Consider the following 115,343-nt stretch of genomic DNA (forward strand, 5'->3'; position numbering starts at 1 on the left):
CGGTGACTGACCGGTGGGAACGAATTCATAGGTGCGGACGACACCGCTGCCTGAGACGACCGTGATCTTCTGTCCCGGGACGACCGCTTCGCCGTCATCGGTGAAGTTCAGGATTCGGTTTTCCGGACGTGTTTGGAACCAGAAATTGTTGACTCCGCCCGGGGCGCCGTCACCATCACCGTCCAGTCGAGTACCGGGCACACCGACTCGATCGCTATCCAAATCTCGAATCACATCGACTTCGTCGACCTGGGGTTCGAATTTGAAGTGCACGTCATAGGCACCCTGGGTCAGACCCCCAAATCCGCTGCCTGGAATCGTCGGGTCGTAGCTTTCATTGCCACTTGCCGACACGCCCACATAGTAGACGCCTTCGCCCAGTGAGGCGACGATCCGCGAATCTTCGCTGAAGTAGTCGTCGTTCTTCGACAGTTCAACCAGTCCACCGTCTTCCAACACGACCGGCAGCGGTGCTGCGGTTTGTCCACTGATATCCGCTTGTGGATCACCCAGTGTGACCGCGGCGCGCAGGATCGAACTGGCAAAGGGATCATTGTTGACTGCATCGACGACCTGTTGCGCCGTCAGGCCGGGAACGTTGCGTCCGGCTCGCGGCAGATCCAGCAGCACTGCGTTGGGGATCGGATTGCCGGCGTCATCAAAGACTCGAATCACTTTGACCTGGGCGTCGCCGGCGGCGCGGTCGGATTGAATGAATCGAACCGTGGTCCCGTTGCCGGCAAGCCCCGGGGTGACCGCTTGAAAGGTCACACCCAGTGCCGATCCGAAACCGAGATCAGAGATGCTCGACGCACGGACTTCTTGGAACAACGACAGCGCGGTGTCCAACAAGCTGCTGTCGGCCAATCGCTCGGCAAAGGTCTCGACCGTCAGCGTCCCAATTTTATCGTCGTCACCCAAGTTGACTTCGAAGCGATACATGTCGATATCGATGCTGTCCGGGCGATGGACATATTGCCCGTGCAAGACATCTTCGTTGCCAGGAAACACCGGCTCCAAATCGACTTGGGAAATCGCAGTGTCGATGCTTTGGTTCAGGAACGTCGGGTCGAGCGCCATCACTGTCTGTGGCGCCAGATCGGGAGCTTGTTCCAGTCCCAGCAAGAATCCCACGCCGGCGGCGGCTTTGCGAGTGAAGTCTTCGCCGTAAGCCAAATCGAACGACGCTTGGTTGCTGAAAACGATCGCCGAATCGGTGAACGTCGGATCGATCCGTAGCGATGCCTGAAGGGCTTGGCTGACCGATTGGCCGACAAACTGGCCGGGGCCGACCAACGTGGTGCCGGCAACCGGTTGCAAGTTGGCCGTATCACCAACGGCAAACGTGATGCCCTCATTCATGGTCTCGGTGAATTGCACACCGATGTTCGCCGACCACAGATTCAATACTTCACGGATGCGAGTCTTCTGGGTGGCACTGATTTGGTTCAAATAGTCGGTTGTTCCGACACTGTCGAAGATCCCTTGGAAGTTGTACGAGATCTCGGTGATGCCATCGGTGGCATCGGCGCCAAATGCAGGGTTGATGTGGCGACGCAATTCACCGGCACTGCCGGCCAGGTCACGGTGACCGGCGTCATCGTTGCCGCCACCGAGTTCGATATCGAACGGTTGCGGGTCGATCGACTCGCTGACCACGACGCTGGTGATGGAATCATTTTGTCCGAACACCCCGACATCGAGTGACGTTGTCAACGTGTCGCCGGCTGCCTGCAAGGATAGGGGCGGTGCGCCGATGACACTGGTCGGCACGACCAACGTTCCGCCTTGGCTGGAATCGCCGTTACGCTCGGAGCGCATCGTCATCACGGCGCTGACCGCGGGCGTCGAGACGACGATGTTTTTCAGATCGTCGACGGTGGGGCTGGTGCCGCCAAAATCAAACACGATGTTGTCGTCGGCATCCAGACGAACCGATAAACCGCCGGCAGCGGTGTTTTCGAATCGCACCGTTTTACCGCTGGCCGCTTCGCCGACTTGGCGCAGCGCAAACGTCACCCGCAATCCATCGTATTGGAAATCGGTGACCGCGGTCGGCTGTGCCGCCAATTGCTGGGGCGGCAAGATCAGGTCGACTCGGTCATCCACCGCGGTGCCGACTCGCAACCGCCAGGTACCGCCTTCCATCGGCACGCCGGGCAGGTCATTGATGTCGTCACTAAAGATCAATCGTGCGGTGTTGGTCGCATCGTCGTAGACGACCTGGTCGGGATTGAACAACAGGTCGTCTGTCGTGCGAACCGTTTCATTGGTCAATAACAGTTGGTAGAAACGCGGGTTTTCTGCCGATCGTGTCGTCGGATTTCCGGCGTCATCGTTTTCGACAAACAACGGATCTTCATTGAAGTAGACGACCACTTCATTGCGGTTTTGCGTCAGGCTGCCGTCGGCGTTGCGAATCACCGGTTGTGGAACCACCGATTCAACCAACGCCCCCAGGCTGAGTTTGAAATCGATGATCTCGCTACGCTCATTCGGATCGCTCGGAATGAACAGTTCGTTGTTGGTGTTGCGCAGCCCCGTAATGCCCAACCCCGTGTCGTCAAATCCGAACACTTCGATGCGGTACTGGTCGTCCGGCAGTGCTTCGGCAAAACGAACCACCACTTCGTTTTGGTTCGGGTCGCCGAGGGTGACTAATCCGGGCGTGACCGCCACGTCGTCACTGGTCCCCAACTGACCGTCTTCTCCGGCGCGAGAGATCTGGATCCCGTCAAACGTTTGCGCGTCCAAGACCTGAGCGTCATCGAAACCGAACGTCAGCACACGCGGCGAGGAATCGCGCACGGAGCCTTCGGTGATCAACGCGCCTTCGTTCGGCTGGATCCCAATCAATTGAGGTCCGGCCAGCAGGTGTCGCTGCTCGAGAGTCTGGAACAATTGTCGCCGGCGTAAATCACGAGCCTTGCGCTCCCGTCGCTTTCCGCGTCCGGATGATGCGGTGGGAGCGGCATTGGATTCACTGATGTTTGACTCGGTGACGTCCTGCGAAACTTTATTGGACGTCGAGTTCTTTCGCTCACGCGAAGTCATAGACCAGACCTTCATGGGGGCCAAATTATCACCGCCAGCTTTCACTGGTGACGCAATTTGGCCGGTGGGGGTGGACAATCGTGTTGTGGGGCGGGCGGTTCGGATTTCCTAAAAACGCCCGAAAAACAAGGCAAAATGACAAGTCGTGCCGCGGCCGGGGGGACAGCCGAGAAACGAGTGCCGAGTATAGTTCGCCCGGGAAAACCCGCAAACAAATGCGAGATTTCCCGACCAGCGTCCTCTCTATTCGGCCTTTTGGGAAGCCGAGCAAAATGACACCTACACTCCGTTGAATCCTTCTGACACCAGCCCTAAGGGGGTGGTGCCATCACGCCAGTGTGAGTGAACCGGTGGGTTTGTACACACTTTAGCGTCGACGTTGGACGACCAAACGCCTTCGAAGTTCCTCAGAATCATGGCAGCAAATCGCTAGTCGTTGGCAAAAATCCGACAGACCTCCGACTCGAATTTGACGGAGCTTTCTCTGGCGGAGCCTTTCCAACACTAAATAGATGCGCCACCAACAGAGATTCGGGCAGGCCTGGCGGTCCGTGAACGGCCAGATAGTTGTACCGGTCGATAGGTGAACACGGTCCCGAAATATGAATCGATTGTGTCGCTCACTCCGCCATAGGGGCGCCCCGCTGTGTAACCGGCATGATTTAACAGTTTTGGGATTTGCAACAAAATTTCTTGACCCTGCCAGCGGGGATTGCGTACCCTACATCCAGTCCAAGCCTCGCGCGGCGCGCGAAAGCAGTACGGTTGGACGCATTCCGATCAAACGGCTCTATCTCGAGGCCAGCATGAGCAACGATTCGCACAACGATTTGCACGGTGTTTCGAGCCCCATCCAGTCGTTAACCGCTACGGTGCGACGCCGTCTTTGGCTGGCGTCAATGGTCGATGGCCTGACATCGGGATTGATGATTGCCGCCGGGATTGCGTTGCTGTTCGCATTGGTTCGGCCGGTTGTGGCCCCTGGAGCCCATTGGGGATGGGCGATTGCGTTGATCGCGGCCGGGGGAATCGTCGGCTGGATGGTCGGCGCCGCACGCCGCCGCAGCGAACATGCTGCTGCGCGACTGATCGATGAGCACTACGACCTAAAAGACCGTTCGATCACGACCTTGCAATTTGCTTCGACATCGAAAATGGACTCCGTTTCTGATCAAACCGCCAAACGGTTGCAGGTCGAAGAAGCCGCACAACACTTGAAGTCAGTCGATCCCTCAAAATGCGTTCCCATTGAACCCTGGAATCGATCCCTCCGCTGGGCCGCTGGATTGGCAGCCGCGATGTTGGTCGTGTTGGGGTTGACCCGTGGTGGCGTTCCCGTCGTCGTCGCTAACCCGATGATCGCGTTGGCATCTGAACAAGCCCAGACGCTCAGCGAAACCATGCTGCCCGACTTGGAGGAACTGGCGAAGGAAACCGATGATCCAGAAATCGAAAAACTGATCGAAGAACTGAAAGAGGATCTCGAGGAACTTAAATCCGAATCGATCGATGAAGCCGACATGATGGCCAAGTTGTCGGAGATGGAACAATCGCTCGCGGAAGCACGCGACGCGATGCAGCTGGAGATGACCGATGCCGCGATGCAAGCGTTGGCTGCCGCGATCAAGCCGTCGGATCAAATGCAACAAGCTGCCAAAGCCATGGAGTCAAAGGATTACGAAAAGGCCAGTGACGAACTGGAGTCGGTCGATCCCTCCAAGATTGGTGACAAGCAACGTCGCGCCGTAGCCGACAACCTAAAGAAAATGGTCGCCAAGCTTAGCCCCGGTCAAAACGGTCAGCTGAGCGAATCGATTTCGCAGTTGGCCGAAGGACTGAGTTCCAAAAACATGTCGGAGTGCAAGAAGTGCCTTTCGAAATTGGCCGGACAATGCAAGAAACAGGGCCAGTGCAAGAAGATTGGTCAGTGCATGTCTTGCCAGTTGAACCGCCTGTCACAATGCAAAAGCCAGTGTCGCGGTGCCTGTCAGTCGAACATCGCTAAGAAATCGAACAGCCCCAGCACCAAAGCCGGGATTGCTGCCAGTGGCCAACCGCTTGGTGACAAGGCCACTAAACTGGATAGCGGCCGTAAAGAAGAGCAACTGACCGGCGTTCAAGGCGAAGGCCCCAGCGAGACCGAAATCTTGCAATCACCCGAAGGCGAGCAGCAAGCCGCACGCGCCTTTGCCGGCAAGTACGACGAATTCCGACGTCAGGCCGAAGCCGTCTTGGACTCCGAGCCGCTGCCGATGGGTGTTCGTGAAACGGTTCGGACCTATTTCGAATCGATTCGTCCCGACAGCGAAAGCGATGCCGTAGCCGAGACCGTTCCGGCCGAATAGGGGCTAGTTTGTCTTCCGCGTTTGCGGGACCACGACGATCAATCTGGCGACTTGGTTCACCGTCGCCACCCGTCCAAAATCGATCGCCTCGGACACTTCTTTGGGGTCGCGATCGGTTTGCACAATGAAGTGAGACTGCATCGCCAAACGCTGTTGGGTTTCACAGTCTGGGTTTCCTAGCTTTGCCAAGAATCGATCACGCAGTTCGTCGATCGCAGTGTCGGGCGGATGCATGAAAATCACTCGGATCTCACCCGGCTGCATCGGCCGCAACTGCTGTTCGTCAAGCTTCGGTGGCGGCTGGCCCACTGCCGATCGATTTTCAGGGCGTGGGCCGAAGGCGCGTTGCCGAGGATTTTGCGGTGGTGACCACGAATCTCGCTCCATGCGGGCAACCGCCTCGGCATGTCGACGCTCGAAATCTTGTGTGTGCTGACTCTTGAACGACCCGTTCAATAGCAGGATGATCGCCAACAAAGTGAGTTGTGCCAGGTAACCGCTGGCCATGACGCGAACGATCCCAAACAGTTTCCAAAGCAGAAAGACGGCAGCACAGACCACTAGGAACGTCGCCAGTGAAGCGGCAAAGGAACCAAGATTCGAGAGGTCAAGGAAGCCGGAAAAATCCAGGTTCTCGTTGGTTCGGCTCTTTCTCATGATCCGTGACGTCGCCTTTGCAGCAACCGCCAGAATCACCAACAACACTCCGCCCACACCGGCACCGGCCAACTTGCCGCCGATTGCTCCGATCACCTTGGCGACTCGGTCCATCAAATGAAACCGCGGCAGGAACAGCGCTCCCAAAATCAATGCGCCAAGCGGGACTTCGAACAGGGCAAACATTCGCCAAGGGCTACTGAACAGAGCCATCACCAGCACAATCACATTCAAGCCAATCACCGCCGTGGCCATTCGATGACCGTTGATCCAACTCAATAGGCGACCGGTGAAGTGGGTGGCGCTAGAGCTTCTAGCCGCAGGGTTCGGGCGAGCAGCATGAGGCGAAAGCGGGCTGCCCATCGCCGGGGGCGGCGCACCCAAATCCAATTGGCCCAAATCAATTCCAGCCGAGGCAGGTTGAGGTGCAACCGGCGCGACTTTGGGGCGTGTGGCGGGCTGGGGCGTGGTTGATCGGGGCGGCGTTGGCTGTGGACTCGGCTGTGGACTCGGCCGGGCCGTCGATGCAGCTGGACTTGCCGGCAGTCGGACTTGGGTGTTGCATTTTGGGCAACGGATGAGGGCGGGTTTCGCCAACAGTTTGACAGACATCCGCGTGCTGCAACCGGGACAGTCGACGATTTTAGAAGCCCCTGACGGCGCGGGCTTGCGTTCTCTGGGCGCTGCCGCAGCGGGTGGATTTTTGGGAGTCGGTACGACTGACAGGGACTGGCATTTTGGGCAGCGAACCTGTTTACCCGCTGCCGCAGGATCCGCAGCAAGCGTTTGCCCACACTGACCGCACGAAAAATTCAGTCGGTTGCTCACCGGACGCCTGCCCTTTGCGCACGCAGCGCAGCATGAAAAAAAGAATAGCCGGCAGCAACAGCCGAAATGCTGGCGATACTCGTCATTATAAACGCAGCGCTACCATCGATGTTCTCGACTGATTCTCCAAACTGATCGATGGAGGCACAGGCGGCGCCGTGGCCTTTCGCATGATGCGAGCAACGCATCGCTTGGGCCGGTGGTGTATCTTCATCACACGCAACGAAGGCAACATTCAGCCAGATGGCACAATCGTTGAAATGAACGAGTCTGGTTTCATGACCGAGGACCGTTTCGTATGGTCCGGCCAAGAGTTGTGTCCACTGATCTGCGAGTTGGAAACCAAAACGGCGTCCGTGGCCTGACGACTATGGCAGTCGATTTACCAGCCTGCGGTCTGGTCGGATAAATCCTCCACACCAACGAAGCATCCGAAACGAGGGTTGGATCTTTGATCCAGACCGATGGTCCCTCATCAATCGGCTTCGTTTGGATCAGTTGGCGGGATTTGGTTCGGCGTGAAGATCAGCGATGTCTGTCGTGGTATGCGGAGCAGGTGGAAGGTGCAACGGAATCATCGCCCGCCGCAGCATCTCTTTTGTTGCGGTTGTCTTTTGCGGGAATGACATCACAGCGATCCTTTGCGATAGAATCATTCTGACGCGGATCGCTTCCGGGCCAACCCGATCCACATGATGGTCGACAAAGTTCAACGCCCGATCTATCCGTGCACCTCCGGTACCCGGATAGATTGCATTTCGTTCTGGCATTGACTTTTCGGCGCCGAGGACCAGCAAACGTTTCCAATCTACACTTGAGAATGACACTCGACCCCTCTTTCTCCCAGTCGCGACACGCACACTCCTCAGTGTTTTATCGCCGTCAGAATCTGCTCAAACTCAGCATCCTCTTTCTGATGTTCGTGTTTGCGACCATGATTGCCGAAGCCTCCCTGGCTCAGCAGCCCGCTTCAGTAGCGGAAGCCGAACAAGTAATCAATCTCTCAACTTTTCCACTCCTGCCCAACGTTTTGGAAATACAGGCGAGAACAGTCGCTCGCTTGGAATATGTGGTGCGTCTGAAATCGTTTGACATAAAAAGCGAGTATGAATTTCAACGCCGAAACCTGCTTGAGCGGCAGTGGGATGAGTTACCAAATGGAGACGGGCAATTCACGCGCTCAGGATTCCATCTCTTCGTTGATGTCCAAATGCACGACGAACCAGGCAAAGCCGTGGTGGTGCTGCAAAACAATGGTAACGTCAATGTAAGTACGCTTCCGGTACCTAGCGGCGCGAAACACATCCGAACAAATTTTAACGTTGCAGACTTTGAGATCACCGGCAATGTCAAAGAGACGAAGGAATTAGTTCTTGCGCTGCTGACGGAACAGGGATGGCAACCGTATGGAACGAGGGGCGATGCGATGGATATGAAGCAGAACGCTGTACTTCTGACCGCTTCGGTCACAAGCCTAAGGCAACCGGGGAAAACCAGGATTGCTTATTGGACTCGGCAGATGCCAGCAGAATTGCCGGTCCCGCCCAATTCGGAATCGGTATTGTACCAGTCCGAAGACAATCGCCTGCAGCTAGTCGCGTTGGGAAGCGTTGATGCGGTCATCTCTTTCTACAAAAACGCACTCGCATCATCGGAATGGAAAGCAACGACGGAAAACCCGATCCGGGAAGTGAATTCCCGGCAATTGGTTCTGACTTTTCGCAATCCATCCAAAGACATGCTACGCCTAGGCATGAGCGAAAGAAGCAATGGTAAGACGCGAATAACGCTAAGCTTTCAGTCAGCGTCAGAAATCGACCAACGTGACCAGAAACGATAGCGATCGGTTGGGTCAGAGTCGCCTGCGCGGCCATCGGTGATGTGTGAACCAATCGTTCGGTTGTTCCGGCCAAATCACTGGCGATTCCCGGGACAGTGCGTGTTGACGCTTTTGACGCTTGGTGCTGGTCGGGTGTGGCATGACGTGCACAGCGGACGTTGGATCGACGGAGCGATCCACGACAGTCGATTCCTGCTGCGGTGCGAATGATGCTGGAAATACCCGGGACCGGACTCGAACCGGTATAGCCTTAAACGGCCGGGGGATTTTAAATCCCCTGTGTCTGCCAATTCCACCACCCGGGCGGGCGCGAGCTAATCGAAAGGGGTTTGCAAACTCGGACGCAAGTTTAGCCTGGGGTGGTTCGGTTTGAACAGGGAACCACCGCCCAATTTTTGGCCTTGGCTGCTGTCGATCGGTTGCTGGTCTGTGATCGACCAACATGGAACCTGCTCGCACTCATTTTTGGCGGCGAAAACGCACTGGTAACGGTCGCGTTCCAATTCTAAGTGGCAAAATTGAAATCGTTTTCCCAGCCATGCCAATCTCGCTTTTTCGCGGTCTGTAGCTGTTGAAACGATTCTCCGGCGCTGGCTTTCATGGCACTGTCGCCGGCCCCAGGTTGCACCGGTTCGCTACCGATTGGCACATCAAATGCATCTGTTTTTGATTCGACGCGGCACCCATGTCGCCGTGAATTGCAAATCAACACAACACGGGAGTTTGAAATGAATTGGGACACCATCGAAGGCAAGTGGACACAAGCCAAAGGCCAAGTCAAAGAGAAATGGGGCAAGCTAACCGATGACGAATTGGATGTGATCGCCGGAAAGCGAGACCAGCTGGTCGGCAAGGTCCAAGAGCGTTACGGGGTCGCCCGCGACGAAGCTGAAAAGCAAGTCAAGGAGTTTGAATCGTCCTGTAACTGCTAACCACTGTTTGCCAACTGCACTTCCCCAGCTAATCGAAATTCCTCTTCACACACCGGATCAAATATTATGAAAAGTTTCTTTCACTACAGTCTCGCATTGGTTGCTCTAGCCTGTCTAACGGTCACTCCGCTAACCGCTCAGGACGCAGCTCAAAAGGAGCGTCTGAAACGGCAGCGCCCGGTCAACCCGACCGACCCGTCGGCAGCCGCACGGATGGACGCCAGAACGCCAGGCGCGGCGGTGCGAGCGAGTCAATTGATTGGGATGAACATCCAGAACGCTCAAGGCAAAAGCGTTGGCGAGATCAATGATATCGTCTTCGATACCTCGACCGGCAAGGTCCGCTACGCGGCTGTCACTTACGGCGGATTCTTGGGCGTCGGCGACAAACTGTTTGCCGTCCCGTTCGAGGCATTCAAGTACCAACGCGACGCGGATGACCAAGACGAGTATGTGATGGTGTTGAATGTCACCCAGCAGCAACTCGAAGGCGACGCCGGATTCGATGATGACAACTGGCCGAACTTTGCCGACCGAAGCTTTACGAGTCAGTTGGACAAACGATACGGCGTCGAACGACGTAACATGCGTCAGCGACTGCGTGATGGATCCGGCAGGGTCGACGTGGACGTTGATCGTGATGGAGTCGACGTAGACGTTGATTCCGACCGCGAATAGTCCGATCCGAATCAGCTGAAACGGATTTCAAAACGACCGATCGTCTTGTGCAGTCACTGCGCAAGGCGATCGTTTACGTTGTGGTTTTGGGTTTCAGACCGTTGTGGGTGGCTGTTGCATTGGCGGGGTTATCCGGCCAATGATGCCTGGCATAGCGTCGCTTTAACTCTTTTCGGATCGCGGTATAGGTCGTGCTCCAGAAACTGCTTAAATCATCGGTGATCTGCTGCGGACGACGATTCGGTCCTAGCAAATGCAGTTGGATTGGAACCGTTCCGCCAGCCAGTCGAGGCGTCTCGGTCCAACCATAAATCTCTTGAATTCGAACGGCCAATACCGGTGGCTTGCCGGTTGGGTACTCGACACGAATGCGATTTCCGCTCGGCACGGTGATCACTTCGGGAGCATGCTGGTCCAGCCATAGCTGTTGCGAGTAATCAAGTTTCGCCCGCAAATGATCGAGCCAGGGCGCTTGGGCGAGCTCTTTGAACGAGGTCCGCGTTGCACACAATTCCAGCAGCGTCTGTGCAAGTGCATCGTCGATTGTGCACGGCAATTCAGCGGACGTTGATTGATCCGACACGAAACGCCAGCGGGCGATGAAGCTTTGCAGCGATTTGTCTTTGACCGGCAGGATGTCGTCGAGTCGATGCTTGGCTTCTGCAAACAGAATCGCCGTGGTTTGCTGGTCGGCCTGGCATTCGACGGGAGACTCTTTCAACATCAAGTCTTCAAAGAATTGTCGATCGCGAGCGACCACGGCTTTGAGTGTCGGATGGAAGAAACGCTCTTGTTTGATTCGGATGTTGTCGTCGGGCAGCCACTCGGGTTGGACCGCGGACGCCATCCGCACCAATGATTCTTCGCCGCGACCCTCCGCGCTGACACAAACGAACAGATCGGCCGATCGGACCAGCGACGTTCGGTCCACGCGGATGCCTCGTCCACCGACCATCAGTCCTTTGTCGGATCCGAATTGACGACGTTTTGCCAGCCGATCGGGATAAGCAGCCAGTAACGACTGTGAAAAACGCTGTTCTAGCGAATCACGACTAGCAGCAGACTGCTGCGAAGTCGACTCGGTTTCAACCATGCGGCGCAGTTGTGACGCAACACGCGCGATCGTTTTCACAGCACCCGGATGAAATGCCGGATCGGGTCGGCCTTCCAAATGTTGCTGCAATCGTAGAACACGGCTTAGCAAGTCACTTTCGATCGATGATTGTGGTGCTGTGTTTTGTGGCGTTGAATCGCGGCGCAGCGGATCTCGTTCGGACAGCAGTGCAGCCGCCAGTGACGCTTCGACGACACATCCCCATTGCGCCGCCGCGATCATCAGTTTGGAGAGCCGTGGGTGAACGGGCAACTGGTTCATTTGCAATCCCATCTCGGTGATTGCAAGTTTCGAATCGATGGCGCCCAGTCGTTGCAACAGCAAGGTGGCTGCATCAATGGCGTGCTGAGCGGGCGGTGTCACCCACGGGAACTGCAGGACGTCTCGTTCACCCCATGCGGCCAGCATCAAAATCGCCGATGACAGATCGGCGCGAGCGATTTCAGGGGCCGTCTGATCGACGCGGCTACGGTGCACCGCCGCTGACCACAGGCGGTAACAAATCCCGGGGGCAGTTCGCCCGGCACGCCCGGCCCGCTGGTCTGCGGACGCTCTGGAGATCGGTTGCAGGTTTAAACAGGGGATCCCGACCGACGTATCGTATTGCATCACCCGCGCGAGACCACTGTCGATCACACAGGTGACGTTGGGAATCGTGATCGACGTCTCGGCGACATTGGTAGCCAAGACGATCTTGCGAGACTTGGACGGTGCCAGCACGTCGTCTTGGTCGTCAGCCGCCATCTCGCCGTACAGTTTACAGACCTGGACATCGGGAAGTTTCAATCGATTTTGCAGGGTCGTCGCGGTGCGATGGATTTCACCGACGCCTGGCAAGAAAACCAGTACATCGCCGCTGCTGCTGTCGAGCGCCGATGGAATGCGATCGACCACTTGGTTGGCAATCGCGTCGCGCGAGAGTGCACCGCGAGGAATCGTGTTTTGGTAGCGAATGTCAACATCATACGCTCGGCCGTGGCTTTCGATTATTTCCGCATCGGTGATCAATCGAGTGACGGGTTCGGTGTCCAGCGTGGCACTCATCACGATCAGGCGTAGTTCGGGACGCAGAGTTGCCCGAATCCGCTGCAGCATTCCCAAGGCCAAATCGATTTCCAAGGAACGCTCGTGGAATTCGTCTAGGATCACACAACTGACGTCGTCCAGTAATGGATCAGCGGTCAATCGCCGCAGCAGGATGCCCGTTGTCATCGCGATCACGCGGGTGTCGCTCGATACCTTGCGGTCAAAGCGGACGTGATAGCCATACCGTTCACCCACGGGGCGGCCGGCGAGTTGGCTAAGCCGTTTCGCGGCCGCCCGCGCGGCGATTCGTCGCGGCTGTAACAACAGGATCTGACCGGGCGGTAGATCATCGCACTCGAGCAATGCCGGCGGCACACCGGTGGTTTTCCCCGCCCCTGGGGGCGCACGCAAGACGACCGGTTTTCCTGCGCCGACCGCTGCCAGAACCTGTGGCAAACAGTCGTGAACCGGCAACTGTGTTGGCATCATTTTCCACTGGCGTTGCGTTGTTGCCGGATCATCTCTTCCAGCGGTGACAGGGGACGTGACGAAGTCGGCCCGTCGGAATTGTCCAGCATCGGAGCGACGCTGCCCGCATTCTGCGACTCGACGGCCGCCTGGACGACATCCAACGTTCCACCGCTGACCTGGTCACCTGGCGGCAATTCAAAACGCCCTAATCCACGGCCCTGAAACTGTGTGTCCTCGATCACGTTCGGACTCTTGCCGGTTCGATCAATTGCCACGGATTGCAAATTCCACTCGTGGACAACGATTTCGTATCGTGGCGTTGGATCAATAGGTGTCGAAATCGTGCGGATGATCTGTGACCCATCCGGAGCATAGGTTTGAACACGTCGAACTCGATCGGATCCCGTATCACGTTGCACGACAAACGCAGACGAAGCGCCGGGAGCGATCCGCAGCAGCTTTGACGCATTCGGTTGGGCTCGATCGGTGACCGTGACACGAATTTCGCGGCGTCCGGAATTGAACAGCTGCAATGTGACGGGTTGTAGCGGTGGTCGTGGAACGATCTTGGAATCCAAGACGATCGTTTGCAGCGGTGGTCGGTAGTAGCGATCCGGTGGCAATGCATGCGATGGGAAGGGGCGGGGGCCAATGCCCAACGTCGTTGCGTGGCTGTGGTAGCCAAACCCATTGCCAACGTGGTCGTAGGGATTGTTGAAAAAGGGTGGGATGTAGGCGCCCGGTGGGCGATGAGGATGTCCGGGACGACCGTCATCACGTCCCACTCGACGCACACTCCGCCGAGAGAAAACGTAACTCGGAAAAGCGTCGTCGAGATCTGTCACCTGCATGGGTCCGTTGCCGGATCGTGGAAAGCGAACGACCCGATTGAGTCTGGGTTCCAAGTACCCGACATAGCGCCCGTCGTAGGAATCGAAATTGCGATCCCGGTTGAAGGTGTACTGAATGCCGTTGGCATCGTTGACAATCATTTGACCGGGGCGAAAGTACACGTCCGCGGAAATCACGCCACTGGGTTCGACCAATTGGAAATCTTGCGCCGTGACGTCTGATACCCAGGCCAGCGCGGGAACCATGAAAATCATCAACGGCAGGGTTGTCGGCAAGCTGGGAATTCGCATCACGTATCTCCACGGGGTTGCATTGATTGTACCGCTGAAGCGCGCCGCAAAGCAGGGCTTGCCATGAAATTTGCGGCTCATCGCAGCACTTGTGGTCCATAGAGTTTCACAATTGCGTCAGCCACGTTGCGCGCGATCGCCAGGCTGCCTCGAGCGTTGCTGTGAATCCCGTCGTCACTCAATTGGTGGTCTTTCATCCACATGCCTGGTGGCGCCGCGGGACTCATCAACACGATTTGCCGCAGCCAACGGTCGTCAACCAATTGAACGTCGTATTGATAGGCAATCTCGCGTTCTAAACTGGCGTAGGGATCAATCATGAAACCACGAGGGATTTCCAGCAAGACAACTTCTGCGTCATTCCGGCGGCAAATCTCGATCATCTTCACGAGATTCCGTTTGGTCGTGGAGCGGCGATGCCATTTCAAAAAATCGTGTCCACCGAGTTCCAAAACAACTAGTTGCGGATTCAGTTCCATCGCCCGCTGGACAATTCCAATCGCAGGCCCAGTGGAAATCCCCGAGACACCGCGGTTGATCACTGGGACCCGTAGTAGCTGTTCCAGTTGACCTGGATAGCCACGGTCAGGAATCATGCCTTGAGTCAAGCTATCGCCGATGCAAACGATCGGCCGGTTCGGATCCAGGCTGGGCGAGCGACTGGAATTGGCTGCTGCGCGGTACTCGATGAACATCAATCCCCACAGCCCAACGAGCACCGCAATACCAGCCGGCCGCGTCCAAGGGTGTGGGTCGGCGCCGCGGCGAAAATAGCGGCGTCCTCCCGCAACGACTAGCATTCCACCCCCCAACAGCAACATCGCCGGGGTGTGGGGGGACAAACGAATCAACAGGATCAACACACAGGTCGCCAATGGCCAAACCGCTGGCATACCGCGCCAGATCAATGCTGCGTGCAATAAAATCCAACCTGCGATCATCCACGGCAGCCAATGTGGGAAGCACAATAAACTGCCGCCGACGGCTAGACAGATGGCGAGTGTTCGCAAAATTCGGCGAATCAAACCAATTGATGCCGTTGAAGACTGTGGGTTGGGCATAAAATGGTGGTCCCTCAACCGTATGGCCTGTCTGTCACTTAGCGTATTGTAGGCACTGTCAGGCCCCCACCCACCGACGTCACGCCCCGCAGCCGATTGCTGGGCGGATTTTTCCCCACCTCGGATAACCGTATGTTTCGTTGTTTGATCGCGGCGTCCGCCTGTTTCGTCACCGCGATGATGGGTCAGGCCGCTGAGCAATCGATTCGATTCAATCGTGACATTCGGGCGATTTTGTCCGACAAGTGTTTTGCCTGTCATGGTCCCGATGCCGAGACCGTCGAGGGCGGGTTGCGATTGGATCTGGCCGAAGAAGCCACTGATCCGTCATTGGGCGCCATCGTGCCGGGGGCGCCGGATGAGAGTGAATTGGTGCGGCGAATCTTGTCCAGCGATGATGATCAAATGCCACCGCCCGATTCGCACAAGTCGCTGACGGATCAGGAACAACAACTTCTCGTTCGCTGGGTCGCCCAGGGAGCCGTCTATGAACCGCATTGGGCTTACACGCCGATGCATGCGATCACGGGCAAGCGGGCCGGTCAAAATGCGACGCGGTTGATCGACGGTGTGATCTCAGATCGACTCGACCAGGAGGCTCTCGCGCCGGCTGCGGCGGCCGACCCGATCACATTAATCCGTCGATTGGCGTTGGATCTGACTGGGATCCCACCGACACCGGATCAAGTCGAGCAGTTCTTGGCGGATCGGTCCGAGGATGCCTATGCAAACCTCGTCGACCGACTGTTGAACTCGCCTCGCTACGGGGAACGGATGGCAACCTATTGGTTGGATCTGGTGCGATACGCCGATACCGTCGGCTACCACGGTGACCAAAATGTTTCTCAATCGCCCTACCGCGACTATGTGATCAACGCATTCAACGACAACTTGCCCTACGACCAGTTTGTGCGAGAACAATTGGCGGGCGATCTACTGCCCGATGCGACCCTGCAACAGCGCGTCGCATCGGGGTACAACCGATTGAACCAGACGACGGAAGAAGGTGGTTCGCAAGCCAAGGAGTATTTGGCGATTTACTTTGCCGATCGGGTACGAAACGTTTCCCAGGTCTTCATGGGGGCGACGGTCGGTTGCGCCCAGTGTCACGATCACAAATACGATCCCTACACGGCACGCGATTTCTATTCGCTAGGTGCGTTCTTTGCCGACCTGGACGAGCGAGGCGTCTACAGTGCACGCAGTCGTCCACCGATGATACGTGTTCCCAGCAATGCCTTGCAGCAGGAATTGGATCAGTTGGATCTGCAAATCCAACAGACGCGGTCTCGCATCCCGGGGTTAACAGAAAAACTGATTGCCAGCCAACCGGCCTGGGAAAACACGGCCAAATCGAAACTGGATGACCGCCGCGAAATCGAGACGGCCTGGATCGACGACCAACTGCGATTGGATGCGAGCCCATCGGGCGACTTAGGATTTGTGTCGGGCGATGACGTTCCCGTTCACCGCGGAAAAAGTGCCCGGCGACAGCAGAGTGACGGTTTGGTGCAACATCTGTTCAGCGATGCCAAAGAACCGCTGGTCGTTGGACCGGACACGCGTTTTTATGCTTGGGTCCATCTCAATTCCAACGATCCGCCAGCGGCCATCATGCTGCAGTTCAATGACGGCAACTGGAGTCATCGCAAGGTTTGGGGCGGTGATGAAATCAGCTATGGCAGAAAACCCAAAAGTGATGTCGCCTATCAGCGTGCCGGTGAACTGCCGGAAGCGGGTACCTGGGTGCGTTTGGAGGTCGATGCCGACGAAGTCGGGCTGGCGCCGGGGGCAAAAGTCAATGGAATGGCGTTCACGCAGTTTGGCGGGTTGGTTCACTGGGACGACGCCGGTGTGATCACCGTGGGACAGTTCCCTCCGCCGGTTGTCCAGGCGTTGCAGGTCGCTGCCGATGACCGCACCACGGCGCAACAGGATGTGCTTCGCAGTCACTACCTGGCACAGGCCGCAGAGATGATCGCCCTGGAAAATGAAATCAAGGCGCTCACCGACAAGCGTGAAAAACGGTTGGAGACGGCGCCTCTAACGGTGGTCTCGGAATCGGTTTCGCCACGTCCGATTCGAATCCTTCCGCGTGGGAATTGGATGGATGATTCTGGCGAGATCGTGCAGGCAGCGATTCCCGCGTTCCTGGGAGATCTGCAGGTCGATGGACGAGCGACGCGTCTGGATTTGGCGAATTGGCTGTGTCGCGATGACAATCCCTTGACCGCGCGCACGATGGTCAATCGCGTTTGGAGTCTGTTGTTCGGTCGTGGGATTTGTACCAGCGTGGATGATTTTGGCGGCCAGGGAACCTACCCGTCCTACCCCGATCTGTTAGATGCACTGTCAATCGAGTTTGTCGAATCGGGTTGGGACATCAAGCAATTGATCCGCACCATCGTCAGCAGTGAAAGTTATCGTCGGTCGTCGACTCCCACTGCCGAAATGGTGCAACGTGATCCGTACAACGATTTGTTTGCCCGCCAAGGTCGCTTCGGCGTGGATGCCGAAGTGGTCCGTGATACCGCGTTGTCGGTGAGCGGATTATTGGTCGAGCAGATCGGTGGTCCCAGCGTGCATCCCTACCAACCACCGGGCTACTACGCGCAACTGAATTTTCCTCGCCGTGAATATGCCGCCGACGAAGGGAAAAACCAGTACCGTCGTGGACTGTACACGCACTGGCAGCGAACGTTTTTGCACCCGATGTTGAAAGCGTTTGATGCGCCCAGTCGCGAAGAGTGCACGGCGATGCGAGCACGATCCAATACACCGTTGCAGGCACTGGTGTTGTTGAACGATCCCAGTTTCGTCGAGGCCGCGCGGGTGTTCGCCGAGCGAATCATGCGTGAGGGTGGCGAAGCGACTGACCAGCGCGTTGATTGGGCGTACCGATGCGCGCTCTCAGGGAAACCTGATCCAGCCATTGGTGAATTGCTGTGTCAATTGTACCAACGGCAATTGGCGGCCTATCAGGCAGACGCTGATGCTGCGACGAAGCTGATCTCACAGGGGGCCAGTGAGGTCGCTACGGATTTGAACCCAGCCGAGTTGGCCGCCTGGACGAATGTGGCACGGGCCATTCTCAACTTGCACGAAACGATCACACGCTACTAGAGAAGATGATGAATCCTATTCAACGCCGGCTCGCCCGCCGCACCTTTCTGCGTCGGACCGGAATCGGTTCGGTCGCATTGGCATCGTTACTGCGGTCCGAAGCCACCAATGCATTCGCGGCACCCTCCGCGGGCGTTTCCGCCCACCAAGGGTTGCTCGAATCACTGCACCACCGGCCGCGTGTGAAGCGCGTGATTCATTTGTGCATGGCCGGTGGCCCCAGTCACTTGGAAACGTTCGACTACAAACCCGAATTGGCACGGCTGGATGGCCAGCTGATGCCGCCGTCGATCACCGCTGGCCAGCCGATCGCACAGTTGCAGGGCAAGGAACTGAAAGTGATGGGGCCACAACATTCGTTTCAGCGGCGTGGCGAAAGTGGACTGTTGATCTCCGAGGTGTTTCCGCGGATCGGACAGTTGGCTGACGAGATGTGTGTGGTCAAATCGATGCACACCGAACAGATCAACCACGATCCGGCGCACACGTTTTTCAACACTGGTACGGCGATCAGTGGGCGGCCGTCGATGGGGTCTTGGGTGCTGTACGGTTTGGGCAGCGAAACCGAGGACTTACCCGGGTTCATCGTGTTGACCAGCGAGGGTGGGGGGCAGAGCCAGCCGATCAGTTCACGACAATGGCATTCTGGATTTTTGCCCAGTCGATACCAAGGCGTTCAGATGCACGCCAGTGGCAGCCCCGTTCATTACGTCGAAAACCCTGGCGGCGTCACCCGCGGCCAGCAGCGAGACATCGTCGACACGGTCTCGCAAATCAACGGCAATCGTAACCAGGAATTGAATGATCCCGAGATCGCCACGCGATTGGCTGGCTATGAAATGGCGTTCCGAATGCAGGCCTCGGTGCCCGAATTGACAGACATGTCGGGAGAAACCCAAAAAGCGATCGAGATGTATGGCTGCACGCCCGGCGACGGTTCCTTCGCCAGTAATTGCCTGTTGGCGCGGCGGTTGGCCGAGCGTGGTGTGCGATTCATCCAACTCTATCATCGCGGTTGGGATCATCATGGCGGAGTGAAAAATGGGGTGGCCAAAACCGCCGAACTGGTCGATCAAGGCACCGCAGCACTGGTCAAAGATTTAAAGCAGCGGGGCATGTTGGACGAGACGTTGATCGTTTGGGGCGGCGAGTTCGGGCGCACCCCAATGGCCCAGGGAAGTGGTCGCGATCACCACATCAAAGGCTACTCGTTGTGGATGGCCGGTGGCGGTGTGCGCGGCGGCACCTCGTACGGTGCAACCGACGAATTCGGTTACAACGCGGTCGAAGACAAAGTCCACGTTCGTGACTTTCACGCCACGATGTTGCACATGCTGGGCATCGACCACAATCGATTGACCTTCAAATTTCAAGGCCTGGATTTTCGACTGACCGGTGTCGAACCAGCGCGGGTGGTCAAAGAACTATTGTCGTGATGCGACGCAGGGTTAGGCCATTGAACGCACGTAGCTGAAACAAAAGAGGGTCATGTGAATGGCCAGGGTGGCGATTGCTGCGTAGCGAAAGCGGCGGGGCGAAAACAGTCCGATGATCGACAGCACGATTCCCAACGCGGCGACCAGTGCGCCGCCGATGGGAAACCACCAGGTTCCCAGTGCGGCGAACAACAGCACGATGACTGCGGCGGTCGAAGCCCCCATCGCGGTGTAAAGGAACGGTCCAAAATCTCCGTAGGGAGCCCCGATCGCGTCGGCCGCGGCGGTGTCGGGCAACTCTGGTTCGACCAAGTTCGGCGGGTCAATGCGAAAGGGAGATCCGCTACGGATTTCAGCCTCGGCGGAAACCTCGTCGCCGGTGGGGCCAGATGCATCGGTGTCGACCAGTTTGGCGACAAACGGGGCATCGGTTGCAGGGGTTTCTGTCACCGGTGCATCGCTGCCCAGCGGATTTTCCGCCTCTGGCGTTTGAGATTCCGATTTTCGCACCGCATCAGCTGGGTTCGGCGGGACGTTTTCAGATCGATTCATTTGTCGCGTTGGTGTTGCGCCAGTAGGATTGGTGGTGGAAAAGGAAACGTTTGGCTTGCCGCCCGTAAGAGCATCGGCCGTTTCGGGTTGCCAAGAATGCCGAAACGTTTCTGAATCGACCTCGCTCGTTTCTCCACTGACGGAGTATTCTAGTGCATCCTGGCTTGCCGCACGCCAGCGGTACCGGTTGCCCTTGTCATCCCGCTATCCATTCTAGTCGTTTGCCTTTGATCCCCAAGGCGACAGCGCGATTGGACTTTCGAGTCGTTCTTCTTTCACTGGCTTTCATGAAATCTTTCCATTTAGTTCCTTGGCGTTTTTCCCGCACTATCCATCCCGTCGGCGCAAGACAAGCAGCGTCGACCTGTCGAAAGATGGCGATTTTGTGTTCGTTGGGGATCTGCATTGTGGCTGGTGGTGTTGATGCAGCCGATCTGGGCAGCGCGACCCCGCTGTCACCGGAAATCGCCGCTGCATCGTCCGAAGCGAACGAAGCCAAATCTGCGATCCGCATCCCTGATGGCTGGGAAATCGACGTTTGGGCGGCCGAGCCCGACGTGGCCAACGTGGTCGCGTTTGACATCGACCGGCGTGGGCGGGTGTATGTTTGCGAGACGTTTCGCCAAGAACGTGGGGTGACAGACAATCGGGGACACGACCAACAATGGCTGATGGCGGATTTGGCCTCAAAAACCGTCCAAGACCGGATCGATTATCACAAACGATTGCTCGGTGAAGCCGCGATCACGTATGCCCAGCACGATGACCGTATCCGGCGTCTAACCGATCGCGATGGTGATGGTCGAGCGGATGAAAGTGTCATCGTGGCCGACGGATTCAACCGGCTCGAAGAAGGCACCGGTGCCGGGGTCTTGGTACGTGACAACGATGTGTATTACACCTGCATTCCCAAGCTGTGGAAATTGGTCGACAGCGACGGGGACGGCAAAGCGGATGAACGCGTGGTGTTGTCCGACGGTTATGGCGTCCGCGTGGCGTTTCGTGGCCATGACATGCACGGTTTGATCCGCGGTTACGACGGTCGGTTGTATTTTACGATCGGTGACCGTGGCTATCACATCCGCACCGCCGAAGGAAAAATGTTGGCCGACCCATCGAGCGGAGCAATGTTCCGTTGTGAAATGGACGGCACGGGATTGGAGGTGTTCGCAACGGGTCTGCGAAATCCCCAGGAAATTGCCTTCAACGACCAGGGCGATTGGTTCACCGTCGACAACAACAGTGACAGTGGCGACCAGGCGCGGATCGTGCATCTGTTGCAGGACACCGACACCGGATGGCGGATGTATTACCAATACCTGCCCGACCGTGGCCCGTTCAACCGTGAACGCATTTGGGAACCCAAGAACCCTGAGCAGCCGGCTTCGATTTTTCCACCCGTCGCCAACTTCACCGACGGACCAAGTGGGTTGGTCTATTACCCCGGAACAGGTTTCGGCGACACGCTGGATGACACCTTCCTGATCTGTGACTTTCGTGGCGGCCCCAGCAACAGTGGGATTCGGTCCTTTAAGTTGCAACCCGATGGAGCCACGTTCAAGTTGGCGGCCGATGACCAACCGATTTGGACTTGTCTGGCAACCGACGTCGCGTTCGGGCCTGATGGAGCGCTGTACGTCAGCGACTGGGTGGACGGTTGGAACGGTTTGGGCAAAGCGAGGTTGTATCGTCTTCGCGATCCGCAGCACGCCGGCAGCGCTATCGTACGCGAGGTCCAAACGATGTTGGCCGATGATTGGACGGCTCGCCCGATCGCAGCCTTGGTAAAGGGACTCTCACACGTCGACCGCCGGATTCGATTGGAAAGCCAATGGGAACTTGCACGGCGCGGCGAAGCGGATTCGTTGATTCATGTGGCCACGGCGGCCGGCCAGTCAGCCGATGGCGGGACGGAATCGGAAAAGGCGCGGCTGCACGCGGTTTGGGGACTGGGACAAATCGCAAGGCGTTCTGCAACGGGCCCCGAGGGCGCATCGATCGCCGTCAAAATGGCATTGATCGAACTGCTGTCGGTCGCGGATCCCAACTTGCAGCATGCCGCGGCCGGGATCGTCGGCCAAGCCGGCTGGCGCGAAGCGGTTGGTCCGGTTCAGAAATTACTGGCCAGCGAGGATGCTCGCGTTCGTTATGCAGCGATCGATACCTTGGGGCGACTGCAAGACGACCAATCGATTGACAAGGTCATTGAAATCGCTGGCGGTCCAGATGCGGATGATCCGGCCATCCGCCATGCCGCATCCATGTACCTTTCACGAGCCGCCAAACCCGAGCGAATCACCGAACTGGCGAATCATAAAGACGATCAGGCTCGTTTGTTAGCCGTCATCGCTCTGCGACGATTGAACAGTGAATTGGTCGCCGCGTTCCTGAACGATTCCAACCGGCAAGTCGTCTTGGAAGCAGCCCGCGCGATCCACGATCAACCCATCCAATTTGCGATGCCAGCGTTGGCCGCATTGATCCAGCAACCATTGGATTCCGATCCGTTGGCGCGTCGTGTCTTGAACGCAAACTTTCGAATCGGAACAGCCGAAGCGGCCGCAGCGGTAGCGAAATACGCGACCCGTGCCGACGCCAGCGAGGCGTTGCGGATTAGCGCGTTGGACATGCTCGGGCAGTGGGCCAAACCACATCCACTTGATCGTGTCTTGGGTGACTACCGACCGCTGGAGGAACGCGATACCAAGTTGGCCGCCGATGCGCTGCAGCCGCAGGTCGACCTGCTGATGGCCGCGCCCGAAAAAGTACGGTTAAAGGCAATCGGAGTTGCATCGCGATTGGGCATCAAAAAGATTGCACCGGTCTTGGTCAAACAAATTTCTGAGATCAGCCGATCCAGTGAATCGCGCGGCGAGGCGTTGTTGGCATTGGCGCGATTGGATCCCGGCGCGGCTGTCAAAATTGCCAGCGCGGCGCCGACCGAGACAATCGGCCCATTCGGACTGGCAATCCTGACGGTTCTGGCCGAACATTCCGCCGGTGCATCAATGGATCGGTTTGTTGCCGCGACCACCAGCGGAGACACCCGCCTGCAGCAAGCAGCCTGGGACATTCTCGGCAAACAATCAGACCCCAAAGCCGATGCCGCGATCGCAACGGCCGTGGACCAGTACATCGACGGAAAGCTTGCCAAGGAGGTCCAGCTGAACGTGATCGAAGCCTCCAGAGAACGGTTGGCTGATCCCTTGCGCGACCGCTTGGCGGCCCATCGTCAACAACTCGTTGAATCGCAACCCGTCGGCAAATGGCTTGATTCCCTGGCCGGTGGGGACATCGAAAAAGGCAAGGAGTTGTTTTTTGGAAAGACGGAGTTGTCGTGTGTCCGTTGTCACAAAGTCGATCGAGCCGGCGGTGAAGTTGGCCCCAATTTGACGGTGATCGGCAAAGATCGCGATTCCAAATATTTGCTCGAAGCCATTTGTTTGCCGGACGCAGCCATCGCCAAGGGGTTCGAAACGGCGGTGATCGTTGACATTGATGGCCGTGTTCTAAGCGGCATCGTTAAAACGGAAAACGATGATTACGTCGAATTGACGATGAACGACGGCAGCCAACAGCGCGTGTCGCAGGATGATATCGAAGCGAGGCGGAAAGGCAATTCGTCGATGCCGGCGGATTTGACCAAGCACATGTCCGCCCGCGAGTTGCGTGACTTGGTGGCCTATCTATCGAGTTTAAAGGTCGATCCACGAGCCGCATCGGATGTCGAGTGACTTCCCGATGATCCTCGGTTCAATTCGATCACTTCGATATTGGCGTTCGCATCGGCGATCATTAAATAGCGATCGTCTGGGCTGAATTGCACACTGACCACATCCGATTTGCGTGGTTCGAGCGAGATCAGTTCCAGACCGTTGAAGGTGTCCCAGATCCGAATCACACGGTCTTGGTCGACCGTCACAATTCGATCGCCCGATGACGTGGCGCTGACACTGGTCACCTGACCGCTGTTGACCATCAATCGGTGATTGGCCGGTTGCACCGATTTGGCGTTTGGGCGAGTCTTGTCGGTAGAGGTTTTTTCCACCGACTGTTCAGCGGTGGACGGTGGGTTACAAATTTGGTCCAGCGAATCCCAGATCGCACAGGTGCCATCGGCACTGACGGTTGCGAGCCGTCCCTGGCTGGAAAGCCAGCTGAAATCGGTGACCGCGCGTTGATGTGCGAAACCAGAGCGAATCGGCACGTTGCCCCAATCCAACGGCGGTTGGTTGTTCAGTCCTGGTGCCGGCAAGACCATCATCTGTCCGCCGCGCGCCGCTAGGACCAGGTGGCGGCGATCGGGTGAAAGTCGGATTCGGTTGATTGGCGGAACGTCACGCAGCGTTCTCACTTGAGCGTCGGCATCGCCGCGCTGTAGGTCAAATAAGATCAAACTGGCGTAGCGGGCTGGCAAAATCGGCTTGTCATCTGTGTCCTGCGGCTCTTCAGCAAATTGAGTCGTGGCTGCAACCAGCCACCGCGAATCGACCAAACAAGCGGTCGTAAAATTGCCGACGTCTCGATTTGTCACCGATCGCTGGGCGATGACGTCATTGTTTTCCGTTTCCAGGATCAGGATTCGGTCACGGCAGCAGATCGCAAACCGTTGCGGCTGAGCCGCAGTGGAATCCGGATCGGCGGTGTTGGCAGTCGAGATTTCTTGGCGTTGCAAGGGAGCAATGGATTTGGCCCAGCGAGCGTGCCGATGTTCAACAATGATCTGGTGATGCGGAAGCGTGTACTGATTCAATTTGACATCGTCCTGACGCCGGCCTGCGGACGTCGAAACAACGATCTGTCGATCTGAGACCCAAGCCGCATCGGTCAGGAATTGGTCCGGAATATTCAACTGCTCGATGGCTTGGTGCGTCGCGTGTGACCACTGCATGACTTTTCCGTCTTCGCCACAGGTGATCAAAAATGGTTCATCGGAGCGATTTTTTGAATGGCTCGCCGAGCTTTGGGAAGGTGCGATGAACAGCGCATCACGGACCGCATTTTCATGGCCGTGGTAGTCGCGGATGTGACGGATCGTGGGCAGTTTGATCGGCGGTGTCGGGTCTGGGATGTCATGGTTTGATGCATCGCCGGTCAACGCCTCTGTTGGATCGTTGTTGTTCGGCGTCTTTGCGAGAGATTCATCGGGCGTGTCGGCAACAATCGGTATGCCGACGAACCATTTAGACACCCCACCATCGTCGCCAAGCACAGCGACTTCATCCCCAGCGGGCGAAAAGCGAACTTGCAAAATTTTGTGGTGGCTCGCCTGAAACTGCTGGGCGGGAAGTTGTGAATTGAGGCCTTTGATGAACACCGTTCCGGCATCATCGCACCAGGCGATGCGTTTGCTGTCAGCATGGATATCCAGACCACGCATGCTGAGACCGAATTGGATCAACCGCCCTTGATCGGGACGACCATCTTTTATCCGCCATTGCTGGACAAAGCCGACGGCGCCCACGCCGGGTTCCATTTGCCCTCGCGTTGACGCAAACCGGTTGTTGCTGACGAATTGCAGCCCTGTGATCGCTGGTTGGTCATCCCAGCGGGCGTTGTAGACGGGCGTGAATTCACCTGAGGATTGCAGATAATACGTTTGCAGCCAGCTGTGTTGGTCTGCCTGTCGCTGTGCACTCGGGAAGCTGCCACCGCCGACCACCAACTGCTCCGAATTGGGGGAGAACGAGATTGCGTGGCCGGGTTCGCGCTTGTCACGCTCCAGCTGTTGCTGCAGACGATTTTTTTCAATATCCCAGATCGTCACGGTGCCATCACGATCCAGCCACCCGATCCACTTTTCGTTTGGACTGACGGCCATCGCACTGATCGATGTTGATGCATGGTGAAGGACCGTGGGGTGTTTCGATTTGATGTTTTCGATCGGCTCACGGGGGAATGGATCACGATTCTCAGGAATGACCCACTGCACAACGGTGCCATCTTGGCAAGCAAAGTACAGGCAGCGGGGGTTGGGCGCCATGGCCAGCGCTGTGACCGGGGTCTGCGGTTGCACGCCGGCAACGTGAGTGTTTAGGCGTTGTGAGGGTGAATGTGAAACCAGATCCAGCAGGTTCCATTCCCAGTGCCGCCTTGCTTCCGGGATTCGCCGCAGCAACTGTAGTCCGCGTGTTCTGTCGCCACCGGACAGTTCGCCGGATGCTCTGGCCAGTTGAATCATGTTGCGCTGAGCCAACAATTCGTCCCGTTCCACCAGATTGGTGATCCGCTGATGATCCAGCCTGTCACTCAATTTATGTTGCCGAAATTGTGACGCGACCATTGCCAGAAACAGCAACACGACCAGCGGCGCGCCGCTGGCGATCAGTGCATAGGTCGGGTGCATGCGGCACCAAGCCCAGCCGGTTTCGATCGCCGAGACCTTGCGCGCGTGGATCGGTTCACGACGGCGAAACCGATTCAAATCGTCGCGCAACTCGGCTGCCGATCGGTAGCGGGCGGAAGGGGATTTCGCCAAGCAGCGGAGGGTGATCGTTTCCAAGTCGCGGGGGATCGCGGCGCGGTGACTGCGGGGTGGTGAGGGGATGCCCGTTTTGGCCGCCTGTAGGACTTCGCGGGTGTTGCCCACGAAGGGCGGGGTGCCGACCAGCATCTCATACAACATCGTTCCCAACGCGTAGATGTCCGTGGGCGGCTGATTGGCATGCTCGTTGCCTTCGGCCTGTTCCGGGCTCATGTAGGCGGGGGTTCCTAGCACCGTGCCCTCGGTCGTCAGACCCGAGGAGGATTGCGGGTAACTGGCCAGGCCGAAATCCAGCACCATCGGCCGGTTCTTGTTCAGCATCACGTTGGCCGGTTTCAAATCGCGATGCACAATGCCTTTGTCATGCGCACAAGCGACCGCATCGGCGATCTGCGACATCCAGTCTGCCGCCCGATCAAATTCCAGCGGCCCACGTTTCTTCAGGTACTTGGCCAACGAGGGGCCGTCGATCCATTGTTGGATCAGGATGGGCAACCCGTCTTCGATCAGCACCTCGTGAACCTGGACCACGTTGGGGTGGGTGATCGCCGCCGCCGCCCGGGCCTCGGTTTGAAACCGCGCGGCCGTGGTTTCGCTCATGACACGTGTGGCGTGCGGAACCTTCAGCGCCACCCAGCGGGCCAGACGGGCGTCGCGGGCACACCAAACGCTGCCGGTCGCGCCGGCGCCCAACCGTTTGCGGATTTCGAAACGACCCAGCCAGACTTTGTCGGAATCCAACGTCGCCAGTTCAGCCAAGCGACCGCGGGTGGGCAAACGTCGGCTGCCGGCATCGTCGGCCGGCGCCTTGAGAGTTTGCTCACGGGTTTCTTTGGCGTCGTTGTAAGCCGCGTCGATGGCGTCCAGTTCATGCGCCAGCTGGTCGCGCCAGTCTAAGGGGACACCCGCTAGAAACGGCGCCCGTTCCACCTCTCCGGCCTGCAACGAAGCTTCGTAGGCGTCACACAGACGGTCGATGGTGATCCATTTGTCGCGAGAGTCTTTGCCACCGCCGGCCTGTTCAGGGGCTCCGCTGTTCATCGGGGCTCTCCAAGATCGGAATCCACAACCGACGAATCAGGTTCAGCTTTCGCTCGACCGTTCGCGTTGCACATCCGAGTTTTTCTGCGATTTCCTCGTTGGTGAATCCCTGCAGTTTCAACGACACAATTCCTCGCAGTGTCGCTTCGGAGAGTTGTTCCAGGAAGCGATCAATCGCTTCGTTGGATGCGGCCTGTTCATCACTGGCCACCTGATTGCGATCACGCACCGCTTCGAGCGGATATTCTTCGCGGCGACTGGAAACGCGGTGATTGCCCAGCTGGCTGGACGAGGCAGTCGGCGAGATCGAATCGCCGATCGCCAGTCGATTGCGGCCACCGGACCGATAGACAGATTTTGCAGCGGCGTTGTCTTCATCAACATGCGTATCCGATGCCGATTTGGCATCACTGGACCGACGTGCGCCTTCGCCACCGCGACACAGGGCGTTGTCGTAACGCACCGAATCGATCGCTTTGTTCCGAGTCAGGCGAGCTAAAATCGCCCAGGCCTGGCCGCCGCTGACCAAGGCGTCGAGTTGCCCGGTTTCGATCCGGTCAAAGAAACTGCGGAAGGCGCTCTGTGCGACGTCTTCTTCGTCCGCCAACCCGCCGCCTGGCAACAATCGCCCACGGGCAATCTTTTCCACTTGGCCGTGGTAACAACGATACAACTTGGCTGCCGCGGCTTGACGTTCGTCGTCGCTGCCGGCCAACCGTAGCTGGTTCAAAATGAGCGTGATTGAATGATCTGTCATAGACTTCAAGGCGGGGTTAGAAAAGCATTGTGATCCCAGCGAAGTGAGCCCCAAAAAAACCGCCTTTTCCTCGATCTGCATATACTGACATAAATGAGGGCCAGCTGTCAAAGAAATGCGTTCATTTGGCGGGCAATACCCCACTCGTTTGGGGGTTGCAGCTCATTTCAGGCATGAATTTGCGTTTTTATCGCAACCCGACGCGTCAGCGCGCGCACTCGTGCTGACATGTGTCGGCAGTTCATCCGGCCCAGCGCTGGACAATTGTTTAACCTAGCACGGCTCGTGCCAGTTTTAGGTATCCGGATCCGGTTGAATCGTCGATGTCGATCTCAGGATAGTTTTTTGCGGGCGGTTTGCTGGTGCCCGGTTTCTTTTGCGGTCGCAGGGGAATGTAGGCGCGGCGTGAGTCGACGATTCGCACCGGATAGCGGGACTGTTTGGCCAGTAACTCGATCCGCCGTCGCTGGGTGTAGTGCAACACAATGAAACGGGCATCGCTGGTGATCGAGCCGATTTGCCAGGCCGCCGCATCCAATCGCAATTCGGCCAACTCCAGCATGCGCTGGGCAGCATCGGTCAACGGTCCGAACCGATCGACCAGTTCATCGCGAATCGCTTGCATCTGTTCGTTGCTTTCGATTTTCGCGATGCGTCTGTACAGATCGATTTTGTGACGCAGATCGGGAACGTAGTCCGGCGCCAAGTAGGCTTCGACCGGCAAATCGATGTCCACGTCGGCCGACAGAGCGGGCGGCAGATTTTGGATTTCGCGGACCGCTTGTTCTAGCAATTGGCAGTACATTTCGTAGCCGATCGCTGCGATGTGACCACTTTGTTGACTGCCTAGCAGATTGCCGGCACCGCGGATTTCCAAATCGCGCATCGAAATGGCGAACCCGGCACCCATCTGACTGAATTCTTCGATCGCGCGCAGACGTTTGCTGGCTTCCGGTGACAGGTGTTTATGGGGTGCCACCATCATGTAACAGAACGCTTGGTGCTTGTACCGTCCAACGCGACCGCGCAGTTGGTGCAAATCGCTCAGGCCGTAGTGGTCTGCGTCGTCAATAAAGATGGTGTTGGCATTGGGGATATCCAATCCACTTTCGATGATCGTTGTCGCCAGCAACATGTCATGTTTGTGTTCGATAAAGTCGACCATCACCTGTTCCAATTCGCCTTCGCCCATCTGGCCGTGTCCGATCACAATGCGAATTTCGGGAACAATATTGCGGATCCGCTCGGCCACCGATTCCATGTCGCTGATCCGATTGTGGACCATGAAAATCTGGCCGCCGCGATTGAGTTCACGGACGATGGCGTTGCGAATCAATTTGTCGTCCCACCGCGTGACCACTGTTTCGACGCTGCGTCGTTCGGCAGGCGGCGTTTCTAAATTACTGATGTCGCGTACACCGACCAGCGCCATGTGCAGCGTTCTCGGGATCGGTGTCGCCGAAAGTGTCATCACGTCAACATTGGGGTATTTGTTTTTCAGTCGTTCTTTGACCCCCACCCCGAAGCGTTGTTCTTCGTCGATGACGACCAGTCCAAGATTGGGGAACGTGATGTCTTTGCCGGCGATCCGATGGGTGCCGACGACGATATCGACCTTTCCCGCTTTAAGATCCTTGACCGTCTGGCGTTGCTGGGCCGGTGTACAGAACCGGCTGAGTTTTTCGATGCGGACGGGGAATTCGGCCATCCGTTCGCGAAAGTTATGAAAATGCTGTTCGGCCAACACCGTGGTTGGCACCAACACCCCGACTTGATAGCCACTGGTAACGGCCTTGAACGCTGCCCGCATGGCGACTTCGGTTTTACCGAAACCGACGTCACCGCAAATCAACCGGTCCATCGGTTTGGTCAATTCCATGTCGTCTTTGCAAGCTGCGATCGCGGTGATTTGATCGGGCGTTTCCTGGTAGGGGAAACTGGCGTCAAATTGTTGTTGCCAAATGTGATCGGGATCAAACGCGATGCCTTGACGGCTGGTGCGCTTGGCTTGCAGTTCCAACAGATCCGATGCCATATCGGTGACCGCCGACTCGGCAGCTTTCTTTTGACGGATCCAGGATTGGCCACCGATTTTGGCTAGTTTGGGACGGTTTTTCGTGCCGCCGACATAGCGTTGAATCAATCCGATCCGCGACGCCGGGACATAGATCTTTGACCCGCCGTCATATTCGATCACCAGGTGTTCGACGTATTGGCCGTTCTTTTCGATGTGATCCAATCCACGATACAGGCCAATTCCGTGCGACAGATGGACGACCAGATCACCGGCCTCCAATTGCATCGAAGTGGTGATCGGTTTGCTTTGCGTGCGTGACTTGCCGCGCCGCACCGGGCTGCGATGAAACAATTCGGCACCGGTCAGCACCAATGTTTTGGCGGTGGTCAATCGGAACCCGCCGCTGATCTGAGCGACGGTGGGTTTGATCCGCCCGCTGCGTGCCGCTTCGGTCGGCGCCAACAACTCCATCAATCGTTCGCTGTCGGCCGGTGTGTCGCCGACCAACAAGATGTCGTGGTCGGCGGCAACGGAATCGATTCGCGTCTGCGTTTCGTCGAGAGCCAACGCAAACCCGTCGGCGCTGGTCGATTGCAAATCAATCGTCGTCTCGGCACCTTCGTTCAACAGGGATGCGGTGACCATCCGCAACGAGGACATCGATGCCAGCAGAGTTTCGAAATCGGTGAAGTAGCGGTGGTCTTCGGTTCGCGCCAACAAATTCTTGGCGGCCAATTGGCAGTCATGCGGATCGACCACGATCACCAGTGTGTCGTCGGGCAGGTACTCGGTGATCATCCCCAGCCCGGCAGCCTGATCCACGCCCACCGTCGCCTGGTCATCGTCATCCGATTCGTCCGTGCCAACGGCTGTCAATTCGATCGATTGAATCGACACGATGCTGCGTTGGCTGCCGAGATCAAATTTGCGAATCGATTCGATCTCGTCACCGAACCACTCGATTCGAATGGGGTTGGCCTGGTCGACCGAGAAGACATCCAGCAATCCGCCGCGGCTGGCGAATTCGCCCGGTAGCTGCACCGCTGTGGTTGAAACAAAACCGTTTTCGGCCAGCCACTGCCGCAGTGTCTGCATGTCGATTTCATCGCCGACGGACAACTTGCGGGTGGAGGCTTCCATCTGGTCCGGGGTGGGGACCAATTGGATCGCACCGCCGACATAGGCCGTCACCAACAAAGGCGTCGAATCGTCAGCTTGGCGGTGGCGGAGTTTCTGCAGAACCTGCAGTCGCTCGGCCAGATCCGTGTCGGCCAGGGAGCGTCGCCCGCCCCGGCCGACGCTCAGCGGCAGCGCGATGGCGTCGTCCAAACCGAATCCCATCGCGTCGCCGGCCACGGTGTCGGCATCAGCGGCTTGGGGCAGCAGCATCAAAATATTCGGGCACTGCTTGGCGGCCGCAGCGGCAAATACCGCGCGCAATGCTCCCCAGACCCCTGAAAACGCCAGCGAATCACCTGGCGAACACTGCGAAATCGCCTGGCTGATCTGCGCATGCTGGTCCAGACGGTCAACGATTTCGTGCAGTCGCTGGGTTTGGAGAGGGCTGGCGATGGACAAGGTCGATCAGTCGTGGGAGGGACGAAGCGGATTCGGCGAGTGCTGGGGATAGTTGATCTTATGATCCCGAAAAGATCGAGACCGATTGTCGCGGGGCGGTTCCCAGCGGCACGGATTGCGATGACAATCCCCCCGCAAACGCAACTCAATCACTCAACCGGGAGACAGCTGATAATGAGCATCGGAATCGGAATCGTAGGCTGTGGCATGATCGCAAATTTTCACGCTCGGGCAATCGCCGACGCAGCCGGAGCCCATCTGGTCGGCGCCACCAGTCGCCGCCCCGAAGGCTATCAGGCGTTTGCCGCCGAGCACGATTGCAAGGGCTATGAGTCGTTGGAAGCGATGCTGGCCGATGATTCCATCCAAGCCGTGTCGATCTGTACGCCCAGCGGTCTGCACATGGACCCGGCCGTCGCCGCAGCCAAAGCCGGCAAACACGTGATCGTCGAAAAACCACTGGAAATCACGCCCGAGCGATGTGACGCGATCATCCAGGCCTGTGACGAAGCCGGCGTGCGTTTGACCGTGACCTTCCAAAGCCGCTTTCACAAATCCAGTCGGCTGATGAAACAAGCTGTGCAGGACGGTCGATTCGGAAAAATCACGCTCGGTGATGCGTACGTGAAATGGTATCGCAGCCAGGAATACTACGACAGCGGCGCCTGGCGCGGGACCTGGAAACTCGATGGCGGCGGCGCGCTGATGAATCAAGCCATTCATAGTGTCGATCTGTTGCTCTGGCTGATGGGACCGGTCAAGCAAATCAGCGCGATGACCGCCACCATGACCCACGAAAGGATCGAGGTCGAAGATGTCGCCGTGGCGACCTTGCAATTCGAAAACGGTGCCCTGGGTGTGATCGAAGCCACCACGACGGCCTACCCCGGCGCGCTCAAACGCATCGAGATCAGCGGCAGCCAAGGCAGTGCGGTGTTGGAGGAAGAAGACATCAAAGCCTGGGACTTTGCCAAGGAAACGCCAGAGGACGAAGCCATTCGCGCCGACATGGCCAACAAGACCGACGGCGGTGGTGGTGCCGCAGATCCCTCGTCGATCAATCACTATGGACACACGCAATTGTTCGAAGAAGTCGTCAGCGCGATCAACGAAGACCGCCCCTCGATGTTGGACGGACACGAAGGACGTCGCAGTGTCGAAGTGATTTGCGCGATCTATGAAAGCGCCAAAACAGGAAAGGTCGTCACTCTAGGGGAATGAACGGCGCCATTGGGGCCGACGCCGCTGCGGGGTCGGATAAATCCTCCACACCAGCGCCTCCAGCGGACGCAAGCGGATTAGCGCTGATTCCAGAATCGGCGCGCGGCTTGGATGAAGGGAACATAGCGTGCCAATTCATCTGGCGGCAGTTTAAGTAAACGCTGTTCGTAGTCGCCTAGCCAGTCGCGAAAGAACGACACGCTTTCGGGGGACACACGACGTCGTCCGTCAAATTCGATCCACCAGGGCGCTGTCACCGCGGCCCGGTAGTGGTCTTCGTACAGCGTCATCACGCGGATGATCACCCAGCCACTTTCTTGCGCCATGATCGGTGGGATCTTTCCTCCGGCTTTGGCAAATTCGTCCAGCCGAGCGCTGTAGTGAATGCGGTTGTTGTGGATCACTTCCAAGTATTCCACCGGATCCCGCACCGCCAAATTAAGTTCAGGATGCAGTTCCAGGACTTCGCCGGTCTGGGCTGTGAACACGTGACCAGGAAGTTTGCCGGCCACCAAGGGACGCAGCAGTGGACCGTTGGTTGCAACGCTGACACCGGACCAGACGCCAGCCCACCACTCGGATTCACTCTCGGGCAACGTCGGTGATTCAACCTCGCTACTGGATCGGGATCGTGACGTCACATACAGCCGGTTGTATCCCAGTGGCGTCTGGGCCGACTGGTCACCCCCGCCGGCCAGTGGCACGATCGAAAAACCAGCGTCCAGCAAATGCCGATAGATGGTTTCGGCATAGCGTCCCAGTTGCGTCGACTCGCCGAGCGAAAACGAGGACTTCATTCGCGAGTCGGCCACTGACAGCACTCGCTTATCCAACCGCAGCCAATCGCCCATCACAAACAGCCCGTCGATTTTGCCGCTCGCCAGCCAGACCGGCAGTTCCCAGGCAAACGGGTTCTCGATTGCAACCTTCAGGTCAGACCTCTCACCAGCTGACGTTTCCGCGACCAGGTGTTCAAACGAATTGTCGGGTGCCGTGTCACCCTCGCCCTCTGGGGTTTGTTCTGCGTCTTGTTCAGTGGCTTTTTCTGCGGCGCCAAAGTACATCAGTCCTTGGTGAGCGTGAACATCGCTGCGGATCCAGATCGGGTCAAACTCGATCGGGTCATCCGAGTCGCGACGTGGGATGGGTTTGGCCGGGCGATCGCCCAGCACCGCGGCGACGTGCAGATCTTCGGACGCCATCCGCAGTGGCACGCTGTTGGCTGAGGGGACCACACAGCAATCTCCACTCAACCAGCCCTCGCCGACCATGTCGACCATTCGCGGCAGGGCCACGGTCTTGTCGTCCAGACTTGTTTTTTCCAGATCAAAGGTTCCGCTGATCACACGGTATTCCGGGCCGCGGACGATGCGAAACCGATAGCCGCCGTCGGGCAATTCCAATACGGTTTGGCGGTCGACCACCACGCCGATCCCGGCCGGCACGGTCTGCCGAATCGGCATCTGTTTTTCCGGTCTGCCGGAGTGGTTGGCGGGTGCGGCGCCGCGAAAAAATTCGACACGGGAAATCACCGGTTCGCCGCTCGATTCGTCGTTCAAAATCAGCGTCAGAGAGCCTCCGGCAGCCGACACGGGGCGGTCCCAAGCCAACAAACACAGCCATCCGGCCACTAAAATCAAAATTTTCCGGCTCGGGTCCATCCGTCGAGGTCTCCAAAAGAGTTCTGGCGCAGGCTTTGCTACGTCTGTTCAAGCTGCCTGGACTGTGCCAAGTTTAGCACGGCATCGGATTTCCGATCGAGGGAAAAACGGCTCCAGGATCGCCCTGGGAAACACTTGAATGAACGCGTGAGATATTTTTGCCGTGGCTGAAGACCTGTATCAAACTCTTGGCGTCACCCGTAGCGCAACCAAAGACGATATCAAGAAAGCCCATCGCAAGCTGGCACTAAAATTTCACCCGGACAAGAACCCCGGTAAAGACGCCCAGGATCGGTTCAAGCGGATCCAGGAGGCCTATGACGTCCTGAGCGATGATGAGAAACGCGCCGCCTATGATCGCTATGGGGCCGATTTTGAAAAAGTCCGTGGTGGCGGCTACCAGGGGGCACCTCCCGGCGGATTCGATGGGCTGGATCTGGAACAGATCTTTGGTGGTGCCGGTCGCCCTGGCGCTGGGCCCGGCGGTGGATCGGGTGGCGGACCCGGCGGCGGATTTAATTTCGAAGGCGGCTTCGGCGATTTCTTTGAACAGATTCTTGGCGGCGGTGGCGGGGCCCCCCGCGGCGGCGGTCGAGCTCGACCCGCTCCCCAGCGAGGTCCCCAGCCCGGTGCTACGGTCCGTCATGAACTGGAACTGCCACTCGAGGTGGCCGTTCGCGGTGGCGAAATGGAGTTCTACCTGAACGAAGAGAAACTGGGGGTAACGATTCCGCCTGGGGTCAGCGACGGTGCCAAGATGCGGCTTCGCCATCAGGGCGGCCCGTCGCCCAATGGTGGCCAGCGAGGTGATCTGATTTTGATCATCAAGGTTTCCTCGCATCCCCATTTTCGCCGCAACGGCCAGAACCTGGAATTGACGCTGCCGGTCTCGATTTCCGAAGCCGTGTTGGGTACCAGCGTCGATGTGCCCACCCCGTCAGGAACCGTCACGTTGACCATCCCAGCCAATAGCAGCGGCGGACGAAAACTACGACTCAAAGGGCAGGGCGTGCCGTCAAAGTCGGGCACCGCCGGCGACCTGATCGTCACGCTGCAAATCAAAGTGCCTGATTCGATCGATGACGAATCCCAAGCGTTGCTGAAGCAGTTCGCCGAACGAAATCCACAATCGTTGCGCGACGATCTGGCGTTTTAATTCCTTCCCCACGACTTCCGGTCGGTGGCGCGGATCAGTCTGCCTTGTCAAACAAGCCCCACTCGTTTTCGAAACCCAAACGGATCGCTAGCGGTCAAACATTCACGCTGGTGATGCGCCGTGGTGGCTGCGCCGCCGATGATTGTCTGGTCGTGTTTGCCAAGTCCAACGGGTGCCAAACCGGCACGGAAATTCCCCCCAGCCGACTCGGGGTGACGATTCCCAAAAAGACCGGCAACGCCGTCGTCCGCAATCGCTGGAAGCGTTGGATCCGCGAATCCTTTCGCACGCAACAATCGCTAATGCCCGCGGGATACGATTTCATCGTACGCCCCAAAAAAGATGCAGTGGGAAGTTGGTCGCGGATCCAACGCTCGTTGCCCAAGTTGGCCCGGAAAGCTGTCCAACGGATCAAACGATGAGAGAACATGCGATCGAACACCGTGTCCGATATGACGAGTGCGATCCGATGGGATTCGTGCATCACAGCGTCTATCTGCAGTACTTTGAAATGGGACGCACCGAACTGCTGCGGCAAAGCGGCGGGCGCTATCGTGACATGGAAGACCGCGGCGAACTGGTTGTCGTGGTCCGCGTCGATTGTCGATACAAAGCGCCGGCACGCTACGACGATTTGATCCAAATCAAGACGCGAATCGCCAACGTCACGATGGCAAAGATCGTTCACGAGTACACGGTGACCCGAGACGAGTTGCCGTTGGTCACAGCCACCGTGACACTGGCCGTCATCGATCGCCAAGGACAACTGCAGCGGGTGCCACAGGACCTGCTGGATCAATACGGCGACGAAGGGTGAACCGCAACCATTTGCGGTTCTCCGTTGGTGTGGAGGATTGATCCGACTTGACGCACGGTCGGATCAATCCTCCACACCAGCGCGCACCGTTGGAGTTCACGCTTTAGCGTGTCGGGCCAGCCAGCTGCTCCGCTGCCCGGACCGCTCGACGAGCCACGATGCGTTTGACAACGACATCGACCACGGCGCCGGCCAAAATCACGATCCCGATGATGGCAAATTCCAGTTTGGTACTGATGCCTAGAATGTTGATCGCGTTGTACAGCACACGCATCACTGCGGCGCCAATCACCACTCCCAAGATATTGCCTTCGCCGCCACGCAAACTGCAGCCGCCCAACACTGCTGCCGCGATGGCATACAGTTCGTAAAAATTGCCGAATCCCGAGGGCTGGACCGAGTTGACGTCTAACGCAAACAGGACGCCGCCCAAGCCGGCTGCTAAACCGCACAGGACATAAGCAACCACGATCATCCGTTTGGTATTGATTCCACTGTAGCGTGCCGCTTCCTCGTTGCGTCCCAGCGCCAATAGATAGCGACCGTACACTGTGCGGTTCAAGAAAACCGATGCGGCGATCGCAAGCACGATCAACACCAGCATGGGCATCGGAACCATCGTCGCCGCCAGATGGGTCTGACCGGCCAATGTCATCACCGCGGTGGTCACCAAAAACGGAATCAATGCTTTGGCTTTGGGACTGGCCGCCGCGGCGACCGAGATCAACCAGCCGATCGAACCGATCACGCTGCCGACCACCACGAAAACGATCAGCATCAACAGGGTCTTCAGCAATGATCCTGTGACCTGTACGGCACCGACCTGCCAGACGTCATCGTCGACTGCACTGCGATACAGAGGCACCAATTGCCAAACGCAGTAGAACAAGCACAACGACGAAACGATCACTGTGACCAATGGCCATCGCACACGCCGCGCGCCGCTATGTCCGGACGCCCAGCCCCAGTACAAAAACAAGCTGACAGTGGGGACAAACAACAGCGCGCCCAAATACTTCATGACCGTGCTTGGCATCATCTGTCCCTCGGCCGAGACATGGATCCCCAGACCTCGCACCTGATAGCCGGCCATTTGGAACAGCGCTGTGCCGGGGCCTGATTCCCAACCCAGCCAAAATCGAGACGATCCGACGAGCGCTAATAAAATGCCAATCACCGGGGTCGACCAGGCTGAAATCCAGGCGGCCGCAGTCGCCGGTTGTGCCGTTTCCAATGATTGCCGGCGATAGCGACGCAGTTTCCAAACGCCGTAGACCGCCAGAATGATCCCGCCTAACAACAGCATCGTCGCCCAACTGCAGGGTTTCCCGATCGCCAGTAACCGTAGGCTGTCATCGTAGTCCTGGCCAAATCCCAGCGTGTTGTCGTCGGTGATCCAGCGTGCCAGTCCGCGATAGAACAACAATCCACACAGCGTGACCACAAAGGGTTGTAGATCCAATCGTGTGATCAACAATCCATGCAGCAAGCCGATTCCCCCGGCGACCGCGATGACGATCAAGACCGACCAGAACGATGACACGCCATATTCGGTCACCAACATCGGCAACAAACAGGCGACCAATCCGACCACCGATCCGATCGATAAATCGATCCCGCCAGTGATGATCACAAACGCAACGCCGATCGACAGAATGCCGAACAAGGCGCTCCAACGGGTGATGTTGTACAGGTTGTATTCACTAATAAAACTGTCGCTCATCACCGTCGTGAATAAACACACGAACAGCAACAGTCCAAAGATGCCAAGGATTTTATTCATTCGGTTGTCACTAACCCGGTTGCCAAATTCATGATCGATTCTTCGCAGATGTCATCGCCAACCAATTGGCCGGTTAGCTTGCCTTCGTGCATGACCAATGTTCTGTCACTCATCCCGATCACTTCTTCGAGTTCACTGGAAACAAACAGAATCGCTAGCCCGTCAGCGGCCAAGCTTTCCATCAGCCGGTAAATTTCTTCTTTGGCCCCGATGTCGATCCCCCGTGTCGGTTCATCCAACAGTAGGATCTTGGGATTCATCGCCAGCCATTTCCCCAAGACGACTTTTTGCTGATTGCCGCCGGACAGGTAACCGGCGATCTGTTGCTGGGAGGGTGTTTTGATCCGCAGCCGTTGGATGCTGTTGCTTGTGTCTTGGTACTCGGCATCGGAATTGATCCAAACACCACCGCCGGCCTTGTCCGCCAGACTGGCCAGCGAGACATTCGACTGGACCGAAAAATCGATGATCAGCCCCTGTTCTTTGCGGTCTTCGGGAACCAGCCCCATGCCGCTGGAAATGGCATCCGCAGGACAATGCAATTGAATCAGTTGGCCGTCGATTTCAACCTGTCCCGACAATGCTTCGGTGATGCCAAACAGACACCGCAGCAACTCCGTTCGTCCGGCTCCGACCAATCCCGCCAACCCCACGATTTCGCCCGGCATCACCTGGAACGATAGACGATGGTTGGGATGTTCCGGAACGACCAACCGCGTGACCTTCAGTGCGGGCAGTGAATACTGGGACGGTGTGGAATCGCTGCGAATTGAATCCTGGTAAAGCTGGGTGCGTTGGTAAAACCGTGAAACATCGCGACCGACCATGCGGCTGACCATCGCATCATGTTGGATCGCATCGCCAATCAGTTCACCTGCATTTTCGCCGTCACGCATCACCAAGACACGATCGGCCAAACATTCGATCTCAGCCAACCGGTGCGAGATATAGATCACGCTGACGCCACGCGCTCGCAACCCTTTGACGGCGGTGAACAACGCTTCGGCTTCTTTTTGGGACAGACTGCTGGTCGGTTCATCCATGATCAGAATCCGCGCATCGATCGACAGCGCCTTGGCGATTTCCACCATCTGTTGACGGCCGATTGTCAGGTCACGCACCAATGTTGACGGGTCGACGTCCAACCCGACCGATGCAAGGTGCCGTCGTGATTCGCGCTCGATCGTTTGCTGGTCGATCAATCCGAATCGCGTCGGTTCTCGCCCCAAGAAGATGTTGGCTGCGACCGACAAGTTATCCGACAGGTTCAGTTCCTGGTGAATCAACGTGATCCCCAGTCGCATCGCGCTGGCGACACTGCCCAGCGACTGCGGTTTGCCGTCGACCAAAATCTGACCAGCGTCGGCGGATTGGACTCCGGCCAAGATTTTCATCAACGTGCTTTTGCCAGCGCCGTTTTCACCCACCAACGCCAGCACTTCGCCGGCGGCCAACGTGAGATCGATTTGGTGGAGCGCGCGGACGCCGGGAAAACGCTTGCAGAGCGAGCGGACCTCTAGCAGTGCGGGTTCACCGACGGGGTGTGCTGCCGAAACCGTCACTTGGTCGCCGCACCCGATTCAGCTTGGCGAATCAACGCTTTCAGTTCATCCCAGAATTCGTCCACGTTGTCTTGGCGGATCGATCGCGCGGGGATGTGAATGATTCCGCCCTCTGGGATCGCGGATTGGTCACCCGCCGCCAGTTTGGTCAGCATCTCAACGGATTTGTAACCGTACTGATAGGGGTTTTGCACGACGGTGCCATAACAGTCACCCATCTGGATCGCCTGCAACGTGCGATCGTCTTCGTCGAAGCCGACGACTTTGATTTGGTCCTGTTTGCCGGCACCCCGAATCGCTTCGATAATGTTGGGCGGGTTGTAGGCGAACAATCCGACCATGCAACTGACGTTGGGGTATTTGGCGATTGCATCCTCGGCACGACTTTTGGCCTGGGCGAAATCGAAGTTGTCGGTTCGCGTGTCCAATACCGTGTACTTGTCGCCCTTGAGGACTTGGTCGGCCGGATCAAACGCTCGCTGAGGGTCATTGGATCGATCCAGCAATTCGTCGATGATGCCTTGGCGTCGTTGGTCGGCGTTGAGTTGCCCGAGTCGGCCGACAAAGATGATCACTTCACCGCCATCGGGAATGGCTTCCTTGATCAGTTTGCCACACATCCGCCCGGCGTCGTAGTTGTTCATGCCGATGTAGGCCAAGCGGTTGGATTTTGGCGCGTCGGAATCTTGTGTGATCAAGTTGGTGGACGCGGCGAGTTCGTTCAAAATACCGGTTTGGTTTTCCGGGTTGATCGGACTGACCGCGACCCCGGCCAAGTTCATCGAATTGAGTTCTTCGAGCATCCGTTTTTGCTCCGCCGCGCCATCGGGCATACGGACCAAGCATTCCACCCCCAGATCTTTCGCTGCGGCTTGGCAACCGGCTTCGGCGATCACCCAGAAAGAAGCGATGCCATTGGTGACATAGGCAACCCGCGTCTGATCTCCATCGTTTTGTTTGACGTCCGACGCCGCCGGTTGATCACTCGCGCCCGCCGCGTTGTCGGCGGTGGAATCGATTTTTTCAATCTTGCAACCGGCAGTCAGCATTCCCAGAGCGACCAGCAGCAATCCGCTACAGAGAAACAGGTTTGTTCGCATCACGACAAGAAACCAAAGGAGTGGGGGAAACCAGGCAACGCAATGTCGCCGCAGCGTCGTTAGTTTAACCCGAATGGGGCTAGCGAGTGTAAGTTTGACGCGTTGCACTCGCAAGCTTCAGGGTCGGCATGACCGGTAAATCAAGCAAGCTCTGCGGGATTGATTGGGATTCAGGGCGTGGTCTCGATAGAGAGCTGGTGCCGCAATCTCAACCTAGCCGATACGGACAACCTAACAGGTCGCATCGATGCCCTCTCCGGCTCCGTCGCCCTCCCGCGCCGCATTGGTGCGACCTGGCACCCGCTTATCTGGAGATCAATCGCTGTGACTTTCACTGCCCCGCTGCCGCCAAGTGGCCATCCTCTCGAAAACTGCGTCGTTCCAAGCATCGCGGCAGCTCGATCGGAGCGGCCGGTGGAAAGGCCCGCTCCCGCTGTCCATGACGAGTGTGACTTTCACTCCGATAGCAGTGCGTCGCGATTGATCAGCGAGACGGCGCACGATCTGCGTGCCCCGTTGGCGACGATTCGCGAAGCGGTGCGGTTGGTTCGCGATGGTGATCTGGGGTTCGTTTCGACGTCGCAACGCGAATGTTTGTCGGCTGCGATCGATCAATGCAATTGTGCGAGCCAATTGGTCGACGAGATGGTCCACACACGGCAGTTCGAATCAGGATTTCCCAATGCCCGCCGGGGCTGGATCTTGATTGATGATTTGCGTCGCAGCGTCGAAGCGACCCTGCAGCCCTGGGTCATGCCGCGGGGAATTCACTTGCTGTGGGACGGGCCGTTTGAGCAGGGTGTCGGTGTCTATGCCGACCCCACGTTGATCCGCCGGCTGATCGTCAATTTGGCCAACAATGCGATCCGTGTCACCCGCGACGGCCGACCGGTTTTGATTCGCGCCCGATCGGACGACCAACGCGGCATGATGACTTGGTCGATCGTCGACCAGGGAAATGGTATCGAAGCTTCGGACATGGAATTGATCGCTGCCGGGAAATCACCGGCGCGCAGCACCGGCGGGTTGGGATTGATGATCAGTCGGCAACTTGCCGCGGCCCACTTCTCCACGCTGCGAATCGAATCGCGCGTCGGCACCGGCACGGCGGTCAGTTTTCAAACGCCGATCGGTGGCCCCGCATCGGTCTCCGCAGCATGGACGAAATGGCGCTCGGGGTTGATCGCGCCAGAGCGGCAAACCATCGAGCAGCAACACCAGCAGGTGCACAATGTGTTGCCGGCCAGAGTCGTGCCGTCGACGGCATCACGTCAGAGTGATGTGATTCATCCGCCGCGCCGAGTCCGCATCGACGTGCCATCGCTGGCGGTGGAGTTGGCGGTCAGCGAGCATCAGCCCGCGTTTCCTGATCAACTGCTATTGACGACGGTTTCGATCGGAGCGGCCACCCAAGCTGCCAATACCAATGCGTTTGACGAATTGTTGCAGCGGTCGATCCGCATCACCGAGTTTGCCTACCGTGCGGGACGTCGCAATTGGGTGATTGCCTGGGACGCTGATCGCGAAACGGCATTGCGAAAACGAGCCGAATTGGAGCTGACGCTTCGCAACGAGCTGCAAGGCATTCGGCTGACCTGGGGAAAATTCTCGCTCGTTCCGATTGCGACCAGCAGCGATAGCTTGCCGGGTGGATCACTGGTCAGTCGGCTCTGTGATCTGATGGTCCGCCAATCCTTTAGCGCTTCCCGGCGGCAGATGCCCGACGGCAACCGGATGCGGTTGGGGGCCCCCATGATTTCTCCCTCGCCCGGCGCCGAAAGTCGACTGGAAACCGAAGTCCAGCGAATTTGCCGGCGACGCTTGTAGAATCAATTCACCTGTGCAAGCACCACGATCCGACCGGCAATTGACGCAGCAAGCGCAAGGGGTGAGTGACAGACGTTTGCCACTCGCTATGTCGCCCAGAACCACAGCTGTCAGGTGTCGCCACTGGCTTTTTTTGATTGGTAGTTCTCTTTGACTCGTCGAAGAATTGCATTGTAAAGCACGGTCGGAACGTTTCCGGTTCGATCCTGAATTTCATCGACAGGGATCCTCTCAAACCAGGTGCAAATCACTGCCGTCTTACAACGAAGGCCCGTGCGACTTGGGGTGTCCGATGAAGTCGAGTAGGGCAGTTGGATGACATCAGGGCGAAGTAAATCGGTGTCGTTGAACTTCGTGGTCCCAGCTACAACGATACAGACCTCGCCATTTTCGGTGAGGTCAACCACGACTGCAGGGCGAATTTTTTCGTTTCCGCCTTGCGGATCCAATAACTTCACCCACACGACATCGCCTCGAGCTACTTCCACTTCGGCTATTTGGCGTTGAGTAGTTTGGACACTTCCGACTGAAGCGATTCTCGCTCCTCGGCTGCAGCGAGTTGATAGCCTTCCTTTGCCGATAGCCGCGTCCTTCTCAGGCACTCACGGAAATCATCGATGTTTTCGATCGGTGTTGAACCGTAGTCACTTTCGATGGAAGTAGCTGTCACTTCGACGCTTTCGGCCACGTAGTGGTATTCGCGGTGTAGTTTTCTGAAGGTGCGGTCGTGCTCCTCGCAGTAACTGTTCGGGTCTTTCGACACCGAATCGCGGAAAGCTTGGTCGGCGCGGTCTAGCGTCCCGAACAGCTCTACCATGTCACCAAGAAGGTCTTCAAACTTGAACACGACCCTCGCGTACTCGTGGCCTAGCTTCCAAGTTTCTTCTTGGCTTTCACAAGCTTGGATTTTGTCTCGAATCGGGTTTGTAAACCGTTCCAGGCCGTTCATCTGTTTTGCGCAATGAGAGGGTCGTTGGAATAACCGCTACTGGAGTGGCTCTCACTAGACTATCTCGGCACAATCTGCCAGTCAATTTATCATTTGGCAGCGAGGGACTCGTGCGCAGCCGAACGGCATCAAAGCGCGGACTCGCTGAAAACAACCCGATTAAAGGTTCTCCCGCGTATCCATTTCCATTTCTTGCCGAGATTTGGACAAGGGTTGTCGATGTGTTGGACTGCCTCAGGCACAGGTCCTGGGTAGCTCAGCAGCTTGCTTGGAAAAACTGGAATCTGGATTCTGGTTCGGTCGTTCCGTCCAAATGTATTGGATATTCAACCCCGTCTCGTGCGGACCAAGGTCGAAGTCGAGCACCGCGATCCGACCGGCAATTGACGCAGCAAGCGCAAGGGGTGAGTGACGGGGTTCGAACCCGCGACATCCGGAACCACAAAGCGACCTGGAGACCAGCGAAAAACACACTTTTCTTTATAGTGAAAACCGTGGTTATAGCGTCCTTAGCGTCGAGTCGAAACCACTCACTTTGACTCTCTTTTTTACGGGGTTTCAGGCAGATCGGCCGGAGTTATCTGGTAGTGTCCCAAAAACCCGATTGCTTTTCATGGGGTGCTTTAGCGACTTCTCGGGCTGCACGTGCGTTTGGGATTTGTGCGCCATGGCGCACATTCTCAGACACCTCGGCAGCATCAACACCGTCTTTCAAAATGCCTTTCTGCTTTCGCTTATCGGGGACCGCTTTGACGAACTTTGCCGCAAGGTCCGCTGATACTTCGTCGCGATCCATTGCTTCGCCTAATTGGTCACAGCCATTCTTTATCGCTGACTTGGCGTTCTTGACTGACTTTGGACTGACGTTTAGCAAACCAGCCGCTGACTCAGAAGTAGGTGGGCAGTTCTGCCCACCTACTTTTCGACCATTGCCGACTTCGCCATTTTGAAGTGTTGCGGCCTTGGCGCGTTTCACATTGCGGGGCTTGACGTTCAGTTGGTCTGCGGCTTCATTGATAAAAGTGCCATTTGGCCCTTTTTCCTCGCTTGGCCTCCCCCGCCCCATGTTCGCGATCTTGGCCGCGATTGACCTCCCCGCCAACTCTGTAGCCTTCGCCTGGATTCGATTCCAGCAACCTCGCCTTGATTGCTTCCCTGAACAAAGTCCGGATCCGCTTGCAGTGCTTGTTGGCTGTCGCCTCCGCCAGTCGGTCCGGATGGATCATCCAGCGGTGCCACGATTCAAACCATGCCGGCGTGATGGCCTTCAACGGTTTGTCTTCGCCCAAGCGGATGGAGAACCAATTCACCGATTGCGAATAGTTGTTTTTTGTGATCGGTGACCAGTCGGCGCGCTCGTCGATGTATTGCCGGAAGAATGCAACCGCCAAATCGGATTGCGAGCTGGCCGGATCTTTCGATTCGACCAACTTCCACTTCACAATCGCGGCATGAATCCGCCCCTCCAACTCAGCCGCCCACGTCGCCGCTGACGCGTCCGGCTTGACATTGGCCTCACAGCCCTAACCAACTCCTCGACGTGCAGACAGACGGTTGTAGCCGCCCTCTTGCTCATGTCACCAAGCCAGAGTGATTTCTGTTTTCGATTCAGGTAGAACCGCAAGCGCCATCCAGTGCGGCCTCGATCGGTTTCTTTTTTCAGTGATGCCAAGGTTAGTTTCCAGAGGTCGCCTGAATTGATTTGGTCAGTTCCAGTAGTTCGCTGTCGTTGGCCGTCAGGAATGAACGCAAGGTTTGATCACGATCTGAGATTGGGACGTTGAAAAGTTGCCAGTCGCCGGCTTTGGTTTTCCGAAGGACGAAGACCGTCGTTTCGGTGTCGTCGTAGCCAGCGAGCACCTTCCGTTTCGGGTCCAGTTCGACCAGCTTCAATCGGGCAATTGGCTGGGGTTCAAAAGTCATTTTCGGGGACCCCCTTTTTCTTAGAGTGTTTTTGGCTCACGAAGTGCAAGCCAAAATGCACTCGTATATTTCTGTACTTTCTGTACGGGGTGACATGGGTGTCACCATTAGATGTCGTGGATGTCACCATTAGATGTCGTGGATGTCACCATTAAATCAGGGGGTTGGTCATGCGTTAATGGTGACATGGGCGTCACCATTAGATGGTTCTTTAATGGTGACATGGGTGTCACCATTAGCGGTCTGTCCAGTGATCCGATATGACCTCGGAATTGGACCGTTGTGCTCGGCCTCTAAACGGACAACTCCGGCCGTCTCGAGGTCGTTGATAATTCGCTTCACATGCCGCTCGCTGAGTCGCGCAGACTTGGCAATCCGCTTCGTCGACGCGCGAAAGAATCCAGCTTGTCGGCCATGCCGAAAACAGATCAGCAGAACCGCCAGGTGGCTCGCAGATGGAAGCGTTGGGGCGATGTCATCAATAATCCGATTCAATTGCTCAAACCGCTTTTGTGACTTCCGTTTCGTGGCTTCTCCTTTCATCAAAAAACAGATTCCTCAAACGGGTTAGCACTCTCTGACGCTGCGTTCCAGGAATCAAACTCACCGGAAAATTGGTTGATAGTGGCCGGTGATCTGAACGTCATCTTCGGTCCATCAAAGACCAGATCGATACTTCTCAGACCACCGTTTCGGTTCTTCAACGCTCGCAACTTCATCGGCCGGACAGACGGTTTCGATTCGTCGTCGGCATACTCGCCCACTTCGTCCAGCATGTAGGCCGATGTCCCGCTGTACTCTATCGACGAAGTGTCTCGGAAGCTCCCCAGATCGCCCTTGGCGTAGCTTGTGCGGTTGACGGCCGAAACTGCGATTACCGCCCATCCCGCCTCACAGAATCGACGTGCGGTCGTCATCGTCTGCATTCCGCGATCTTGGGCATTGGCATCGCCCGCGCCGAACAACTGAACGTAGTCCATCAGTAGCAATCCCGGCTTCTGCCGCAACGTCAAAAGCTCTTCAAGATCGCCCAACCCACATCGGTCTGATTTTACAAACCCAACATTCTGCAGCACATCGCGAAAACCTGACTTCTTTGTCAGGTCGCGACGCTGTTTTTCGGTGAGCGTGTTGAACCGGATCGCATCAAACCCAACATCCAGCAGCATCGCCAACCGCCGCTTGATGAGAGTAGCTGCTGTGACTTCCAGTGACGCGACCACGGCTTTCAGACCATGTTCATTGGTCACCACGTCATAAAGTGTCTGCATCGCCAGGGCGGTCTTACCACGACCAGGTGGCGCGCCGATCACGGTCATCAGTCCAGGGCCAATTTCAAACTTCGGCAATGCCTCGCCACAATTGAAAAGGCGGTCGGACTTGCCGGCAAAAAGGTCACGGACAACCGAGTCGAACACGTCAGCGCCACTGTCAAGCAAATGACTGCACGTCCCATCATCCAAGAGTCCGTCACGATACGCGTGCCACTCGGAAAGAATCTCTGGGCCACTGATCGGAAACTCAGCAAGACGATCAAGTGTTGACTGAATCTCCGCGTTGGTTGTGAACAACCGTTCGGTGAAGCACTGAACACCATGGCCGATCGCCAGCGCCTTATCGAACGTCCGGAAATAGAATTCCCTTGTCGCTTGGCGCGGGTCTTCTTGCGCAATCATTGGTTGCCACCCCTTCGACCAAAAACCAATTCACGCGCATCATGCCAGTACGGTTCTGATGACGGTTCACCGTACTGGTCCGCGATTTGGCGGGCAAGCACCATCGTGGCGAGTTGTTCTAAGAGCGTCCCCGGTTGATTCGGTGACGGGTTTACGGTTTTTCGGATTGCCGGTTCCGAGATGTATGCTATACTCATTGCACTCTTTGCTAGTTTGGTGCCGCCTTCGAAAAACAGCACCGGACAAAAAAACTTGAACCCCGTGGCTACCCACCACGGGGTTCTTTTCGTTGGTGGTTACCGGCTGAACGCGACCTTGTAGGATCTCGTTTCTAGATACTCGACGAATTCAGCCAACTGCTGTTCGCCGTAGACAAACCGGGTCCCGATCTTTGGGGGCGGTGTGATCCAGTTCGTTCGCTGGGCGACCATTAACTGCGCGCGATTGATCTCGACGCCAACAGCCGCACTTGCGGCCGCCAAAAACTGTGCTCGACTCATGAGATCCCTGCTGGTTTGAGTGATTTCAAAAAACATACAAAGGTATGCGCGGACAACTTTCGATATTTGTCGACAACCTATCGACCCTCGCGCCCTCAAGTGATGTCAATCACCCGCCTGCCCGATTTGCGAAGTGCGCACAGACCCTCTGTGGCCCCTAGTGGCCCGTATATAAAAAGTGCGGATTCTTTCTGCTATTCAGCCCGATAAACCCGCTCAACGCCGACATTCAGTTCTCCGTCGCATTCGCGCTGCTGGGCGCGAACCACTCGAATGACCTTCGCCATCAGAGCCCGATCGCTGGGCGTGTCGTTGAATGGCCGACTGATCCGGCGATGGATGTTGCCGTTTGGCTCCACCAGGACGACCCAGCAGCACGTGAGTAACTGAGCGAGCATCGCGTCGAACGGATCACTGCCATCGCGTGAGTGGGCGACAGCGGGGCTCTGAGGCATCGGGGAAAAAGTGGCGGTGCTCACTGTGGAACATTCCTTGCGGTGGCCAATTATCGGATATCCGATGTTTAAATCTTGGAATTCCAATGTTTAAAAACCGGGATTCTGGTTTTTAACCATCCGCGCACGACAACGGCGTTTGACCTGGTTCAAACTGGGGAGTTACGCCCAGTCGGGTCCGTCGCTAGCCGGCCTCTGCCGGATCACAGCTTGGGATTGCTCCCCCAAATCAAACGCCGTTGTCATTTCTCAATTTCTGTAGAAAGGTAACTCTCTTGCCTTGTCGCCATCGGCATTTACAAGCCGGGGCCAAGTCGATTCGGTTTGAAGTCCAAATCAACGGCGGGCCCAGTTTGGTTGATCCGGTGGGATTTGTCAATTCCAGTGACGTAGCCCCCGAATCGACCTCAACGAGTAGATCAGGCGCGTGCTCAACCACGTCTCGGTAGGCGTCCATTGTGGAACCAGAAACGCCGACCTTATGACCAATGACATCACGTGTCGTTTCGGTCTGAACACTTATGGTACTAGTACCATAAGTGTTTTTCTTTCCAGGGGCTGTACCGCCGTGATCCCTCTGCCTCGACTTCGCCTCTGCCTCCACAGCCCCACGCCACGCGTGCCCGAACTTCGCCTTATCTGCCGTCGTCAAATGCCGCTTGGCAACGTTCGTTTCGCTCGTTGGCGATCTCGGTGGCACGGTTGACGACCTCGGCTTGCTTTTCCGAGGGTGCTTTGGCGACTTCAAAGGCCTGGGTTCCAGTCTGTATTTGTGCAATATCTTGCACATTTTCAGATACCTCGGCCGCATCAATCAAGTGGGAAATGTGCGCCATGGCGCACATTTTCAGCCTGTCCTGGGTTTGCAATTTGTGCAGCATGCTGCACATTCTTAATTTGTCCAAGACCTTGGACGTTTTCAAACACCCCTGCCGTGATCGGATTTTGTCTCCAATTGGAGACATTTCCACCCAACGCCAAGATGTGAGAATTCTCACACCTTGGCGATTCACTATGAGATTCCTCACATTGAATTTTCAATGTCAGATTTATGACATTGAATTTAAAATGTCCGACATGTCGGACATTACCCCGGCCGGATTCCACAAATGTGATTCCCCATATGTGGCGGTGGATTTCCGCCCTTGCCCGGCCGGGTCACTGCGGCACGTAGTAGTTTTTCCAGGCCTCATCGGCGTCGCGGTACTTTTCAAGCGCGGTTTGCACTTCGGCCAGTCGCGATTCAACCTCCGATCGCTTCGCCGCCGCCAGTCGTTTGGCCGTGGCCAGTGGGGCCGTCTTCGCGACCTGTGTAACGCTGCCCGGCCTGTGTCGGTCATCACCGCCGAATTCTGGCACGGTGCTGTGCTTGACGATCACCTCAACGACATCGACGTTCATTTCCAGTAGTTCACGCGCTGGGCCATTCAGCGCTGGCGGATGCAATGCAAACGGTCCCGGCTCGGTTTTGTCCAGCAATTCGAAAAACTGCATCGCGCTTTCAAGCCAGTCCAGTTCCTTCAACAACGGCTGCCGTTTAGCCACGTAGTCACGAGTGATTTGGTGCTTGATGAATCCCGGTACACAGTACCGAAGAAGCTCAACGGCGCTTTCGCGAACGTTCACTTCGTGTTTCGCATCGGCCAACCCGTCATCGATGCGACGAAGCTCCTTCTCTAACTCTTTGATCTTTCCTTCGATTTGCTTTCGGGCTTCGTTCGTTTTCGCCAGCAAACTGTCGCGGACCTCGATTGCTTTCTTCCGATCGGCCGCTGTACCTGCGTTGTACTGGTGTTCCAAGATCGATTGTCGGTTACTGATCTCAGTCTCCATCACCGTTTGTGATGCATTCGCAATCGTTAGTGCGGCGTCTTGTTCGGCGGTCAGTTCTTCACCTTTCGCCAGTGCGAAGTACGCCGCGTCCAAGATTGTGGTTGATAGTTCTTTTAGTCGCTGAGCGTCGTTAATTGTTGTGTTCGTCATTCTCGTTCGTTCCCCAAGTCAAAGTAAAAAAGTGTGGTTCAATTAACGGCAATCACTTGCTGCCGTTGTTGTACGATCGCGATTGCCTGTGCTCGCGTGCAATCGCTTTGCCGTTGGGCTTCGTCAACCTCTTCCCAGAATGCCTCCGAGGCATCGCTGGTTGCGTGCTGGCGTGCGTTCAATTGTTGACGATGGTCATCGATTCGCATTAGCGTGCTGTACAGCACTGCGTTGATGTCGCTGCCGCTGGTTGGCTTGTTGTCGATCGCCTTCAACACGTCGGACAGAAATCCAACGCCATCGATCAGCCCCACCGACTCGGCATCATCAGCGCTGTAAATTTTGGCGGCTTCGATCTCCCGCATCTGCTCCGGTTTCAATCGCCGGTATTTAGCCACGTGGTCAACGAAGTGCTGCCCAAGTTTGCCAACCAGGTCACCGAAGTATTGCTTCACCGATTCGGTGATAGGTTGCGATGGATGGCCAGCCGCTTTCATCGAACCGGTGACGATCACCTCCGTTTGAATGCCAACCCGGCGTTCCAGTTCGGCAAACGATTTCAATTCAAAAACGCTTCCGATCGATCCCGTCCAACTATCGGGTGCCGCGATGATCGTGGTTGCTCCGGATGCAAGGAAGTATGCCGCGCTGGCACCAATGCCATCGATCACCGCGACGACTGGCTTTTGTTTCGCCGCGTTGGCGATTGACTGGGCACACTGTAAACAACCGCTTGCCAATCCACCTGGTGAATCGATGGCCAGCACAATCACGCTCACGCTGGCGTCGCTGGTTGCGTATTCAACCTGACGGGTCAGGTCTTCATACGTCGCCAGTCCAAGTAACTCGGTCATCCAGGTAGCGCGCCGACTTAGCGGGCCTGCAATGTCCACGACAGCGACACCAGATTGTTGCGATCGCGTTTCCCGCTGCTTGATGTTCGGCAGTTTGAATTGACTGGCCGCATCGAGCAGTGATTGCACTTCGCCCACGGCAAACGGTGCCAGAAAGTACGGTTCTGATTTCATATTTCAATCAAGTCCTCGGCATTCTCGCCACTGCTGAATTGACTCTGGATCGCCACCATCGTCCGGTACTGATGACTCAGCGCCCGTAGGCCATCGGTTGTTTCCAAAAGCAATTCGCAGTAGCGGTATTGCTGTTTCGTTCGGACAAGCATCCGCACCCGTCCAGCGAGTTCGCGGTTGGCCTGTGCCATTTCAGCGAACAAGTCCGCCTGTTTTTCTAAAAGTTCCGCGTCCATTGCTTTCCCCGTTTGTGATTCAAAATGCCGGGCAGCCCCAACAGCAACTGCCCGGCGCCAAGGCCTACGTCGGCCGTGGTTCGTTGGTTATTTCGCGTAGCCCTGTGTCCGCTCCTTCTTCGCATACTTCACCAGTTGACCCGTGTTTGATGCGATGGTCTCGAAAACTTTCTTACTGCCGTCCGGGCGCACCAAGTTACGCTCGGGCATTCCACGGAAATTCTGTGCGGCTTCCATCGAGCGGGAAATACCTGCGGCGTCGATGTTCATTACCGGGTGGGTTAATCGCGAAGGCATTTCAGTCGCGTCTCCCACTCTTGCCCCATGTTGTCAGTGATTTTCCGCATTGCTTTTCTCGTTGAGTTGGGACACCGCCAATCGGCCGGCGTCGGTAATTCGAATGTTCGAAGTTCGCCGCTGACCAGCCACGCGAGTGGTGATCAGTTTCTTGGCGATGAGTGATTGCATTGCTCGAGTGATTCGCTGCCTCCGGTTTTCATCGCTTGGACCAAACCAGTCACGTCGTGAAAAATCCGGTCCATACTTTCGCTGGCGTCGGATGGCGGCACTGACCAACAGTGATGGCCGTTCCCGTTCGACGCGCTCGGTTCGCTTCGCCAGTTCGCGCAGGAACAGTTTTTCGGTTTCGTTCAATGTCCCATCCAGTGAGTTTGTTTCAGTTGCGTACGTGCGTTCCTACGGATCAAAACGTGATGGTTCCCTTCGACATTTCGAGGCGGGGGGGGCCCTCGAAAAGGACCCGAGGTCAATGGGAACACACCGCCTCAGCCAGCCCGGAAACCGGGACATCCGGGCTGGCCTCAGCGGTGGGAGTGAACGGCCGAATGCCCTTACAACGCAAGTGGTATCGCCTGCCGAGGTCTTTCAGCGCGAACCGGAGTTGCCGCAATTCCTCGGCTTCATCCCGGGCGTTACTCTCGACAACGATTAAATAGCGGGCCATCAGATCCCAGCCTCTTCCAACTCGCGGAGAGCGGTATTGTGGGCGGCCTCGATCTGCCGCGATGTTGACGCATTCACCGGGACACCATCGGCTGCTGCCGTTGTACGATCGATGAATTCGTTTACCGCCTGGATGCTTGTCAGTCTGCGGCCACCTAGTTTGTGTGACCGCAACTTGACGCCGTGTCGGTTTGGCTTTTGGCACCACCGCATAACAGCAGACAGGCTAGGACGGCGGCCGGTCGCTCGTTCAACAGCGTCACGCAGTGGCAGTAGTGTTTCGGGTGATTCATTCATCCCCGAACCATATCAACACATGCGCGGACAACCTCAGTGAAGTTATTGGGAATTCATTTGATTCAATCATCCCCGAAACGTATCAGCACATGCGCCCCCAACCTTTTCTAATCAACCAATCTTCAACGCGATGCTGATCGCCTTGGCTCGGTCCGCTTCGGCATAGACCTGTGTTACATCCGCATTGGAGTGCCCTAGGATCAACTGGGCGCCTTCGATACCAAACTGTTTCCGCACGTCCGTCCCGCGGCTGTGTCGTAGTTGGTTTGGTGACCATCGGTGATCAGATCGCCAGATTTTCAACTCTTCGCCCTTGGTGCTCTTCGGTGCTGGAAACGCTCGATCACATGCCCGCTCAATCGCTCGGCGATAGGTCACCGTCGTGTACCTTTCTGACGGCCTGCGTTTTCCAGCTTCACCTTTCAGCCCTCCAGATCGCTTTCCGGTGCGATTCCCGCACGATGCCGGTGTGACTCTCTGGGCGGCGTCTCGGGCCTTTCGTTCGTTTACCGCATCGATCGGCCTGAATAAAGCTTGCGGGCCTTCACGGTCCAAATACGGGGCCAGGATCAGTTGTGCGGCTGGTCCGATGAACAACTGCCGCTTGTGCCCGTGATGCGCCGTTTTGTGGTCATCAAGGGTGGCAATCCAAACCGCCTCGGATCGATCGATTGAATCGGGCGTCAGTTTGCAGATCTCGCCCGGCCGACATCCGATCAGCAATTGGGCACGAACCATATCAGCGACAACGCTGGAAAGGTGCGGCAGGGTGGCGTCGATGTCCGCTTGTGACACTGGCTTGACTGGTTCTGTTTCCGGCGCCGCGGTCCGCCCTCGTTTCAGTGAGGGAACCAACCGCAGGGTTTCATAGACCGAAGCAGATAGCTTTTCTTCACCAGCCGCCCACTTGAACATCCGGACGATTCGCTTGACGTTCGCATTGACGTATGGCCGCGCCCACCCCAGATCGACCATCGTTTGCCGGACAGCCTTTAATTGAGATGGCCCAAACAGTTCCGCCGTGTGTTTTGCGTAGAGCTGCTTCAACGGCCGCAGCGCCAACACCACCCGATGAAGCTCCGACGCCCGGCCGTCACCGTAATAGCCCCGGCAGTGGCGGTGATAATCAGCCATCAGCATTGCGACCGTCAACGCTCCTGATTCGATCCCGAAGCTTTTACTCCGGCCGCTGGCGATGTACTCGGCAATGATCCGATCGTAGTCACGTAGACTTGCCTTGGTCCCGTGTGGCCCCAAGAAGTAGTCTCGGCCGTTTATCGTGCAGCGTGCTTGGCCGCTCGATTTGTGCTTTCGGTAACTTGGCAAGATATTGCGGGGACGCGCCATAGAGCAAACTCCTAGGGGTTTTTAGGACTGTCCCAAAAACCCAGGTCTAAAGTGTGCTCTGCCAGATGGCGGCAGGTCGCGGCAAATGCCGTTAATTGTCGAGTCAAAACCAGGGGTGAGTGACGGGGTTCGAACCCGCGACATCCGGAACCACAATCCGGTGCTCTAACCAACTGAGCTACACCCACCGTGTGCAAGCAACTGGCGTACCGATCTTTGAGCGTCTGCGCGCCAGTTGCACTGCGAATCCAGACTTTATCCGCCGATGAAAGTTCGGTCAACGGTCTCTTTTTTTTTCTGTTCGGGTGCCCGCTGTTGGCACTTCCATCGCCAGGAAAGCTTCGGTTTCCGTCCCGCCGCCTGCGCAATCGACGAAAGGCGGCGATTGCGCAGGCGGCTGCGATGATCGGTGCTTGGCGGCGACCCTGCAGCGGTTATCCTATTCGACTCGACTGATCCCACCTGGCTCTCTCGCTCACACATCCCCCCCCTCGATGCGGATCCGATGGCACGACGCAGACCACGTAAACCATCGTCATCCCCAGTTCCCGCTGGCTCGAATGCCGACTCGATCGCTGGTCGCACTGCCGGGAGAGAGACGTCGGGCGAAAGCGATGTCGGCCGTGCAGGTGGCATTCAAGCAGGTGGCAGTGACACTGGAGGTAATGAAGTTGGGGGCAGTGAAGTTGGGGGCAGTGAAGTTGGGGGCAGTGACCCCGCCGATGTGAATGGTCAGACGCGTGGATTTCCACCGCCCTGGTTGGTCGGGTGCATCAGCCTGGCCCTCGTCTTTCACTTGGGGGCGCTGTTTTTGTCCTATTCGGCAATCATCGAACCTTCGTCCACGCACACTCGGTTGCTCAATAAGCTAACGCCGTATTTGCGCGCCACACATTTCTCGGCCGATGGTCGACCCTTTTACCTGGCCCATGCGACGGCCGACGAGCAACCGCACCGGCTTCAAGTCGCCACGGGATTGTCGTCGTCGGATAGCAATCCGGTGGTCATCGACCTGGAAACACAATGGACCACCGTCCAACCAGGTGGGATTCCCGGGTTGGCCGCAGCGGATCGCTACCGTCGCTGGATGTTACTGGTCGCCACCCTGGCTCAATCGGATCGCCCCAGCCTGGCTGCCGCGCTGTTGATGCCACTGGTTGCCGCCGACGAATCGATTGACGCCGTCCGGATTGTGCGGCTGCCGACCGAGTTGACCACTGCCGAAGACGACGCAGCACCGCCGGTCTACTTGGCCCGTGTCGTCCGCGAGGGCGATCAAGTCCGATTGGTTTCGATTCAATCAAAACGGTTGACGACTTTCCCACGCGAAAATGCCCCGCGACCGAGCAGCGATGAGGCGCAGCGATGAATCGACTGAATGGATCACGTTGGACCGCATTTTGGCTGGCGCCCTCCGCATTGACGCGGCTGGATTTTGTACGCCAAGCACTGGGGATCGTCACCGCCATCTATTTCATCGCGTCATGGTCCGATGTGTCGACGTGGTATCAACAGGGGGCACCAGCATCGAGCTCGAACTTGGCAACGTTTTTCCGCACCGCAGAATTGACCAGTGATGCGCGGTGGATGGTGTCACCGCTGTTTGTTTGGGATTCGATTTTTGCGGGTTCCCGATGGAGCGAATCGGCGCTGATCTACCGTCTGTACTTGGTGATCGGTGTCGTGCTTGCTGTGTTGACCGTGTTCCCCAAACAACTTCAGCAGCTGGGATTGCCGGCGCGTCTGTCGGGCTTGCTGGGCGGTTTCCTGCCGAGTCTGTTGTTGTGGGTTTGGTTCGTCGGTTGGGCCAACCGAATCGTGTTGTTGGCTGGTATTGTCGAGCCCCTACTAAGTGTTTCGCTGGCGGCGCTGGCGATCGCACCGTGCTGTTTGAACCGAGTCGATGCGGGTCAGCGGAGCAGTTGGACGGCGACCCTTTCGCGGCGCTTACTCGCGGTGCAGGCCACGCTGATCGGCGGTCTGACGAGTGCGACGATGATTGCCAGTCCGACGTGGTGGAACGGGATGGGGGCCTATGCCTTGGTTGCTCCCACGCAGGACCGACTGTTTGATGTTCGCGGAACCTTTTTTGAAACGCCCTGGGTCTATGAATTGACGACATTCTTGCTGGTGTGCGCGCTGCCGTTAGGGCTGATTCTGGCTTGGCAAACGAATTTCCGTCGGCTGGGGATCGGATTGATCCTCGCTTGGTGTGTGCTGATTGGACTGCTCTCGGCAAACGTTCTCTACGCTGCGACGCTAGGCATCATTGCGACCACACTCGGAGACGACAAAACTCTGGACCACGCCTCTGCCGGAGCGAATGGGGCAAAAACGCTCGACGGCAGAAACGTGGCCACAAATTCTTAAATGGCTAAATCAGCAATGAGTTCCGCACCTGGGAACGATCATTTTGTTGATTTCCACCTCTTTTTTCAATCACTCCCACACCGCATTAAAACAGGACGAACAAATGAGTCAACTCGCAGGGAAAATCGTGGCTATTACCGGTGGCGGCACGGGTATCGGTTCGGGTATTGCCAAGGTCCTGGCGGAAGCGGGATGTCGCGTCGCAATCGGTGGTCGGCGTTTAGAAAAATTGCAAGCCTTTGCCGATTCCGTCAACTGCGACACACCCATTCACTGCCATGTGTTGGACGTCGCTCAGCCCGACAGCGTTGACGCCTTTTTTGCTGATGTCAAAGCCACGTTGGGCGATCCCGACATTCTAGTCAACAGCGCGGGTATCAATATCCAAAAACGGACAATGGCGGAAATGATCCCGGATGATTTTGACCGGGTGATGCAGATCAATGCCAATGGTGCCTACCGCTGCATGCATGCCGTGCTACCGGCGATGCGAGAGCGCCGCGACGGTCTGGTCATCAACATCTCGTCGGTCGCCGGGAAACGAGCGATCTCGCTCGGTGGCGTCGTCTACTGTGCCAGTAAATTCGCCATGACCGCACTCGGCACCGCGGTCAGCAACGAGGTGCGTGACGAAGGCGTACGGATCACCAATGTCTACCCGGGCGAAGTCAACACGCCGATTCTGGACAACCGCCCGGCACCGGTTTCGCAAGAGCACAAGGATTCGATTCTGCAGCCCGAGGACATCGCATCGGTCATCTTGTCGATTTGTGCCCTACCGCCACGAGCCAACGTGCCGGAGATCGTGATCAAGCCGACCAAGCAAGAGTGGGTGTAGGTCCCGGGTGTTGTGCCCAGAGCACGCTGGGTTGGTTTCCAGGTAAGATAGTGGTTGATTGCAATTTCCTGCCCACGCCCTTCTTCCTGGCTGCCATTCCATGCCACGCTACGCTTTGATTGCCGGTTTGTTTCTCAGCGCGTTGTTTCCAATCAACCATGATTGCAGCGCACAAGACAGCGCCGTCGCTACCGCATTTGAGATTCCAGCCGATGCCGAGTTGCCCGGCGCCGGGCCGATGCGACGGGCCGGTTGGTTTCAAAATGTTTGGCAACAACGCCGCCAGACGTTCGCCGCAAACCGCCAGTCCAGCCAGGGTGCGGTGGTGTTCTTTGGCGATTCCATCACCCAGGGCTGGCAAGACGATTTCGGCGGCGCGTTTGAAGGCATGGCCACTGCCAACCGCGGTATCAGCGGCGACACCACCCGAGGCATGCTGTATCGATTGGACGAAGACGTCCTGGATCTCGATCCCGCTGCCGTCGTGATGCTGATGGGGACCAACGACTTAGAAGAAGGCGCCACGCCGGAAACCGTCGCTGGCAATGTCAAACTGATTCTCGCACAACTGAAACAGCACAACGCCGAGATGCCGATCGTGCTGTGCGAGGTGTTTCCCAGCAGCGAGTCGAAAAAGCGACCGGCTGCAAAAATCAAAGAACTCAACCGACTCTACCGCGAGCTGGCTCGTGGAGACTCTCAAATCACCGTCCTGGATACTTGGACCCTGTTCGCCAACAAACAGGGCGACGCCAAAAAGTCCGAGTTCCCCGATCTGTTGCATCCGAATGATCAGGGGTATGCCAAATGGCAGGCCGCGCTGCGACCGATTTTTGCCACCCTCGGATTGATTGAAACCCAGCCGGATCCATTTCAGATTGAACCCGACGCGGTGTCGTTGTTCAACGGACACGATTTGACCGGTTGGGGTTACGTGGCCACGACAGCGGAAATGCGGAAGCAGCGTGACCGTTGGATTCCACGCACCAACGGCGCGGTGGTTTGGCCGCTGGTCGAGCAGGACATCTCCTTTGACGGCCAACAGGCGACGCCCGATGGCCGTTACGTCGCGATCGCCGGACGACTGGTTGTGACCACTCCACCGGAAGGTCGCAAGATTCAGCAACTGTTCACGACAGACGAGTTCAACGAAGACTTTGAACTGAGGTTGGAATTTCGCGCCACCCCGGCCGCCGACAGTGGTGTTTTCTTGCGTGGGAAACAACTGCAATGCCGGGACTTTCCACTGGCCGGTCCCTACACGGAACTTATGAATTTTCGCAGCGGCGATTGGAATGAGTTGGTCGTCACGGTCAAAGGAAACACCGCTCATTGCACCTGTAACGGCGAAGTCATTGAGGACGCGTTTGAGATTCCGGACAGCGGGCCAATCGGACTCGAAGGCGACCGCGGACAAATCGAGTACCGCCGCATCCGCGTATTGAAGTAGCATTTTTGTATCGCGAGTGCGACGGGTGGGTTTTGACGTCGCGCTTTTGTCCCAACCCGACGCGTCAGTTTTGAAGTTGCGCTTTTATGGTAACCCGACCGGGCTGTTGATTTAATTAGCCGGTCGCTAGTTGGTGTGGAGGATTTATCCGACCGGCCTGATTCTTCGTCGAAAACCCTCACCCGAGTCGGATAAATCCTCCACACCAGCGCCGTTGAAGTGACGCGTCGGGTTAGGAAAGAAACATGCCCCGCGTAAAGATGCAACTTCAAAACATTTGGTTGATTGAACCGGGTTCTAGAAAGAGACTCATTCCATGAACAAAACCGAAGTGTTCCAGCTGTTGAAAGAAAATTCGAACCCACGAGGTATCGAAAATTGGAAGAAGTGTGGCGTCAAAGACAGCGGGCTGAAGAGTTTTGGGATTGGTTTGACACAACTTCGCAAACTTGCCAAACAGATCGGCCGTGACCATCAACTCGCGTTACAGCTTTGGAAATCTGATATTTACGACGCCAAGGTGATCGGTTTGTTGATCGACGAACCCAAAAAGATCACGCGTGAACAAGCCGAACAACAAGTCGAGTCACTCGCCGGTGGTTACCTGGCGCATGTTTTTGCCTCCTGTGACGCGACGCTCCCCAAGACCCCGTTTGCATTCGAATTGGCGCAGGACTGGATTGCCAGTGACGATGCGAACCGACGGCGCTGTGGGTATTCATTGATCTACGAGCTTTCCAAGAAGAATCCCAAAGGCATGGACGATGACTATCTATTGCAGTTGATCGAGCAGATCAAAAGCAAGATTCACGGCGAAGACATGTGGGTTCGTGAATCGATGAACACGGCATTGATGGGAATTGGAAAACGCAGCAAACGCCTTCACCAGGCCGCTTTGAAAGCCGCCAAATCAATTGGTCCGGTGGACATTGATTATGGCGATGACAATTCCTGCCAGCCGTTGGATGTGGTCAAACATCTGACCAGCGACCACCTTAGGAAAAAGCTCGGGGTTTAGGATCTGCGTCGGCCCCGCTTGCACAGTGGAACGCAGTTGTCTTGTTTTCAGTGATTCGGTGGATCAGGTTGCTGCCAAATGCTCATGCCGCCATCGACATAAATGGTTTGCCCGTGAACGTGTTCGGCGGCATCCGACAGTAGGAACAAGGTGGTGCCGGCGCAAGCGTTGGCGTCGGGGACTTGTCCATTGGGTGTGTGCATTTCCATCCATTGCCGGACTTTGGGCTGGTCGATTCCAGACGCCGTCAACGGGGTGCGCACCAGTCCCGGTGCCATTGAATTGACGCGGATTTGATGCGGTGCCAGGGACACGCACAGCGATCGTACCATCGCCGCCACCGCACCCTTGCTGGTGTCATAAGCAGTGTGGTTTGGTTCGGCAAGCAAGCCGTTGATTGATCCGGTGAACACCACCCGCCCACGAGTGTTATCACGAATCCAACGACGTGCCATCGCCTGCGTGATAAAATACCCGGCGGCGACATTCAGGTTCATGGTTCGCTGGTATCGCTGGAAATCCATCTCCAGATACGGCACATCGCAAAACGTCCCCGCGTTGTTGACCAGCAAGTCAATCCCCGGCAATTGCGTGAATGCCTGATTCAGCAGGTCGTCAACGTAATCTTCGGGCGGCCGAGAAAGATCGGACGCCAGCAACTCCGCCTGGACCCCCTGGACACGGCAGGTTTCCAGCGTTTGCAGTGCCGGTGGATCACGCCGGAGCCCGACGATCAACACATCTGCACCCGCTTTGGCCGCGGCGACGGCGATCTCCGCGCCGATCCCTTGTGTACCACCGGTGATCATGGCCTTGCGACCGTCTAGTTGTTTCATCAGTCAATCGAATCAGAGTCGGGCAGGATTATTGTAAATCGTTTTTCTAGCCCAGATGATACATCGAAGCACGGGGCGACTGACGGCCGGGGCTTTGGTCGCCCCAAATGATTTTCGCCGGTGCTTGAAGCGATCCCCGATTCACGGCAAACTTGTCGCTGAAATTCCTTTCTCACTACGGCCAACAACCATGTCTCACCAAAAACGTTTCGAAGCACTTCAACTGGAACTGCCCCCGGCACCCAAGCCAGCCGGCGTTTATAAACCCGTCGTCGTCGCTGGTGGGATGGCGTACGTGTCCGGCCACGGTCCGCTCCAGGCCGACAAGACCCTGATCACCGGTCGGCTGGGCGCGGACATGGACGTCGATGCCGGCTATGCCGCGGCACGCCAAACTGGTCTGGCGATGTTGGCGACATTGCAAAGCCATTTTGGGTCGTTAGACAAGATCAAACGCGTCGTCAAACTGCTGGGTTTGGTGCAATGCGTCGAAGGGTTCCCCAATTCGCCGGCCGTGATCAACGGGTGCAGCGAATTGTTCGGTGAAGTATTCGGCGATGACGATGGGATCGGAGCCCGCAGTGCCATCGGCACCAATAGTTTGCCCGGAAACATCGCCGTCGAAATCGAAGCGATCTTTGAAGTCCAGTAGTCCAGTAGGCCAAGTGAAACCTGGCGTTCAATGATCACCAGGCTGCGTCTCGCCGCCTGGTGTTTCGATGGTGACCGCCATCACGATCGGAGCCGATTGATCTTCGCCCTTGACCAATTCGATCGTATCGACCGGTTCGGTGCGTTTGGGTGTGATCGCCAAGTAGCGCACTTGTTGGCCGCCCAGCGGGAATGCAAACTCGCTGTCTGGCACATCGACGCGCCGGATGTAGTCAGCGATGTGTTTGCCGTTGATCAATTCATGGTCTTCGGTCTGGCCATCGGTGTAGTTGAACCTGACGATCATCGAAACCGTTGGTTTGCGATCGTAGGGGAAGTTCCACCCGCCGACGCCACCCAACAGGTGCACCGCCTTGACGGGGCTGTTGCAAGGCAACGACACCGATTTCGGCATCTTTGGCGGCAGGTCACCATTGGGACCGTTCAGCAAGATGATGTTGGCTTTGGATTTCCCTTGCGGATCCGTCAACAGAAACGGGACCTCGTGAAACAGTTTGGGGTCCCAGCTGGGGAACACCATGCGGTCGGGACCGTTGTCGTTGTTGCTGAACAACCCCTTGGTACTGATCGCGGTGGCATAGCGATCGAGTTGCACCGGTAAATAGCGGCCTTTGCTGGTCAAGAATTCGAGCAAGTCCGTCATCGCTTCCATGCTGATTGAACTCTCGAATCCCTCCGGCATGATCGACTTTTGGGACATCACCAATTGCTCGATGTCTTCTCGCAGCACACTGCGTTTTTTGCCTTCGGTATCAAACATCTCGATCGCCGTTTTTGATTCCGATGCCAACATGCCGCTTAGCACGATGCCATCGAAGGTCAGCACGGTGTAGGCGCGGAAGTTGCCTTCGACATTTCGGCTGGGGTCTAAAATGTGCGTCAGCAATTCTTTCTTGGGGTGCACCGCCATTCCAGTCAGGTTGGGACCGACCTGGACACCAATGTCCCCGTGGACATGACATTTGGAGCAATGTTGTTTAAAGACTTCCAAGCCTTTTTTAGCGTCCCCGGTCTCTGTGGCGGCGACCAGATATTTGTCCAATACCTGTTGGCGGTCGGCGTTGGGAAGCGATCCACCTTGTTCGAGCAACTGTTTGGCACGACGGGCGATTCGTCGGTTGGGGTGTGCGGCGAGAGCCTGTTGCTGGTCGAGGGCAAGTTCGCTGAGTGAGATCTTGCCGGCTTCGGCTGCGTCCAACAAGGCACTTGTCGACGCGGGGCGTTTCAGCAATTGCAGAAACGTGGCCTGCTTCAGGGTCGGCGTCATCGTTTTGGCTCGGTCGATCAGTTCTTCGCCGATTCCCTGCCATCGACTCGCTTCCAGCGCACTGATGATGCCCAGCGCGACGGTCGGCGGTGTCCGCGGTGTGACTTCGTCCAATAGATCGGCAACCACATCCGCGTCATCTTGCATGAACTCGACCAATTGCTTGGCCGCTGCAATCCGCGATTGGTCCTCGGCGTCTTCTTCACGAACTTTGTCCAGCAGTCCCTCTGCGATTTCCTGTTGATACTTTGTGAATCGCTCGCTGCCCCATTGTTTGGCCAGTTTGACCAACTCGCCCTGCGACCCTGGTGCGATTCGCTGCATGATCTGATCTAGCTGGTCTTCGACCTCTGGCGCCAATGTGACTCGGTTACCGGTCTTCCAGCCACTGCTGAAGCCTTTGATCACGGCATCGATGATTTTGGTGTCGGCAGAATTCAATCCCGCCAGCAGCGTTCCGGCCGAAGTATTGTCCTCCGATCGCGCGTAGTGTTCGCTGACGATGGCGACCAATTCCAATGCCGCAGCGGACGGGTTGTTGGCGCTGGCCAACGACTCCAGGAACGTATCGCTGTTGTTTGCTGCTGCACTGGTCAACGCATCGCGCGTCCAGCGGTCCGCCATCGAAACCGGATTGGCAAGGACTTGCATCAATGCGTCGGCTGACGATGTGCTGGGCGGCAAATCTGACAGCGCCAGCAGGGCAGCAACGCGAACATGCGGATCGCGATCTTGATGCAGATTGGCCGCCAACACCGCGGCGACCGATTCCTTGGCATTCGGCAGCACTTGGATCGCATTGCGGCGGACACCAGCGGATGGGTGGCCGAGGGCTGCAACCGCCGCATTGAACGCGTCGGTGCCGGGTTGTTCCAGCAGACCCAGACCGTGCAGCGTCCACAGGCCATGGATCGCTCCAACGTTCAGCCCGATCGGATCGACACTGGGGTCTTGGACCAATTCGATCAGTGCAGGTAGCACATCGACTTCGCCGCGTTCGACCAGCAACCGTTGGGCGTGTTTGCGTACCAGCATCGTCGGATCGGTCAGCGCGTCGGCCAATTGCGACGAATCGGCTGTCGCCAGGTTTCGCGGGAGTGAATTTTTTGAGCCATCGGCAACCACGCGATAGATGCGACCGTGTTTTTTATCACGCAGTTTGGTTTCATAGGCCTGGCCTTTGCCGGTTTGGAATCCTTCTGGCGTCGGGTTGTGCTGGACAATGTAGTTGTACCAGTCGATCACCCAGACTTGGCCATCTGGGCCGACTTCCGCCATGATCGGTGCGGTCCATTCGTCGTCACTGGCGACCAGATTGAAGGGACTGGTTGATGTGAAACCACTGCCTTGCCCGTTGAGGACAAAGGCGCCGGTCAGGTGACCCGTCGGCCCGTTCACAAAGGCAACACGGTTCCAGTATTCCTGAGGATACTCGCGGGCGGTGTACAGGGAGTGCCCGGCACCGGCGGTGTAGCCGCCGTGATGATCGACTTGACGAACTTTGTCGGTGATCGGATTGAACTGGTTGGTGTCGGCGATCGACGACAGCGTCAACGACGGCGTCCAGCCTTTGACACGTTCGTAGTATCGGTTGGGGATCGGCATGAACACACTGGGGCACCCGTTGGCGGTCGATCCAAAAATCAAACCTTCTTCGCTGATTCCCAATCCCCACGTGTTGTTGTTGGTTGATCGAATGAATTCGACTTCGGAACCGTCTGGACGCATGCGAAAGAATCCCATGCGAAAGCGTTGCTGTGTGTCACCATCGGCGACCGGTTGGGAGTTGTTGTATCCCTGCATCGCCCAGATCCAGTTGTCCAGCCCGTATTGAAAGTTGCTGACGCCACCATGGGTGTCGCCAAGCTCCCAGCCGCGCACCAGAATTTTTCGCTCGTCCGCCTTGTCGTCTCCATCGGTGTCTTTTAGGTACAAGGTCTCCACCGCATTCTGGACAATTGCACCGCCACGATGAAACGTGATGCTGGTGGGGATACTTAGTTCTTCGGCAAACACCGTGAACTTATCCGCTTTGCCATCACCGTCAGTGTCTTCACAGATGCGGATACGATCGCGGCCTTTTCCCGGCGGCTGTAGCTCGTTGGGATAGTCATAGGTTTCAGCGACCCACAACCGGCCTCGCTCGTCCCACGCCATGCAAATCGGTTTGCCGCCCAGTTCGGGTTCTGAAACGAACAGTTCGACATGAAATCCTTTGGGAACGACCAAGTGCTTGAGCGACTCTTGGGGCTCGAGCGGTTTCTGCATCATGTTGAGCGGATCACCCTGAGTCCCCCAGCTTTTTGACGGCGTGTAGTTGGGGATTTCCTTGCCGACATCGACGTACTCAAACGGTTTCAGGTCTTTGCGCACTTCCGGCGTTTCGGGGACCGGAAAGGCAGCGTCTGCCAAATAGGGACCGGCGGTCTGGGGATCCTGCTTGGCAGCCCAGCGGAGACCGCGTTCGACCAAGTTCACAAAGCCAGGATTGGTCCAGGTCCGCGTGTCGTGTCCCCATGCGGTGTAGAAAACACGGCCATCGCCCTGGGTACGAATCCACGTCCACGGCTCACGACCGTCGCTGTCGACACGATACTCCAATACCGTGCGGTCGGTTTCGTTGTGCAGATGATGCACGTAGGTTTCATCCCAGCTTTGGAACCCGCCAAATCCCTGCATCAGTTCGTGATCCGGCGCCGCGATCTCGGGGCGAAACACACCCGTACCGTGACGGATGAATTGTGCTCCCATCAAAGCGATCATCTTGGGCGAGTTTCGAAAGCAGAAACTGGCACAGTGCAGTGGTACAAAACCGCCTCCCTGTTCGACATAATTCAGCAACGCGTCCGCTTGCTCGGGGGCGATTTCATCGATGTTGGCATACAACGCCAGCACGTCGTATTGCCGCAGAGTTTCCGTGTTTAAATCCGCAACGTTGTCGGTGTAGGTCAGCTGAATCCCTCGCTCGCCGAGCACCGGGGCAAGCTCATCGAATCGCGGCTTAGGTTGGTGGTGACCGTGATCACCCAGAAACAGCACCTGGATATCATCTGCAGCGGAGGTCGCTGCTGACATGACAAGTAAGGCGATAGCCGCGAAGCGGCTCAGCGACGAAGAATTCATTTTGGTTATCCACACGGGGAATCGATGATCTTCATCAGTCTATGTCAGGCCGCAGACCAGGAAAGGCAATATTGCGCATTGCCATTGCGATTTTTCACCGCCTCGAGATCGCGCGCCGTTGGCGTTCACGCTTTAGCGTGCCGGGGCCTGAATAGCCGCAACCCGGCGCGTGTGTGACAACCTGAAGGTTGAGCTCCAACGGTTTGGAGGTTGGAGTTCACGCTTTAGCGTGTCGGGGCCTGAATGGTCACACCCGGCGCATGTGGCAACCTGAAGGTTGAACTCCAACGGTTTGGAGGTTGGAGTTCACGCTTTAGCGTGCCGGAGCCTGGATAGCCGCATCCCGGCGCATGTGGCAACCTGAAGGTTGAACTCCAACGGTTTGGAGGCCAGGATCCCCTTAGGCGGCGGCGCGGCGTGGAGCGTGGTTGTGCTGCGGTAGGCTGAGCACACGTGCCAGTTGATCGGCTGACGCGACGCTGTCCAAGTCGACTGCGCGACGGATCGCTGCCAGCTGTGATCGATGGCGAACCATACCGATCATCTCGCCGATAGACCCATTGCCCAAGAGCGCTGTGCTGAGCATCTCGGTGAAGCTGGGGCCGGGTTCGCCTGGCAAAATTCGAGTCCGAATGGCTGCTAGATGTTGGCCGCGCTGTGCGTCCGAGGGGCTAGCCAAACTGACCAAGCCGGGGGCATGGATCAGCGAATCGTTGGCGGTGGCGATTGACCATCCGGCTTGTCGCAACAAGCATCCAAACGCATAGCTGACGGCAACCGGATCGTTCATCGCCGGAGCGACGGCGCTGAGCAAGTCACCGAGCACGCGTCGGCGGATAAAGCAGCTGTTGATAAAAAAGCCGCTGACTGGTTTTCCGGGACCGCCGCGGCGACCCGCTTTGCTATAGGGTTGGCAGTAGCGTCCAGCCGTATCCACCCAGCCCGCTGGAACAGATTGCTGGGCATCGTCATCAAAGATCATGGGATCCACGGCAGCGACATCGGCGGTTTCGAAGCGATCCAGCGCATCGGTCAACCAATCCGCAGTCGCGGTCTTTCCTTGGCCCAGCACATGCACGATGGGGGCATGGGTCGCGTCGAAGGCGTCACGCACCAAATCGATCAAGTTGCTCGAGCGTGCGATGACAAAGTCGATTTCTTCGCCCAGTTCGAACGGGTCGGTGTAGCCGCCATTGTGGGCGACGATCACCTGAGACTCCTCGGTTTGGTTTTCAAGCACGCTCAGTAACGTCTGCTCAAATGCAGCATCATCTCGCTGCAATGGAATCACGATCGAGACACGGGGTGTCCGCGGGAATTTCGGCACCGGGAAGCTCCAATAATGCGGGTGGAATCGATGGCCTGGGAAGGACAATCGGAACTCCGGTCGCACTTTATTCAGTCGTTCACTTACCCGACGCACCGGAATTGAGGCGGCCATGCCAGCCCAAAGCCGGTCGAGAGCTATATTCGGAAAAGTTTACCAGCCAACGGGGGTGAGCGATGTCTGCGTCGCGGCAGGAGATCGGTCCCCGGGCCACTCTCTGGCACATCGCGATTTCTGGTGCATCGCGAGCGACTTACTTCCAAGCCGACTTCAATCGCCGTGTTTTTCGCGGAGCCGGCCGGAGAGTCGAAGCATCAGTTGGATGCGTTCAAATTCGTCCAACCATTGCTGTGTCACAGCGGCTAGCAGATCGACGTTGACCGCACCAATTCCGGTGGGGCAACTGGGGCCAAGTTGGGTTTCTGCCATGTGGCGATAGGTTGCCAAGGTGCGATCGCCATAGCGGCCGCAAACGAAATTATCTTCGCTTAAAAACAGCACCGACGGGACGCGATGGCCGCCACAGGTCGACACGGCGTCGGCAAATTCGCTGTGATCATCGCGGTCAAAGAAGCGGACTTGAATCTTTTCGTTGGCGGCGGCAAAGAAATCGAAAATCGGACATTGGTTGATGCAATCCCCGCACCACGCACCGGCGGAAACCAACACCTTCATCTGTCGCTGAAACCCCTCCAGCAGGGTGCGCTGTTGCTCCGACAACTGGACTTGCCCATGCACGGCGGCCCAACGCAAACGTTGAGACTCGCTGGCATAGTTTGTCAGGAATGTTTCGTAGGCTTGGCCCTGGTCGAATAACGCGGCGTAGTCGAGCGACATAAAAGTTTGCGGGGAAAACGAGCGTGGGGAAACAAAAACAGGCGATGCAGTAGGCATCGCCCGAGGTCGGTAGTTTGGGGTCGAAAGTTGGGCTTTGGGAAGGCCGGAGAGGGTCGGCCGCCCTCTATCGCTGTTCGACGGGGACCGTTTTTCGGCTGGTCTGGCCGGTGTAAACCTGGCGTGGCCGATTGATACGATTGCGCGGGTTGGCGTGCAATTCTTTCCAGTGGGCGATCCAACCGGGCAAGCGGCCGATGGCGAACAACACCGTAAACATCTGAACCGGAATCCCCATCGCGCGATAAATCACGCCAGAATAGAAATCGACATTCGGATAAAGTTTTCGTTCGACGAAGTATTCGTCTTTGAGTGCGACTTCTTGTAGCTGTTGTGCGACTTCGAATAGCGGGTCATCGATCTTTAGTTTTGCCAGTAGCTTGTCACAGCAGGCGCGAATGATTTGTGCCCGGGGATCAAAGTTCTTGTAGACCCGGTGCCCAAAGCCCATCAAGCGAAAGTTGCTGTTCTTGTCCTTGGCCATGTCAACGTACTTTTTGACGTTGCCACCATCCGCGGCGATCTGCTCCAGCATATTCACACAAGCTTCATTGGCGCCGCCGTGCAGCGGCCCCCAAAGTGCTCCGATACCAGCGGAGATCGAGGCGAACAGGTTGGCATTGCTGCTGCCGACCATTCGCACCGTAGACGTGCTGCAGTTCTGTTCGTGATCGGCATGCACGATCAGCAACAGGTTCAATGCCTCGGCAAAATCGGGGTCCACCACATGGTCTTCGGCCGGTGTGGCGAACATCATGTGCAAGAAATTTTCGCAGTAGGACAGGTCGTTGCTGGGATACATGAACGGCTGGCCCATCGATTTCTTGTAGCTGTACGCTGCAATCGTCGGCAGTTTGGCCAGCAAGCGATAGATCGAGATTTCGACTTGATCCGGATCATCGACTTGCATCGAGTCTTGATAGAATGTCGACAGTGCACCGACCACGCTACTTAGAATCGCCATCGGGTGCGCATCACGCGGAAACCCGTTGTAGAACGATCGCATGTCTTCGTGGATCATGGTGTGATCACGAATTCCGCTGCGGAACTCTGTCGCTTGGTCGGCGTTGGGCAGTTCGCCGTTGATCAACAGGTAGGCGATTTCGACAAAGTCGCAGTTGGCCGCGAGATCTTCGATGGCATAGCCGCGATAGCGTAGGATGCCTTTTTCGCCATCCAAAAACGTAATCGAACTGCGGGTGCTGCCGGTATTCACGAATCCTTCGTCGATCGTGATCATTCCGGTGCGGCTTCGCAGCGCCGAAATATCGATGGCTCGTTCGCCCTCGGAGCCTTCGATCAGGGGAAGTTCGATTTCTTGATCACCGTAACTGAAGCGAACCGTACCGACGTCTTGGGCATCTAAATTCAAGCTTGAACTCATCAGGGGGTCCGGAAAAATATGATGGGCGGTTCAGAATCGGTGGGCAGCAATTGCATCCTTCGGCATTGTGGGACCGGGCACCAGAGTCAATGTGGCCAAGAGGTCTGGTCCACTGATTCAAATTGCATGAATTCTCTGTCCGCCGTACGCGGTGACCCACATGCGAAGTGTACCTTGAGAACCGTTGGCCGACAATTAGTCGACCTGTCTTTGGGGTGTCAGCGAAGCCGACGCGCGATTGCAAATAGCGCCGGCAGCGGCGGGATACGAGCCAGCAAGCGGGGGCTAGCGGAGGTGAGATTCTAGATTGGGGTCACGAAAAAGATTGACAGCCTGTAACATTCCCTGCATCGGCGAACACCTTCTTCGACTCGCAACCCCGAGAGACACGCACGGCAAATGTCCGCGCAGGAAACATCCAACGGCGGAATCTTTCGGTTCCTGATCGACAATTCGCTGCTGTTGCTGATCGGTGCGGTGACAGCGTTGGTTTGGGCCAATTGGGCGGATCAGATCGGCAGTCCGTCCTACCACGACTTGATTCACTTTGATGTTCGCACGCTGTGGGGCGGCGACGACCACGCGGTCCCCAGTGACGACAACCACCATTGGTATTTGGTGTCGTTCATCATCAACGATGTTTTGATGGCCCTGTTCTTTGCGATCGCGGCCAAAGAGGTTTGGGAATCATTGCTGCCCGGTGGAGCGCTGTCGAACCCTCGGAAAGCCGCCACGCCGTTGTTGGCGACCCTGGGCGGAATCATCGGTCCGGCCATGATCTATTTGATCGGCGCGTACGCCACCGGAACCTATGCCCAGCTCGGCCATGGCTGGGCGGTGCCCTGTGCGACGGACATCGCGTTTAGTTACTTGGTCGCACGGCTGGTGTTCGGCGCCGGCCATCCGGCGGTCGCATTCCTGTTGTTGTTGGCGATCGCCGATGACGCAGCAGGCCTGTTGATCCTGGCGGTGTTTTATCCCTCGGCGCCGATCGAACCGGCGTGGTTACTCTTGACCGCCGCCGCGATGGGGTTGGCGGTTGGCTTGCGCAAATGGAAAATCCGTTCACACTGGTTGTACATTCTCGGCCCCGGGGTCTTGGCCTGGTACTCGTTTTATTCGGCGCACATCCATCCCGCGCTGGGATTGGTCCCGATCATCCCGTTTTTGCCAAGTGCCACGTCGGACTTAGGGATTTTTGCCGCAGACGAACGGCAGCGTGATGACACGCTCAATATGTTCGAACACTTTTGGCGAACACCGGTCGAGTTCATCCTGGGGCTGTTCGGCTTGGTCAATGCCGGTGTCGTGTTTAGCAGTGTCGGCACCGGGACTTGGTTGGTGCTGGGCGGATTGTTCTTAGGCAAACCACTGGGGATCACCGCCATGACGTTGTTGGCGGAAAAAGGATTTCGCCTGCAAACACCTGCGGGGATGGATTACCGTCATATCGCCACCTTGGGTTTGATTTCCGGAATTGGTTTCACCGTCGCACTGTTCGTCTCGGTGGCTGCCTTTCCCATCTCCGGTGCGATCCAGGATTCAGTCAAAATGGGGGCGCTCCTCAGTTTTTTGGCAGCCCCCGTAGCGATCGTGGTTGGCAAAATGCTAGGGATTCAACCCAGCGATGCCGACGATGATCACTCGGCCAACGCTGCTGACAGCTAATACAAGCCATAATTGCGTCATAGTGATTCACCACGCCAACGGATGAACTAGATGGAAACCAACCAGATCGACCCGGAAAGTCTGCCGCCCGAAGCCATCGGAGAATGTGAACTCGAACGACCACAACCGGCCGATGAACCGATCACCCCGCAACCCGCCGGCGGTGAAAGCGCAGACCTCTTTGATGAGATGCGTGCGACGATTGATCGTTTGGAAAAAGACCGCACCGCACGCGGCGATCTAAAAATTCTCTCGCGCACCCTCTTGGAATTGCGTTACGCGTTCAAAGTGTTTCGCCCCTACAGACGGCGTCGCAAGGTCACGATTTTTGGTTCGGCGCGCACTCAACCCGATCACCCCGATTATCAATCGGCCGTTGCGTTGGGCCGGCAAATGGCGGTTCACGGCTGGATGGTAATCACCGGCGCCGGCGGCGGGATTATGGAAGCCGGCCATGTCGGGGCTGGGAAAGAAGCATCGATGGGATTGAACATCATGCTGCCGTTCGAACAGGGTGCCAATCACGTCATCGAAGGCGACCCGAAACTGGTGACGATGAAGTATTTCTTCACACGCAAGTTGATGTTCGTCAAAGAGTGTAGCGCGGTGGTTTGCTGTCCCGGTGGTTTTGGAACGCTGGACGAAGCGCTGGAGACGTTGACGTTGATGCAAACCGGCAAGCAAACCATGTTGCCGCTGGTGTTGCTGGACCACCCACACGGCAGTTATTGGAGCGATCTGGGCAAGTTCATCGACAAACAATTACTCGACGGCGGAATGATCAGCCCTGATGACGTGTCGCTGTATCGAATCACCAACGACGTCAACGTTGCGATCGATGAAATCCTGACATTCTACCGTCGCTATCACAGCATGCGCTATGTCCGGGATCGATTGGTGTTTCGGTTGAAGGAACGATTGTCTGACGAGAAAATGGAACAAATTCGATCCGAGTTCACCGATATCTTGGTTTCGGGCGGATTTGAACAACGATCGGCCCTGTCCGAAGAAGCGGGGGAACCCGATTTGGCGGGGCTGCCGCGACTGGTGTTCCATTTCAACCGCCGCGCGTTGGGGCGGTTGCGTTCATTGATCAATTGCATCAACGTCGACTGAACGAATTGCCAGGATTTGGCCACCGCAATCGATTGCGGTGGGTTTTCACGCCCTTTTTTCGCTTCGGGCGCCCGGTTTCCGGAAGTCAATCGAAGGCCGTCTGGGTATGATGTCCGGTAGCGAACCCGAGTGTTCGTCCCACCGTTTTGCCCTTTCATTTGAGAAGCGATTTACCCATGACGAAGATTTCTCGCCGACGCTTTGTCGGTTCAACCGCCACCGCTGCCGCCGGTTTGACCCTGACGTCCGCACTTCCAGGACGCAGTCTGCGGGCGGCCAACGCGAACGACGAGATTAACCTGGGCTTTATTAGTTGTGGCGGTCGCGCCGGCGGTTTGATGGGACAATTCGACAAGGTCGACGGCGTCAATATCGCCGGTCTCTGTGATGTCGACGAAAAACGTCTTGGTTTGGCGAAAGAGCGTTTTCCAAAGGCCCAAGGGTGGACGGATCTGCGAGAGTTGATCGACGCACCCGGAATTGACGCCGTCGTGGTCGCCACCTGCAACCACTGGCATTGCTTAGCCGCCATTTGGGCAATGCAAGCCGGCAAGGACGTGTATGTGGAAAAACCACTGTCGCACAGCCAGTGGGAAGGCCGCCAGACCGTCAACGCCGCGCGCAAGTACAACAAGATTTGCCAAATCGGAACCCAGCAACGGTCCGATCCGATGCAGGCCGAAATCAAACGGTTTCTGCACGAAGAAAAAGCGCTGGGTGAAATCAAGTCGGCACGCGTCAATCGCTACGGTGTCCGCCCCTCGATCGGCAAACGCGACACGCCATTGAAGATCGAGAAAGACATCGCCTATGACCTCTGGCTGGGGCCGGCTGCCGACGAACCGTTGTTCCGTGAAAAACTGCACTACGATTGGCACTGGGATTGGAACACCGGCAGTGGCGAAATGGGCAACTGGGGCGTGCACGTCCTGGATGATTGCCGCAACAATATCTTCCAAGACAAAGTCGCCTTGCCACAGCGCGTGCTCGGCGGTGGCGGCCGTGTGGTCTACAACGATGCTGGCGAAACCCCGAACGTGCACTTTGCATACTTCGACACCGGTTCGATCCCGGTGGTGATCGGGTTGAGCAATTTGCCGTCACAGCCGGGCGGTAAGAAAAGCCCTGAGCATCCCGGACCTGCCAGCGGTTACATGGCCTATTGCGAAGGCGGTCGTTTCGAAGGCCAGCGTGGCCGTGCCGTCGCCTTCGATAACGATGGCAAGAAAATCAAGGAGTTCAAAGGCAACGGGGATGTCAAACACCAACAGAACTTCATCGATGCCGTTCGCGCTCAAGATCGCTCGATTCTGAATGCGGAAATCGCTGTCGGCAACGATAGCACGGGCTGGTGCAATCTGGCGAATGTCGCGTTCCAAGCCGGCGAGAGCTACAGCCGCGAACGCGCTCAGGAAGTCAAGTTGGATGAGTGGTCCGCGCTGTTGGGAGACATGGAAAAGCATCTCGAAGCGCACGACTTGAAACTCGATAGCGACCAAATCAAACTCAGCCCGATGTTGGAACTTGATTCGAAAACCGAGCAGTTCGTTGGCAACGACGCTGCGGCGGCCAATCAATTGCTCAAACGCCAGTACCGCAAGGGATACGAAGTACCTGAAATCTCGTAGCGACCTATTGAGCGTTGACATCGCCGTCTGGCGGTGCCGTTTTCGTCGACGTGTAGATTTCATGGATTGCCAGGCAGAGTGAAGTGCCAAGCACACAGTCAATCGGGCGGAAGGTGTAGGCTGTTAGCAGTCTCACCTGCCGCCCGATTTTTTTATGTTCACAGCATCTACCGCATCTCGGTTCTCCCGCTTTGGCGACACAATCGCCTGCGCTATCGTTTTGTGCCTGCTGGGCTGGAGTGGCGGCCTGGGCGGCGACGTCACGGCCGCCTCCCCGGGTGAAGGTGGCTCCGCGCCCACGCTACTCACGCTGGGCGATCTGGCGCGGAACTACGGCCGCAGGGACGTCAAATCGCTGCCGGTCGATCTGACGGTGTTCGTCAGCTATTGGGACCATCGCGACGAGGCCGTGTTTGTCCAGGATCCCTATGAAGCGTGCTACTTGGATGTGCCGCACGCGATGTTTGAACGCTTTCCATGCCTTGCCCCCGGCACCGAATTGCATGTGCGTGGCAAACTGGTATTGGACGGTCATTATGTGCATGTCGACAGCGTCGAATTGACGGGTTTTAAGCAACCGATTGAACCAAAGAGTGTGCGAATCCATGAACTTTCGCTGGGTGACTGGTGGTCCCATTGTGTTGTCACGACGGGAACCGTTTTGGAAGTCGCACAATCCGGTCGCCAATGGACAGCCGCGTTGGATTCCCACGGGACATTGTTCACCGTGCATCGGTTCGACGAACAATCCGCGTTCAACTGGTCCGATTTAATCGGCAAGTGCGTTCAGGTCACCGGAACACTCAGTTGCGAAATGGATTTTAACGGCCAGCCCTTTCGATACGTTGTGCGGACCAATGAGTTGGGAGAAGTGATGCAAGTGGTGACTGGTCCCTGTCAGTCGGGCAAATCCGCCGCTGATGACGATCCCAAATCATCGCCGTCCGTTTCACCCGGCAGGTCAGCCGCGCGTGCGATGGACGTCAGCGAGTTGAGGTCCGCAGGCATCCCGGACGATGGAGCGATCACGCTGGCAGGGCAAATCACTTCTGTGACCGACGCCGAGGGCTATTTGATTGAATCTGGCGGTAAAGGACTGTTTGTTCGGTCTGCGTTGGCCAATCGACGGCTGTTGGGCGATCTGGTCGACGTTTCGTTGTGCCGACAACAAGACAACAAATGCCAACTCAAATCGTTGCGGTCGCATGCGTTTCGTAGCATCCCCCCGCCTCCATTGGTTGCGGCTGATTCGATCAATGTCGAACAACTGCCCTACCGCGCTTGCATGCGTGCCAATTTGATTGCCAGTCACAGCGTGGGCACCAAGCGGGTCATCACGTTGCGCGACGGCCAGACTCCCTTTGTTGCGATTTGTGATGTCGAAGATCCGTTGTGGGAAAAATTCAATCTGAATGGTGTTCGCCAGTTGTCCGTCACGGGGATGGTGGTTCCCCTGCCACCGGAAGCTGGGCGTCTTGATGAGTCGGGCAAGGCGAGCTTTGCCATCGAATTACCTGGAATCGACAGCATTCAAATCATTTCGCGGTGGTGGCAACTGTCCTCATCGACGGCAATCATTTCGCTGGCCTCGATCGCACTGGTTTGCACAACCGGCATGGTTTGTTTCGCGATCCTGTGGTTGCGCGTCCAGCACGCCGACCGCACCAACGAGCGGTTGGCCATGCAGTTGGTGCAGAGTCAGAAAATGGACGCGCTGGGACGTTTGGCCGGTGGCGTGGCCCATGATTTCAACAATTTGTTGACTGGTATTTCGGCAAACTTGGAATTGGTCGATCGCCGCACGCCGTTAGAGAACGATCAACGGCAACAGTGTCTGGATTCGGCCCGTCGATGTACCCGCCAAGCAACTAAATTGGTTCGTTCGCTGCTCGGTTTTTCCCGACAAGCCAATTTGGAACTGGAACTCGGATCGATCAATCAAGCGATCGAGGATGCGGTGCTGCTGGCGAAAGCAACCCTAGGGCCAAATATCCAATTTCACCTTGATTTGTATTCGGATTTGCCGGCGTGCCGATTCGACAAACCCCAGCTAGAACAGGTCTTTTTCAATTTGTGCATCAATGCCCGTGATGCGATTTGTGGACGTGGTGGCCGCAGGGACGTCCAAGGCAGCATCGACATTCAATCCACTCTGCTGGTTGATTCCGATCGCAATCCATTCGTCGAAATTAGTGTTCGTGATGCCGGGGAAGGAATGGACCGAGAAACGGTGGCACGTATTTTTGAACCGTTTTTCACCACCAAACCAGTTGGTGAAGGAACCGGGTTGGGGCTGTCACTGGCCTACGGAGTGATCAAGCAGCATGGCGGGACGATTGAATGCCAAAGTGAGCGAGGTGTGGGGACGCAGTTCACCATTCGCTTGCCTGCGGAAAGCAAGATTCAACTGAATCGTTCAGAACCGGTTGCGCCACCGGCGGTCGCGACGAACACCCCGTCGTATTCGATTCTGTTGATCGACGATGACGACAGTGTTCGCGCGGTGACAAAGCTGAGCTTGGAAACGCTCGGGCACCGCGTGACTGCGATGCAAGATGGTCGGGAAGCAATCCGCAGCCTCGCTGATGGAGCCGCCGTGGATCTGGTGATCCTAGACCTGTTGATGCCGATGATTTCTGGGAGGGAGGTTTACCGTGAAATCCGTGCATGCAGACGCGAATTGCCAATCATCGTTTGCAGCGGCCTATTAACCGAAGTCGACAAGATTCGGCAGGAGACGGGAATCGAACCCGATGCCTATTTAGCCAAGCCCTTTCAATTGGTCGATTTGCAGGAAACCATTCAACGAGTTGTCAACGCATCGTAGCTGGACCGGTCACGGTTCAGATTCCCTGTGATTCAGACCGACTGAACCCTGGCGGGATCAGCTACGTTCCATCGCACCCGTAGCTGGACCGGCCACGGTTCAGATTTCCTATGATTCAGACCGACTGAACCCTGGCGGGCCCAGCTACGTTTCTCACCCCCGTAGCTGGACCGGCCACGGTTCAGATTCCCTGTGATTCAGACCGACTGAACCCTGGCGGGCCCAGCTACGACGATTCTCTCCCACCCGTAGCTGGACCGGCCACGGTTCAGATTCCCTGTGATCCAGACCGACTGAACCCTGGCGAGCCCAGCGACGTTCCATCGCACCCGTAGCTGGGCCGGCCACGGTTCAGATTCCCTGCGATTCAGACCGACTGAACCCTGGCGGGCCCAGCTACGTTCCATCGCACGCGTAGCTGGGCCGGCCACGGTTCAGATTCCCTGCGATTCAGACCGACTGAACCCTGGCGGGCCCAGCTACGACGATTCTCTCCCACCCGTAGCTGGACCGGCCACGGTTCAGATTTACTGTGATTCAGACCGACTGAACCCTGGCGGGCCCAGCGACGTTCCATCGCACCCGTAGCTGGACCGGCCACAGTTCAGATTCCCTGCGATTCAGACCGACTGAACCCTGGCGGGCCCAGCGACGACGATTCTCTCCCACCCGTAGCTGGACCGGCCACGGTTCAGATTCCCTGCGATTACCCAATTGGCCCCAGCTACGACGCGGATTGTTCCGACAACCCTTGGGGCTTTTTCTCGAGTTCCTGCAGGACACGCTCCGGCGTGGCGGTACGCCGCGGTCGTGTCGTTTTCCAAGCAGCCAAAATCGCGATCGTCCCCAAGCCGACTGCTGCTCCCACAACGTTAGAAATAATGTTCGGAGGCAGTCGACGCTCTAAAGCCGAGGCCATGGTGAATGCCCAATTGGTCATCTGCCACTTCGGGTCATAGGTCAATGGTTGATAGTCGTTGTAGTGCAGTTGCATCGAATAGGGAATCAGCGCCGCCATCAGTGCGACCACGACCAATGCCGCCAGACCGAGTTCCACTCGCGGATTGTTGCGCAAACGAATCACATACATTAACAATCGAACGATCACTAAAAAAGAAATCAAATAGGCGACAAACAGCAGCGCCGGTTGCCCAAAGAAACGTCTCAACTGGCTGCTGTAAATGCCACGCGCGATCCCGGATCGGCTGATCCAAGACAACGAGGCCTGCTGCATCACCGTCAGGATGCTCAGCACGATGATCGTGAAGACCAGTCCAGTCGTTGGCCCCGGGGTAAGCCAGGTCAGCACCAATCGTCCCAGGAAACTACTGGGCAATTCACGACGAATCCGCGGTGTGATCGTCGACCGTTCGCCGACCATCAACGCGCCACAAAACGTCCACACACCCGCGATCACAAACATCCCAAAGAAATAGATTGGTAGCCCGCTACTGCGCAGCACCAGTACGGCCAGGGCGATGGTTGACACGCACACCGTTGTGAAAGCCAGCAGCGACAAACGAACCGCGGTTGATCGATTCTCGGTTTCCGGTGTCAACTGAGCCGCCGTCGACGTCAGCATCAGATGCCCCAGAGAAAATGCAACCGCAGTGCTGGCGACGACGTAGAACAACAATTCACTTTGCGACAGCGGATTGCCATAAAAAATCATCCCAAACACCATCGCGCCCATTGCATACTCGGCCAGCACCAACAGAAAGATCAGCGCCAGCAATGCCGACACGCGTCCTGATCGGCCACGCGCCGTCGGTGCGAAAAACAATCCGACCACGGTCAGCAGCAATCCGGCGACGCCGAGTGACGCGACGATCAGCAAGGTGGTTGGCAAATCCACGCCACGCAGCGAATAGGCATATGCCAAACAGGGAAACAATGTCACAAAGTAAAGCAGCATTTGTAGCGATGCACTGCCTAGTTTTCCCAACACGATCTGCCAGGGTGACAGCGCGGTGATCGACAGTAACTCTAGTGTCCCGTCATCAATCTCGGCCTCCAACGATCGATAGGCCGCGATCGGGACCACCATCAACATCGGTAGCGCTAGCACGGCGTAGTAGCCGATCATCATCCGCGGTGCGGACGGTGTGGTGTAGATCTGCGGCATCATCGAAAGACTGCCTGCAATCGTCCATGCCAGCGCGGCAAATAAGATCATCGAAAACGTGACAACAAACTGACGGCTTTTGAGCGACTGACGCGTCTCTTTGACCAGGATCGGATTGATTCGATCTCCCGTCCGCGCGCACCAGCGATCCAATTTGTCCAACCAGTCGGAATGGGGGCTCGCGATTTCTGCCGTCGTGTCGATTGTTGCCATGGGGGTATCAAGCAGGGGGAGGGAAATGAATCGTCACTGCACCAAGCCTTCGGTGACCTGCAGGAAAACATCCTCCAAGCTTTTCTTTTCCGCCCGGACTTCGGCGACCTCAAATCCGCTGTTGACCAGGTGCGTGACCAAGGCGGCTTGGGCACTCATGTCACCGCCGAACCCGAAACGAATGAATTGGCCGTCAATGATCGCGTTGTCCATCAAGACCGATTCGCCAAACCCTTTCAAAGCCTCGATGACGTCGTCTTGGCGATTCAGGATTCGCATCGTCAATTCCAGTTGGTTTTGACGTTCGGCCTGGATCTGATCGACACTGCCGGTCGCCAGCAACTGGCCCTGTTCGATGATCGCCACCGAATCGCAGACCTCAGCCAGTTCCGTCAGGATGTGACTGCTAATCAGAATCGTTTTGCCGCGGTCAGCCAATTGGCGGATCATCTGTCGCAACTCGATCCGTGCCCGCGGGTCCAGCCCAGCTGCGGGTTCATCCAAGATCAGGACTGCCGGATCATGGATCAGTGCTCGCCCCAAACACAGTCGCTGTTTCATGCCTTTGCTAAGCCCGCGGATCGGCTTGTTGGCCATTCCCTCGGTGCCGGTGAAGTTCAAAACCCACTGCAACCGCTGACTGCGATGACGGCCGACTAGCCCATAGGCGCGGGCGAAAAAATCCAAGTACTCACTGCAGTTGACATCCCGGTAAGTCCCGAAGGCATCCGGCATGAATCCCAATCGTTTTCGCACCAGTTCGGGGTCGTTGACGACCGAAAATCCATCCACATAAGCGTCGCCATAGCTAGGCAAATCCAGCGTTGCCAAAATCCGCATCGAAGTGGTTTTGCCCGCCCCGTTGGGACCGATGTAGCCAAAGACTTGGCCGCGACCGACACTAAACGTGACATCGTTGACCGCTTTGGTGTCGCCAAAAAAGCGATGCAAGCGGCGCAGTTCGATGCAGTCGGACCCGGACGAATGAACGGCAATCATTTGATTGTCCCCAACACAAAACGAATACTGTGCACCACTTCGGCACCTTCGACCGCAATGGCATCTTGACTGGGACGACTCACGCCGACGAACATTCCCGGCGGCAAGTCGCCTTTGACAAACATGCTGGAATTCAACCAGGTTTCAAAACTGCCATCGGTGACTGCACTGCTACCGGGGTTGATTTGGCGATTGACGTACAACATCAGATCGCGAAACGACTGTCCAGGTCGCGATCCGGTGGCTTCTGATACCGCTCCGACCGCGCGGTATCGGTTGTACAGCATTCCCAGCAATCGGGAGGGAGCTTGGATGTCGATGATCCCTTTTGCGGCGACGGTTTCGCCGGCCGGCAACGCGTCGGCCGACCAATAGCGGCCGTCGTGGGACCGCAGCACCAGTTCACGCAGATCAAACGGCAAGCTGCTGGAAATCGCAACGGTCGTTTGATTGGGACGCTTGCCACCCGAATCAAACGGTTCCAGTTCGGCCATCTCCACCACGCCCAAACCGTGCCGCATGCGATGCGAAACAAATTGCGATTGCGTGCGCGACGGTAGAGCCGACGGCGCGAACCGTTGTTCGTTCTGGCCAAGTGTCAAACGCAATCGAACTTCGCCGACTTGGCTGGGTAAATCATCCCATCCGACCTGGCTGCTGCCGGGATAGACCATCACCTCGGCATCGGCTTCAAATTTCAATCCCTGGGCGGGGCTGATTCCGGCAAACAGTGTCGATCGCGTGCGTTCGGCGGCGTCACCGCTCGCACCGTCGATCCAAGTGATCTGTCGTACCCGCGTGACCGTGCCGAAGCCGTCGGCGACAATGCTGTAGGCGAACATGGCTGCTGTGGTCAGCAATGCCAGCACCGGCGCGATCAAGAACATCAGGTGCGAACGATGTCCGCGTGTTGTCCAGCGATAGGCGATCGGGCCGACCAGCAATACAAACAGCGTCAACACGCCCATGAAGGTGTACACCGGCGGTTCGGCAACGCCTGGGATTAACCAGCGGCGGTTGCGTCCATCACCCATCAACGGGTCGACGCCTCGCTCGAGCATCGCGGAACGACGGAAACCGTCCATCCGTTGCAACAGCTTGAGTGAAAGTGATGTGTCCAGTTGATCCGCTGGTAAACCGATCACGGTGCCCACCGATGCGCGACGCAGCACGGCTTGTTTCCATGTCGATTCAAATGCGTCCACTTCCGTGTTCAACTGGGCGATTGATTGCTTTGCCTTTCGTTCGTTCTCTCGTCGTATCGTCCGTTCCGATTCCGTCAGCTGGGCTGAACCGAACGGCATCATTTCGCTACTCGTTTCGATCGCTTGTTGGTCTTCCAATACCTGCTCACGAATCCTGTGGCGCGTTGCCTGGAAACCATCATCAAAGATTTGTGACTCGGTCAGCGACAGCCCCAACAATTCTTCTAACTCGTCAGAGTGGTCGATTCGCATCACCACCAGCGTGCCGCCCATCATCACCCAGTCACGAATCATGTTCCGCTTGTCGTTGGGCAGCGTGTTCGGTTGATCCTCGGCCAATTGATCTCGATCGATGACCAGGCAATCCACATCACGCATCCGCCGCCAATCGACCGGCACTTGTTCGGGCTGGCAGGTCTGCCAAGCGGCCGGATAGGTATTTATCGAAACTCGATCGGATGCAAATCGGTCCAGCGGTAATTCAGGATAGTGCTTGGGGTCGGTGCCCAAAAACAGCACATTGCTGCGAAATTCATTGGTCAAAATGGTCTGCGGCGACTTCCTCGCATAGGCTGGGAATAGCGTGCCCACTTCTGTTTGGTAGTCGGGCAACGGCACACCGTCTTCGATGATTTCAACGCGATAGGTATTGCCCAGGGTCCATTTGGGAAAGGATCGCGAAACACTGACTTGACGCTTTCCCTGTTCGAACGCGATCGGCAACTCAACGACCATCGCATGCTCGGCTGGCATCTGCCGATCGATCGGGGTCAACCGAACGGTTAACAAGCGATCGGCTGACAATGGTCCCAGCGTGGTATCCAATGTGACATCCAAACCGACGTATCCGACTCCGAACAGATTGCTGATCTCGATGGTCGCGTTGAACCCGCCGGCGGCCGGTCGGTTTCCTGCAATCCCGGGTTTGGGTAAGACGACACGGGTATTCGATAGGATCTCCGGCAATTCGAATTGGGCCGCACAGTGTGGTGCGGCCAGACCGAACAGCATGCAGACCAGGATCAACCTTTGCAGGACCATTGCGAACGTGTCACGGGCTGGTAGATCGCGACCGTTCGGTGCGACGCAACGGGAGAGCGAATTCGGCATCAGTTTGTCGGCTCTCGAGGCGCAAAGATCTGGGGTGGCAACTGGCCATCTGCAAACGGGCTGTTGGTCTGTGAAGATTGGTCTCGGCCGATCGGCACAAGCAACAAGAACCAGCCGATCAATTGAAGATTGACCAGCCAGATCGATTGCTGGAAAAAACCGAACGTCCCAATGGGCATGCCGACGACTCTGCTGACCAGCAGCAGTAGGGAACCGATCAGGAGCGCGATTCCAATCGGTTTTGGAAAAAACGAGATCGCCCAAACGATCGAAAACACAATGGCCGAGAGCAACAGCATTGCCAGCGCAAAAAAAACACCAACAGCAGCGGCGGCCGCATAGGTCCCGCCCTGGTCGGCAGCGTACACGACGGCGATCACGACGGCAGAGACCGCGGTAAGTATCAGCAGCGATTGAAACGACACCCGGGGCAGCAACCGACTTCGCAGCACCGGCTCTGAATCAGCCTCACGTCCATGCAAAGATTCTATTTCCATCGTTTGATCGAAAAGGAGAAGAGAAAGTCCGCGTCCAATTTGCCCAGACGCATGGTTTCCTATTCTAACAGTCTGTCGCCACGCCACGTGGCATCGGCGGGGGCCGAAATCTGGAAATGCTTCCAGGTTTGGACAATCAGCGACGTTTGATTCTGGTCGGCATGCACAAGCCGCACACGGTGGCCGAAGGTCACGCTAAAATTCGGCTGCTGGTGATGATTCAAACGCAGGGAATTTGCGAGCGAGCGAGATGGGCGAGTCGGAAAAGCGAAAGCAGCGATTTCAGCGGTTGTTTCAAAGGCTGTCGCCGATCAGCGCCTTTTCCAAACAACAGGCGCGCGAATCCTGTTCCGATCTGTCGCCGCACTTCGTAGCGATGGCGCTGAAAGATCTGGTGCGGGAAGGGATTCTGGATCGCTACGAAACCTCCGAACAGGAAACGTTTGCCTGGCGCAACGCACAGGTTCGGGTGGATCCGTCACACTGGATCGAACGCCAGGTCAGCGGCAGCCAAGTCATGGCCCAGCCCCAGCAGGAACGGCCGCGTGAGCGATTGTTGGCCCACGGCGCCGAGCAGTTGAACGATGCGGAGTTGTTGGCGATCCTGATCCGTGTCGGTGTCAAAGGCGAATCGGCGATCGAAGCCGGACGACGACTGGCCAACAGCTACGCCGAGAAACTATCGGATTTGCGGCGCAGCGGAAAAGAGGAACTGCGGCGTGTCAGTCCGGCCGTCACCGTGACCAGCTATGCCGCGATCATGGCGGGAATTGAACTGGGGCGACGTGTTGCCCGGCACGAACAATTGCACCGTGCCAGCCACTCGCCGATCACCAGCACTCACATGGCCGTGCAGTACTGCAATGACGTCTTCAGCGGATTGGCCATCAGTGGGGTCCAAGAAGAATTTCATATCGTCACGCTGAGCACCAAACACCTACCGATCAACACGCATTTGATCACCCGTGGGACTTTGGACGCCAGTTTGGTGCATCCTCGCGAAGTGTTCCGCCCGGCGATTCGTGATTCTGCCTCCGCTGTGATCCTGGTGCATAACCACCCATCAGGGGATGCCAGCCCAAGCCGCGAGGATCTGCAGGTGACCGACCGACTGACCGAGGCTGGGAAACTATTGGGAATTTCAGTTTTGGACCACATTGTGGTAGCATCGGAAGGGTCGATCAGCATTCGCGAAACGAGCTGATCGGTCGATAATCCGCAAATCAAACGTTCAACCACTCGGAGCGACGTGATCGACAGATTATCTTGGTCAGTCCCACCTTTCGCAGGAACGATCACCGTTCCCGCGCCCACCTTCCGCCAATTCTTTGGACGAACATGCTTGCACGTTCTCAATCCGACTTCCGTTTTCGCAGGGGTTCCCAAGTGGCACAGCTCGATTGGTCTAGTCGACTGACGTTGCCGTTGACGAGTGTCGTGCGCTGTCGGCTGCGGATCATGACGGCGATGACTGTGTTGTCGGCTGGCATTTTCAGTGCCACCGTCACCACAGCCGATCAGCCCGAGCATGCGGAAGCGAACGCTGACAACGCTGCCGTTGCAGTGGAAACGGATTTGATGAAGCGGATGCAAAAGCAATCGATCGTCACCCAAAAACCGGTCTACGGTCATTGGGGCCCCGAGACCGCCAAGTTCAGCAGCTGGACCAGCCATAGCAACCGTTTGATTCCGGTCTACACGTTCGGAATGACACTTAACAAATTGCGAGAGCAAGGCAGCATCCATTCCGACCCCGAACGCCTGCAACGTTTGAGTGGTCAACCGCCTGAACCTTCTTTGAATCCGTTGGCGTTGTACCATGACCAGACGGACGTGTATCGGTTACAGAAAGCCGCTGTCGATGCGGGTTGCACCAACATAATCTTGATGGTGTTTGACGGCATGGATTGGGAAACCACGCGCGCCGCGGCGATCTATCACTCTGGACGCGTTGGATACGATTCGGGTCGTGGAACCGGTCTGGCATTCCAAGATGATCGGCGTGTGATCACAGACTTTGGTTTGATCTGCACCAGCCCCGCCGCCAAGGGAGCCAAGGTCGATGTCGATGTTCAACGCGTGCTGGAATTGAAACAGGGCACGCATTTGGGATTCGACAACGTGTTTGGCGGCCGCAGTCCCTGGCATGAACGTGTCGGCGGTCGCTACTTGATCGGTGGCGATCGAATCCGCTCACACACTGTGACGGATTCCGCGTCCTCGGCGACCAGTCTGTGTAGCGGTATCAAAACCTTCAACGGATCGATCAACGTGGCCGTTGACGGAACCCAGGTCGTGCCGATCGGAAGGCAGCTGCAATCCGAACAGGATTTCAAGGTCGGTGTGGTGACCAGCGTCCCGGTCAGTCATGCCACACCCGCAGCAGCCTACGCCAATAACGTCACTCGCAAAGACTATCAAGACATTTCACGCGACCTAGTCGGGCTGCCCTCATCGGCGCACCGCGACAATCCGTTGCCAGGTGTGGACGTGCTGATCGGCGGCGGTTGGGGCGAAGGCAAGAAAGAGGACAAATCGCAGGGCAACAATTTCGCTCAGGGAAATCCATATTTTCATCAAGACGACATCCGCGCCAGTGATCTGCAGAACGGCGGTCGGTACCGGGTGGTGCAGCGTGCCAAGGGGCAACCGGGACGCGAATCGTTGTTGGCAGCGGCTCAAACCGCAGCCGACAATAGCGAACGATTGCTGGGTTTCTATGGTACCAAGGGCGGGCATCTGCCGTTTCAAACAGCCGACGGCCAATACGATCCAACGATCGATGTCAAATCGACCGAAATGTATTCAGCGGATGACATCAGCGAAAATCCCACGTTGGCGGACATGACCGAAGCCGCCTTGATGGTTCTGGAACAGTCGATCGACGGTTTCTGGTTGTTGGTCGAAGCCGGTGACGTGGACTGGGCCAATCATGCCAACAACTTGGACAGTAGCATCGGTGCGGTGATCAGCGGCGAGAAAGCTTTCCTGACGGTGATGGACTGGGTCGATCGTAACGCGGCCTGGGATCACACCGCCGTGATCGTGACCTCTGACCACGGTCACTATCTGTTCCTGGATGACCCCAGTGCGGTCGCCGAAGCTGGGAAACAAGCACAACAGAATCAACGCGATTCGGGAAACTGAAATGTTTACACGACGACAACTCCTTTCGCGATGTGGAATCGGTCTGGGCTCCCTGGCGCTCTCGGACATGCTGGGCCGCGATGCGCTGTCGAGTGAATTGCATTTTCCGGCCAAGGCCAAACATGTCATTCACCTGTTCATGAACGGCGGTCCCAGCCAAGTCGACACGTTTGACTACAAACCGCAGTTGAACAAGTTGGCCGGCAAGACGGCGCCGACCGGCACGCTGAAAACGGAACGCCCCACCGGCAATGTGCTCGGTTCACCGTTCAAATTTCAACGCTATGGCGAATCCGGCATTCACGTCAGCGAATTGTTTGCCAAAACGGCACAGCATATCGATGACATTTGTCTGATCCATTCGATGCATGCCGACGTTCCCAATCACGAACCCTCGCTGATGCTGATGAACACCGGCGAATCGCGTCTGGTGCGGCCGAGCGTGGGGTCGTGGTTGACCTACGGCTTGGGCAGCGAAAATGAAAACCTGCCGTCGTTCGTGACGATGTGCCCGGGCGGCTATCCGATCAAAGAATCTCAGAATTGGCAGAACGCATTTCTGCCCGGCAAGTATCAAGCGACTTACGTTGACACCAGCCATCGCCAGGTCAATCGGTTGCTGGAAAACATCCATAGCGAATTGGTCGCTGGTGGCGATCAGCGTGACCAATTGGATTTGTTGGACAAATTAAATCGTCGCCACGCGCTGCAGCGCGAAAATGATCAACGGTTGCAATCGCGAATCGAATCCTTCGAGTTGGCCTACCGCATGCAAAGTGAGGCGGCAGAGGCGTTTGATGTGACGCGCGAACCGGAAGCGGTTCGCCAAGAGTACGGTGACAGCGATTTTGCTCGACAAACCCTGATCGCGCGGCGGTTGGTGGAACGTGGTGTTCGCTACGTGCAGTTGTACACCGGCGCGGGGCAGCCTTGGGACAATCACGATGATCTGGAACGTCAACACCGCAAGTTGGCTGAGACCGTCGACCAGCCGATCGCGGCACTGCTGGCTGATTTGAAACGCACCGGATTGCTGGACGAAACCCTGGTGTTGTGGGGTGGCGAATTCGGCCGCACGCCCGTCGTCGAGATGCCTCGCGAGGGCGTCAATCAAGGCAAAATGAACGGTCGTGACCACAACCACTATGGATTCACGATGTGGATGGCCGGCGGTGGCGTCAAAGGCGGAAACATCGTGGGTGCGACTGACGAAATCGGGTTCCAAGCCGTTGAGAATCGGATGCACGTGCATGACTTGCATGCCACGCTATTGCATCTGATGGGGTTGGATCACAAACGTCTGACCTATCGCTATGCCGGTCGTGATTTCCGGTTGACCGACGTGCATGGACGGGTCGTCAACGAAGTGCTGGCGTAACAGAACGATTGATTGCTGACAGGCGGTGTTTCCCGTAGTTGGACCCGTCCGGGTTCAGATCGACGGAAGCTTGACGCAGCCCTACGGCGTCACTTCCACGGTGATCGGGTGCGATGCCAAGCCGCCATCGATTTCAGCCGTCAAAAAGAACGTTCGTTTTCCGGGCACTGCGGTCGGATCGGCGGTCAAAAAGAACTCCCGCTCTGATGCATCGGCGACGATCAATAGCCCATTGAGCCCGATGTTGTCTACATAAACACCTTGGCTGGCATTCTTTCCTGAGCGTTCTTTGCCAAACGAAACCTCTTTGTCAAATCCCGGCTTGCGCTGCACGATGACCCGTGCCGAAACGGTTTGACCACGCTGCACCTGCAGCGTCCAATTCGAGTTTTCTGACCCTTCATTCTGAACCGGTTGAATGATCGGAACGACCGCTGTCTGTGTCGGATCAAACGTCAGTTTGCCGGGGGAACCTGCATCGCGTTCGACACGTCGCGAGTGGATCGTTGCCCAGGCGGTCAGCTGGGGTTGGATCTCGTCCTGCCAGCCTGGTTCATCGGCAGACGCCCAAATCACGCCAGTCGCATAGCGCTGGCCGGCTTCAATGGTCAGTGGAAAATTGCTGACCAAACGATCGGGCAATCCACTGATTTCGAACGTGACCGGCCCTTGGTAGCCATCCTGGCGGTCGACCAAGACACGGAATTCACGCCCGATGCCGGGATGCAATGGTTTGCTAATCGATTGTGTCGTCGGCCGAAAACCTGGCTGCGCGGCACGGATGGCAAGCTTGTATCCGTATTCGGCGCCACCCTCACCGCGAGTGTCGGTGATCTGCACGCTGTACAGTCCGTCGGCCGGCGCGGTGAACAGCAATCGGCTGTTCTTGCCAGCCAGCCGTTTCGGATCGTCATCATTTTCGTAGGGGATGTCAAACACGGGCAATCCATTCGCTAGCTCGGTCGCGCCGGGCGGCAGCGGTTGGACGATGTAGGCCGGTTCGCCCAACGCGTGCGTTCGTCCGCTGGTTCCAAAATAGGTCCAGCGGTCCCCTTCGCCGGGGTACACTTCAAAACCAGAATCTGGTCCACGTGGATGCATCCATAACCGGGTCAGTTCGCCGGCGGCGTACAGGTATTGCCCGAGCTGCATTTCCTGCCAGTTGAAAACGCGAAAGTCGCCGGTCTGCGAGCTGTCTTTGCCACGAAAGGTGAAATACGAATCACGCACCGCTTGCATGCGGACTCGCGTGACCGGATTTCCGGCCGCGTCCAGAACGGTGACGATCGGATCCAGCCGACCATCGTTGGTTGCATCGGCATCAATTGCCCAGACCTCGCCGCGAGCGGCCGACCAGCGATAAAGATCGGATTCACCTGGCGAATGGATCAGGCCATCAATGGTCACGTTGCGAGCGATGTCAATCGGAAGCGACGGATCGGTTGCTGGGTTCAGCGATTCACGTAGCTTCGTTTCCGCCATCGCCTTGGGTGGGCCTAAATCCATCCAGACCGATTCAACGGCTTGGCCCGATGGTTGATCCACATCGGGTTTCAATCGCGGCAGGTCGCGTGACACCAATTGGCCGTTCATCAGTGACACCGTGACACGAGTGCCGTCGGGATCAAAGTACAGATCGGTACCGGATTCCGGCAGCGGGTCCAATGAGGAGACGGGTTGCCAGTCCGACGTCCGCAGCTGTTTCACAGCGCCCGATTCGGCGATGGCAATTAACGATTGGTTGTCCGGTGAAATCGCAAAGTTGATCACGGGGGTTTCATCGATGAAACGTGTGGCAAGCAATGGGTTGATCGCCGGTGTATCAACCGATTCCAATCGCCAGACACGGATTCGACTATCGCCACTGCAGGCGACAATGTGTTTGCCGTCACGGGTGATGGCGACCGCAAACACTTCGCCTTCGGGTTGGCTGAGTGTGTCCAATCGTTGGCCGGATCGCACATTCCAGACTTTGACGGTTTCGTCGGCACAGGCGCTGACCAGGACGGATCCATCGGGCGAGAATGCCAGGTCAAAAATGGCACCATTGTGTCCGTTCAATTGGCGGGTGGGTTCGCCCGATTGTCGATCCCAGATCACGATGCTGCGATCATAACCCGCCGTCGCAATGATCGATTCGTCCGGAGAAAACTGGGCCGCATACAGTGTGTCACGGTGTCCCAGGAATTCGCTGACCAACGCACCCGATCGTGTGTCGTAGATCGCCGCGCGGCCGTACGCGCCCGTCAGTCCCGAAGCGACCAATAGTTCGGTAGCATCCCGAGAGAATGCGAGTGAGTTGATTTTGCCCAGGTTCTCGCTTTCAATCACGACAGAGCGACTTTGGTGGTCCTTGATTTCAATGCGGTCAAAGCTGCCGCAAGCGGTCCGGCTGCCGTCGTCGGATGCGGCGATGGCGGTGATCGGTACCACCACATCCGCGGCCGTCTCGATCGACGGTGTCCGCAGCGTCCGCTTGATCGGCATGTCGCCCTCTGGACCCACGGCACCCTGTTCCACCCAACGTGTTAGTTTTTCCAACTCACTTTCGTTGGGCCCCTCGGCATCGTCCGGCGGCATCTTGGGTTCCAATTTGCCTTGAATCATCAATAGCATTCGGCTGCTATCGGGGACGCCCGATGTGATTGCAACCCCGGATTCACCACCTTTGATCAGGTTGGCGTATTCGTCCATTGCCAACCCACCCTGTGGGTCGTCCTGGTTGTGGCAGCCGACGCAATATGTCTCCAAAATAGGGAACACATCGCGGGCGTAATCGACTTGCTCGGCCGCGAACAATGTCGGACCCAACAAAGCCATCAACAGGACCAAAGTGAGTTGGAAGCGGCAGATCACAGCGTTCATCGGCATTGATTCGGCGGAGGAGAATCGAAGTCAAACGCCGTATTGTACCTGTGATCCGATGGTCGAATGGGTGTTACCCCACCAAAGCTTCAAATGTTCGTCGCAGTTTGCGGTACACCGGGCCGGGAGCACGTTGCGATTGGTCGTCAACTGAACAGGCAAACCAAATGCCGCAACTGGTCCCCGTCAATAACACTTCATCGGCACCCCGCAGCCGTTCCGGGAAGAGTCGTTGCTCGGACCAGTTCAATCCCAGCAGGGTGGCCAGATCGCGAATCACTTGCAGAGACACGCCGCAGAGGATTTGGTCGGTCGGCGGAGTGATCAAACATCCCGATTCGACAATCAAGACATTGGCAACGCTCGTTTCTGTGATGCTGCCATCCTGGTCAACCAGTAACCCGAGCGCGTCGGGGGCGATTTTTTTTGCCATCTGATCGGCCAAGTAGTAATGCAGCCGAGATCGCACTTTGATGTCTCTGGGCCAGCACTTCGGTGATGGTTGCTGAACGTCAGTCACGATCAAAGCGGTGCCCCGGTCGACTTGCTGGCGAACTCGATCCTGGTCGATCAGATTCAAATCCAAAATCCAGGTCGGCGTGCCGGCGATTCCGGGTGAAGCGATTAACGTTGCGCCGACCGGGCGGGAAGCGATCCAGGCTTGATTGCGTTGTAGCAACTCATCGAGGTGTTCTGCCAATTCGACCGGTGTTGGTAGGCCGTCGATCAGCAGTGCGGTCGTGGACCGCTGCCAACGTTCCAGGTGGCGGTCGATTTGAAACCAGCGGCCTTGATAGGTCCGCATCCGCTCCACGGCCGTGACCGCTTGGGTGACGGCTGGATCAGAGATGGACACGGCTAGTGAATCAGCGTCGACCCAGTCACCGTTTTTCAGTGCGATTCGAATGGCCACTGTGGATTCAGAACGAGAGGTTTCGCGCTTCATCAATCAGCCTGGCCATGTCACGCCCCGCGCTACAGGGGTCTTTGTAGTAATCCAGTTCGGAATGGCGCAATTTGACGCTTGGTGAACAGTCCCGCGATAGAACTGGCAACGGGGATCCATCCATACGGGCAGCGAATCGCGTTGGACCGCTGAAGCCCAATGCGGTTTCACGCCGAACTTTTTCGATCAACCAATACTGTTTCAGTACAATGTCGCGGCGATTGTAAAGCAACAACAACTGTTCCATATTCTGAGTGGCTTGGCCGTGGTAGCCTTTGGCTGTCAACCAGTTCGACTCGATCGCGGGAGCGACCAAGCCCACGCGGATGTTTGCACCGACCAGCGGCGGACCCTGCAGTGTTCGCCCGGATAATGGACCACCGGCTAGTGCGTGAAGCGCACCGGTGGCAACACGGGCACCAAAGCTGTAGCCGATGACCACGGTGGGCACCGCGGCTTGGGCATGCAGTCGCAGGAAAGATGCCAAGTACAAACCCTGGGCATCACAGCGGTCGGCTTTCTCGCGGAAATCTCTCAGCAATCCATATTCTCTGGCGCTGGGCCAACTGTAGACGACCCAGTCGATTGCACCGCCATTGCGTGCGCAGTCGATTCGTCGTCGGACAATGGTGGCTCGGGACATTAAATCGTCCGCGGGCATTCGATTGCCATGGACATAGATGACGACCTGGCGCGCCGCCGACAGCGACGCTTGATAATCCATCACGTCGATGGGGTTGGCGCGGCCGCATTCGATCTGCCACATCCGATAGTCGGGTTGCTCCAGCGTGGCACAGCATGCATTTGAAGTCAGGTGCCGGGTCGACAACAGAAACACACGGTCCTGGACAGCGACGGTGTCGGCATTTTCCAACACCGACGCAAAGGGCTGCGACAAGGTGGGGTCACCGGTTGTCGCGGCGGTGTCGTCAATGATGATCGACAGCGGTGCTTCAAATGGGTCCGCCAGCGCACTGTCAAACGACAGCGCGGCAAGACTCCAACACACTGTGGCGACGAGTATTCGGAATGACTTGGGAATCCGCTTCATACAGATTGGGTGGGATCAGGGTAGAGCGCGGGACGGGTGGTGATTCGATCGTGTTGACTTGTTGCAACAAATTGTTGCTGAAAAAAAACGTTGTTGCGTTTGCACATCATCTACAGCGACCTAGTTTTGTGTGGTTCTCGATTCGAGACCAACGAATACGCTCCTTGTGCATATCATGGAAATTCCAATGAACAATCGCATTGTAACGCTCGTGATGGCTGCAGCGCTTGTGACAACAACCACGGGCTGTGGACCGATCCGAAACTTCTTGTTTGGGCAGGGCGCACAATGCGGACTGTGCAATCGAGTCGCCGCACCGTTTCAACCATTGGCACCCAGCGCGGTCCCCGCCGGGCCTCGCTGCAACACGCCCACCTATCTACAACCTCGTTTTGCACCACAACAACAACGCTGTGCTCCAGAACGTTGTGCTCCAGAACGCTACGGACCAGCGCCCTATGCCCAGGGACCATCACAAGGAAGTTGCGGTTGCAACCAAAGCCCCTGTCAAACACCCAACCAGTGCAACTCCTGTGGCAACGGATCCGGCTACGGTCCCTCCGGCGAGACGGTGATCAATGGCTATGGCTACGATCCCTACAGTTCAGATGTGATCGGCAACGGAGTCGTTTCGGACACTGTCATCGAAGGTCAACCGATCTACAGCGACACCTGGATGCCGGCACCGCTCGATTCCAGTGGCGTGCGTGCAAACTATCCGAACTATGAACAGGGCTACAAACTGGATGATCAAGGTGATCGAATCATCCAGGAAGACCCTTTGCCGCCCGGGGCATTCGGCGTCAACTGAACCTTGGTTTTCGGGTAGTGGATCTTTACAAGATCCACCACGGCCCACCCAAGGGATAAACTGCACGATCCGCGAAAGCGCGTGAGCGACGCACGGGGTGGCTGATGCGATTCCGCGGTCGTGCTTTTATTGCCACAGCGGCTATGGTGTACTGTAGCGAACCCGTTTCTCAATCGATTCACAGCCGCGGAGAACTGACGTGACCTCTCCTGACCCCCAAATCTACGATAATCGTCGCCAATTCTTGTGCCGCGCAATCGGCACCGCAGCACTGACGTCGGGCGTTTGGGGATCCGTCCCATTGTCGCAGTCGGCGTTGGCACAGGCGCTTTCCTATGAATCGCAGCCGACCACACATTGGCGAATCGGGCTGGTGCTGGACACCCCGGTGACCTGTACCAACGTGCTGGCAACCTTTCCAATTCCCACGGACTGGCCCGAACAAACGGTGACCGTGCGGAAACAAAATATCGATCCCCAAGTGACCCGTTGGCAGGTCCGTGAACTCGGTGGTGGCACCAAACAGGTGGTCGTGCAAATGGCCCGCGTCAACGCCGGATCTAAAGTCGAGTTCACTCTGGAAGTCGACATCCAGCGTTCGCGGATCCTCAGTCCCGACAATGTCGACACCTTGGTGATCCCCTCAAAAATCTCGCGGGATTTAAAACTCTACACCGGCAACAGCCCGTACATCGATGCGTCACATCGTGCGATTCGCCAAGCCGCCAAAGAAGTCGAGGAGATGGAGGCGGAAAACGATTGGCAACGCGTCGAATTGGCATACGACTACGTCCGCGACCATGTGGAATATCTAGAAGGCGATTTGAAGAACGCTTCGCAAGCGCTCAGTGACGGCAAGGGTGACTGCGAAGAAATGACCAGCCTGTTCGTCGCGATCTGTCGCAATCTGGATATCCCCGCGCGAGTCGTTTGGGTGCCCGATCATTGTTATCCAGAATTTTATCTGGAAGACGCCGACGGCAATGGAACCTGGTACCCCTGCCAAGCTGCCGGGACACGCCAGTTCGGCCGAATGGATGAAACGCGTCCGGTGCTGCAAAAAGGTGATCGATTCAAAGTCGCCGAGAAGAAAGGCCCGGTCCGCTACGTTTCCGAGTTCTTTCGCTGTGATCGAAAAGGCAGCGGCACGCCCAACCCGACTTTCATTCGCCAACAATTAGACGCTTAGTGGTGCGCCCACTTTTAAAAAACGGGTAAGCTTCCAGCTTGCCATCACCACACCGGGTGGATCGCAAGCTGGATGCTTACCCCACGAATTGTTGACTCGAAATCTAACCAGGAACGCAGCGCTACGGCGTTTGTGGGAACTGAAACTTGCTGACTTCTTCGCCGGTCACCTTGTGGTGGCGGATGGTCAGTCCAGGCGTCTTCTCGGACCCTTTGTACTTCAGTTCGCCAGATAAAAAGCCGCCTTTGACCCGCAGGAATCGATGCATCGGACGCTCGTCGCCAGGCTTCCAACCTAATTCGTGTTCCTCACTTCCCGGACCGCAGCCGAATTCCCACAGATCGATTTCTGGATCGTGGGATGCGTATTGCCAATGACGGTCTCCGCATAACACGATGGCGCCGTCGACCTCTGCGAGTTTGTTGCGAATCTGATTGCCCTCGTAAACAAACACATCGTTGGCATGGTTGTCACTCTTGTTGTCGCGATCCGGACCGACGATGGGGGTTGGGCAGCAAATCAGTTTGAACGTCGCGGTTGATTCGTCCAGAGTCTTGAACAACCAGGCCTTTTGTTCGCTGCCCAAGATCGTTTTGTCGGGACCATCAGGAATATTGTTGGGACTGCGGTAATCGCGTCCCTCCAAGAACCAAACTTGCAGATCCTTTCCCCAGCGAACGGTCTTGTAACGCGGCGAATGGGACGGGAACTGTTCCTCGTTGAAAATCCGGACACCCTCGGCAAACGAAACCGAACCATATGTCTGTCCTGCCCAACAATCGTTCTTCAACGTGTCGTGGTCATCTTTTAGGAAATAGCTGGTGGTGTTTTTGTAGAATTCGCGATTGTTGGGCAGGGCAAAGATTCGGCCCCATTTGAAACGCATCAATTCGACCGTCATCGCCCAAGGATCGGGTTTGTCGTAATATTCGATGTCACCGGCGTGGACAATGAAGTCAGGGCGCATCTTCGACATCGTGGGATAGATCTTGTGTCCCTGCATGCCATCGTCGGTGCGGATAAAATCATGGCAGGTGGTGACACAAAATTTCAGGTCTTCGGTTTGATCCGGCTCTGGTGCCGTTCGGAACGCGCCGCGGACGATGGCTGTGGTTTTATCGTTCTCGACCGCGGTGGCTTCGACAACGACCGAGTACTCTTGGTCCGCCTTTAAATCTTCCAATTTCCATTGAGCGCAGTAGTCCGTTTCTGCATCGGTGGTGATCCAGTCGGTGGTCTTGGCCGAACCACGCTGCTTCTTTGGAAAATAGATCAACCTGACTTTTCCGGGCGCACCGGGACATGCGCCGATCATCTCTGATAGCACTGCACCTTCGGGCATCTGAACGTCCAACAAGTGCTTTGCATCATCTCCCTTGGCCAACTTGTCGGCTTCACGTTTGCTAAGTGTGACAAACCGTTTTCCGTTCACTTCCATTTCCGGATTTCGCGTGGTGCGAGTCCAAATCACGATTGAGTGTTGGTCGGCCCAGCTATTGCGCAGGGCGTTGCCCAGGTAGGGGCCAGTGCTGACTTGGACGTCGTCCAGCGCATTGTCGGTTGGGAGTGCGGTGAATTGAAAGTCGCGAAACACCGCCTTGCCACCATGATCGGTCAGCATCAGGCGATCGCCTGGTTGATAATTGCCAAAATTCTCTGCCCCATAAAACTTGCTTAGCGCAATGGCTTTGTCCCATGCCGGACCGCTGGTTGTGATTTGAGAAACACGCGTGCCGTTCAAGTAATGTGCGAGTTGTTTTCCCCGGGCCACGACACGTGATTGATTCCACTGGCCGGCTGGGTTCAGTGGTTTGTCGATTGTCGGGGCCGCCAAATCGTAGACCGAACCCGTGCTGCCTTTGCCAACACTGTCGGGTTTGTCATCGATGATTTGATATTCAATTCCGGCATAGGTGTTGTTCAGGATCTGTTTGCCGAACCGACGGACGCGGTATTTGAGTCCGGTGTTAGTCCCCGATTCAATCTTCCACTGCCAGGACAGGTCAAAGTCGGCGGGCATCGGTGGGCTGATCAAACTTCCATGCCCGCCGCGAGGTTTCACCAATCGCACTTCGTCATCGCTGAATTCCCAATTGGTCGAAACCGGTTTTCCATCCTGTGAGGTCCAAAACGATTCCTCGCTGAACGCGTAGGCCGACGGTTCGGCGGATTCATCCTGTGCGGTGATCGGTGGAGACCACAGGGATTCAAACAGAACCAACGTCAGAATCAAAAGGGGCAGGCGATTCATGAGGGATTAAGCAATGGGAGGAACGGAGGGTGGGAATACATCGCACTGTAGCCGAGCTCTGCGAGCTTGGTTGAATTCGGATCGGCCCCACGGGACGTCGATTGAATGCGTCAATCATTCATTCGACGTCTCACAGAGGCCAGTTGCCGTTGGGCCATTGTATCCAGATTCTCTTTCGGCAACGGCGACTGACGGGGAAATTCATTGCCACATGAGCAGAGCCTGTTGGGGTCGGCTTTTCAAAGGCCGGTGCGATACAATGCACGGCTGTTTGATTGATGATCCGTCTCACTTGCCCGAATCCCGTTCGATGCGATACGAATTAATTGCGGTGTTGTTTGTTGTGCTGATGGTCGTGAGCGTCGACCGTGTCGCTGCGGCGGATCAGCCGCCGAATATTGTGCTGATGTTGTCCGACGACATGGGCTGGTCCGATCCTGGATTTCAAGGTGGTGACAAAGAGTTGACGCCGAACATGGATCGGCTGGCCGACCAGGGTTTGCGTCTGACGCAGTTTTATGCACATTCAGTTTGTGCGCCGACACGCAGCGCGTTGATGACCGGTCGGTACGCGTTTCGCAACTGGATGGATTGGCGCAGCGAGGATTTTGGCAAACCCAGCTACCTGGCCAAATTGGGTTTGGAATTACCGCATACCCCGGGCGGTGAACCAACACGGATGTTGCATGGTTTGGACACCAGCGAGTACACGATTGCCGAGGCGTTGCGGGCGGCTGGTTATTTCACCGCTCTCGTTGGCAAGTGGCATTTGGGCGAGTGGTTGCCCGAGCAGTTGCCGATGGGACAAGGGTTTGATCACCAGTACGGTCACTATGGTTGGGGCATTGATTACAACAACTACACCATTCCTCACAACGCCCCCGCGCGCTATGCCGTCTTCGATTGGCATCGCAACCAGCAACCACTGGACGAACAGGGCTATTCCACGGACCTGTTCGCCAACGAAGCGGTGCGTTTGATCAGCCAGCAGTCCAGCGAACAACCCTTTTTCTTGTATGTGCCGTTCAATGCGATTCACGGTCCACTGGAACAGATTCCACGCTATACCGACTCGTTGGATAAGCGTTCTGCGGCACTCAAGTGCCTGGACGATGCCGTCGGGCGAATCGTTGGCGCGATCGACCAGTACGGATTTGCCCAAGACACGCTGCTGGTGCTGGCGAACGACAACGGTGGTTTGACCGAAGCGGTCAACGCACCCTATCGCGGGACCAAGAACACGACTTTCGAAGGCGGTGTCCGAGTGGCATGCGTGATGCGTTGGCCGGGGAAATTGCCGGCGGCTCAAACCAGCGATGCGATGATGCATGTGGTCGATTTTTTGCCAACCTTTGTTGCCATTGCCGGTGGTGACACGTCGCCCTGTCGTCCACTCGATGGAATGGACATGACCGCTGTTCTCACCCAGGGGGCGCCCAGTCCGCGGCGGGAAATTGTGTACGAAGTCAGTGGCAGTGTACGGTTGCCGACAATCCGTGACGGGGACTACAAATTGATGGGCGATGCACTGTACGACATTCGGAACGATCCCAGTGAAACGACAGACGTCGCCGACAAACACCCTGATGTGGTTGCCAAATTGAAAGCCCGACTGGATCAAGTCGGCAAACAGCGCCCACCGCTGTCAAAGGTATTGGGGTCACCCCCGCGATTGATGGACATCCCGCTGCCGGCGGTCTACGGTCGCGAAGAAAACCGACAAGTCCCGGAGTGGCTGGCGCGGCGCATCGAAGCCGTTCGCAGCACGCAGCCCAAATCATGGCCCCCAGGTGAAACCCCTTGGCCGCAGGCGCCCACCGGCGCGACCATCGAGTACTCCGGTGATGGCCGCTAACGACCCTCCAAACACGTCCCCCGTAGCTGGAACCGCCAGGTTTCAGACTGTGTTTCCTGTAGCTGAAACCGCCAGGTTTCAGACTGTGTTTTCCGTAGCTGGAACCGCCAGGTTTCAGACTGAGTTTTCCTGTAGCTGGAACCGCCAGGTTTCAGACTGAGTTTCCCGTAGCTGGATCCGCCAGGTTTCAGACTGAGTTTTCCTGTAGCTGGAACCGCCAGGTTTCAGACTGAGTTTTCCCGTAGCTGGAACCGCCAGGTTTCAGACTGTGTTTCCCCGTAGCTGGAACCGCCAGGTTTCAGACTGTGTTTCCTGTAGCTGAAACCGCCAGGTTTCAGACTGAGTTTCCCGTAGCTGGAACCGCCAGGTTTCAGACTGTGTTTTCTGTAGCTGGAACCGCCAGGTTTCAGACTGTGTTTCCCGTAGCTGGAACCGCCAGGTTTCAGACCGACTGAACGCTGGCGGGCCCAGTTACGATGCAGAGTGTGCCGATGCCACTATGATTCTGCAGGCACCAATCGGCGTCGTGAGCGAATCAGCGATCGCAGTGGTGCTCCGAACGCGAAGTAGCAAAACACCAGCGGCAGCGCTAACCAGTGCAACCAAAACAGCACGGCGACAGCGAACAACGCCTGGCCGATCTGGTGGGGAGCGCGACGACCCTGGGCCCATTGGGCGATGATGTGCGGATATTGAAATCGTGAGACCATAAAATACGCCAGCACACCCGCCAATGCAGGGATGAAGTAATGTGACCCGACCAGCACGCGGTCGGCCAGCCAGCGGATGTTCTCGTGGTTGTCCGGATTGACGGCGACGGCTTTTAAATCTGGCATGGCGATCGCAAAGGCCGCCAGTGTTCCCGCCGCTGCCGGACTGGGCAGTCCCTCAAACGTCTGGTGCGAATCGTCTTCTTCGGTTTCGACGTTGAAGCGAGCCAATCGGATCAGCACGCACAGGGTGAACAGCACGCCAACCGCCCACAGAAATCGCTGCGGCAAGGCGTCACTGATCCGCCAGATGATCACCGCCGGAGCCGTGCCAAAGGTTACGGCATCACACAGGCTGTCCAATTGCCCGCCGAATTCGGTTTCCTGACCCGTCATCCGTGCCGCCGAACCATCCAAGGCGTCAAACAACATGCCGCCGAAAATCAGCATCCCGGACGCGAACAGTTTCTGTTCCAGCGGCCAGTCCAATTCGGCGCCACTGACAGCGACCGCGATTGCGCCCAGCCCACACACGCCGTTTCCCAGCGTCAGCATCGTGGGCAACACCGCCAGCATCAGCCGACGTCGTCGCTTGCGTTTTTGCTTGCGTGAATCGTTCGTGGACAGGTGGTTTCCAGCGCCGTTGCCTGAATCCAGGTCAACATCTTGCGATTCGACAAAATCATCGCGTGAGAACAACCGTCGTTTCAGTTCGCTCATAGAAGTTGGCGCAGGTACAGATAAAGATTCCAGGGCGTCGTTGACCAAGCATCCACCTTAGCACAAATAACGGCCCTGTTTAGAGAAAACACCCCAGGCCGATTCACGATGGAATATCGACCTCGTCCCAGTCAGCATTTTCAAAGTAGGTCAACCAGTTCAGCGCGTGCTGACGTTCGGTGATCACCCCGCCTTCGATTCCTGCCGGCAATTCGGTCTCGCGGATTGCGGCGTCGCGGGCGGCCCATAACAGCCGAAAGTTCAGGTCGAGGGCGTCTAAGATTTCGGCGGTTCCGCGGAGCGTTTTTGATTCGATCATCTGCCGGGCCGGGATTTCGATCATCAATCGAGCGGCCTCGGGGACGTCGCAAATCGAATCGGGAAACGGCAGATTGGTTTGCATTCCCAGTGCCCACTGCAGTGTCGCCAGTGACTCGTACCGCCATCCGGCGGCCGACACCGCTGATTCTTCGGGCGAGGGATCGTTTAGAAAGGCGGTTTCCCAGGGCGACAGTGCTTGGAACGCCAGCGGTGATTTTTCTCGCAGTGCCTCGATCGGAATCGGTTTCCCGCTGGCCAACGATTCGGCCCGCACTGCCACGACAAATAGAGCCAGCATCCGCCACACGACATCATCCGGCGACCGCAATGTGACTTCGTGTTCGCTGATGACCGGCGGCAAACTGTCGGGGGTGTCGATCAATCGGTTCCGCAGTTCGACTTCGGATTGCGCCTTGCGCTGCCTGGCGTCCGGCAAAAAGGGGATTTGCGCATGCGATTCAGGTTGCCTGGTCGACGGATCGTACAGCACCGCGCCGTTGGGATCGCGAATGCTGCGATCCGGCAAAAACAAAATGGCGTTGGATTTCCAGGCCCATGGCGCGACCGCTTCGATGTGTTCCCCGTCGACCTTCATGGCCACCAACACATTGGTGCGTTGCAGATGGCGGCAGACGGCATAGACCGATTGGCTGATTTCACCCTCCTCGGCCTGAAACAGATCCTGAACCAAACTCATCAGATGTTCGACGAATCCGGGCGTGGAGTAGTCGCGGACAAAGACCGGTTCGTGCGGAAACTCCGGCGCCGCCGGTTCGCGATGGGTGCAGTAGGCAAAGATTTCGATGGGCATGTTAACCAAGTAGTTCAGCGTCTAGCTTCTGCTTGCAGTCGCTGATCACACGGCTGACGAGCGCGTCCGCGTCTTCACCACTCATCGTGCCGTCGTCACGCTGCAGTTGCATCGAAAACAGCACTCGCTTGCGATCCTTGCCGTCTTTGGCAGCGTCCCGATAGGTTTCGCGATAGGCCATTGATTTCAGTGGGTCGCCGACCGCCGCTCGAACCACCGTTTCCAAGTCGTTCCAGCGGACCGATTCGGCCATCACAAAATTCAAATCCCGTTCGACCGACGGGAACATGCTGACGACGACCTGCTGCGGTACCAGTTGGCTGTCGGCTAGCAATCCCGGCAGCGAGAGTTCCGCGACGACCACCTTCCCCGGCAATTTCCATTGCTTAAGGGTTTTCGGATCAACCACCCCTAGGTATCCGAGCTGCGATTGGCCCAGCGACACGCGGACCAATTGCCCCGGCACAAAGCCGGATGAGGGAACCGGTGTGACACTGATCGGGTGTTTGGTGCCAAGCATTTCACAAAGTGATTCCAGGATGCCTTTGGCGGTGAAGAAGTCTCCGCCGACGACCATGCCCACGGTGTACAGTTCTTCGGGCAAATCTTCCGGCGTCTTGCCGGGCACGTAGATGTGAGCGATTTCAAACAAGTTGGCTTCGATCGACGCCGACGCCCAGTTGTTGGCGCGGGCCTGCAACAGACTTGGCATCAACGTCCGTCGCAGCCGTTTGGCGCCTTTGAGCATCGCGGTTTGGGTTGCCAGCGCTGGGCGATCGGTCCATGGCGACAACGATTCGTCTAGCTTTTTTGTCACCACACTGGGCGTCATCGCTTCGCTCAATCCAGCCGCGGTCAACACGCGGCGAATCTTTTCGGTCGCCGAATCAAACGTCCGCTTGCTGCTGGGCGCTACCGGGATCGGACTGTCTTCGGGGATCTTGTCATAGCCATGGATCCGCGCCACTTCTTCGATCAAATCAGCTTGGCGGGTCAGATCATGGCGCCAGCTGGGCGCGACAAAGCTAGCTTCGCCGTTGGAAAAGGGACGCTCGCATTGGCAGCCGAGCGCGGTCAAGATTCGCTGTACTTGCTCGGCATCAATCGTGATCCCCAAGATCCGCTCGATCTCCGACAGTCGCAGCACGATCGGATCGCTACCGGGAATGTCAGCCGCCGTATCGATCACACCGTCGGCAACGGTCCCACCAGCCGATTCGACGATCAATTGGCAAACACGTCGGCTGGCCCAATCGACTCCGACCGGATCGACGCGACGTTCGAAGCGGAACGAAGATGGACTGTGCAGTTTTAACTTTCGCGCCGTGCGGCGAACCGAAAGTGGTGTGAAGATGGCGGCCTCGATCACCAGATCGGTCGTGGTCTCGGTGACTTCCGAATCTGCACCGCCCATCACACCAGCAACGGCCGAGGCATGTTGCCCGTCAGCAATCACACACATCGACGGATCAAGTTCATACTGGCGATGATCAATCGCCGTGATCGACTCTTTGTCAGCAGCCGGGCGGATCACAATTTTTTGGTCGGCGATGGATGCGTAATCAAACGCGTGCAACGGTTGGCCGCATTCCATCATCACATAGTTGGTGGCGTCGACGACATTGTTCACCACACCGATTCCGACACTGCGCAGCGCCGCCTGCATCCAGTCTGGACTGGGACCAATTTTGACGCCTTGGATGACGCGCGCCGTGTAGCGCGGACAGGCTTCGGTGAATTGGTTATCGACTCTCAACAGCGAATCGATTGGCACCGATGACGCGGGCAGTTTCGGCGTGGGGACTTTTAATTCTCGGTCGTACAGCACCGCGATCTCACGGGCCACACCTAGATGGCCCAGGCAGTCACCGCGATTGCTGGTCACTTCCAGATCGATGCAGAAATCATCCGCAGCCAGTGCGGGATTGTCCGCCGGTGTCTCGGTGCCCTCGTGGTTCAGTCCACTGAGCGCCAGTCGCGTCTCCAACTCTTCGCGATCCATGTTGAGATCGACGTATTGGGAGAGCCATTTCCAAGAAACAAGCATGGTGAGTTCCAGGTGACGAGCGTTTGATCGCCCGTGTCGTATCGAAGTCTGCCCAGTTGTGGCAAACTAAAATTGACTTAGAAAGCGCATGTCGCCGCTGTACAGATCGCGGATGTCTTTGATCCCGTGACGTCGCATGCACAGTCGTTCCACGCCCAATCCAAAGGCAAATCCGCTGACTTGATCGGGATCGTAACCGACGGCTCGAAAGACGTTGGGATCGACCATTCCGGCGCCGCCAAACTCGATCCACTGGCCGTCCCACAAAAAGTCGACTTCGACACTGGGTTCGGTGAAGGGAAAGAACGAAGGGCGGAATCGGATTTCGACATCACCGCCTAGATAGTTGGTGGCAAACACGCGGAGGACGGTTTTCAAATTGGCCATCGTCACGTGGGTGTCGACCAACAAGCCTTCCATTTGATGAAACATCGGAAAATGGGTCGCATCGGGATCGTCCGGACGATAAACACGTCCCAACGAAATGATGCGAATCGGCGGTTGGCGGTTTTCCATCACACGGATCTGAACCGTGCTGGTTTGGCTGCGCAGTAGACGGCTGCCTTCGACGTTGCGATTTTCCGATCCCGATTCGGCGGTTGCCAAATAGAAATTGTCCAGCGGATCGCGGGCCGGGTGGTCTTCCGGGATGTTCAGTGCAACGAAGTTATGCCAGGGGTCTTCGACCTCCGGGCCCTCGGCCGCCTCGAAACCCATCCGCCCCATGATCTCGGTCAGGTGCGTGATCGTTTGGGTGATCGGATGAATGTGTCCGACCGATGGTCGAACGCCCGGCAGGGTGGGATCGAACGTCGGGTCGGCACCGCTTTCGCCACCACCGCCCAAACGTTGTTGGGCCTCGGCGACGGCGGCTTCGATGGCTTGCTTGGCCTCGTTCAGCCGCATGCCCGCGTTCTTGCGGTCTTCGGCTGCGACCTTGCCCATCTGCTTTTGGATGTCTTTGAGCGCGCCCTTCTTCTGACCGACATATTTGACACGCGCAGCCTCGAATGCATCGGCATCCGACGCTGCGGTCAGCGTCTCGATCGCCTCGGTTTGCAAGCAGTCCAAGGCGGAGAGAAAGTTTTGAAGAGACATCGAAGGGCTGTTGTTGCTCAGCTTAAGCTGCCAGAGCTTCCTTGACTTTTTCGACCACGGCGGTGAAGCCGGCTTCGTCGTGAATCGCCATTTCGGAAAGCGTTTTGCGGTCCAATTCAATCCCGGCCTTCTTCAGACCAAAAATGAACTCGCTGTAACGCAGGCCGTGTTGACGGCTGGCGGCGTTCAAACGGGTGATCCACAAACGACGGAACTCACGTTTCTTGACGCGGCGGTCACGAAACGCATACGCGCCACTGCGAACCAAGGTCTCTTTGACCGATCGGATCAGTTTTCCGCGTCCGCCGACATAGCCTTTGGCGCGTTTGTAAAGTCGTTTCTTCGATTGCCGACGAGCGGCACCTTTGGTGGCACGCATGGGTGCATTCTCTTCAAGGTTGTTCTGGACTCAGGCCCCGGCCCACACAGAGGTGGTGAGCCGATGTTTCGCCTATCCAAATGGGTTAAAAAAACTAGTTGCTGTAGCCGTTGAGCGACGCCTGGATGGATTTTTCCATGCAGGTATCCAGCGAAGTCGTGCCGCGCAGGTTGCGACGACGCTTTTTGGTCAAACCGTTTGCCAAGTGGCTGGTGCCACTTTGACGGTGCATCGCCTTGCCCGTAGCGGACAAACGGAAACGCTTCTTGATGCCCTTATGGGTCTTCATCTTGTTGCCCATGATTCCATCTTTTGGTGGGTGTTCATTGATTTGCCTACCGCAAGTCATTGGCAGGGAATCGCGAAATGTAGCAACCGCGCAACGGATTCGGAAGAGGGTTCCAGTCGCAGAAACCTCGATTTCGCGGGGTTTTGGCTAGCTGACTAGATTCAGTTGCTGATTCATCTGCTCGGTCGCCGCTCGCACAGCGTCCTGCCAACGCGCGTCACCGAACTTATCGGCAAATTCCTCGCGGGCATGAGCGAAAATGATGTGACGAGAGCTATTGACGACCGCCCCCATGCCATTTTCGTGGAATCCGCCTTTGACATCATCAGCCGCGCCGCCCTGGGCGCCAAAACCAGGGATCAGAATCCAGCTGTGCGGCATCGCCGCGCGCATCGCCACCAGCTCCTCCGGGTAAGTCGCTCCGACCACGGCTCCCAGCGGTCCATAGCCGTCCGCATTGGTGCGGCTGGCGTTCAGTTCGGTCAGCAATTCTGCGACGCGGGCGTAGACGGTTTGCCCATCGCTCTGGCGGTTCTGTAGCAGCCCGCCGCCGGGATTGGACGTTTTGACCAGCACAAACACGCCAGCCCCGCGCTGATCGCACATCTCGACAAACGGTTCAATACTATCGCGGCCCAGATAGGGGCTGACGGTCAATGAATCGCTGCCCCAGGGGCTGTCGGCACCCAAGTAGGCGTCGGCATAGGCCGTGGCGGTGCTGCCGATGTCATTGCGTTTGCCGTCCAAGATCACCAGCAACTCGCGTTTTCGCGCGTGGGCGACGACTTCGCCCAGTGAAATCATCCCGGCCGGACCCAGTTGTTCGAAAAATGCCGCCTGTGGTTTGACGCAGGGGACAAGATCGGCCACGACGTCGATGATTTCGCAACAAAACTGGGTGTAGGCCGCCGCCCATTGCTCTGGCCGATCCGCGTCGATCGCATCCCGCAGCGGGGCGGGCAACGAGGCTTTGCGGGGGTCCAGCCCGACACAGGTCACCGATCGGGTGCGGCGGACCGCGGCGGCCAATTGAGTCGCAAACGACATACGGCAAAAACTCCGGAATGAAAACTTCGTGGCAAACCAAGCGAGCCTCCGAGCATCGCCGGCGGCCAGTTTCTCACGTCGACCGGCAACCGGGAACCAGGGGCGCGACCGCGAGACACGGTTCAGTCAGAATTTGGCGGTCAAAAGGGGCATGCCAGAATTGCACCGAATACCTCCGCCGACGCTCTAGAAAATCCCGAGCGTCTCCGCTACTCTAGCGGCCACACGGGATGTGGCTCAGCCTGGTTAGAGCGCTGCACTGGGGGTGCAGAGGTCGCAAGTTCGAATCTTGTCATCCCGACTTGTTTTTTACGGCATTTTTGACTCCAAGCCGTCCTTGTCGTTGAGCCCCCCGGGGCAAATCCGGGGCAGCATTGGAGTAGCACTGCAGTTGCATCGCTGGTTCTTCCGGCACCGCGAATCGATATTCGATCGCCGCAACCTCAGGAGCTTCTCCTGCCTTGGCTCGAACAAATCGAAGGAACGCCGGGTACGCAATCAGCTACAGGCTTGGCGGTCGAAAGAAGAGCGGCGGTCGCGATGGCAAATGGCATTTGCATGTCGCCAGGGAACGTCGGCAGTATCTTGAGTTAAAAGCTTGGTTTGCCGAACGCGTTCGGCGCGATTCACCAAGAGCACTTGCGTTGGCGTTTTGTCGGCTGCCAATTGCGCCCGATGCGCCGATCCGTAGGCAACTGCTCATGATCCATTGCGAAGTCAATCGCATCAGGAAGAAAGCAGGCAAGCCTCCATTGCCGACTGAGACTCTCCTCTTGAAACGGAGAATCGTCCGGCCGTTCGGTCCGTAGGGATCTTGATCACTATGGAATGGCATCCATTCATTGAGGAATCAATCACAGCGAAGCGGCAAATCTGCCTGTCACAATCGAATTCGAAACCAATCGGCTTCGTGGATTCGATTGGACCATCCGCCAGTTCGTGGCGATTTCCGTTGGGCGCGTCGGTCAACACACCGATTACAGATTCGTTGCTTCGTCGCAGTTTCCTCTCAATCTGGTCCGAGATTTTGCGAAGAGTGCAGCGAACCGATCGGGCGAACTCGCTTCGGCCGATGCATCCTCCTTCAGATTAAACTTTCTTTTGCCGCTTCGGTATTGAACACCGCTTGAGTTAGAGCGCGCCACAAATCCAAGGGGCGCGGCCAGCCGTCGCATCACAACGGCGCAGAATGGGCGATTGCGACCAAGATGAATCGAATCGATTCCTTCCTGCCGTTTCTCTGCCCAACTGATAAATCCTGGGCGCAAACGCGAATAGCCAGAACGAGGTCACTGTCGTACGGCGAGTCCCGGGACGACCTACCGATTCACTCGTCCGGGTAGATCATATTCCAATCCCGCTTCATGTCGACTACGGTCCAACCGTGCTTGGCGGCGTCGTCGAGCGCTTTATCGAGCTGGCCGATATGTGAGTCTCGGTCGTAGGCCCATTCGCGCTGGGCGTCGGTGTGATGCACAATCAAACCAAGACTCGGCGAATGGCTGATCGTTGTGTACTGAAGCATTTGCAGGTCGCCGTCTGAATTACCAGCGGCGAGGATTGGCCGATGTCCAATGTGCGAGTTGATCCCGAGTGGTTTGCCTTCTTTGTCGTCGATAAAGTCGACTTCTGACAACCGGATGATGACCGGCTTGCCGTCACGGAGTTCGTACCGCGTCTTAATGCTACTCCCAACGACCTGCTCCGGTGGAATGCCGTAGGTTGCTTTGGTCCATGGCCGCATGAACTCGATTCCGCCACCTGAGACAATGAATGTCTTGAACCCGTTGACGCGGAGGTACGCTAGCAGTTCGAGCATTGGTTGAAAGACCATCTCCTTGTACAGTCGACCGGTCTTGGGATGCGTGGCGGTGGAAATCCAATCGGTGACGATTGCCTCGAATTCATCGGTTGTCATGCCGGCATGTGTGGCGGCGATGATTTGGATGAGCGACTTCTTGCCGCCCGCCATGACCGCTTTTAGGTCGCCATCGAGTACACCTTTGAACGGCTGTTTCTCCTTCCATTCGGGATGCTCTGGCGCCAGCGTTTTGACGCGATCCAAGGCGAACGCAAGCTGGAAGTAGAATGGCTGTTCGCTCCACAGCGTGCCGTCGTTATCGAACGTAGCAATTCGCTCGGCGGCTCTGACGTAATCCGGGCTTTCCTCATTGGTCACTCGGTCCACAAAGTCGACAATCGACTGCTTCGTTTTGCCGTCGTTCCACGAAGGCAGCGGATCCGCCTGGGCCAAAGCACTGGCCGCTGGGGACAGAATCAATAGCACGGTTAGAAACTGGAAGTGTCGAGTGGTCATGGTTGTTGCCCAATGGACTGCAGTTGCAAAACTGCACCTGTTTGTTGATTACGATTGCTCTTTGACCCAGGCCTTTGCGACTTTGAGCTTGTCCTGGCCGAAATATTGATCGTGTCCGATGTAGATGGCTTCAAGGCCCGATCAGTGACTCGCTTCAAATAGTTCTCGAACTATTCGCGTCGATTCAGCGCTCGAAGCTTCCCGGCACAAAAGGAAAACGCGGGCCGCGCGAAGGCGGCCCGCGCCAAAATTCATTCGACCTAGTTGCCGGTTGGGAGCGGAATAACGACTCCCTCTTTCTTCAACTGCTCACGAACATGCTGGAACCTTTGGTAGGCAGAAATGGTGATCGGCCCTGTGTAGGTTTCGCTCTGCAGTTTGCGTGGCGGGTATTCTACGTAGGTCTTCATCAGTTCCTGAATCGATTTGCTAATCGTCACCAGTGTCCAGGTACGCTCGGTGTAGTTATTCATGAAGATGTCGTACCGTTCCTGCGGATCCTGCCATAGGTCGAAGACCTGCGGTACGGTAGCAACGTATTTTTCGGCCCCTTTCCAACCAAGATTGGAATCAACCGCCAGACCGCCAGTCGCCTGTCCGTCGTCGCCGCGGATGTTGAAGACGGCTTTATAGTTGCCCACGCGGGCCGCGCCTGGGCTGAGTTCATTCTCGGTGAAGTAGAACCACTCCTTGCGAGTGCTCTTGCCCGTGCCGAGCAGGACCGGCGACATGTCGTGGCTATCGAAATAGATCGGTTCTCCTTCGCGGTCTTTCTCCGGCAATTTGGTACCGGCCACCGAAGCGAACGTGGCCATCAAGTCCAGCCCACCGACAATGTCATGGTTCCGCACACCCTCTTTGATTTTTCCCGGCCAAACGGCAATCGCCGGCACGCGGTTGCCCCCTTCTCGGACCGTGCCTTTCGTGCCGCGGAACGGGGTGTAGCCGGCGTCGGGATAGACGTCCTGCCAGGCTCCGTTGTCCGTGGTGTAGACCACGAGCGTGTTCTTGTCCAATCCCAGTTCACGGAGTTTATCCATGACGTTTCCGATACGAGTATCCAACTCAACGACCGAGTCGGCGTACTTCGATTTTGACAAGGATTTGTGTTTGAACTCCGGCGCGGGAAGGTTCGGTTGGTGAACCTTCATGAAGTTGATGTTGATGAAGAATGGCTGATCGGGATTCTTTGCAGCATCTTCCAGGAACTTGATCCCCGACGCCTCGACATACTTGTCCATGAAGGGAATCCCGACGACGCCATCGGGATACGTGACCCCTTCCAGAGTGACGTTGTCTTCGTTCGGCTTGTCGACATACTGGCCGTTGACCTTGAAGTCTTCTTTGGCCTCCTCGCCAGCGTTGCCAGAGAGCGATCCCTTGGTGACCTTGTCAAACATCTCCCGCAGCTTCGGATCCATATCTGGGAACCAAGTTGGATCACCGTAGGTGTAGGCATTGCAGTGATACAGGAAGCAGTGTTCCATCACATCGTATCCCTGAGCGTTGGGCAACGCGTAATCGGACTCGCCCAGGTGCCACTTGCCGGTAAAATACGTTTTGTAGCCTGCCGACTTCAGTACCGATCCCAGTGTCCACTCGGCTTTGGGCAATCCGCCGCCTTGGCCTTGAAAGGCGACGGTCGTCATTCCGCTACGGTTGGGAATCCGTCCGGTTTGCATGGCCGCTCGGCCTGGGGTGCAACTCGGCTGGGCATAGAAGGAGAAGAACGTCATACCCTCGCGGGCCATGCGGTCGATGTTCGGCGTCGGCATGCCGCGGCCTTCACCGCCGCCATAGGGTCCGAGGTCACCGAACCCGGTGTCGTCGGAAACGAGGAACAGGATATTGGGCTGTTTCTGGTCTTGAGCCCGAACCTCGGTAGTCGTGGCCAGCGAGGCACAGATTGCCCCGAGGAGGAGTGGCACTGTTAATCGGGTTGCTCTCATCTTGATGTGTCCAAAAAAGGTTGGAAAGGTATGCGGGCATCGCGTATTGCGATTCCTGCTTGACGTAGCTGACGGCCACAGTTCGAACGACTTTGGCGTCTCAGCCGACCCTGCGTCGGTACCAGAGACGCTCCCCTCAGCATTCTACAGTAAACGTAGATGGAGGTCTCTAACCGGTCAATTGAACGATGGTTTAATTAAACGGTCGTTTAGCTAAACGATGCATTGTTTAATGGCGGTCTCATTGAATCATCGCAAGAATCTCATGCGCAGGCGGTTTTCTCTTCAAACTGTCGCCTTGCCTACACGGAATCGAGCGGGCGGCACACAAGTGCCATCGTGAAGCCTCCAAGCGTGATCTGAATACGATACGCGAGCGGTGGGAAAATCAACACGCTGCTGAACGATTTGCGTTTGAAGTTGCTCAGGGTCTTTGGCGACGTAATAGCTGGCCAATTCAACTTCATGGCTTGTGCCATCATCAACCTTCACCCGCACTCGTGGACGAACAACCTCCTCACGCTCACCTTCATAGAGAACACGACCTGGGCTGGTTTCCGCTCGATGGTGGGTGCTGTCGGCGGGAGCATGTTTGGGGCCGCAGAGCTCCGTGACTTCAGCCACCATGACCTCACAGATCATCTCGCGGACACGTCCCCGCAGGAAGTCGCGGAAGACTTGGCCGGTTTCAGACGCAGAAGCTTGCCCGAGGGTTTGCAAAAGACTAACTTCGTACATCGACTTCTCCTCGCCGGTTGCAGCCGGCGAAAATTGAAACGTTGCGGAGGGCAGATTCTGCCCTCCGGGAGACCATCTTTCAACTTTCAACAATTATTGGGACGCTTCCGAAATAAGACGCTTGCTCTACGAGGCTCCAATTGACGGCGATGATCGTTGCCGTTGTATTTCTGTCTCCATACTAAGTCATGCAATGTGAGACGCTCCAAGTTTCGAGGGCAATGCGACGGTATGTCCGCCCGATTTTGAAAGCCGCGCGCTGCATGATTATGCCGTTGCAAAACAAGGATTTGAATTCATGACCGTCATCACCCCTGGCAAGGACTCTGAACAGATGAGAACTGACGCAACAATATTCGTGTTATTCTCCCTCATTGCAATCTTGAGTGGTGGTACTGCCACTGCTCAGACGACTCCAGCTGACCTGAAGCGACAGGCGGTGCTCCCCTATGCGGAACAAAAGTTCTCTGGCAATGTCGGAACAACTTATTTGAATTCGGACCCCGCGAAGTTTCCAACGCCAGTCAAAGCGCCCGATGGCGCACCAAATGTCTTGCTTGTCTTACTCGACGACGTGGGCTTCGGCCAATTTAATGTGACAGGCGGCGGTGTCCCTTCACCCGCAATGGACAAGTTGGCCAAAGAAGGGCTCACCTTCACTCGCTTCCACACCACCGCCCTATGCTCGCCGACGCGAGCAGCGCTTCTGACCGGGCGCAATCACAATGTAGCGGGGACTGGCGTTATCACCGAGCTTGCGACCGGCTATGACGGCTATACAGGCGTCATTCCCAAGGATACTGCCTCGGTCGCAGAAATCCTGCGACAGAACGGTTATATCACCGCGTGGATCGGTAAGAACCACAATACGCCGATCTACGAAACCAGCGTCATGGGCCCGTTTGACCATTGGCCAAACGGACTCGGCTTCGATTATTTCTACGGTTTCATGGCGGGGGACACAAACCAGGTCCGGCCCTATCTCTTCGAGAATCAGACCCCACTAGGCACTCCCGAAACCAAGGAATACTACCTCAGCACCGATCTTGCCGATCACACAATTAACTGGTTAACGAAGCTTGAGGCCGTCCAACCCGACAAACCCTGGTTCGCCTATCTAGCGCCCGCCGCAACCCATGCTCCACACCAGGCCCCCAAAAAACTGATTGAGAAGTTTAAGGGCAAGTTCGACATGGGTTGGGATGTCTATCGCGAGCAGACTTTCCAGCGGCAAAAGGAACGCGGGATCATCCCAGCGAATGCCGAACTGACTCCACGTCCCGCTAGTCTGCCAGCCTGGGATAGCCTGAACAACGATCAAAAGCGGCTTTATAGTCACATGATGGAGGTCTTCGCCGCCTATGGTGAGCAGGTCGATTATGAAGTCGGGCGAGTGCTTGATTATGTCAAGACTCTTCCTGACGCGGAGAACACGATGATCATCTATATCGTCGGCGATAACGGCGCGTCAGCCGAAGGCGGTTTCGACGGCACATTGAATGAGAATGCCTTCTTCAATGCCTATCTAATGAAAACCGAGGACATGCTCGACCGTATCGACGAGATCGGGACCGAGCTTCATTTCAACCACTTTCCAGCCGGTTGGGCTTGGGCGGTGGATTCCCCATTCCAGTGGACTAAGCAAGTTGCCAGCCACCTCGGAGGCGTACGCAATCCGATGATCGTCAAATGGCCCGCCCGGTTCAAGCAAGCCGGCGAGACCCGTACCCAGTTCCTTCACGTCATTGACATCGCGCCAACCATCCTAGAAGCCGCTCATATCCCTGAGCCTCGTAGCGTCAACGGCACCGCCCAAACGCCAATTCAGGGGAAAAGCTTTCTGAGCGTGTTGAACGACGGAAATGCCAAAGAAGTTCGGACGAGTCAATACTTCGAAATGTTCGTTAATCGCGGCATCTACAAAGATGGCTGGTGGGCCGCCTCGCGCGCTTTCGAGCCTTGGGACCCAGTTCGCGGCGAATTTGATCCGCTGAAGGCGAATTGGGAACTCTACAATCTCGACGATGATTTCAGCCAAGCAAAGGACATTGCCGCCAAGCATCCCGACAAACTTGAAGAGCTTAAGGCACTGTGGTGGGCTGAGGCCTCAGTCAACAAGGCGTTGCCACTAGACTGGCGCGGCGCGGAACGATTCAGCGCCGAAGAGACTGGAAAGCCAAATCTGGCTGGCGGTCGCTCTAGCTTCACCTATAACGGCGTGCTTGCCGGGCTGCCGGAATCCTCGGCCCCAGACCTGAAGAACAAGTCCTTCAGCGTCACCGCTAAGGTCAAGATCGAGGAGGATGCCAATGGCATGATCTTCACCCAAGGCGGCAATACCGGCGGTTGGGCCTTCTATCTGAAGGACGGTAAGTTGAAAGCCTCGCATAACTATATCGACGTCGCGGTCTATTTGGTCGAGAGCGATAGTCCCGTCCCTGCCGGTGACCATGAGTTGAAGGTGGACTTCGCCTATCAGGGTGGTAGAGAGATGGGCAAGAATGGCATCTTGACGCTGTTCATCGACGGCAAGCAAGCAGGTTCGGGGACTGTTGAGAAGACCACCCCGTTCAAATACTCGCTTTCCGAAAATCAGGACATCGGGACCGACACCGGCACTCCCGTGACCTACGACTATCAGGCCCCACTCGACTTCCAGGGTGAACTCAAAACGGTCGTTGTTGAGATCAAATAAGCGAGGACGGTGCAAGATATTCTGTTTGTCGAGGGACGGTCTGCTTCAACGCTTATCGTCCAGCGCAAAACATTGACCGCCGAAAGCGGGTGACAAGACCTTTGCCCGTTTTTTGGTGGTCGCGTTTTGGGCCATGGAAACTGTTTGGCTGGGCGGCTCACTGATGGGATAGTCACAATTTGAGAAGCGTTTGGCAAGGTGACAAAGGAGGCTGCTTTGCGCCTTACGGGCCGCTGTACATCAACTCCTGAGGTCTATTATGAATAGAGGTGTTCTGTTAACGATCGCGGTGCTCGCAGTGGCACCACTTTTTTCCGAAACCTCGCATGCCCAGGATAAACCGAACATCGTCCTTATTGTGATGGACAATCTGGGCTGGGGGGAAATTGGCGTCTATGGCGGTGGAATTCTCCGGGGTGCTGAAACGCCTCGTCTCGATATGCTTGCCAGTGAGGGAATGCGGCTGCTGAATTTCAACGTGGAGACCCAATGCACACCTAGCCGCTCAGCGCTGATGACAGGGCGTCATGCAATACGCTCGGGAACCACCAAAGTTGTTTGGGGACAGCTTTATGGATTGACACAGTGGGAAGTCACCATCGCCGAGTTGCTTTCCGAACAAGGGTATGCCACGGCGATGTACGGCAAGTGGCACCTGGGTGACACGAAAGGTCGCTTCCCTACAGATCAGGGTTTTGACGATTGGTACGGAATCCCCAATACCACGGACGAGTCGCTCTACACTGCCGGTTTCATGTACGACCCAAAAGTGCTTGAGCCACCCTCGATCATGGAAAGTAAAAGAGGGGAGCAACCCAAGAAAGTCAAAGTCTACGATCGCGAGGCTCGGCGGAGAATCGATGCCGAATTAGCCGAACGTACAGTGGATTTTATGAAACGGAGCGTCGCTGCCAACAAGCCATTCTTCGCTTATGTACCGTTTACGCTGGTTCACGTCCCGACACTACCCCACCCGGATTTCGACGGGAAGACCGGTAACGGCCGTTGGGCAGATGCGCTGGCGGAGTTGGACTACCGGGCTGGACAAGTTCTTGACGCGATCGACGATCTCAACGTTCGCGAGAACACGATTGTCATCTGGTTGAGCGAGAACGGTCCAGAAGAGCTTTTCCCCCACAATGGAACGGCAGGGCCCTGGCGAGGCACATACTTCACGGCGTTAGAAGGATCGCTTCGCGCTCCATTTCTGGTCCGTTGGCCTGGCAAGATCAAGGCCGGTTCGGTGAATAATGAGATCGTGCATATTGCCGACCTCTATCCCACTTTGGCACGAATAGGTGGCGCGAAGATGCCAACGGATCGAACCATTGACGGGCTTGACCAAACCGACTTCCTCACAGGCAAGGCCGAGCATTCGCCGCGGGAGGGCTTCCCTGTCTACAACGGAGATTTGCTGCAGGCATACAAGTGGCGAAACTGGAAGCTGCACTTTATGACACAGGATACAATGGGCTCAATCATTGAGCGGCCCGGAATGCCAAGGCTCTACAACTTGTTGACCGATCCCAAGGAGGAGTACGA

General features: G+C 56.8%; 84 protein-coding genes, 3 tRNA genes and 1 pseudogene (2 of these 88 cut by a window edge). 31 read left to right on the plus strand and 57 right to left on the minus strand.

The window, feature by feature from the left end:
- A protein-coding gene (locus NHH03_RS06710; protein ID WP_253154991.1) for a tandem-95 repeat protein crosses the window boundary here: on the minus strand, nucleotides 1-3,054 show its 5' end (the start). 14,892 nt of this gene lie to the left of the window's left edge; 3,054 of the gene's 17,946 nt are visible here — the first part of the coding sequence; its start codon is at nucleotides 3,052-3,054; its stop codon lies off the left edge, out of view.
- Nucleotides 3,055-3,860: 806 nt separating this feature from the next.
- Here NHH03_RS06710 and NHH03_RS06715 point away from each other — a divergent pair.
- A complete protein-coding gene (locus NHH03_RS06715) occupies nucleotides 3,861-5,399 on the plus strand; it encodes a hypothetical protein (RefSeq protein ID WP_253154992.1) in 1,539 nt (512 codons plus the stop codon).
- 3 nt (nucleotides 5,400-5,402) lie between these two features.
- On the opposite strand, the gene NHH03_RS06720 is transcribed toward NHH03_RS06715, so the two are convergent.
- Nucleotides 5,403-6,668 carry a hypothetical protein gene (locus NHH03_RS06720; RefSeq protein WP_253154993.1) on the minus strand — a complete coding sequence of 422 codons (1,266 nt, stop codon included), beginning with the start codon at nucleotides 6,666-6,668 and terminating at the stop codon, nucleotides 5,403-5,405.
- Between the two features lie 212 nt (nucleotides 6,669-6,880).
- On the minus strand, nucleotides 6,881-7,195 hold the full coding sequence (locus tag NHH03_RS06725; RefSeq protein WP_253154994.1) for a hypothetical protein: 315 nt from the start codon (nucleotides 7,193-7,195) through the stop codon (nucleotides 6,881-6,883).
- A gap of 557 nt (nucleotides 7,196-7,752) precedes the next feature.
- On the opposite strand from NHH03_RS06725, the gene NHH03_RS06730 reads away from it, so the two are divergent.
- The gene (locus tag NHH03_RS06730) at nucleotides 7,753-8,724 is read left to right on the plus strand and encodes a hypothetical protein (protein WP_253154995.1); all 972 of its coding nucleotides are present in this window, start codon (nucleotides 7,753-7,755) and stop codon (nucleotides 8,722-8,724) included.
- A 219-nt stretch (nucleotides 8,725-8,943) separates the two neighbouring features.
- Here NHH03_RS06730 and NHH03_RS06735 read toward each other — a convergent pair.
- Nucleotides 8,944-9,029, minus strand: a tRNA-Leu gene (locus NHH03_RS06735).
- A 423-nt stretch (nucleotides 9,030-9,452) separates the two neighbouring features.
- Between NHH03_RS06735 and NHH03_RS06740 the strand changes: the two genes are divergently transcribed.
- Nucleotides 9,453-9,656, plus strand: a complete 204-nt coding sequence (locus tag NHH03_RS06740; protein WP_253154996.1) for a CsbD family protein — start codon at nucleotides 9,453-9,455, stop codon at nucleotides 9,654-9,656.
- A 66-nt stretch (nucleotides 9,657-9,722) separates the two neighbouring features.
- A complete protein-coding gene (locus NHH03_RS06745; RefSeq protein WP_253154997.1) occupies nucleotides 9,723-10,334 on the plus strand; it encodes a PRC-barrel domain-containing protein in 612 nt (203 codons plus the stop codon).
- 73 nt (nucleotides 10,335-10,407) lie between these two features.
- Here NHH03_RS06745 and hrpB read toward each other — a convergent pair whose 3' ends face one another.
- From hrpB to NHH03_RS06760, 3 genes are all read right to left on the minus strand, one after another.
- Nucleotides 10,408-12,963 carry an ATP-dependent helicase HrpB gene (hrpB, locus tag NHH03_RS06750; protein WP_253154998.1) on the minus strand — a complete coding sequence of 852 codons (2,556 nt, stop codon included), beginning with the start codon at nucleotides 12,961-12,963 and terminating at the stop codon, nucleotides 10,408-10,410.
- On the minus strand, nucleotides 12,960-14,087 hold the full coding sequence (locus NHH03_RS06755) for a hypothetical protein (protein WP_253154999.1): 1,128 nt from the start codon (nucleotides 14,085-14,087) through the stop codon (nucleotides 12,960-12,962). The genes hrpB and NHH03_RS06755 overlap by 4 nt, the downstream gene beginning before the upstream one ends.
- A 77-nt stretch (nucleotides 14,088-14,164) precedes the next feature.
- Nucleotides 14,165-15,112, minus strand: a complete 948-nt coding sequence (locus NHH03_RS06760) for a GDSL-type esterase/lipase family protein (protein ID WP_253155000.1) — start codon at nucleotides 15,110-15,112, stop codon at nucleotides 14,165-14,167.
- Between the two features lie 168 nt (nucleotides 15,113-15,280).
- On the opposite strand from NHH03_RS06760, the gene NHH03_RS06765 reads away from it, so the two are divergent.
- Nucleotides 15,281-18,271 (plus strand): PSD1 and planctomycete cytochrome C domain-containing protein, encoded by a 2,991-nt coding sequence (locus NHH03_RS06765; protein ID WP_253155001.1) that lies wholly within the window; start codon nucleotides 15,281-15,283, stop codon nucleotides 18,269-18,271.
- 5 nt (nucleotides 18,272-18,276) lie between these two features.
- Nucleotides 18,277-19,707, plus strand: a complete 1,431-nt coding sequence (locus tag NHH03_RS06770) for a DUF1501 domain-containing protein (RefSeq protein ID WP_253155002.1) — start codon at nucleotides 18,277-18,279, stop codon at nucleotides 19,705-19,707.
- Nucleotides 19,708-19,719: 12 nt separating this feature from the next.
- Here NHH03_RS06770 and NHH03_RS06775 read toward each other — a convergent pair whose 3' ends face one another.
- On the minus strand, nucleotides 19,720-20,259 hold the full coding sequence (locus tag NHH03_RS06775) for a hypothetical protein (RefSeq protein ID WP_253155003.1): 540 nt from the start codon (nucleotides 20,257-20,259) through the stop codon (nucleotides 19,720-19,722).
- A gap of 374 nt (nucleotides 20,260-20,633) precedes the next feature.
- Here NHH03_RS06775 and NHH03_RS06780 point away from each other — a divergent pair, with 374 nt between their 5' ends.
- Nucleotides 20,634-23,993, plus strand: coding sequence for a PVC-type heme-binding CxxCH protein (locus NHH03_RS06780; RefSeq protein ID WP_253155004.1), 3,360 nt, complete (start codon nucleotides 20,634-20,636; stop codon nucleotides 23,991-23,993).
- Here the strand turns inward: NHH03_RS06780 and NHH03_RS06785 are convergent.
- From NHH03_RS06785 to mfd, 3 genes are all read right to left on the minus strand, one after another.
- A complete protein-coding gene (locus NHH03_RS06785) occupies nucleotides 23,942-27,784 on the minus strand; it encodes a WD40 repeat domain-containing serine/threonine protein kinase (RefSeq protein ID WP_253155005.1) in 3,843 nt (1,280 codons plus the stop codon). The two genes, NHH03_RS06780 and NHH03_RS06785, sit on opposite strands and share 52 nt — an antisense overlap.
- Complete coding sequence (locus tag NHH03_RS06790) at nucleotides 27,765-28,541, minus strand: sigma-70 family RNA polymerase sigma factor (protein WP_253155006.1); 777 nt, start codon at nucleotides 28,539-28,541, stop codon at nucleotides 27,765-27,767. The genes NHH03_RS06785 and NHH03_RS06790 overlap by 20 nt, the downstream gene beginning before the upstream one ends.
- 268 nt (nucleotides 28,542-28,809) lie before the next feature.
- Nucleotides 28,810-32,136, minus strand: coding sequence for a transcription-repair coupling factor (mfd, locus tag NHH03_RS06795; protein ID WP_390895527.1), 3,327 nt, complete (start codon nucleotides 32,134-32,136; stop codon nucleotides 28,810-28,812).
- Nucleotides 32,137-32,310: 174 nt separating this feature from the next.
- Between mfd and NHH03_RS06800 the strand changes: the two genes are divergently transcribed.
- Entirely contained in the window at nucleotides 32,311-33,357 is a 1,047-nt protein-coding gene (locus NHH03_RS06800; protein WP_253155007.1) for a Gfo/Idh/MocA family protein, read from the plus strand.
- 77 nt (nucleotides 33,358-33,434) lie between these two features.
- On the opposite strand, the gene NHH03_RS06805 is transcribed toward NHH03_RS06800, so the two are convergent.
- Complete coding sequence (locus tag NHH03_RS06805; protein ID WP_253155008.1) at nucleotides 33,435-35,018, minus strand: hypothetical protein; 1,584 nt, start codon at nucleotides 35,016-35,018, stop codon at nucleotides 33,435-33,437.
- Between the two features lie 163 nt (nucleotides 35,019-35,181).
- Here NHH03_RS06805 and NHH03_RS06810 point away from each other — a divergent pair, with 163 nt between their 5' ends.
- From NHH03_RS06810 to NHH03_RS06820, 3 genes are read left to right on the plus strand one after another with little or no spacing between them, the layout of a single operon-like run.
- Nucleotides 35,182-36,174: a DnaJ C-terminal domain-containing protein gene (locus tag NHH03_RS06810; RefSeq protein WP_253155009.1), complete on the plus strand. Its 993-nt coding sequence runs from the start codon at nucleotides 35,182-35,184 to the stop codon at nucleotides 36,172-36,174.
- 44 nt (nucleotides 36,175-36,218) lie between these two features.
- On the plus strand, nucleotides 36,219-36,596 hold the full coding sequence (gene rnpA / locus NHH03_RS06815; RefSeq protein WP_253155010.1) for a ribonuclease P protein component: 378 nt from the start codon (nucleotides 36,219-36,221) through the stop codon (nucleotides 36,594-36,596).
- Nucleotides 36,593-36,991: an acyl-CoA thioesterase gene (locus NHH03_RS06820; RefSeq protein ID WP_253155011.1), complete on the plus strand. Its 399-nt coding sequence runs from the start codon at nucleotides 36,593-36,595 to the stop codon at nucleotides 36,989-36,991. Before rnpA ends, NHH03_RS06820 begins: the two co-directional genes overlap by 4 nt.
- Nucleotides 36,992-37,094: 103 nt before the next feature.
- On the opposite strand, the gene NHH03_RS06825 is transcribed toward NHH03_RS06820, so the two are convergent.
- From NHH03_RS06825 to NHH03_RS06835, 3 genes are read right to left on the minus strand one after another with little or no spacing between them, the layout of a single operon-like run.
- Nucleotides 37,095-38,774, minus strand: a complete 1,680-nt coding sequence (locus NHH03_RS06825; protein WP_253155012.1) for an ABC transporter permease subunit — start codon at nucleotides 38,772-38,774, stop codon at nucleotides 37,095-37,097.
- Nucleotides 38,771-40,336, minus strand: coding sequence for a sugar ABC transporter ATP-binding protein (locus tag NHH03_RS06830; RefSeq protein ID WP_253155013.1), 1,566 nt, complete (start codon nucleotides 40,334-40,336; stop codon nucleotides 38,771-38,773). Before NHH03_RS06830 ends, NHH03_RS06825 begins: the two co-directional genes overlap by 4 nt.
- Nucleotides 40,333-41,436: a sugar-binding protein gene (locus NHH03_RS06835; RefSeq protein WP_253155141.1), complete on the minus strand. Its 1,104-nt coding sequence runs from the start codon at nucleotides 41,434-41,436 to the stop codon at nucleotides 40,333-40,335. The genes NHH03_RS06830 and NHH03_RS06835 overlap by 4 nt, the downstream gene beginning before the upstream one ends.
- A gap of 414 nt (nucleotides 41,437-41,850) precedes the next feature.
- On the opposite strand from NHH03_RS06835, the gene NHH03_RS06840 reads away from it, so the two are divergent.
- Entirely contained in the window at nucleotides 41,851-43,263 is a 1,413-nt protein-coding gene (locus tag NHH03_RS06840; protein WP_253155014.1) for a sensor histidine kinase, read from the plus strand.
- A gap of 110 nt (nucleotides 43,264-43,373) precedes the next feature.
- Here NHH03_RS06840 and NHH03_RS28335 read toward each other — a convergent pair whose 3' ends face one another.
- The 18 genes from NHH03_RS28335 to NHH03_RS06925 all read right to left on the minus strand — a co-directional run bounded on the left by NHH03_RS28335 (nucleotide 43,374) and on the right by NHH03_RS06925 (nucleotide 54,808).
- Nucleotides 43,374-43,865: a type II toxin-antitoxin system PemK/MazF family toxin gene (locus NHH03_RS28335; RefSeq protein WP_390895529.1), complete on the minus strand. Its 492-nt coding sequence runs from the start codon at nucleotides 43,863-43,865 to the stop codon at nucleotides 43,374-43,376.
- Entirely contained in the window at nucleotides 43,757-44,212 is a 456-nt protein-coding gene (locus tag NHH03_RS06845; protein ID WP_253155015.1) for a hypothetical protein, read from the minus strand. The genes NHH03_RS28335 and NHH03_RS06845 overlap by 109 nt, the downstream gene beginning before the upstream one ends.
- A 577-nt stretch (nucleotides 44,213-44,789) precedes the next feature.
- Entirely contained in the window at nucleotides 44,790-45,188 is a 399-nt protein-coding gene (locus NHH03_RS06850) for a hypothetical protein (protein WP_253155016.1), read from the minus strand.
- Nucleotides 45,189-45,222: 34 nt separating this feature from the next.
- Nucleotides 45,223-45,642 carry a phage integrase SAM-like domain-containing protein gene (locus tag NHH03_RS06855; protein ID WP_253155017.1) on the minus strand — a complete coding sequence of 140 codons (420 nt, stop codon included), beginning with the start codon at nucleotides 45,640-45,642 and terminating at the stop codon, nucleotides 45,223-45,225.
- 244 nt (nucleotides 45,643-45,886) lie between these two features.
- On the minus strand, nucleotides 45,887-46,135 hold the full coding sequence (locus tag NHH03_RS06860; protein ID WP_253155018.1) for a hypothetical protein: 249 nt from the start codon (nucleotides 46,133-46,135) through the stop codon (nucleotides 45,887-45,889).
- Nucleotides 46,136-46,303: 168 nt separating this feature from the next.
- Nucleotides 46,304-46,678: a helix-turn-helix domain-containing protein gene (locus NHH03_RS06865; RefSeq protein ID WP_253155019.1), complete on the minus strand. Its 375-nt coding sequence runs from the start codon at nucleotides 46,676-46,678 to the stop codon at nucleotides 46,304-46,306.
- Nucleotides 46,678-47,811, minus strand: coding sequence for a DnaB-like helicase C-terminal domain-containing protein (locus NHH03_RS06870; RefSeq protein WP_253155020.1), 1,134 nt, complete (start codon nucleotides 47,809-47,811; stop codon nucleotides 46,678-46,680). Before NHH03_RS06870 ends, NHH03_RS06865 begins: the two co-directional genes overlap by 1 nt.
- Nucleotides 47,812-48,107: 296 nt before the next feature.
- Entirely contained in the window at nucleotides 48,108-48,311 is a 204-nt protein-coding gene (locus NHH03_RS06875; protein WP_253155021.1) for a hypothetical protein, read from the minus strand.
- A 194-nt stretch (nucleotides 48,312-48,505) separates the two neighbouring features.
- The gene (locus NHH03_RS06880; RefSeq protein WP_253155022.1) at nucleotides 48,506-48,790 is read right to left on the minus strand and encodes a hypothetical protein; all 285 of its coding nucleotides are present in this window, start codon (nucleotides 48,788-48,790) and stop codon (nucleotides 48,506-48,508) included.
- Between the two features lie 611 nt (nucleotides 48,791-49,401).
- Entirely contained in the window at nucleotides 49,402-49,647 is a 246-nt protein-coding gene (locus tag NHH03_RS06885) for a hypothetical protein (RefSeq protein ID WP_253155023.1), read from the minus strand.
- A gap of 277 nt (nucleotides 49,648-49,924) precedes the next feature.
- Nucleotides 49,925-50,749, minus strand: coding sequence for a hypothetical protein (locus NHH03_RS06890; protein WP_253155024.1), 825 nt, complete (start codon nucleotides 50,747-50,749; stop codon nucleotides 49,925-49,927).
- 38 nt (nucleotides 50,750-50,787) lie between these two features.
- Nucleotides 50,788-51,777, minus strand: a complete 990-nt coding sequence (locus NHH03_RS06895) for a S49 family peptidase (protein ID WP_253155025.1) — start codon at nucleotides 51,775-51,777, stop codon at nucleotides 50,788-50,790.
- A complete protein-coding gene (locus NHH03_RS06900) occupies nucleotides 51,774-52,013 on the minus strand; it encodes a hypothetical protein (protein ID WP_253155026.1) in 240 nt (79 codons plus the stop codon). The genes NHH03_RS06895 and NHH03_RS06900 overlap by 4 nt, the downstream gene beginning before the upstream one ends.
- An 87-nt stretch (nucleotides 52,014-52,100) precedes the next feature.
- Entirely contained in the window at nucleotides 52,101-52,283 is a 183-nt protein-coding gene (locus tag NHH03_RS06905; protein ID WP_253155027.1) for a hypothetical protein, read from the minus strand.
- 60 nt (nucleotides 52,284-52,343) lie between these two features.
- On the minus strand, nucleotides 52,344-52,667 hold the full coding sequence (locus NHH03_RS06910; RefSeq protein WP_253155028.1) for a hypothetical protein: 324 nt from the start codon (nucleotides 52,665-52,667) through the stop codon (nucleotides 52,344-52,346).
- 309 nt (nucleotides 52,668-52,976) lie between these two features.
- Complete coding sequence (locus tag NHH03_RS06915; RefSeq protein WP_261364127.1) at nucleotides 52,977-53,273, minus strand: DUF1580 domain-containing protein; 297 nt, start codon at nucleotides 53,271-53,273, stop codon at nucleotides 52,977-52,979.
- 111 nt (nucleotides 53,274-53,384) lie between these two features.
- A complete protein-coding gene (locus NHH03_RS06920) occupies nucleotides 53,385-54,620 on the minus strand; it encodes a site-specific integrase (RefSeq protein ID WP_253155029.1) in 1,236 nt (411 codons plus the stop codon).
- A gap of 114 nt (nucleotides 54,621-54,734) precedes the next feature.
- Nucleotides 54,735-54,808 (minus strand) — tRNA-His (locus NHH03_RS06925).
- A gap of 317 nt (nucleotides 54,809-55,125) precedes the next feature.
- On the opposite strand from NHH03_RS06925, the gene NHH03_RS06930 reads away from it, so the two are divergent.
- From NHH03_RS06930 to NHH03_RS06950, 5 genes are all read left to right on the plus strand, one after another.
- Nucleotides 55,126-55,989 (plus strand): hypothetical protein, encoded by an 864-nt coding sequence (locus NHH03_RS06930; RefSeq protein WP_253155030.1) that lies wholly within the window; start codon nucleotides 55,126-55,128, stop codon nucleotides 55,987-55,989.
- Nucleotides 55,986-56,990 (plus strand): hypothetical protein, encoded by a 1,005-nt coding sequence (locus NHH03_RS06935; protein WP_253155031.1) that lies wholly within the window; start codon nucleotides 55,986-55,988, stop codon nucleotides 56,988-56,990. Before NHH03_RS06930 ends, NHH03_RS06935 begins: the two co-directional genes overlap by 4 nt.
- Before the next feature lie 103 nt (nucleotides 56,991-57,093).
- Nucleotides 57,094-57,828, plus strand: coding sequence for an SDR family oxidoreductase (locus NHH03_RS06940; RefSeq protein WP_253155032.1), 735 nt, complete (start codon nucleotides 57,094-57,096; stop codon nucleotides 57,826-57,828).
- Between the two features lie 100 nt (nucleotides 57,829-57,928).
- The gene (locus NHH03_RS06945; protein WP_253155033.1) at nucleotides 57,929-59,278 is read left to right on the plus strand and encodes a GDSL-type esterase/lipase family protein; all 1,350 of its coding nucleotides are present in this window, start codon (nucleotides 57,929-57,931) and stop codon (nucleotides 59,276-59,278) included.
- A gap of 316 nt (nucleotides 59,279-59,594) precedes the next feature.
- Nucleotides 59,595-60,296 carry a DNA alkylation repair protein gene (locus tag NHH03_RS06950; protein ID WP_253155034.1) on the plus strand — a complete coding sequence of 234 codons (702 nt, stop codon included), beginning with the start codon at nucleotides 59,595-59,597 and terminating at the stop codon, nucleotides 60,294-60,296.
- Nucleotides 60,297-60,343: 47 nt separating this feature from the next.
- On the opposite strand, the gene NHH03_RS06955 is transcribed toward NHH03_RS06950, so the two are convergent.
- On the minus strand, nucleotides 60,344-61,132 hold the full coding sequence (locus tag NHH03_RS06955; protein WP_253155035.1) for an SDR family NAD(P)-dependent oxidoreductase: 789 nt from the start codon (nucleotides 61,130-61,132) through the stop codon (nucleotides 60,344-60,346).
- A 190-nt stretch (nucleotides 61,133-61,322) separates the two neighbouring features.
- Here NHH03_RS06955 and NHH03_RS06960 point away from each other — a divergent pair, with 190 nt between their 5' ends.
- The gene (locus NHH03_RS06960) at nucleotides 61,323-61,784 is read left to right on the plus strand and encodes a RidA family protein (RefSeq protein ID WP_253155036.1); all 462 of its coding nucleotides are present in this window, start codon (nucleotides 61,323-61,325) and stop codon (nucleotides 61,782-61,784) included.
- Nucleotides 61,785-61,811: 27 nt separating this feature from the next.
- On the opposite strand, the gene NHH03_RS06965 is transcribed toward NHH03_RS06960, so the two are convergent.
- From NHH03_RS06965 to NHH03_RS06980, 4 genes are all read right to left on the minus strand, one after another.
- Nucleotides 61,812-66,194 (minus strand): PVC-type heme-binding CxxCH protein, encoded by a 4,383-nt coding sequence (locus NHH03_RS06965; RefSeq protein ID WP_253155037.1) that lies wholly within the window; start codon nucleotides 66,192-66,194, stop codon nucleotides 61,812-61,814.
- A 400-nt stretch (nucleotides 66,195-66,594) separates the two neighbouring features.
- Complete coding sequence (locus NHH03_RS06970) at nucleotides 66,595-67,521, minus strand: glycosyltransferase family 2 protein (RefSeq protein WP_253155038.1); 927 nt, start codon at nucleotides 67,519-67,521, stop codon at nucleotides 66,595-66,597.
- A gap of 270 nt (nucleotides 67,522-67,791) precedes the next feature.
- On the minus strand, nucleotides 67,792-68,358 hold the full coding sequence (locus NHH03_RS06975; protein WP_253155039.1) for a thioredoxin family protein: 567 nt from the start codon (nucleotides 68,356-68,358) through the stop codon (nucleotides 67,792-67,794).
- A 124-nt stretch (nucleotides 68,359-68,482) separates the two neighbouring features.
- Nucleotides 68,483-69,799 (minus strand): citrate synthase, encoded by a 1,317-nt coding sequence (locus tag NHH03_RS06980; protein ID WP_253155040.1) that lies wholly within the window; start codon nucleotides 69,797-69,799, stop codon nucleotides 68,483-68,485.
- A gap of 399 nt (nucleotides 69,800-70,198) precedes the next feature.
- On the opposite strand from NHH03_RS06980, the gene NHH03_RS06985 reads away from it, so the two are divergent.
- From NHH03_RS06985 to NHH03_RS06995, 3 genes are all read left to right on the plus strand, one after another.
- Nucleotides 70,199-71,467 (plus strand): Na+/H+ antiporter NhaA, encoded by a 1,269-nt coding sequence (locus tag NHH03_RS06985; RefSeq protein ID WP_253155041.1) that lies wholly within the window; start codon nucleotides 70,199-70,201, stop codon nucleotides 71,465-71,467.
- 51 nt (nucleotides 71,468-71,518) lie between these two features.
- The gene (locus tag NHH03_RS06990) at nucleotides 71,519-72,583 is read left to right on the plus strand and encodes an LOG family protein (protein WP_253155042.1); all 1,065 of its coding nucleotides are present in this window, start codon (nucleotides 71,519-71,521) and stop codon (nucleotides 72,581-72,583) included.
- Nucleotides 72,584-72,759: 176 nt separating this feature from the next.
- Nucleotides 72,760-74,211: a Gfo/Idh/MocA family protein gene (locus NHH03_RS06995; protein WP_253155043.1), complete on the plus strand. Its 1,452-nt coding sequence runs from the start codon at nucleotides 72,760-72,762 to the stop codon at nucleotides 74,209-74,211.
- Nucleotides 74,212-74,215: 4 nt separating this feature from the next.
- Here NHH03_RS06995 and NHH03_RS27865 read toward each other — a convergent pair whose 3' ends face one another.
- Nucleotides 74,216-74,347 carry a hypothetical protein gene (locus tag NHH03_RS27865; RefSeq protein ID WP_261364128.1) on the minus strand — a complete coding sequence of 44 codons (132 nt, stop codon included), beginning with the start codon at nucleotides 74,345-74,347 and terminating at the stop codon, nucleotides 74,216-74,218.
- Between the two features lie 18 nt (nucleotides 74,348-74,365).
- On the opposite strand from NHH03_RS27865, the gene NHH03_RS07000 reads away from it, so the two are divergent.
- Entirely contained in the window at nucleotides 74,366-77,038 is a 2,673-nt protein-coding gene (locus NHH03_RS07000) for a hybrid sensor histidine kinase/response regulator (protein WP_253155044.1), read from the plus strand.
- 724 nt (nucleotides 77,039-77,762) lie between these two features.
- On the opposite strand, the gene NHH03_RS07005 is transcribed toward NHH03_RS07000, so the two are convergent.
- The 4 genes from NHH03_RS07005 to NHH03_RS07020 are packed head-to-tail and all read right to left on the minus strand — an operon-like array spanning nucleotide 77,763 to nucleotide 83,187.
- The gene (locus NHH03_RS07005; protein WP_253155045.1) at nucleotides 77,763-79,376 is read right to left on the minus strand and encodes an ABC transporter permease; all 1,614 of its coding nucleotides are present in this window, start codon (nucleotides 79,374-79,376) and stop codon (nucleotides 77,763-77,765) included.
- A gap of 33 nt (nucleotides 79,377-79,409) precedes the next feature.
- A complete protein-coding gene (locus tag NHH03_RS07010; protein ID WP_253155046.1) occupies nucleotides 79,410-80,375 on the minus strand; it encodes an ABC transporter ATP-binding protein in 966 nt (321 codons plus the stop codon).
- Nucleotides 80,372-82,690, minus strand: coding sequence for a hypothetical protein (locus NHH03_RS07015; protein WP_253155047.1), 2,319 nt, complete (start codon nucleotides 82,688-82,690; stop codon nucleotides 80,372-80,374). The genes NHH03_RS07010 and NHH03_RS07015 overlap by 4 nt, the downstream gene beginning before the upstream one ends.
- Nucleotides 82,690-83,187, minus strand: a complete 498-nt coding sequence (locus tag NHH03_RS07020; protein WP_253155048.1) for a hypothetical protein — start codon at nucleotides 83,185-83,187, stop codon at nucleotides 82,690-82,692. The genes NHH03_RS07015 and NHH03_RS07020 overlap by 1 nt, the downstream gene beginning before the upstream one ends.
- A 250-nt stretch (nucleotides 83,188-83,437) precedes the next feature.
- Here NHH03_RS07020 and radC point away from each other — a divergent pair, with 250 nt between their 5' ends.
- The 3 genes from radC (at nucleotide 83,438) to NHH03_RS07035 (ending at nucleotide 87,712) form a co-directional block, all read left to right on the plus strand.
- A complete protein-coding gene (gene radC, locus NHH03_RS07025; protein WP_253155049.1) occupies nucleotides 83,438-84,391 on the plus strand; it encodes a RadC family protein in 954 nt (317 codons plus the stop codon).
- Between the two features lie 134 nt (nucleotides 84,392-84,525).
- Entirely contained in the window at nucleotides 84,526-86,334 is a 1,809-nt protein-coding gene (locus tag NHH03_RS07030; protein WP_253155050.1) for an alkaline phosphatase, read from the plus strand.
- Nucleotide 86,335: 1 nt separating this feature from the next.
- Nucleotides 86,336-87,712, plus strand: a complete 1,377-nt coding sequence (locus tag NHH03_RS07035) for a DUF1501 domain-containing protein (RefSeq protein ID WP_253155051.1) — start codon at nucleotides 86,336-86,338, stop codon at nucleotides 87,710-87,712.
- Between the two features lie 81 nt (nucleotides 87,713-87,793).
- Here NHH03_RS07035 and NHH03_RS07040 read toward each other — a convergent pair whose 3' ends face one another.
- From NHH03_RS07040 to NHH03_RS07050, 3 genes are all read right to left on the minus strand, one after another.
- Entirely contained in the window at nucleotides 87,794-90,577 is a 2,784-nt protein-coding gene (locus NHH03_RS07040; protein ID WP_253155052.1) for a c-type cytochrome domain-containing protein, read from the minus strand.
- 73 nt (nucleotides 90,578-90,650) lie between these two features.
- Nucleotides 90,651-91,490 carry an aminotransferase class IV gene (locus tag NHH03_RS07045; protein ID WP_253155053.1) on the minus strand — a complete coding sequence of 280 codons (840 nt, stop codon included), beginning with the start codon at nucleotides 91,488-91,490 and terminating at the stop codon, nucleotides 90,651-90,653.
- A gap of 7 nt (nucleotides 91,491-91,497) precedes the next feature.
- Nucleotides 91,498-92,574, minus strand: coding sequence for a hypothetical protein (locus NHH03_RS07050; protein ID WP_253155054.1), 1,077 nt, complete (start codon nucleotides 92,572-92,574; stop codon nucleotides 91,498-91,500).
- 187 nt (nucleotides 92,575-92,761) lie between these two features.
- On the opposite strand from NHH03_RS07050, the gene NHH03_RS07055 reads away from it, so the two are divergent.
- Nucleotides 92,762-93,385 carry a hypothetical protein gene (locus NHH03_RS07055; protein ID WP_253155055.1) on the plus strand — a complete coding sequence of 208 codons (624 nt, stop codon included), beginning with the start codon at nucleotides 92,762-92,764 and terminating at the stop codon, nucleotides 93,383-93,385.
- A gap of 199 nt (nucleotides 93,386-93,584) precedes the next feature.
- Entirely contained in the window at nucleotides 93,585-94,574 is a 990-nt protein-coding gene (locus NHH03_RS07060; protein WP_253155056.1) for a transglutaminase-like domain-containing protein, read from the plus strand.
- A gap of 121 nt (nucleotides 94,575-94,695) precedes the next feature.
- Here the strand turns inward: NHH03_RS07060 and NHH03_RS07065 are convergent, their stop codons facing one another.
- Nucleotides 94,696-96,825, minus strand: coding sequence for a family 16 glycoside hydrolase (locus NHH03_RS07065; protein WP_253155057.1), 2,130 nt, complete (start codon nucleotides 96,823-96,825; stop codon nucleotides 94,696-94,698).
- 310 nt (nucleotides 96,826-97,135) lie between these two features.
- Between NHH03_RS07065 and NHH03_RS07070 the strand changes: the two genes are divergently transcribed.
- Nucleotides 97,136-98,680, plus strand: a complete 1,545-nt coding sequence (locus NHH03_RS07070; RefSeq protein WP_253155058.1) for an arylsulfatase B — start codon at nucleotides 97,136-97,138, stop codon at nucleotides 98,678-98,680.
- Between the two features lie 497 nt (nucleotides 98,681-99,177).
- On the opposite strand, the gene NHH03_RS07075 is transcribed toward NHH03_RS07070, so the two are convergent.
- The 7 genes from NHH03_RS07075 to pyrF form a co-directional block, all read right to left on the minus strand.
- Nucleotides 99,178-100,110 (minus strand): CDP-alcohol phosphatidyltransferase family protein, encoded by a 933-nt coding sequence (locus tag NHH03_RS07075; RefSeq protein ID WP_253155059.1) that lies wholly within the window; start codon nucleotides 100,108-100,110, stop codon nucleotides 99,178-99,180.
- A 103-nt stretch (nucleotides 100,111-100,213) separates the two neighbouring features.
- Nucleotides 100,214-101,242, minus strand: coding sequence for a DUF4272 domain-containing protein (locus tag NHH03_RS07080; protein WP_253155060.1), 1,029 nt, complete (start codon nucleotides 101,240-101,242; stop codon nucleotides 100,214-100,216).
- Nucleotide 101,243: 1 nt separating this feature from the next.
- Entirely contained in the window at nucleotides 101,244-103,289 is a 2,046-nt protein-coding gene (gene pheT, locus NHH03_RS07085) for a phenylalanine--tRNA ligase subunit beta (RefSeq protein WP_253155061.1), read from the minus strand.
- Nucleotides 103,290-103,355: 66 nt separating this feature from the next.
- Nucleotides 103,356-104,387: a phenylalanine--tRNA ligase subunit alpha gene (pheS, locus tag NHH03_RS07090; protein WP_253155062.1), complete on the minus strand. Its 1,032-nt coding sequence runs from the start codon at nucleotides 104,385-104,387 to the stop codon at nucleotides 103,356-103,358.
- Between the two features lie 22 nt (nucleotides 104,388-104,409).
- On the minus strand, nucleotides 104,410-104,766 hold the full coding sequence (rplT, locus tag NHH03_RS07095) for a 50S ribosomal protein L20 (RefSeq protein ID WP_253155063.1): 357 nt from the start codon (nucleotides 104,764-104,766) through the stop codon (nucleotides 104,410-104,412).
- A gap of 94 nt (nucleotides 104,767-104,860) precedes the next feature.
- Nucleotides 104,861-105,067 (minus strand): 50S ribosomal protein L35, encoded by a 207-nt coding sequence (gene rpmI / locus NHH03_RS07100; RefSeq protein ID WP_253155064.1) that lies wholly within the window; start codon nucleotides 105,065-105,067, stop codon nucleotides 104,861-104,863.
- A 135-nt stretch (nucleotides 105,068-105,202) separates the two neighbouring features.
- Nucleotides 105,203-106,102 (minus strand): orotidine-5'-phosphate decarboxylase, encoded by a 900-nt coding sequence (gene pyrF, locus NHH03_RS07105; protein ID WP_253155065.1) that lies wholly within the window; start codon nucleotides 106,100-106,102, stop codon nucleotides 105,203-105,205.
- A gap of 226 nt (nucleotides 106,103-106,328) precedes the next feature.
- Between pyrF and NHH03_RS07110 the strand changes: the two genes are divergently transcribed.
- A tRNA-Pro gene (locus NHH03_RS07110) sits at nucleotides 106,329-106,403 on the plus strand.
- A gap of 1,026 nt (nucleotides 106,404-107,429) precedes the next feature.
- On the opposite strand, the gene NHH03_RS07115 is transcribed toward NHH03_RS07110, so the two are convergent.
- From NHH03_RS07115 to NHH03_RS07125, 3 genes and pseudogenes are all read right to left on the minus strand, one after another.
- Nucleotides 107,430-108,419 (minus strand): HAD family hydrolase, encoded by a 990-nt coding sequence (locus NHH03_RS07115; protein ID WP_253155066.1) that lies wholly within the window; start codon nucleotides 108,417-108,419, stop codon nucleotides 107,430-107,432.
- Between the two features lie 260 nt (nucleotides 108,420-108,679).
- Nucleotides 108,680-110,347: an arylsulfatase gene (locus NHH03_RS07120; protein WP_253155067.1), complete on the minus strand. Its 1,668-nt coding sequence runs from the start codon at nucleotides 110,345-110,347 to the stop codon at nucleotides 108,680-108,682.
- A gap of 393 nt (nucleotides 110,348-110,740) precedes the next feature.
- Nucleotides 110,741-111,199: pseudogene (locus NHH03_RS07125) on the minus strand (IS256 family transposase); the annotation flags it as partial.
- A 205-nt stretch (nucleotides 111,200-111,404) separates the two neighbouring features.
- Between NHH03_RS07125 and NHH03_RS07130 the strand changes: the two are divergent.
- Together NHH03_RS07130 and NHH03_RS07135 are read left to right on the plus strand one after the other, a co-directional pair.
- On the plus strand, nucleotides 111,405-113,801 hold the full coding sequence (locus NHH03_RS07130) for an arylsulfatase (RefSeq protein ID WP_253155068.1): 2,397 nt from the start codon (nucleotides 111,405-111,407) through the stop codon (nucleotides 113,799-113,801).
- Between the two features lie 259 nt (nucleotides 113,802-114,060).
- Nucleotides 114,061-115,343, plus strand: the 5' portion of a protein-coding gene (locus NHH03_RS07135; protein ID WP_253155069.1) for an arylsulfatase. 148 nt of this gene lie beyond the right edge of the window; 1,283 of the gene's 1,431 nt are visible here — the first part of the coding sequence; it begins with the start codon at nucleotides 114,061-114,063; its stop codon lies beyond the right edge, outside the window.

Source organism: Stieleria tagensis, assembly GCF_024129865.1.
GTDB classification, from domain to species: Bacteria; Planctomycetota; Planctomycetia; order Pirellulales; family Pirellulaceae; genus Stieleria; species Stieleria tagensis.

Excerpts from the sequence above, each read along its gene's own strand:
- NHH03_RS06715 (WP_253154992.1), top strand. The coding sequence starts at position 3,861 with ATGAGCAACGATTCGCACAACGATTTGCACGGTGTTTCGAGCCCCATC.
- NHH03_RS06720 (WP_253154993.1), bottom strand. The coding sequence starts at position 6,668 with ATGTCTGTCAAACTGTTGGCGAAACCCGCCCTCATCCGTTGCCCAAAA.
- NHH03_RS06740 (WP_253154996.1), top strand. The coding sequence starts at position 9,453 with ATGAATTGGGACACCATCGAAGGCAAGTGGACACAAGCCAAAGGCCAA.
- NHH03_RS06745 (WP_253154997.1), top strand. The coding sequence starts at position 9,723 with ATGAAAAGTTTCTTTCACTACAGTCTCGCATTGGTTGCTCTAGCCTGT.
- hrpB (WP_253154998.1), bottom strand. The coding sequence starts at position 12,963 with ATGATGCCAACACAGTTGCCGGTTCACGACTGTTTGCCACAGGTTCTG.
- NHH03_RS06755 (WP_253154999.1), bottom strand. The coding sequence starts at position 14,087 with ATGCGAATTCCCAGCTTGCCGACAACCCTGCCGTTGATGATTTTCATG.
- NHH03_RS06765 (WP_253155001.1), top strand. The coding sequence starts at position 15,281 with ATGTTTCGTTGTTTGATCGCGGCGTCCGCCTGTTTCGTCACCGCGATG.
- NHH03_RS06770 (WP_253155002.1), top strand. The coding sequence starts at position 18,277 with ATGATGAATCCTATTCAACGCCGGCTCGCCCGCCGCACCTTTCTGCGT.
- NHH03_RS06775 (WP_253155003.1), bottom strand. The coding sequence starts at position 20,259 with ATGAATCGATCTGAAAACGTCCCGCCGAACCCAGCTGATGCGGTGCGA.
- NHH03_RS06780 (WP_253155004.1), top strand. The coding sequence starts at position 20,634 with ATGGCGATTTTGTGTTCGTTGGGGATCTGCATTGTGGCTGGTGGTGTT.
- NHH03_RS06785 (WP_253155005.1), bottom strand. The coding sequence starts at position 27,784 with ATGAACAGCGGAGCCCCTGAACAGGCCGGCGGTGGCAAAGACTCTCGC.
- NHH03_RS06790 (WP_253155006.1), bottom strand. The coding sequence starts at position 28,541 with ATGACAGATCATTCAATCACGCTCATTTTGAACCAGCTACGGTTGGCC.
- NHH03_RS06800 (WP_253155007.1), top strand. The coding sequence starts at position 32,311 with ATGAGCATCGGAATCGGAATCGTAGGCTGTGGCATGATCGCAAATTTT.
- NHH03_RS06805 (WP_253155008.1), bottom strand. The coding sequence starts at position 35,018 with ATGGACCCGAGCCGGAAAATTTTGATTTTAGTGGCCGGATGGCTGTGT.
- NHH03_RS06820 (WP_253155011.1), top strand. The coding sequence starts at position 36,593 with ATGAGAGAACATGCGATCGAACACCGTGTCCGATATGACGAGTGCGAT.
- NHH03_RS06825 (WP_253155012.1), bottom strand. The coding sequence starts at position 38,774 with ATGAATAAAATCCTTGGCATCTTTGGACTGTTGCTGTTCGTGTGTTTA.
- NHH03_RS06835 (WP_253155141.1), bottom strand. The coding sequence starts at position 41,436 with ATGCGAACAAACCTGTTTCTCTGTAGCGGATTGCTGCTGGTCGCTCTG.
- NHH03_RS06845 (WP_253155015.1), bottom strand. The coding sequence starts at position 44,212 with ATGAACGGCCTGGAACGGTTTACAAACCCGATTCGAGACAAAATCCAA.
- NHH03_RS06860 (WP_253155018.1), bottom strand. The coding sequence starts at position 46,135 with ATGACTTTTGAACCCCAGCCAATTGCCCGATTGAAGCTGGTCGAACTG.
- NHH03_RS06865 (WP_253155019.1), bottom strand. The coding sequence starts at position 46,678 with ATGAAAGGAGAAGCCACGAAACGGAAGTCACAAAAGCGGTTTGAGCAA.
- NHH03_RS06870 (WP_253155020.1), bottom strand. The coding sequence starts at position 47,811 with ATGATTGCGCAAGAAGACCCGCGCCAAGCGACAAGGGAATTCTATTTC.
- NHH03_RS06875 (WP_253155021.1), bottom strand. The coding sequence starts at position 48,311 with ATGAGTCGAGCACAGTTTTTGGCGGCCGCAAGTGCGGCTGTTGGCGTC.
- NHH03_RS06885 (WP_253155023.1), bottom strand. The coding sequence starts at position 49,647 with ATGCTGCACAAATTGCAAACCCAGGACAGGCTGAAAATGTGCGCCATG.
- NHH03_RS06890 (WP_253155024.1), bottom strand. The coding sequence starts at position 50,749 with ATGACGAACACAACAATTAACGACGCTCAGCGACTAAAAGAACTATCA.
- NHH03_RS06895 (WP_253155025.1), bottom strand. The coding sequence starts at position 51,777 with ATGAAATCAGAACCGTACTTTCTGGCACCGTTTGCCGTGGGCGAAGTG.
- NHH03_RS06900 (WP_253155026.1), bottom strand. The coding sequence starts at position 52,013 with ATGGACGCGGAACTTTTAGAAAAACAGGCGGACTTGTTCGCTGAAATG.
- NHH03_RS06905 (WP_253155027.1), bottom strand. The coding sequence starts at position 52,283 with ATGAACATCGACGCCGCAGGTATTTCCCGCTCGATGGAAGCCGCACAG.
- NHH03_RS06915 (WP_261364127.1), bottom strand. The coding sequence starts at position 53,273 with ATGAATGAATCACCCGAAACACTACTGCCACTGCGTGACGCTGTTGAA.
- NHH03_RS06920 (WP_253155029.1), bottom strand. The coding sequence starts at position 54,620 with ATGGCGCGTCCCCGCAATATCTTGCCAAGTTACCGAAAGCACAAATCG.
- NHH03_RS06930 (WP_253155030.1), top strand. The coding sequence starts at position 55,126 with ATGGCACGACGCAGACCACGTAAACCATCGTCATCCCCAGTTCCCGCT.
- NHH03_RS06935 (WP_253155031.1), top strand. The coding sequence starts at position 55,986 with ATGAATCGACTGAATGGATCACGTTGGACCGCATTTTGGCTGGCGCCC.
- NHH03_RS06940 (WP_253155032.1), top strand. The coding sequence starts at position 57,094 with ATGAGTCAACTCGCAGGGAAAATCGTGGCTATTACCGGTGGCGGCACG.
- NHH03_RS06945 (WP_253155033.1), top strand. The coding sequence starts at position 57,929 with ATGCCACGCTACGCTTTGATTGCCGGTTTGTTTCTCAGCGCGTTGTTT.
- NHH03_RS06950 (WP_253155034.1), top strand. The coding sequence starts at position 59,595 with ATGAACAAAACCGAAGTGTTCCAGCTGTTGAAAGAAAATTCGAACCCA.
- NHH03_RS06955 (WP_253155035.1), bottom strand. The coding sequence starts at position 61,132 with ATGAAACAACTAGACGGTCGCAAGGCCATGATCACCGGTGGTACACAA.
- NHH03_RS06960 (WP_253155036.1), top strand. The coding sequence starts at position 61,323 with ATGTCTCACCAAAAACGTTTCGAAGCACTTCAACTGGAACTGCCCCCG.
- NHH03_RS06965 (WP_253155037.1), bottom strand. The coding sequence starts at position 66,194 with ATGAATTCTTCGTCGCTGAGCCGCTTCGCGGCTATCGCCTTACTTGTC.
- NHH03_RS06975 (WP_253155039.1), bottom strand. The coding sequence starts at position 68,358 with ATGTCGCTCGACTACGCCGCGTTATTCGACCAGGGCCAAGCCTACGAA.
- NHH03_RS06980 (WP_253155040.1), bottom strand. The coding sequence starts at position 69,799 with ATGAGTTCAAGCTTGAATTTAGATGCCCAAGACGTCGGTACGGTTCGC.
- NHH03_RS06985 (WP_253155041.1), top strand. The coding sequence starts at position 70,199 with ATGTCCGCGCAGGAAACATCCAACGGCGGAATCTTTCGGTTCCTGATC.
- NHH03_RS06990 (WP_253155042.1), top strand. The coding sequence starts at position 71,519 with ATGGAAACCAACCAGATCGACCCGGAAAGTCTGCCGCCCGAAGCCATC.
- NHH03_RS06995 (WP_253155043.1), top strand. The coding sequence starts at position 72,760 with ATGACGAAGATTTCTCGCCGACGCTTTGTCGGTTCAACCGCCACCGCT.
- NHH03_RS07000 (WP_253155044.1), top strand. The coding sequence starts at position 74,366 with ATGTTCACAGCATCTACCGCATCTCGGTTCTCCCGCTTTGGCGACACA.
- NHH03_RS07005 (WP_253155045.1), bottom strand. The coding sequence starts at position 79,376 with ATGGCAACAATCGACACGACGGCAGAAATCGCGAGCCCCCATTCCGAC.
- NHH03_RS07010 (WP_253155046.1), bottom strand. The coding sequence starts at position 80,375 with ATGATTGCCGTTCATTCGTCCGGGTCCGACTGCATCGAACTGCGCCGC.
- NHH03_RS07015 (WP_253155047.1), bottom strand. The coding sequence starts at position 82,690 with ATGCCGAATTCGCTCTCCCGTTGCGTCGCACCGAACGGTCGCGATCTA.
- NHH03_RS07020 (WP_253155048.1), bottom strand. The coding sequence starts at position 83,187 with ATGGAAATAGAATCTTTGCATGGACGTGAGGCTGATTCAGAGCCGGTG.
- radC (WP_253155049.1), top strand. The coding sequence starts at position 83,438 with ATGGGCGAGTCGGAAAAGCGAAAGCAGCGATTTCAGCGGTTGTTTCAA.
- NHH03_RS07030 (WP_253155050.1), top strand. The coding sequence starts at position 84,526 with ATGCTTGCACGTTCTCAATCCGACTTCCGTTTTCGCAGGGGTTCCCAA.
- NHH03_RS07035 (WP_253155051.1), top strand. The coding sequence starts at position 86,336 with ATGTTTACACGACGACAACTCCTTTCGCGATGTGGAATCGGTCTGGGC.
- NHH03_RS07040 (WP_253155052.1), bottom strand. The coding sequence starts at position 90,577 with ATGAACGCTGTGATCTGCCGCTTCCAACTCACTTTGGTCCTGTTGATG.
- NHH03_RS07050 (WP_253155054.1), bottom strand. The coding sequence starts at position 92,574 with ATGAAGCGGATTCCCAAGTCATTCCGAATACTCGTCGCCACAGTGTGT.
- NHH03_RS07055 (WP_253155055.1), top strand. The coding sequence starts at position 92,762 with ATGAACAATCGCATTGTAACGCTCGTGATGGCTGCAGCGCTTGTGACA.
- NHH03_RS07065 (WP_253155057.1), bottom strand. The coding sequence starts at position 96,825 with ATGAATCGCCTGCCCCTTTTGATTCTGACGTTGGTTCTGTTTGAATCC.
- NHH03_RS07070 (WP_253155058.1), top strand. The coding sequence starts at position 97,136 with ATGCGATACGAATTAATTGCGGTGTTGTTTGTTGTGCTGATGGTCGTG.
- NHH03_RS07075 (WP_253155059.1), bottom strand. The coding sequence starts at position 100,110 with ATGAGCGAACTGAAACGACGGTTGTTCTCACGCGATGATTTTGTCGAA.
- NHH03_RS07080 (WP_253155060.1), bottom strand. The coding sequence starts at position 101,242 with ATGCCCATCGAAATCTTTGCCTACTGCACCCATCGCGAACCGGCGGCG.
- pheT (WP_253155061.1), bottom strand. The coding sequence starts at position 103,289 with ATGCTTGTTTCTTGGAAATGGCTCTCCCAATACGTCGATCTCAACATG.
- pheS (WP_253155062.1), bottom strand. The coding sequence starts at position 104,387 with ATGTCTCTTCAAAACTTTCTCTCCGCCTTGGACTGCTTGCAAACCGAG.
- rplT (WP_253155063.1), bottom strand. The coding sequence starts at position 104,766 with ATGCGTGCCACCAAAGGTGCCGCTCGTCGGCAATCGAAGAAACGACTT.
- rpmI (WP_253155064.1), bottom strand. The coding sequence starts at position 105,067 with ATGGGCAACAAGATGAAGACCCATAAGGGCATCAAGAAGCGTTTCCGT.
- pyrF (WP_253155065.1), bottom strand. The coding sequence starts at position 106,102 with ATGTCGTTTGCGACTCAATTGGCCGCCGCGGTCCGCCGCACCCGATCG.
- NHH03_RS07115 (WP_253155066.1), bottom strand. The coding sequence starts at position 108,419 with ATGACCACTCGACACTTCCAGTTTCTAACCGTGCTATTGATTCTGTCC.
- NHH03_RS07130 (WP_253155068.1), top strand. The coding sequence starts at position 111,405 with ATGACCGTCATCACCCCTGGCAAGGACTCTGAACAGATGAGAACTGAC.